Raw genomic sequence first — 115,343 nt, 5'->3', positions numbered from 1 at the left:
AAAAGAAGAAAAAGAAATCGAAGAAAAAAGAGCAATCGAAAGCAACTAGCAAATATGATTTCTACAAAGAAAAATATGCTGGGAAAAAAATAACTGATATTATTCCTGAAATAATTTCTGAAAAAGTTGATAAAATTGAAGAAGAAAAGGATCTAACTTATCTATATGGTATCAATAAGAAAATCCAGAAAATTTTAAATCAGCATGATATCGTAACCTTTTCAGATCTATCGAATACAAAAATTAAGAATCTAAAAGCAATTCTTGCGCATGCAGGAAAAAAATATAAAAATATCGATCCTCTAAATTGGCCTATACAAGCTAGAATTGCAGAAAAAGGTCAGTGGGATATCCTCGATGAGTACAAATCTAAGATGGAAATGTAAAGGAGTGCCTAATACAAGACCAAACCAAGTCTTTAAACACTTTACTAAGCCATAAATCTCAAGTAAATTTGCAATGTTTTAAATGGGTTTTGAAACCGAAAAAGACAATCTTTTTCATTGCGTTTTCTAATAGTCCGTTGAAACTATTAGAACCTTTTAATTATAAGTTCTGGATTTTAGAGAGTCCAGGACTTTTTTTTATTAATATTGAGTATGTATAAATATTTCTACTTACTGACTCTTCTCTTTACTAACTGCATAATTCATGCCCAATCTTCTGCGGAGGAAATAATTTCTCAATCTATAGCCGTCCATGATCCATCCGGCAACTGGCATAAACTGCACGCAGACATTGAAATAGCGTCCATCGTGGAAAGAGAAAATAAAGTAGATACAAGTTATCGACTTCTTCAGATGGACCTCAAAAACGAACTGTTCAAAATGACTTCTTTCAGTGCTAAAGATACTTCAGAAGTGATATATGATGGCAAGCCATGTGATGATTGTGACCGAGCTAAAATGTTCAATAATTACTTCAGATATTTGCTTGGCATGCCCATGAAACTTAGAGATCCTGGCACCATTATCCACGAAGAAATTCAAGTTCTAGACTATAAAGGTGTTCCTTATCAAGTGGTCAAAGTAACCTACGATCCGGAAATAGGAAGCGACACTTGGTTGTTCTATTTCCATCCGAAAACGAGTGTGCTCGAATTAGTTGAATTTTCAAAAGATGGAACTTTTCAGAGTGGTGAAACCATTGAACTAAATAATAAAATTAAATATCAAAAGATGTTGCTACCTGGCCAGCTGAAATGGTTGGTTTTGCCAGATAGACGTTTTTTGGCGGAAGAAAATATAAAATATTCTATTCCGAAAAAATAATTAGGTTCATTAATACGTACTAGTTAGTAAAGTCAATTCCTTTGAAAATCACATTATTTATTATTCTATTTTCATGTTTCTGTTTAATAGGTCAGACACAGCCCATTCAAAATGAGGTCTATTATGAACACATAAAAAGCGTCAAATTTCATCACTCTTCTCTGCCCACTTCATTTCCTGTTGTAGATCTCGGATCTTCAGGAAGTCTGAAGTTAAGCTTCGATGATATGGAAGGTGGAAATAAAGACTATGTCTATTCCATTCAGCACTGTGATAAAGACTGGAATCCTTCTAAAATAGATGAATTAGAGTATCTGGAAGGTTTCAATGAAGAAGATATAAGAAGTGCAACTTTTTCTTCACAGACGATTCATGATTATACGCACTATGAATTGCTCATACCGAATAGAAATACGAGCTGGAACCTCTCAGGAAACTATATCCTTACTGTTATGGATGAAGACGAAGACAACTTAGTCATCATCACAAGAAGGTTTATGGTGGTAGAACCAATACTAAGTATAACCGGTGAAGTCCTTCCTGCCTTTAATGCAAGTCTTTATAATACACATCAGAGAATTGATTTTATGTTGAACTTGAATAAGTTCTATATCAGTGATCCGATGAATGAGCTCTATGTCCATATTTTACAAAATCAAAGATGGGATAACGCGATATATGATATTAAACCATTAACGGCTATAGGAGATCAGATCAATTTTAATAAATTCGGCACTTCAACTTTTCCTGCGGGGAAGGAATTCAGATACTTTGATACTAGAGATATACAGTTGAACTCTGATAAGATCGAAGCCATTGAAATTAATACTTATGCGATAGATGTTTTATTGAAGAAGGAAAAATTTAGAGAAACCAAAAACTACATTTATTACAGAGAAGGGAATGGTGTTTTCGTGCCGAACTATGAGACCTTAACAAGAAATGGAAAAGCAACTTCTGAATATACGAATGTCCTATTCACCTTAGAATCTGACTACAATTTAAAAGGCTACGATTTGTATGTAGTAGGAGAATTTTCCGGATGGAATTATTACCCAGAGAATCAGTTAACATATAATGAAGATAAAGGTTTTTACGAGGCTGACATTCTATTAAAGCAAGGCTATTACAATTACTATTATGCCGCAGTAGATGATCGAAACGAGGCCCATTTTGAATTAACTGAAGGGAATTGGTTCGAAACAGAAAATGAATATACCATTCTGGTATATTATAGACAATTAGGAGCACGGTATGACAGGCTGATCGGTGTCACTAACATTAATTCGTTACAAGGAGAATAGCATGGTAAAGGAATGTTTGATGATATTTACGAAGAACCCCATTTTAGGAACGGCTAAGACAAGAATAGGAAAAGTAAAAGGGGATGAGACGGCATTAAAAGTATACCTCAGGTTATTAACCTATACAAGAGACATTACGAAATCTCTTAGTGCCAAAAAAATTGTTTTCTTCAATAAGTCCATAGAGAAAGAAGGCATATGGGATGACCATATCTACTCAAAAAGTATGCAAGTAGATGGAAATCTTGGCGATAAGATGGGTAGTGCTTTTACGGACGAGTTGAAAGTTTCTGACCGTGTCATAATAATAGGATCGGATTGTGCTACTTTAACTCAAGCTGATATCGAGGATGCATTTAAAACTTTAGATACGCACGATACCGTAATCGGTCCAGCCGAAGATGGCGGGTACTATTTACTAGGTATGAAAAGTAACCACAACTTTATTTTCGAAGACATGCCTTGGAGCCAAGAAAATCTACTCGAAGAAACCTTAGCCAAATTAAGTAGCAAGGGATTATCATATGCCTTATTACCCGTCAAATCAGATATTGATTATTGGGAAGATTGGGCTGCCTTAGGCTGGGAACTTTAATTAGCTTCCTGAATAATATACGATTTCAGATCTTCTAGTTGCTCTATCGACATTTTCTCCTTCGTGTATTGAGGCATGTAGGCTTTTTTTCCAGCTACAGGACTTGTCCCATATCGAGATACTTGATAGATAGATCTTTCATGAAAATTGTCTAGATTATTTCTCAAGTTTCTAAAAGTCGCTTTAGAATGGTCTAGATTAAAGAAAGAATATTTCCTATTATCATGACAGTGCATACAACTGTTATTATAGATAAGCTCACCATTTTTAGGGTCGCCCATACTTTTCTTTCTTTCAGTTCTATCTACTGGAGGCGGAATAAAGTGCGCTGGAGATTCTACTAAAAACTTAGACTTGATCAGATCAGCAGCATCTTTCGTATTAGATTCCTCTTTAATAGATTTCGCAATGAGCATTTCTTCTTCTTTGTCAATGTCTAGATCATTCATTTTCAAATCAATCGTCCAAAGATACATCAACACAGATTCAAGCTCCCACTTCTTCATTGCTCTTCCCTGACTGCATTCAGTGGAGCATAGTTGAATTGCTTGTCTCAAGTCATCTCTTGCAGCAAAAACTAAATCTCCATATTTCTTTTCGTAGTCATTATTATAAAATGAATCTCTATTCACGATTCCGTACAATGGACTTCCTTGTAAAAACGGCAATCCCACAGCATCTGTATATTCTAACCTTGCCTGAGGATCTATAACCGCTAGATTCGGATCTTCTCTCTGAATATTATGGCAAGAAGTACAAACAAAATGCTTACTAATTCTACTGGTCTTTCTTCCGTTCTTATTTCTTGTATAGCCTTTCGTAACAATTTCCATCCCACGTTCTACACTCGCTCCTTTTATAGAGGAATCTACTTCATGGTTTGTCAATTCATATTCACCTAGAGATTCTAAGGTTTCTCTAACAGATAAATTCTGATCTAAAATATAATGCTCTTCTTTAAGAATAAAGCTTAGCATTAGGACAATGCAAGAACATGCAATCCCCATCCACAACTTTTTCATAATACTATAGATTAAAAATTCTTGATATTGTAAATCCTAGCCTAAACTCACCATCGGCCCAATTACTAGTTGTATAAGGAATAAAATCAGTCTCACTCATCCCTGTTGCATTGGTCAGGTTAATCTGAAAAACGTGACCACCACCTGTTTCAAACTCAAATCCAATTCCAAGTGCTGGATAATAACCATTTTCTGCAACCCTCAGATTAGAGAAAGGATAAGTTCCATCGAGTATTAATCCCATTACTCTAGTGATCTGGATTCTGGCAGAAAGCCCAGCGCTAACTAAGTCATTCTGATCTTCTTCGTACACTAAGTTTCTATACGTCCAAGCTCCGTGAATCTGCAATGAGAATCCGGGTGAGAATTTCCTTGCAAGCATTAATTGTGCATGAAAGGAAAGTCTGTGTGCTGGTAATGGAAAACTAGAAATAACTCCTTCTGTTTCTGATTTCGCCATAGTAGAATAAGAAGACATTCCTAGTACTGTAACTGTAATAGGGTTATTAATTGTATTCTGGGCCATCAATTTGGCTTTTAGAAAGCCGTTAAGATTCTGTCTTAATTCACTAGAACCTTTAGTTCTAAAAAAACCGATGTCTACTGCATCAGTGACACCATATTCTAATCCAGTTAAAATATCAGTAGAATTTTCTAATCCATAAAACGTTTGCCAACCTCCAGTTTCACCTAGCAAGTTACCAAATCTATGACCTATTCGAACATCAAGTTTTCTTTTAGGTAATGTTTCGACAGAATGATTGTTAATTACACGTCTATCTTTAAAAGTCTCATATATGAGATCTTGGCCTATAAGATTAGTCCCTACAGAAATTAATGTTAAGACTAAAAGTAAATCTTTCAACATAATAAATTGGTTTAATTTTTCGGATAACCAGCTTGTATCCAACATTTAAACAACTCCAGTTCTTCATCACTAAGCTCAGTGGGTCCTAGTGTAGATGAATTAGGTGGCATTGTCCGATCTCTGATCACTTCACGTTCTATGAGATCATTATCAAAAAACTTAGCTAGCCCATCATAAGTGGTAAAATTTCCTGGTGCAGAACTTCCTACATGGCATCCTGTATAGGCGCAGGTACCATTAACTAAAGGTTGAATGTGATCTGTATAAGTAATTACTTCTAGACATTCACTTTCTACTTCAGAAATTGTATCTCTGGTGCAAGAAAAAATAAACACCATTAAAAAGCAGCAATTTATAAATACTGAAACTAAATTCATTAATTTTGGTTTATAAATTAGATAATGCGAATTTAAGATTTATTATCAATTTTTAATATTATAACTTATAATTATGTATCCACTTGAATTGGTTAGACCAATGGCACAAGAATTAACTGAATTTGGATTTGAATCATTGTCTTCTCCAGAGGAAGTTTCTAAAGTTTTAGCAGATAGCGAAGGAACTGTTTTACTAGTTGTAAATTCAGTATGTGGATGTGCGGCAGCTAATGCACGTCCAGGCGCTAAAATTGCAATTCAAAATGACAGTAAACCAGATAAGTTAGTAACTGTATTTGCAGGAGTAAATGCAGAAGCTACAGCTACAGCTAGGGATTTTTTACTTCCCTATCCTCCATCTTCACCAGCGATTGCGTTGTTTAAAGATGGTAATCTAGTACATATGTTAGAACGTCATCACATAGAAGGACGATCAGCTCAGATGATCGCCGAAAATTTAGTGTTGGCTTTTAATGAATATTGTTAAGAGACTTTAAGAAGAAAAAAGAGATTGCTCTAAAGGTAATCTCTTTTTTTATGTCAAGTTTAAAATTCAACACTCGCAACCTGATTTAGCGAAATATATTTACTTATCAGTTGAAGTTCTTTATCAATATTAACCTACCCCTCACTCTCCTTTTACGCTGCATCTAAAACAATCTCAACTCTTTTCAGACCATACTCACTCTTACAAGCTAATGAGCCTCTGTGAGCACACTTAATGAATTACAACGAATCCTAACAATGATGGCAGAATAAGGATTGATAATATAATTTAGGAGGAGGTATCTTGGAAAATAATGGAAATCTCAGATAGGGGCAAAAAAAATGGGGTGCTCTTAAGTAGAACGACACCCCAAAATAATGAGAATGAAACCTGGTTCTTATATACTTTAGTTAAGTATTATCTTTTTGATGTTATAAATATAGCACTATTTGTCAGATTAAACAACAACTATTAGAAAAATAATGCGTACAAACTTCTGATTTATAGGACTTATTACAAAACTAAATTCTAAAGTCTTCCTTAAAAACAATCTTTTTGCTTGGAACTCCTTAAAAAAGAAATCATAATAAATAAGACAAATTTCTCATATGAAAAAAACAAAGGCGATAATAAATTATCGCCTTTGTAAGAAATTAATCTAAAACATTTATTTTATCATTAAAGATTTTAGTTCCAACCGTTGTTATAATATTATAAATCCCGGCAGGTAAATCGTTAACGTCAATTCTAACTGTATTATCATACTGAACATCTCCAGCATTGACACGTTCTGTTTTAATTAGTTTACCACCCATATCAAACATTTGAATTAAAATGTCTTCTTGGTTAGCAGCTTTAATCTTAACATTTACAAATGAAATACTCGGATTAGGATAAACCGAAATTTCAGTATCAACATCTCTTTCAACTCTGATTGCGATGATGTCTGAATAAGCAAACGTTCCATCATAATCATATTGTTTAAGTCTATAGAAGTAAATTCCATTTTCCTCGATGTTTCTATCATCTAAATCATAGTACTGAGTTTCAAAAGTAGTTCCGTTACCTAATACTTTAGCAACAACGCTGAAGTCCTTAGTATTTCCGTAGCTTCTTTCTACTTCGAAGTAATCATTATTAATCTCAGAAGATGTTTCCCACTCAAGCTCATTCATATCGCTCGCTTCATTCCAAGCTCCTGTGAAACTTACTAACTCAACTGGAACTGGTGCAAGTGTTAATCCAGCATCTACATTCAAGTTAACTTCACCAGCACCTAATAGGACTTGATCAGATAAACCATCAGAATCCGCATCACTATCAACATTCTCCGCTCCAACATTCTGCGTAACGAATGTCAATCCTGTTCCTGGATTAATAAATTCAACTTGGTAAACACCTTTAGGTAAATCATCAAATATGTAACCACCATTGTTATTAGTAGTCGTCGTTTCTATTTGTACAAAAGCACCTAAGTCATTTTGCTGTAATAAGTTAACAACAACTCCTACTTGAGGAATATCTACTCCAGCATCGTAAGAATCAGGATTTTCACTTGCATTCTCTTGCCATACAAGATCTCCTAATGCACCACCGATGTAAACACCTGCATCAATAGTCGTATCATCTTCTCCTTCACCTAAATCAATAGTTGGCGACAATCCTGTACTAGGATCGATATCTGAATCTTTAGTATCATTTGCTCCTTGATCTTGAGGAGAAACGATGAAACCATCTGTATCAAATTCAACTAAGTAATTACCTGATGGTAAACCTTCGAAGATGTAGTATCCATCTTCATCAGTAGCAGGATTATAAGCTGTAACCGTTGTTGAGATCGGATCTTGACCTGGCTCGATCATTCCATCCATGTCTTCATCTGAATACAAGTTAACTGTAATTCCGTTTTCACCAGCTTCACCATTTTCTTGTACACCATCTCCGTCTTCATCATTCCAAACATAATCTCCGATACTTGATGGGTTATAGTAACCTGCATCTATATCATTATTCTGCTCTCCTGCTTGTAAAGAAATAATATGTGACTTTCCTGTAATAGGATCAGCATCATTATCTCCATCGATATCTGTAGCATCCGTATCAAATCCACCAACATCTGACAATGTTAATAACAAGTTAGTTGGTTTGATAAATGTTACTTGGTAATCTCCAGGAGGTAAATTATCGAAAGAATATAAACCATCTGTACCTGTTATTTCTGGACCAACTACCTCACCATCTAAATCAAATACTGAAAGCCCTGTAGATGTAAATAATAATACAACCGCTTCATTAATTCCGACTTCATCATCATCTTGTATTCCATTTCCATTAGCATCATTCCATACGTAGTTACCAATAGATGCTGGTAAGAATAAACCTGCATCTATGTCAGGATTCTTTTCTCCTCTTGCTAACATAATAGGGGCAGTTCTTCCTGTTGTCGTATTTGCATCACTATCATCTGCTTCATCTGTATTACCAACTTGGCCAACATTTGCTTCAGAGAATAAGTAATTACTACCTGGCTTCACAAATTCTACAATATATCCATTAGCTAATAAGCCAGCAAATTCATAGAAACCTTCGTTACCAGTATTAGGATTATTTGCAGTCATTGTAGTTGCTATAACTCCACCTTCAGGAGTTCCATTTAAGTCACTATCTACATAAAGATTAACAGTAACACCATTCACTCCGTCTTCACTAGGATCTTGAACACCATCAGCATCTTCATCAAACCATACATAATCACCTAGACTTGCACAATTAATCGGATCAACTGTTATTGTATATTCATCCATTGCCATTTCACTTGCAACGTTTTCACCATCATAAAAGATATCAAACATATCCATTACTTCATAAGTACTAGTTTCATTTACTAGTATACTATAGTTCCAGTAAAATTCAAATTCATCTTGTCCTAAGAAACCATCATTGTTCGTATCATATCCAGGTACAAAATATTGATCTCCTGGCGTAAGTGTTATACCCAATGCTTCAGAAGTAAAACTTATATTTCTTAACTGAAGAAGTGGATCTGGAGGTAATTCATTTCCTTCCATATCTTCATCTGGATATAATCTAATAGCTACTTGAACATCTACTGTTTCTCCAGGACAAATATTAGTCGGAGACGCAACACTCTCTATGTTAAATCTAACTCCTCTATAATGAGATGGATCTTTATCCGTAACTTCTTCATCTTCTAGTGGTGTTCCTGTAACAGGATCAACTGGTGTACCTACTACTGTACCAATATTCGCATATAATCCAGACATCGCTACTCCCAACTTCGTACAAGTTTTTGTTTCACCTACTAGAAGTGATGGAATAGTACAAATATATCCTTCTACATCATCAGTAACATTAACGTTTACCAAATCTACATCTCCATCATTTGTTACATAATAAGTCCATTCAACCTCCTTCTCAGTTCCGTTTAAGAAAGCGATAACTTTGCCTGGTGCTTCATCAGAATCAAATCCATTTGTATGTTTCTCTAAAGATATACTTGGACTTAATGGTGAAACAAAAGCATCATCACCGTCATCTTCATCCTCTGCATCTTGAGTACTATCATCGTCTTGGCTACCTATTCCATTTTCACCATTACTATCAGCTTCATTTCCAGGAGTTGAATCAGGATCAAATTGATCAGATGTTTCAATTTTTGCAATGTTCACATAGTTCACACCATCTCCTGGCGCTAAAACAGTAGCTTTAAATGATACATCAATAGATCCAAATGCTTGAACTGTTAAATCAGACCAAACGATCTCACTTCCGTCCAATGAACCATTATCACTAATCATTTCGATATTATTATATCCACTAGGTATAACATCACCGATAGAAACGCCAGTAGCATTGTGAGGACCATCATTTGCAACCGTAATTGTAAAGGTTACAGAACTTCCGATAACTGGTGAAGCATCATCTACACGTTTAACTAAGTTTAAGTCAGCAATAGTAGAAAATCCACCATCTACATCTTCTTCATTTTCACCTGAAGTCAATGTAACTACATAAGACTCGCCATCAACATTGATATCACTATCGTTATTCACATCACCTTCATCACCTGCTACACCAGCCTCATCTTGCTTAGTAGGATCAAAGTTATCAGGTGAAGTAAATACTACGATGTATTCACCTGGGAATAAGTTGTCAAAAAGGTAAGAACCATCAGATTCACTCTGAATAGGATCTACTGTATTACCGTCAACATCCACAACTTCATTTCCGTTCTCATCCGTTAACGAGACAGTAACACCTTCGATCGGTTCATCGTTTCCATCTTGTAGTCCATTGTTATCTTTATCCCAGAAAACATAATCTCCTACGCTTGTTGGTTCAAATACACCCGCATCAAGATCATCATTGATATCTCCACTTTCTAATGTTACAACTTCTGTCATACCATTCATCGCTGGATCTGCATCACTATCTGTTGCTTCATTTCCACCTTCATTAAGTGGGCTATACTCATAACCTGAAGGTAATACAAACTGTACGCTATAATCTCCCGGAGCTAATCCAGCAAATTCATATGCTCCATTTTCATCTGTTGTTGTAGAAGCGATAACGTCACCGTTCTCATCTTTCAAATTAACAGTTACGCCTTGAATTCCTTCTTCTCCTGCATCTTGAACACCATCTCCATCTTCATCAACGAATACAAAGTCTCCTAAACTTGCTCCTTCGTAAACTCCAGCATCAAGATCTTCGTAATTATCTCCACTTTCTAATGTTACAACTTCTGTCATACCATTCATCGCTGGATCCGCATCACTATCTTTTGCTTCGTCTCCACCTGCATTTAATGGGCTAAAGCTGTAACCTGTAGGTAATTCAAATTGTACACTGTAATCGCCTGGAGCTAATCCAGCAAATTCATATGCTCCATTTTCATCTGTTGTTGTAGAAGCGATAACGTCGCCGTTCTCATCTTTCAAGTTAACAGTTACTCCTTGAACTCCTTCCTCTCCAGCATCTTGAACACCGTCTCCATCTGTATCAACGAATACAAAGTCTCCTAGACTTGCTCCTTCAAATACACCTGCATCAAGATCGTTATTGCTATCTCCACTTTCTAATGTTACAACTTCTGTCATACCATTCATCGCTGGATCTGCATCACTATCTTTCGCTTCATCCCCTCCTTGATTTAGCGGGCTAAAGTTATAATCTGTAGGTAAATCAAATTGTACACTGTAATCTCCTGGAGTTAATCCAGTAAATTCATATGCTCCATTTTCATCTGTTGTTGTTGAAGCTATAACATCTCCATTCTCGTCTTTCAAGTTTACAGTTACGCCCTGAATACCTTCCTCGCCAGCATCTTGAATACCATCACCATCTGCATCTACGAAAACAAAGTCTCCTAAGCTTGCGTCTAAGTACAGACCAGCGTCAAGATCCAAGTAGTTATCTCCACTTTCTAGTGTTACAAGTTCAGTTTTTCCATCGTTCGCTGGATCTGCATCACTATCTTTTGCTTCATCTCCACCTTGATTTAATGGACTTAAGTTGAAATCTCCAGGTACAACAAATTGAACACCATAATCTCCAGGCACTAAACCTGCAAACTCGTATAATCCACTACCATTAGTTGTTGTAGTTGAAATCACATCGCCATTTTCATCTATCAAGTTCACAACGATATTTGCAAATGGAATTTCTCCTGCATCTTGAATACCATTAGCGTTTTTATCTAGGAATACATAATCTCCTAAACTTGCTGGTTCAAAAATACCTGCATCAAGATCTTCGTAATTCTCACCACTTTCTAATGTTACAACTTCTGTCATACCATTCATCGCTGGATCTGCATCACTATCTTTCGCTTCATCTCCTCCTGCATTTAATGGGCTAAAGTTAAAGTCAGTAGGTAATATAAACTGTACGCTATAATCTCCTGGCTCTAAACCTGTAAACTCATAAGATCCGTTTGGTAAAGTAGTAGTCGTTGCTATTACATCACCGTTTTCATCTTTCAAGTTAACAGTTACTCCTCCTATACCTTCTTCACCTGCATCTTGGATACCATCTGCATCTTTATCAGCGAAAACAAAATCTCCAATACTTGCATCTCCATAGATACCAGCATCAAGATCATTATTGCTATCTCCACTTTCTAATGTTACAACTTCTGTCATACCATTCATCGCTGGATCAGCATCACTATCCTTCGCTTCATCTCCTCCTTCATTTAATGGACTAAAGGTATAATCTGTAGGTAATACAAATTGTACACTGTAATCTCCTGGCACTAAACCAGCAAATTCATATGCTCCATTTTCATCTGTTGTTGTAGAAGCGATAACGTCTCCGTTTTCATCTTTCAAATTAACAGTTACACCTTGAATTCCTTCTTCACCTGCATCTTGGATACCATCTGCATCTTTATCAACAAATACAAAATCTCCTAAGCTTGCTCCTTCGAATACACCTGCATCAAGATCTTCGTAATCATCTCCACTTTCTAATGTTACAACTTCCGTCATACCATTCATCGCTGGATCTGCATCACTATCTTTCGCTTCATCTCCTCCTGCATTTAATGGGCTAAAGGTATAATCTGTAGGTAATACAAATTGTACACTGTAATCTCCTGGCACTAAACCAGCAAATTCATATGCTCCATTTTCATCTGTTGTTGTAGAAGCGATAACGTCTCCGTTTTCATCTTTCAAATTAACAGTTACACCTTGAATTCCTTCTTCACCTGCATCTTGGATACCATCTGCATCTTTATCAACAAATACAAAGTCCCCTAAGCTTGCTCCTTCATATACACCAGCATCAAGATCTTCGTAATTATCTCCACTTTCTAATGATACAACTTCAGTCATACCATTCATCGCTGGATCAGCATCACTATCTTTTGCTTCGTCGCCACCTGCATTTACTGGGCTATAGTTATAACCTGTAGGTAATACGAATTGTACACTGTAATCGCCAGGAACTAAACTTGTAAATTCATAAGATCCATTTGGTAAAGTAGTAGTTGTTGCTACAACGTCTCCATTTTCATCTTTCAAGTTCACTGTTACTCCTCCTACGCCTTCTTCACCAGCATCTTGGATACCATCTGCATCTTTATCCAAGAATACAAAATCTCCAATACTCGCTAAAACACTGTACCCAGCATCTATATCTTGATTATCATCACCAGGGTTCAATGTGAAATCATCTGTTCTTCCTGTAGTCGCATTAGCGTCACTATCTTTATCGTCAGCTCCTACTCCTTCTGGAGATCGAACATTATCAGTAACATCACCGAATATGATATAGTAATCTCCAGAACATACTTCGAATGAATATGCTCCTCCATTTGCTGAAGTCGTGGATTCAACTAATGTTCCTCCTGCAGTATATAAATCTACAGAAACACCATCTAGTCCAACATCACCAGCATCTTGGATTCCATTATTATTTTGATCAACAAAAACAAAATCTCCTACAGTTGCTTTCTCTTTTACTTCTACTTCCACTTGCGCGGTTGCTGTACAACCTGCTTCATCTGTTACAGTAACTGTATAAGTCTTTGTCTCCATTAAATTACTTACTGAAACACTTGATTCAGAACCTAAACCATCACTCCATGCGTAAGTATATTCGCCAGTTCCTCCTGTGGCCACAGCACTTAATGTGGTAGACCCACCTTCACATATCGGATCAGGATCAGCTGACGCCGTTAAAGAAGGAAGATCATTTACAGTTACTTCAGTTGTCGCTGAAGCAGAACATCCTTCTGGACTTTCATATGTATAAGTAATTACAAAATCACCAGATCCTGAAACTGAAGGATCGAATAATCCGCTTTCACTAACTCCAGTACCTGTGAATGTTCCGTTAGCAGGGCTTGCAGTCATTTGAACTGCAGCTGCATCAGCACATAAAGGTCCAGCTGGATCGATAGATACTGATGGAATTTCATTAACTGTTACTACAACTTGGTCTACATCAGAACATCCGATCCCATCTGTTACTGTTACTTTATAAGTAGTAGTAGCAGTTGGTGATACTACAGCACTTGCATTATTTCCAGCTCCGTTGTCCCATGCGAATGTATAATTTCCATCACCTCCTGTTGCAGAAACCGATATCGTTGCATCATCACCAGAGCAAATAGATTCAGGATTAGATTCCGCTGTTGCAATTATATCACAAGCACTAAAATCAAAACAAATTGATGAAGGACTTACTGAATTTGGAGTAGGTTGATCTCCTTCACCATAAGTTGCATCCTCATATGCTGCAATGTAAATTTCATCTACACCATTTGGGAAATAAATTTCCCCCATTAAAGAACCAACCCAATCATCAGATTCAAATCCATCCTCTATATCTTCTGTATAACCTGTTTCGTATACTACCGAGCCATTTTTAACAAAGACTACTTTCCATCTTTCATATGCTTGAGCACTTGTACTACTTCGATTAAAATAACCATCATATGATACAGCTTCCGGTATAGAAATGAATACTTGATTTGAAAATTCTGCTGGATATGTATTTATAGGAATTAAAAATAAAGTATTCCCAGATATTAGTCTCATATCTGTTGTAACTGTATTTCCACTAACTACTATATTATTATCCCATGTAAAATTAGACTCATCGCAATTTTCAGCAGTAGGAGGCAAAATTTGTGTTGTTACTTCAGTACTACCAGTATTAGAACACCCTGAGTCTCCATCAGTAACCGTAACATTATATGTTCCTACTACAGATGTAGTTGGATTCTGTGTACTTGCTTCATAACCATTAGGTCCATCCCATGTAAATGTTGGGTTACTTGCATCCGTTGTAGCACTTAATGTTACTACTGGATTTAAGCTTGTAATCGGACCATCATTACTTGCAGTAACGGTAAGGTCTTCACAACCTGTAAAGTCAAAACATATAGAAGAAGGTCTAACGGAATTAGAAGTAGCTTGTCCTCCTTCTCCATAAGTGTTGTCTTCATAATGTGCGATGTAAATTTCATCTACTCCATTAGGAAAGAATACGTCCCCCATTAAAGAACCTACCCACTCATCAGAAGGGACACCATCTTCGATGTCTTCAGTATACCCTGTTTCATAAACAACAGAACCATTCTTTACAAAAACAACTTTCCATCTCTCAAATTCTTGAAGGCCTGCATTTTCTCTGTTATTATATCCATCAAATGAAACTGCTTCTGGAATAGAAATAGTTACTTGACCATCAAATTCTGAAGGGTAAGTATTTGTAGGAATTAAGAACAATGTATTACTTGATGTCATCAATAAGTCTCCTGATACAGAGTTACCGTTAACAATTATATTACTATTATATGTAAAATTCGAACCATCACAACTAGCAACCGGTGGAGCAATAGGCTGAGCAGTAACTATTGTAGAAGCTACATTCGTACAACCTGTATTTAGATCCGTAACCGTTACATTATAAGTTCCTGTCTGTGTTGTTGTGCCAGTCTGAGTTGTAGCTGTAAAACCGCTAGGTCCATCCCAATTCCATGCTGGATTAGCTGCATCTGAAGTTGCACTTAATGTTACTTCAGGAGTTGTTCCATTAATAGGACCATTATTACTCGCTGAAATAGAAGGTCCACCATTTAGGGTTACTTCCACATCATCCGAATCTTCACATCCATCTTTAATTACGGTAAGAATATAAACTGTATTTTCAGTAGGGCTTACTGAATAAGTTCTTGACGTAGATAAAACACTACTACTTCCTTGAACTTTCCACTCATAAGACGCACCTGAAACTGCTGTAGCTTCTAATGTAGTTGTTTCACCAACACAAATAGAAGCATCATCGCCTGCAAAAGCATCGAAGTTATTATTCGTTATAACAACATTATCAATTGCTTTACATCCTGTACAATCTGTTACTGTGACAGCATATGTTCCAGTTTGATTAACAGTTACATTTGCTGCATTTGAATTACCTACGATTCCAGGTCCTGACCATGCGTATGTAACTGAATTATTTTGCGTTCCTGGAGTTTCTGTTTTTACATAATCAACTCTAAATGCACATTTTCCATTATCACTAACTTTAACATATCTAGATGAATGCCCTAGTGTATAGCAATACTCTTTATAAGAGTTATTTGTAAATGTTTTGTTACTTGCTAAAGTTGTGTAATTATTATTACTTGCATTCCAAGCTTGTATTTTAGCATCAGAATAATTAGAACTCGTATTAGAGCAATGTTCTAATTTCATGTTCACACAAATCGTTGTACCTGACGGTTTTGTAGTACCAAAATCGATCGTAACATATGAAGTTCCTTCACCTGATCTTGTCCATAGTTTTGCACCATATGCTTGCCCACAGTAAGCTGCATCATTTGGATTTTCAACCCATCCGCCTGATTCGTGTAAAGTGTGGTTACAATCTGACTCCCCTTGTGTTCCGCACGTAGAAGCGTTCGAAGTATTCGCGAATAGTACGATCTCATCGCCAGAACATAACGTCGTATTGTCTTCTGGAATATTCACACTTACACCATCTGTAAACAAATCAACTGTTATTACATTAGTTATACCTGAATAATCAGAACAGTTACTTCTTTTAGAAAGTCTTACAAAACAAGTACTTGCTGTGATAGAACCAGGATTATAAGATGCATTATTTGCGCCACTTATAACGGTCCATTGAGAATCATTGATACCACTTGGAGTACTGCATGTAGTTGTACTTTTCATCCATACATAATCGATATTTCCAGATCCTCCAGTTGGTAGTGAAACACTTTGAATCGTTTCAGGATCATAAGACGTACCACAAGCACTTTGATCTACACCAATCGTTCCACCACTAGCTATATTAGAACATACTTCATAACATGAATCATCGAAGATTCCATATAAATCAGAGCCTACAGTTGTTCCGCCAATTTTAGCATCGAACCAAGTTGCAAATCCAAATTCATTTGGATGGTGCTTATTCGCTCCATAACCAACTTGCATTCTGTAACCCATAGAAGCATCGTAAACATTTACAGTTGTTCCTGAATTACATCCAAGACCTGTTAAAGTTCCAGTCACCTTGTAGTAATCCCAAGATGTGTGATTAGGTGCAGCAGGATTCTCTTCATAGTTCCCTTGGAACTGAGACCAAGTTTTTCTATCTGTTAAATCTAAATCTATATAATAACCATCTTGAGCTCCACATGGATTTCCTGTACCTCCCCATCCTTCAGCATCTTTTCCTCCGATCACACTTCCTCTGATAGAATAGGTTCCATCTCCATTGTTACAAACTTCAAGGTTACTATTAACATAGCCTAACCATCCATTTCCTGTTCCAGTAGGATCTAAAAATAAAACTGGATCATCGAAAGGATTTTCATTCGGACAGCTATTGCTACAGTTAGGAGGCGATGTAACTGTCCAATTTTGTAAACAGTAAGAATCTACATAAAATGTCCCGTCGCCTGTGATTCTTCCATAAGCTTGAACATACGCGGTTCCTGCAGGTGCAGTACCAGAAATTGTATATTCATGCATCGAAGATGTTTGTGGAATATCTACATCGTGGTCATGAATAATATTATTGCTACTATTCAGGAATCGAATTCCGATATCACCATTTCCGGTTGAAGATTTCGCAAATACAGAAATTGAATAAGTTTGGCCAGGAGAAGCAGACTTCTTTTGATAAAGTCCAGCAATCCCGCTGCTGTTATTCATTCCAATTGCTTTGTTTCCTGTATTGACATTACTGGAAGTATTGGTTCGCCAAGTATTTCCTTCGAATTGCCAATAGTCCTTAATATTGCTAGACTCTAAATCACCATCATTTATAACATTGCCACTGCAGCTAAACCCGGTAAAGTCTTCGCCAAACGCAGAAAGCACTGTTGTCTGCATGGCAAACAAAGTACAAAGAAATAAAAGGAGTGTCTTGTTAGTAAAGGTACTCATAGTTAAAGGATTGTGTGTGTAAACCGATTATCAAATCGGATTAAATAGTATTTATAGTTATTTGATCCTCTCCTATTTTCAAAAATGAAATTAAAAGAAGAAAAATTTCTAATTAAAAATCCTAAACTTGTTTTCCTTGAAATAGCAATACAGCCCGAAACGAATGTTTCAGCGAAATGTCTGAATTGGCTTATCAATGTACTTAATGCCAGGTTAGCAATACAAATGATAAAATACCAAAACTTATAAAAAAGTGAGCAATCACATTTTTTAGTCAAGGGTGTTTAAGTTTAAGTAAAATCAGCAAAACTATCACTAACGTTCACTTAACGAATCCCTCGGTAAAGTATGATTCTGTGAATTAAAAGGGTGTAATAGCGTTTGTCTAATTTAAGGTTTAAAGACATTGCAAAAGTGCAAAAATTCTCTGCAAATGTCAGCAATATTAATGGGAATGACAAGAAGTTTACAATTATGCATTTACTCGAAAAGCTTAAATTAATACACAAAAGAATAAAGCAAAAACTTAAATAATCTATAAAAAAATAACACAAATAACTGATTTTCAATAAGAAACAAAGCATATAAAAAATTTATATTATAAATTTCAATATGAATTAAAAAATGATATTATGTCCCTACTGAGTCAAAGTTTAACATTTAAAATAAAATTATAAGTGCCTAACACTTGACTTGCAAGCTTTTTTGGATTAAACTTCATTTTTATGAATGCAATATCCTCCTCAGAAACGCTCTCTTTTTCATCTAAATAATGCCACATCGCAGCGATTAATGCCTCTACATTATACGGATCAATTAATTTGCCTAATCCAGATGCCGCCTCTGGCATCGCTGAAAGATTACTCGTAATTACTGGTGTCCCAGACATCAAGGATTCAATAATTGGAATACCAAATCCCTCACAAAAGGAAGGGTAGATCGTAGCAACTGCTTTTCTATACAATTCTTTTAAATCTTTATTATCAATGTGACCTTTAAACTCAACATCATCTTTCAATTTCAGTCTTAAAATCAGATCTAACATTTCTTTCTTATACTTCCCTCCATCTCCTACCACAACTAATTTCGCTCGTTCCTTCTTCGAAAAACCAGCTAAAGCCTCTATGATTAACTTAAGATTTTTACGTTCTGTAATCGAGCTTACGAAAAGAAAAAAAGGTCTGTCCACACGCTGATTGCTTACTATACTATCTTCATAAAAAATCGGTGCACATGACTGATAGATAACTGAAATCTTTTGCTCCGGAATACTGAAAAAATCAATAATATCAAGCTTCGTAGCTTCGGAAACTGCAATTATATGATCTGCCTTCTGGCAAGCTCTCTGGAACTTTTCCTTATAAAATATTCGATCTACCTTGGGATAATATTGAGGAAACCTCATAAAAATCAAATCGTGAATGGTAACTATCGATTTCGTATGCTTTAGCTTCTCTATTCCTAGTGGCAACTCATTGGATAATCCATGATAGATATCTGGTTGAATTTCTTTTAGATCTTTAACCATTCTAGAGTACCTCCACAGCTTTTTACCATCCGAAGTAACTATATCGTATCTATCTGAAAGAAAATCTACAAACTCAGTATTTTCCACTTTGGGTGAAAAAAGCAATATTTCGTTTTCACTATTTAATTCACTAATCTCTCTTACTAAAGATCGGCTATAATTCCCGAGTCCCGTGGAATTAAAAAATAAACGCTTAGCATCAAAAGCAATCTTCATCCTAATAATTCAATTAAAAAGTAAAAGAGGAAGCAACAATATATTACTTCCTCTTAAATATCTTCACATTTAGGTGAAATTATGCGGTTTCAAATTCTTTCTTGTAAGACATAATGAGTTCTTTCTGAATATCAAATGGAACAGGCGCATATTCAGCAAAAGCACGCTTAAACTTAGCCCTACCTTGAGTTATCGATCTTAAACTAGAAGAATATCGATACATTTCCGCCAGAGGTACTTTGGCCATAATTTTTTGATAATGCCCTTCTGTGTCCATGCCTTGTATGACTGCCCTCCTCGTCTGTAAGTCACTCATCACATCTCCCATCACGGTATCAGAACACAAAATTTCAAGATTATATATCGGCTCCAGCAACTGAGGATTAGCATTTTCAAAATTCTTCTTAAAGATCATGGTAGATGCTATCATGAATGCCATATCATTAGAATCGACGGCGTGCATTTTACCGTCATAAATACATACTCTTATATCTTGACAATAAGAACCTGTTAATGGCCCTTCTTCCATTTTCTGCATTACACCTTTCTTTATCGCATTCGCATACTTAGTATCTATTGCACCTCCTACGATACACCAATAAAAAGCAAGCTTACCACCCCAAGGCAATTCTTCGATTTCCTTATTTCTCACATTAAAATCAGTAGGCTCAGGCATTCCTTCATAATAAGGCTCAATTCTCATATAAACCTCTCCAAATTGCCCTGATCCTCCAGATTGCTTCTTATGCCGATAACTTCCTTGCGCCATTTGCTGAATGGTTTCTCGATAAGGAATCTTTGGTCTTTCGAACTCCATCGTAATACCATTCACTTTTTCAATCCGATATTTAATAATGTCCATGTGCAGCTGTCCCTGTGCATGCAGCAATGTTTGCTTTAATTGCCTAGACTGCTCTATGATCAATGTTGGATCTTCTTCTTCGATAGTATGCAAAGCTTTCATCAACTTTTCCATATCATTCTTACTTGGCGGCTTAATAGCTGCTCTAATGCGCGGATTAGGGAAGTGAATCTTTTCTATACTTGTCTCCGACCCTTTAATAGTCAGCGTATTATTAGAATGAGTACTCTTTAATTTCACAGTAATACCTAAATCTCCTGCTCTCAGCTCATTTATATTTTCTCTAATTTTTCCATTGGACAGGGAAATCTGACTGATTCTTTCGGATGTTCTCGTCTCATTATTAAACAGCTCATCACCTGTTCGTACAATTCCTGAGTAAACTTTAAAGTAGGAAACCATTCCAACTTGTGGTTCTGAAAGTGTTTTAAAGATAAAGCAAGTCGTTTCGTTTGCGGAATTACATTCCAATGTTCCACCACTTTCTAAAGCCGCTGGTGGTCTATCTGCTGGAGAAGGACAAATATCATTTATAAAGCCCATTATCCTTCCTGAGCCTTTATTCATTAATGCAGAGCAGCAAAAAACTGGAAAAATCTGTTGGTTAGCCAAAGCTACTCTTAAGCCATGAGCTAATTCACTTTCATTAAGTGTTCCTGCTTCAAAAAACTTCTCCATCAGCGACTCGTCATTCTCTGCAGCCGCTTCCACTAATGCATTATGCATATCGCGAGCCTTATCCATTTCTTCTTCTGGGATCGCTTCCTTCGTTGGCTTCCCTCCACCATCAGGAAAAACATACATCACCATTCTTAGTGCATCAATTATACTATTAAAGCCATAACCCTGATTATAAGGATACTGAACTGATAATACATTTTTTCCAAACCGCTCCTTGGCTTGCTCTAGTGTCGCCTCAAAATCTGACTTCTCATGATCTACCTGATTCACTACAAAAAGAGTTGGAGTATTCATTCTCAGTGCATATTCCCATAAAATTTCAGTACCCACTTCTACACCAGCGGAAGCATTCAGTATCATTACTCCCGTATCTGCTACTTTTAATGAAGAAATAACCTCCCCTACAAAATCATCTAATCCTGGAGTATCAATAATATTGATCTTCGAATCCTTCCACTTCGCATGCATTAAAGTGCTAAAAATAGAATTACCTTTCTCCTTTTCAATATTCGTGTAATCAGACACTGTTGTACCAGCATCTATCGTCCCTCTTCTTTGTATTTCCTTTGCTTCGAAAAGCATTGTTTCACTAAAAGTGGTTTTCCCACTGCCAGAATGCCCCAGCAAAGTGACATTCCTGATATTCTTTGATTCAAATGACATAATGAAGTATTTAATATTTTAGATAATGAGCTCAGAATGAAATTATATTCTGGCTATCAATTTAATTAAAAACTATTATTAATCATAAGTCCTGATTGACAAATATAAAGATTGGTTAGGGCAAAATATTATCTGATAAATTTCTATAATATTTAATCCTCTGATAAAAAGGCCTTAATCAAAAATCCGCTCAAAATATGCAAAAGACTTTTTTCCAGCTTTGCTTTCTCTAAATTTTCGAACGGTATCCTCTACGGATTGGTCAATGTTATAATACTGATAATCAAACAGTTCCTTAGATAAACTATTATCATATCTGAACTGACCTGAGGTGATTAACACGGTCTCTTTCGTTATGGTAGGATTCTTCTTAAATGCACTTAATTTCGAAACGAAAGAAGCGAGTCCTTTTCTTAATGGCTTCCTAGGTGGTTTCACTTCCATCTTCACGGCGATTTTCTCTAAAAGGTCCTTATAAGCCATCGAAGTTCCTACAGCAATTACACGCTTATTTTTCACTTCGCTTTCCATATATAGGATGGTCAATTTAGCAACGTCTCTAACATCGACAAATCCATTTGTTCCAATAGGATAAAACGTCTTTTCTTGATCGACATAAGTGAATAATTTCGTACTGCTATCTCCCCAAAAAGACGGACCTAGTATAAAACTTGGATTCACAATCCCTACATCTAGTCCTTCTGTCTTCCCTCTCCATATTTCTAATTCTGCCATGTGCTTTGAAACAGCATAATTGGTGCTGAAAGACTCTTCAGACCATTCTGTTTTCTCTGATATAAGTTTGTCTAATTTCGCTCTTCCTATAGCAGCAACAGAACTAATAAACATCAATTTCTTTGGTTTGAACTCCAGACAAACATTGACCACATTAAAAGTTCCTTCTACATTAATCTTTCTAACAACTTCTTCATCCCTAGGAACATAACTCACTTTCGCAGCGCTATGAATTACGTAAACTGCATCCTGAATTAATTCTTCTAATGAAATAATATCAAGCAAATCACCTTCTACCCAATGAATTTTATCTTTAATATCTGAAAGCAAGGTCAGGTCACTATTTTCTCTCTTAAGCGCATAGATATTGCTGTAGCCTTTTTCTACAAGGCCTCGTATAATATGAGAACCTAAGAAACCCGTGCCTCCAGTAATCGCAATTTTATCTGTATTATCTATATGCATATACGCAACCACCTATCGTGTCTTTAATAGCACCTGTAACGGAGCATAAGGCATTCGGAATTCTATTTATCCTTAAGTAACCCATTAGTGAAATGAGTAAAGCCTCTTTATAGTTTATAATCTCACTACTTAATTCTACAACTTCAACTGCTCTTAGTTCTAACTTCGATTTCAGATCCTGCATTAAGTACTTATTCAATGCACCTCCTCCTGTAGCCATCAAAAAATGAGGCTTTTCTTCTAATTCTAAAAATTCAATTGCTCTCACAATCTCTTGATTGATGAACTCAACTGTAGTTCTTAATTCATCATTAACCTCTAACTTACTCAACAAAGGTATAAAGTTATTGCTAACCCATGAATTATCAATTGCTCGAGGTTTAGCATCGACGAAGTTATTCATCCTAATAAATTCATCTAACAACTGCTCATCCACTTTCCCAGCGGACGCTAATTTTCCATCCTCATCATATTCGAGCCCAACCGATTGTGCAAGGTGATTTAAAATTTGATTCGCAGGAGAGATATCAAATGCCGTGACTTGATTTCCTTGCTTATGAGTTATATTGCTTATCCCTCCAAGATTCAAAAATAAATCCACATCTGAAAACAGATAATAATCTGCAATAGGAGCAAAAGGAGCACCTAAACCACCTGCACCAATATCAGAACTTCTAAAGTCACAAACAACATCGCGTTCGCAAACCTGTGAAATCACTCCACCATTCCCTAACTGTGTGGTGAAACCCTCTTCAGGAAAGTGAAAGATGGTATGTCCATGACTTGCGACTAAATCAACTGGAAATGCAGATGAACTTATAAAATCTTTACAACATTGACCTAAAAAAAGACTTAAATCGGCATCTAGCTTTTGCAGTTCTAAAGAACTAAGCTTAGTTGCAGACTTAAGTCTCCCCAATATTGATTCTGGAAAATCCACTTTATCAACGGATAAAATTTTGTAATCAATTTCTTGATTTTCGGACATCCCAAATGTACATAGCGCCATGTCTAATCCATCTAATGAACTTCCCGACATCAGGCCCAGTATGTTCATTACTTACCTTTGAAAGTCAATGTGTATTTAGCCACTGCTTTAATTTCTTCAGGTGAAAGCGTATTCTCATAAGCTAACATTGTATTTCTACCTTTCGTTATCACTTGAATTCTTTCGTCTAAAGACAATGGTGAAGTCGTAAAATCTTTAGCACCATTTAATCCCAGTTTACCATCCGCACCGTGACAAAGCTGGCAATGTGTTTTAAAAACATTGGCACCTAATTCATTAGATTCCCCTCCAGCGCTACCGCCACATGCGACTACAACACCAATTATTAGCGCTGCAAAAAACATTTTTATTTTCATTTTTAATTTTTATAAGTTCCTACGGGTAAAGAAAAAGAATATTTGTCGAAAATAAAAACCCTTTCGTCGGTTTGGTGGAAACTTTTAAACCATTTATAGTTTCCAGCGTTTATAATTTCTTAATTTCGCACCCAATTTATGAACGTACTTAATAAGATCATCCAAACATCAGAACGCCTGTTCACCACTTATGGCTTAAAAAGCATAAGCATGGATGATATTGCTACTGATATAGGAATATCTAAGAAAACAATTTATAAACATTTTAGCACTAAAGATAAATTAATCAACATCACGCTATCTCATTTTTTAAAAAGAGAAAAACAATTGGTAGCAAAGATTCATTTAAACAGTGAGAATGCGGTGGAAGAGATCATTACGATAGGGAGGCATATTCTTAAAATGACCGGAAAATTAAGGCCAACTTTAGTTTTTGATTTAAAGAAATACCATCCTAAAAATTGGGATTTAGTTGAAAAGCATCATCATGAATTTATCCATGATGTCATAAAACAAAACATCGAAAGAGGAATTAAAGAAGGCAATTTCAGATCGTCTTTAAATCCTGATATTATAGCGAAGCTATATGTGGCTAAAAGTCTAGTCATATCAGACGAAACTAATTTCAAAGGAATGGGATTAGGACTGAACGAATTATTAAAAGAACATTTATTATATCATTTATATGGCGTCCTATCTGAAGAAGGCGTCAAACTCGTTACAAAATATGAACTCGAAACTATTTAACTCATTGCTGGGCATGTTGTTCTTGCTGAGTTTCCAACTCCAAGCACAAGAAAATTTCTCCATAAAGGAGGCAGTAGATTTTGCCATTAAGAACAGCGCAAACACAAAGCTTAACCAGCTTGAATTAACTAAAGCCGAAGCTCAAATCAAAGAATATAGAGCAACAGGTCTACCGCAAATTAGCGGAGGAATTAATTATCAGCATTTCATTAATCTACCGACTTCATTACTTCCTGGTGAATTTCTAGGTTTGCCTGCAGGTACATTTGCAGAGGTACAATTTGGTCTAAAGAACAGCTTAACAGCTAGCGCTGAAATGAATACTTTGATATTCGATGGTTCTTTTTTCACAGGATTAAAAGCACAGCGAATCTATAAAGATCTAATTTACAAGCAAGCTGACCAATCTGAATATGATATCAAGAAGAATGTAACCAAAGCTTACTTGGGTGTGATCATCGCCCAACGAAATAAAGGAATTCTTGAAAAGAATATTTCTAACCTAGAAAAGACCTTACGTGAAACGGAAATATTTCTGGAAAATGGATTTGTTGAAAAATTAGATGTAAGCAGACTACAACTTTCATTTGACAATTTAAATTCTGAAATCAATAGAATTGATAGAATGATTAATTTATCAAAAAACATATTGAAATTCCAGATGAACTATCCATTAGATCAACCGATCGAACTTAGTGAATCGTTGGATGACTTAGCTGATTTAGTATTTGTGGAAGGAGCTAATCTGAATGAAAAAATAGATGTTTCTGGACGTCCAGAATTCGGGGTAATAGAGGTAACAGAACAGTTAAACGAGTTAAACATTGAAGCCCTAAGAAGAGGATACCTGCCTTCATTAGTGGGATTTGCCAATTTCCAAACTGCTCTACAACGTAATAACTTATTCGAAAGCGAAGAACCAGGATTTTTCCCGACTAACATCGTAGGATTAGCGCTATCCATTCCGATCTGGGATAGCTTCTCTAGAAGATCGAAAATTCAACAAGCAAAAGTGGATCTAGAAAAAACTTATATTCAAAAGCAAGAACTAACAAGAGCAGTTAGCTTAGAAATTTATAATGCAAGGTTGAGTTATGAAAATGCTCTTAATCAAGTAAGTAATACCAAAAGGAGTGAGAGTCTTGCAAACGAAATCTATAATACTGCACAGATCAAATTCAAGGAGGGAGTTGGGTCCAGTCTCGAAGTAACACAAGCAGAACAAAATTTATATTCAGCGCAAGCTAATTATGCTAATGCATTATACGACTTAGTTGTTGCGAAAACCGATTTAGACTTAGCAATAGGTAAATAAAAAACGATCAATCAAAATAAAATGAAACAATATTTAATATTAATTATCACGACAATTGTGTTTTTCGCCTCTTGCGGAGAAGCTGAAAAATCTCAGTCCTTAGACGAGAAAAAGTCAAGTTTAACGAGCTTGAAAAAAGAAAGAGCTGACTTAGATCATAAAATTAAAGCTCTAGAACAAGAAATCGAAAAAATCGAACCATCAGCTCCTAAAGCTAGAAAACTGGTTACAACTGATACGGTTGTAGTAGAAGATTTCAAACGTTATATTGATATCCAAGGATCTGTAGAATCTGGCGATGCGGTATTTGCATCTGCAGAGATAGGTGGTCGTATTACATCAATGGACATCGAAGAAGGAGATTATGTGAAAAGTGGCAGTTTAGTTGCTGTTCTGGATGTACAGACTGTGAAAAATCAAATTATTGAGCTTGAAAAATCTTTAGAGCTTGCGACCGATATTTTCAAAAGACAAGAGCGTTTGTGGAATCAGGAGATCGGATCAGAAGTTCAGTTTTTACAAGCGAAAAATAATAAAGAGAGAATAGAGAAATCATTAGAAAGTGTTCAATTCCAATTGACAAAAGCTAATGTATATGCTCCACTTTCGGGATATGCTGAAACCATCTTCCTTAAGAAAGGTGAGTTAGCTGGACCAGGAGCTCCGATTATAGAGATTATTAATACGAATACCGTTAAAATCGTAGCTGATGTTCCTGAAACTTTACTAGGAAAAGTGAAGAAAGGAGAATATGTAGAAATTGAATTCCCAGCATTACAAGACAAAAGAAAAGGAAGAGTTTCATTAATCGGAAGATCTATCGATTCGGCGAATAGAACATTCAAGGTAGAAGTAGATATGGCGAATACAGGGAACAAACTGAAACCTAATCTACTATCGATCATGAAAATCAATGATCTAACAGTCGAACAATCGATCGCGATTCCTCTTGAGTTGGTTCAACAAGAAATCAGTGGTAAAGATTATGTTTTCGTAGTAGGAAGCGGTGCAGATGGCGCGGTAGCTGAAAAGAAATATGTAAAAACTGGACCAACTTTCGAAGATCAAATAGTTATAGAAGAAGGTCTGCAAAGTGGGGACCAGATAATTGTGGACGGTGCTAGAGGACTTTCCAGCGATGAACTTATAAAAATCCAATAGTAATGTCTGAAAAAAATAAAAATTTAAGAACTTTTGGATTGACGAATCTGGCGGTTAATAATAAGATCAGTGTCTTTTTATTGACCGGTATGATTTTCATCTTTGGGATCATCTCCTATGTCGGAATGCCGAAAGAATCGTTTCCTGAAATTACCTTTCCTCAAGTTTTTGTAAATACTCCGTATTTCGGTAACTCCGCTGGAGACATCGAAAACTTAATTACAAGGCCGCTTGAGAAAGAACTTGCTTCTATTTCTGAGATTAAGAATCTTACATCATCTTCGATGCAGGATTTCTCTATCATCACATGTGAATTCGAAACAGACATTGATATAGAATTTGCGAAGCAAAAAGTAAAAGATGCTGTCGATAAAGCGAAATCTGAATTACCTACTGATCTAACTTCAGATCCTGAGGTCTTAGATATCAACTTATCCGAAATTCCGATCATGAGTGTGAATCTTTCCGGAGACTTTCCGAATGATGAACTAAGATCATATGCCGAATTTCTGCAGGATCGTTTCGAAGACTTGTCTGAAATATCTAGCGTTACTTTAAAGGGAACATTAGAAAGAGAAGTCCAGATCAATGTGGATATTCCACTTATGCAAGGATTACAGGTTAGTTTCGGCGATGTAGAAAATGCCGTAAAATCTGAGAACATGACCATGTCGGGAGGTGAAATCGTTAATAATGATTTCAGACGATCGATCAGAGTTATCGGTGAATTTACTGATGTTTCAGAATTAGAAAACCTAATTGTAAAATCAGAAAACCAAAAACCTATATACCTAAGAGACTTCGCGGAAGTGCTTTTTGGGTATGCAGAACAGACAAGTATTGCTCGTTCGGATAAACTTCCTGTTGTTTCACTTGATATCATTAAAAGAGCTGGTGAGAATTTACTCTTAGCTTCTGATAAGATTAAGGATATCATAGATGAAGCGCAGATGAATAGTCTTCCAGAAAATTTGAGTGTAAAAGTCTTCAATGACCAATCGGTTGCTACGAGAGATCTTGTTTCTAATCTTGAAAACAGTATCATTTCGGGAGTTATATTGGTTGTATTGGTACTTTTATTCTTCTTGGGACTAAGGAATTCAACATTTGTAGGGATTGCGATACCGTTGTCTATGTTAATGGGGATCATGATTCTTTCGTTTGTAGGGTACACCTTAAATATGGTGGTTCTCTTTTCCTTGATTCTGGCATTAGGTATGCTTGTGGATAATGCGATCGTTGTGGTGGAAAATATCTACAGATATTATGGTGAAGGATACTCGAAAGATGATGCTGCTAAGTATGGAACAGGTGAAGTTGCACTTCCTATTATTGCATCGACAGCTACGACCTTAGCGGCATTTGTTCCGTTAGCATTTTGGCCTGGGCTTTTCGGATCATTTATGAAATTCCTTCCGATTACCTTAATTGCAGTACTTACCGCTTCGTTGTTCATTGCACTTGTTATCAATCCGGTATTGACATCAACATTTATCACGAAGCAAGAAGAAAATGTAGCTAAGAATAAGATTAGAAAGAATATCACTTACTTAGTGATTTCTCTTGTATCTGTTGCGTTTATTGGATTAATCGGTCATTTAACGGGAACAATTTGGTTAAGAAACATATGTATTATAATTGGTGGATTAATGCTTATCAATTTCCTAATTCTTAAGCCAGCATCTAGGGTTTTCCAACAATCGATAATGCCATTTTTAGAAAATTTATACGATCGCTTCATTCGACTTGCATTGTATAAATTTATGCCTTACTTACTATTCATAGGTTCTTTCGTCCTTTTGTTTGCTGCATTTGCAATTCTGGGAAGCAATCCGCCTAAGGTCGAATTATTTCCGAGTACAGATCCTAACTATGTCAATGTTTTCGTCGAACTTCCACTAGGAAAAGATATAGAAGCAACAAATGACATCATGAAAAGGATAGAAGAGAATGTAGAGCGAGACATGGCCAAACATACAGATGTAGTAGATGCCATTCTATCTCAGATAGGAGAAAATACAGGTGATCCTAATGCAGGTCCTTCTTTCGGTGCTTCACCGAATCAGGCGAGATTAACCGTTTCTTTCGTTCCTTCGGATGAACGAGGTGATAAATCAACATTTGACATTATGGAACAGATCAGAACTTCTGTTCAAGGAATTCCGGGTGTTAAAGTTTCTGTAGATAAAGAACAATCTGGGCCTCCACAAGAGAAACCAGTTTACATCGAAATTACAGGAGAAGATATAGATCAGCTGGCGATTCAATCTGAATCTCTTATTAAGTTCATCAATCAATCTAGTGTAGCAGGAATAGAAGAATTAAGTGCCGATGTAAAAATCGGGAAACCTGAAATGCAAATTAATGTAGATAGAAAAGCTGCACGTAGATATGAAATTTCTACATTCAGTATTGCTGATGTTATTAGAACTGCGGTATTCGGAAAGGAAATCTCTAAATACAAACAGGGTGAAGATGAATATCCTATTAATCTTAGAGCGAAAGAATCTTTCAGAAATAGTGTAGGTGATATTTTAAATCAAAAAATCACATTTAGAAATCCAGCTAATGGGCAGATTGCTCAAGTACCGATTTCAGCTGTAGCAGATATAACTTATACTTCTACTTATAGCGCTATCAATAGAAAAGATCAGGAGCGTATGATTACCATTACGTCTAATGTTCTTCAAGGTTTTAATGCAAATGAAGTTGTAGAGAGTATTAGATTAGTACTGGAAGATTATGAAATGCCAGAAGGGTATAAATTTGAATTCGCAGGTCAGCAAGAGCAACAAGCGGAAGAAATGTCATTTCTATCTGGTGCTCTGGGAATTGCAGTCTTTATGATTTTCTTAATCTTAGTGATGCAGTTTAATTCCATCATTTCTCCTTTCATTATTATACTATCCGTTGTCTTTAGTCTTATTGGTGTACTATTCGGGTATATCGGATCCGGTATGGACATTCTGATTATTATGACTGGAGTCGGGGTGATTTCGCTAGCTGGAATTGTTGTAAACAATGCCATCGTTCTGGTGGATTATACGAACTTGATGGTTCAACGAAAAAGAGAATCCTTAGGAATCGATAAAATGTCTAATATGGCTATAGAAGATATCAAAGAAGCAATTGTTAAGTCTGGTGCTACGAGGTTGCGACCTGTTTTACTGACTGCAATTACGACTGTACTGGGATTAATACCTCTTGCAATCGGTCTGAATATCAATTTCTTTACCTTGATTACCGAATTTGATCCTCAATATTATGTAGGAGGCGATAGCGCAGCATTCTGGGGAACCATGGCATGGACAGTAATCTATGGATTAGTATTTTCTACCTTCCTTACATTAGTTGTTGTTCCAGTAATGTACTGGTTAGCATTTCTAATGAAGAGAAGTACGAATAGACTTTTTGCTAAGAAAAAACCTAAAACTGTATAAAAACAATGTCGAAGGATATTTCCAAAATGCGGGAAAATTACAAGAAGGGATTTTTACTTGAAGATCAAGTACCACAGGATCCTATTGTTCTTTTCCAAGAATGGTTGCATGAAGCCATCAATTCAGATGTACTGGAGGCAAATGCAATGAACTTGGCAACTGTAAATAAAGATGGCAGACCTTCTTCACGAATTGTGTTGCTAAAAGAAGTGATGGAAGGAGGGTTTGTATTCTATACTAATTACAGCAGTCGGAAGGCTCAAGAAATGCAAGAAAGACCTTTTGCTGCAATAAATTTCTTGTGGCTAGAATTAGAACGACAAGTTAGAATAGAGGGAGTCATCAGCAAAGTTTCAAGAGCCCAATCGGAAGAATACTTTCATTCGCGTCCTTATGGATCACAGATAGGTTCATTGACTTCTCATCAGAGCAAGACAATAAGCGATCGAGCTTTACTTGAAAAACGCTATGAAGCTAATTACAAGAAATATGAAGCTGAAGGGAAAGCACCACTTCCAGAAGACTGGGGAGGCTATGTGCTCAAGCCGGATTATTTTGAATTTTGGCAGGGAAGAGAAAGTAGATTGCATGACCGTATTACCTATGAATTTTCCGATGAGAAATGGATTATTAATCGATTAGAACCATAAATAAAAAAACCTGATTTCCTGTACGAGTGGAAATCAGGTTTTTAATTTAATTCAGGTATATGCGCCATAGGCGGAATCTACGTATTATTATTTTTGATTTAAAAATAGGGTTTATTAAAATGGCATGGCTTCCGCTTTTACCTCTTCTTCCTTAGGTGTTAGATTATTAAAATTGTTAATTTTCACATTGGTAAAGTACTTCATTTCACCATCCTTGTTTTTGTAAGATTCGTTTTTAAGCATTCCTTCTACCGTCACTTTACTTCCTTTCTTTAGAAATCGCTGCATCAACTCTGCCGTCTTATTCCATGCAACGATATTATGCCATTCTACTTCTTGAATTTTTTCGCCTTGCTTATTGGTATAAAAGCTGTTCGTAGCGATAGTTGTTTTAGCGATTTTAGCACCACTTTCAAGTGTGATGAATTCAATGTCTTTTCCTAAGTGACCTGTTAATCTTACTGAATTATTTAAATTGTACATAATGGATAAATTTTGTGTGCAATGTTGCACGATGATTAATTAAAGTTTGATAAAGTATAATGGGGTTAAAATGGTAATGCGTCCTCTTTAGCAGTCAATTTCTGAAAATTATTGATCTGAACTTTTGTATTGTATCTTATGACACCTTCCTTGTTTTTATAGGTTTCATTTTTTAGCATTCCTTCGATCATCACCCTTGTTCCTTTCTTAAGAAGGCGCTCCATAAGTTCTGCTGTTCTGTTCCAAGCAATAATGTTATGCCACTCTACTTCCTGAATTTTTTCTCCTTGCCTGTTCGTATATGAATTGTTCGTTGCAATAGAAGTTCTGGCGATTTTCGCGCCGCTATCAAGTGTAATGATTTCAACGTCTTTGCCTAGGTGACCTGTTAGTGATACTGAATTAGATATATTATACATGATTAATAAATTTTGTGTGCAATGTTGCACGATGAATGAATAAATAAATTCGATGATGCAAATATGAGGACAGGTAGAAAGTTTATTCGGTTTGTAGTCGAATAATATCGTTTGTTGTCGGTTGTAAATACTTACAATTATATATACAATTATATATATACCTGATTAACAATATGTTAAGCACAATAATTAAGAATCAAATTATTTTGATATTTTTTATAAAATAAATTAGTCACTTACTAAATATTCTATAAACTACGAGTTTAATGCTATAAGAAATCAACTAATGACGATCATTATTTCAAATACCAATTGCGGAAATTCACCCAAGCAAGCTTTCTTGGAAGCCTTCAATATTGCATTTGCCAAAGCTGATATAAAATTCCTATTAGAACATGTAACTTCTGATATCACTTGGATCATTATTGGCGATAAAAGAATAGAGGGAATTGAAAACTTTGCTTCTGAATTAGAGCGTATGAAATCGCGAAAAAACGAAAGAATTACTCATCGATAAAATAATTACCCATGGAAAAACTGGAGCAGCCAATGGCTTGATCACCACTGAAAATGGCAAGAAATATTCGTTTGCTGATATCTATGAATTCAACAATGCGAAGGGATCGAAGATTAGATCGATAACGAGTTATGTGATCTCCTAATTAAAATACTACTTAGATCGTATAAATGACAATATCAAGATCAACTTTCATAACTTTCAGCCTTTACGACTTCTGTTCCATCCTTAGTTGTAACCGCATAAACGAAGCCTGGCTTGATGCTATAAGCACCGTAAGTGCCATCTTTACTAAGAGCGATATATCCCACTTGAACTTCAGTAGTATCTTGTCTATCTACAATTCTCATGATAGCTTCTTTGCATGCTTCCATCGGCGTTCGCCCCTGCCTCATTAATTCCACAACCAAAAATGAGCCTACACTTCTCATTACCAACTCTCCCATCCCTGTTGCAACCGCAGATCCTACTTCGTTATCCACAAAGAGTCCAGCGCCGATGATCGGACTATCCCCTACTCTACCGGCCATCTTGTAACCTAAACCACTCGTTGTACAAGCACCACTTAACTCACCTTTCTGATCTATAGCTATAATTCCAATCGTATCATGAAGTTCTATATTCACTTTAGGTTTATATTCCGAGGTTTCTAGCCACTTTTTATATTGTTTTCTTGAGGCGTCGGTCATCAGATCTTCTTTCTTAAACCCTTGATCCAACGCAAATTTAAGTGCCCCATCACCTGATAGCATAACATGTGGTGTTTCTTCCATCACTTTTCGGGCCACAGATATCGGGTGCTTAATATGCTGTAAGTAAGTAACCGAACCACAATTTCCATCTTTATCCATGATGCAAGCATCTAATGTTACATTGCCTTCTCTATCAGGACGACCTCCATATCCTACAGACATATCTTTAGGATCTCCTTCTGGTATTCTAGCACCAGCTTCGACGGCATCTAATGATGACTTACCACCTTCTAATAAGTCCCATGCTGCTTTGTTAGCTCCTTTATTTGCCCAAGTTGATATCACAATAGGTATTTCACCATTCTCTACGGTTAAATTTTTCTTTTCTTCTTCTGGTTTTGCTGCACATGAAGCCAGTACGACTCCTCCTCCTAATGCAATCGATGTATTTAAAAAGTTTCTTCTACTAAGTTTTTTCATAATTGGGCAGAACTTTTGTTATGATGTTAAAGTATGATAAAAAATATCTTCAATATATTACTTCTATATTTAACTTCGTACTATTTTGTATATTGAAGATGCAAAAACTTATTTCCTATGATTAATCGATTACTTATTTTTATAGCATTTATTACCCTATTTAATCTTACCGCATATGGCCAATTTGAAATCAAAACCAATGCATTAGGTTTGGTAGCGAATAACTATAATGGGCAAGTAGAATTACTTCTTAATGATAAGTCAGGTATAGAATTAGAAGCCAGTTACAGAGAAACTCCTTGGATACTATCGCTTTCGGGCTCAGAAATTGAAAATAGTTCTTTCAGGACGATGATCTCTTACAAGTATTATATCGGCGGTGAAGATCCTACCTCTGGATTGTATTTCGGGCCATACTTAAAACTAAAAGTGGCAGGACTCGATAACATTCCGACAGAAGTAGACAAGGACTACGTTCCTGGCCCAGCGGCTCCTGAAACTGTTCGTGTATTCAACACTGCTTTTTTTATTGGATTAAATGCGGGACAGAAAATTGTATTCAATAATAATCTTTTGATTGAATATTATGGCGGATTCGGATACGCGCTCTATAATGACAAAAGAATCAATGATAAAGATTACGAACCAGCGCTAGAAAATTTCATTGCGGTAGAAAGAAACTCATTCACTTGGCCCCTAGATTTCAGACTCGGTCTTACACTAGGATATAGATTTTGGAGGTAATGAATAGACTTATTTTATTTTTATTAATGTCAATGTTATTAGGAAGTTGTGCCCAATTGACCCCTTTTCATTCTGCTAGAACAGAAGGCGCGGGGAACTTAACTGCTTCACCTGCGATAGACGGAACTGTATTTATTCCTTCTGTGAACTCCACAAGCTTTCAAGGTTTACCAGGAGGAAGAGTAGAATTAGCATATGGAATCACGAATAAAATAGATATCCTAACCAGTCTCTACACTTCAGGTTCAATCATGGGAAGTATGAAATTTCAATTTCTCGGAGATAACGAATCAAATATTGCGGGTGCAGTCATGCCTGGATATGAATATCAATCAAGCGTAATCGTCGTTAATTCAGACCCTGAAACTATCCATAGAATTCATGTACCGCTTATATTTTCTATTAGAGCAAATGAAAAAACGGACTTTTATATAGGTCCTAAATTTACTTATCAGATAGATAAAGATGATAACAATACTATCTACTCTGGAATAGTAGGTGGAGTAGAATTAGGCACCAGGATAAAATACAATATTGGCTTAGGTGCCTATCTACCAAAAACCCAAAATACAAGTACCGAAGGTTACCTTGTTCAGTTTGGCGGATCTATGAGAATTCCACTATTTCGTAAGTAAGATACTTATACGGAGAAGCTTTCTCCACAACCACAAGTTCTAGAAGCGTTAGGATTATTAAAAGAAAATCCTTGACCATCTAATCCACCTGAAAATTCAAGTGTTGTATTACATAGGTAAAGAAAACTTTTCAAGTCAGTAACCACTTTCACACCATTATCAAAAAACTCTTGATCATTAGGTCTGCTTTCATTATCGAAATCCATGGTATATGACAACCCTGAACAACCTCCACTTGTTACAGATACACGTACGAAAAAGTCATCAGCTATATTACCAGCTTTGACAATTTCATTTATCCGCTCTTTCGCACTATCAGCTACAAAGACCATAATATTATGATTCTGCTTCTACTAAATTATTCTTAGTCTTATAATCCTTGATTGCACTTTTAATTGCATCTTCTGCTAAGACTGAACAGTGAATTTTAACAGGAGGTAAAGCTAACTCTTCTACAATATCCATATTATCGATATTAAGAGCTTCGTCTATTGACTTGCCTTTTAACCATTCTGTTGCTAACGAAGAAGAAGCAATTGCCGATCCACAACCAAATGTTTTAAATTTAGCATCTTTGATCTTACCGCTTTGCTCGTCAACTTCGATCTGAAGTCTCATTACGTCACCACATTCTGGAGCGCCTACGAGTCCTGTTCCTACGTTATTTTTAGATTTATCAAGTGTTCCTACATTTTTAGGATGCTTGAAGTGTTCTAATACTTTATCTGAATATGCCATTTTATTGTATTTTCTATATAAACGTTTTAATTAAATACTAAGTTCACTCAACTTAGTGTTCTGACCACTGAACTGATTCTAGATCAACTCCTTCCTTGTACATTTCCCATATCGGACTTAGATCTCTCATATGATTCACTCCTTTCTGAATCATATCCAGTGTCAAATCTATTTCTTCTTCAGTAGTAAATCTACCTAAACTAAATCTGATAGACGAATGAGCAAGATCATCTCCTAAACCTAATGCAATTAATACATAAGATGGTTCTAATGATGCAGATGTACAAGCAGATCCTGAAGATACTGCGATATTCTGATTAAACGTCATCATTAATCCTTCTCCTTCTACATGCTTGAATGAAATATTCGTTACATGTGGCATTCTGTGATCGGTATTTCCATTCACATATACTTCTTCCAGAGCATCTTTGAATCCTTTCTCTAGTTTATCTCTAAGCACAGACAACCTTTCGGCATCTTGTTTCATTTCTTTTTTTGCAATTTCTGCAGCTTTCCCAAATCCTACGATACCAGGAACATTCAAAGTACCTGAACGCATTCCACGCTCATGTCCTCCTCCGTCCATCTGAGCGGTAACTTTAACTCTAGGATTTTTTCTATTTACAAATAAAGCACCTACTCCTTTAGGACCATACATCTTATGAGCAGTAAATGCCATAAGGTGAACGCCTACTTCTTTCGGATTAACTGGAATTTTCCCAACCGCTTGAGTTGCATCACTCATAAACAAAACGCCTTTATTTTCACAGATCGCGCCTATTTCTTTCATAGGTTGGATAACTCCTGTTTCATTATTAGCCCACATAATAGAAACCAAGATGGTTTTATCTGTGATGGCATCTTCTAACACCTGAAGATCTATGATTCCATCTTCTTTCACTTTCAGGTAAGTTACCTCACCTCCCATTTTCTCTATTTTCTTACAGGCATCTAGAACTGCTTTGTGCTCCGTTTCTAGCGTAATGATGTGATTGCCTTTTCTTCGGTACATCTCGAATGCACCTTTAAGAGCTAAGTTATCCGCTTCTGTAGCTCCTGAAGTAAAGATTATTTCTTTCGAATCTACTTCTATCAAGTTCGCAATTTGCTCTCTTGCGTAATCTACTGCCTCTTCAGCTTTCCAGCCGAAAGGGTGACTCCTAGAAGCTGCATTTCCAGGAATTTCATAGAAGTATGGTACCATTGTTTCCACTACTCTCGGATCAACAGGAGTAGTAGCATTATTATCTAGATATATTAATTTTTCGCTCATCAGCTAATTAAGATTTTTTTATTGGAACTGCAAATATAGCGTATAATGCTATAAATAATTGGTTTTGCTCCAGACGATTTACTAAATTTACTTAATTAACAAGCAACAAGGGAATTAGTTCTTAGAAACTTCAAATAAAGAAGGCAGCTTTCCTGATTCTAGAGAGTCGATTTTCAAGTCTCAGGTCAGCCGCCCATCATCCTACTATAATTTTGTACCAATTAAGGTAAAATCTCTCCTTTCATTTCCTATTTCGATGGTATAATCGAGTTGTATTGTATAATCGAAAAAGAAACCTTCTCCATCTATTCTTACACCGTCATCTATTTCTTGGTTACCTATTCTAATTTTCTTTTCATATTCATATTCATCCCTCACACGTGCCTTAATTACGGACCAGGTATCACCATCCCATGGTGCATCTATCCAGATATTATTACCATAATCTACAGAAATACTAACAGAAAATGGACCATCCACACCTACTACATTCGCTTCATATACGCCCACGATCGGCAATATATCTTCATCATATTTTTCACAAGAGATAATTACTAGACTTAAACACAAGAGTATAAAATATTTCATCGTTATTAATTTATGTTAATTTATAAAAGAAGGACGGATTAAAAAACCATTGGTTGCACTATATGAAAAGCTTATAATTTTCTTAACTTTTTATTATATTTTAGACAGCAAATCTTAATTAAATCTTATGAACCTTAACTATACATATTATATATTTATATAATGTGATTTCAAAATAACTTCTTACTTTTGTCTCGTGATGAATATCAACCAACAAATACCTGAAAGAAATAAAATGAGGGCGCCTATAGATTATGAAGCGTTAAGAGCCGGTATTATGGGTGGTGATATGATCCAGTTAGCTAAAGCATTGACATTAGTAGAAAATAAAAAATTAGCATTCTCTCCTGAGCTACTTCATTTTCTCTCTTCTCTCGATTCAGATAAAAAAACCTTAAGAATTGCTATATCAGGACCTCCAGGTGCTGGGAAAAGCACATTCATTGAACAACTAGGATTGAAATTAATAGAGAACGGACATAAGGTTGCTGTTCTGGCCATAGATCCATCCAGCGAAAACACGAAGGGAAGTATACTAGGTGATAAAACGAGAATGGAGAAACTCTCTAAGTCTGAAAATGCTTTTATTAGGCCTTCGGCAAATGTATTAGAGCAAGGTGGAATAAGGAGCAGTTCTTACGATGCAATAAAGGTTTGTGAGGCTGCAGGATATAACATTATTATTATCGAAACCGTAGGTGTAGGTCAATCTGAAATTCAGGTAACCCGAATCACTGATTTACTTTATTTGCTATTGTCACCAGGAGGTGGAGATGAATTGCAAGGACTAAAAAAAGGCATCGTCGAAATGGCCGATCAGATAATTATCAACAAAGCTGATGGAGAATTAATGGCGACTGCTGAACAGATGAAAAAAGAATATCGAAATGCCATTCATCTATCAAGAAAACAAAGTACACCTTTTCCTCCAAGAAAGGTGATTACTGTTTCTGCGTTAAATGATTCTAATATGGAACACTTTCCTGCAGAGATCGATAGCATACTAGAAAGTGAAGAGATTTCAAATTATATCCGAGAGCATCGCAAGATTCAAGATGCCGCTTGGTTTAAAATAAAAGCACAAGAATTAATATACCATTTAATCACTAAAAACAGCCAGTTCAACTCGGCCGTTGATGAATTAGCAAAACGAGAAGATATCTATCAATCGTTAATAGAACTAAATCAACGTTTTGACAATATAATTTCATGAGAATATTTTTTGTAGCTATCATTAGCCTTCTGTTTTCTTCTTTTCTGCTAAGCCAGAGTTTTCAATCTCCAGTTCGACATGAGGTTAGATTATCAGGAACATTCGGTGAACTAAGGTCTAACCATTTTCATATGGGAATAGATATAAAATCTTCCAGAGGCCAGCACCCTGATCCCATTCTAGCAGCTGATGAAGGATATATCTCAAGGATTAATGTGAGTCGTGCGGGATATGGAAATGCACTATACATAGATCATCCTAGCGGTTACACAACTGTATACGGCCACTTAAAATCGTTTCATCCAAGTATTGACAGTATTGTCCAAAAGATTCAAGCTGATTCACAATCCTTCGAAATCACTTACTATCCAGACTCTTTACTAATACCTGTTCGCAAAGGCCAAGAAATCGCTAAGATGGGCAACTCTGGAAGTTCGCACGGTCCGCATTTACATTTTGAAATCAGAGAAACAAAATCAGAAGCACCATTGAATCCGATGAGGTTTAATATTAAACCTATTGATAAGGTAGCGCCTATAATTCCTAAAGTCAAAATCTACTACCTGGATAATAAGTTTGCAGAAATAGATGGCAAGATCCTCACTCCTACGGTTAATGGAAGTAATTACACTTTACCTAAACAAAAAATAGGCGCGTGGAGAATCGGAATCGGAATACAAGCTTATGATCCGATGGTATATAATAAGAATGGAATTCACAAGATGGAAATGTTCGTTGATGATAAAAAGGTGTACCAATTTGCCTTTGACTCTATTACTTTCGATGATACTCGATATATTAATGCGCACATTGACTACAAATATTATAAAAAAACGAAAACTCGACTACATCGACTTTTCAAGCTACCAGGAAATCAACTTCCCAGTATCAATAGTATAGAACCTATTATTAATCTATACAAAGATAAGCCGCAAAAAGTCCTCATCAACATTTCAGATTTCGAAGGAAACATCAGTTCTCTAGCATTCGATGTGGAACGAAGCGAAGATATCGCACCACCAACTCCTAAAATTTTCAATTATTTCATTCCACATAATGAAGCCAATATTGTAGAGCAAAACAATATAAAACTCATCTTTCCAGAACGAGCACTTTACGAGGACTTATTTCTATACGTAAATAGTTCTTCGAGTGAATACCTAACGAACGTATATCATATCGGCAACGAAATAACGCCGCTGCATAGACCATTAAAATTAATCATCGACTCTCTGCGCATAGATTCTTCGTTGATGGACAAGGTTTGTTTATTAGAATGTACCAAACCAGATAGAATATCTACTTACGGGGGAAATTGGAAAGATGGGCATTTTGTTGCATCTGTTTCCTCATTCGGTAATTATGCAATCGGAATCGATACCATTGCTCCTGAAATTAAACCCATTCAGAAATCTGATAATTTTAGTAAAAGTTCTAGAATGAGTTTCATAATTTCTGATAATTTTTCTGATTCCGGAAGTGCTCGTGGGCTAAGATATAATGCCACCATAAATGGTCAATGGGCAAAATTCGCTTACGATTTAAAAACAAAAAAAATAACGCACCACTTTGATACACCTCCTGAAAACAAATCACATCACCTGGTTCTAGAAGTCACCGATGATCGCAACAATACCAGGCGATTAGAGAAAAATTTCATTCGCTAATTAAACAATATTTGAATTCTTCTGTTAAACTTTCTCAAATACAAGAGGACTGATGACACATTTAAAAGAAGGAGAAAAGGCACCTGCGTTCGTAGGAATTAACGAAAAAGGAGAAAATATTTCCTTATCTGATTTCGAAGGAAAGAAATTGATTTTATTCTTCTATCCGAAGGATGATACACCTGGTTGCACTAAAGAAGCATGCAATCTAAGAGACAATTATAGTAAACTTCAGAAACTAGGTTTCGAAGTCTTAGGTGTCAGTCCTGACAATGCAAAAAAACATCAAAAATTCATCGACAAATATGAATTTCAATATTCTTTAATTGCTGATAGTGAAAGAGAAATCATAGACACTTATGGCGTTTGGGGACCGAAGAAATTTATGGGTAGAGAATATGATGGACTGCATCGAACTACTTTTGTAATCGATGAGTCAGGAAAGATTGAAAAAATAATTGAGAAGGTAAAAACAAAAGATCATGCAGAGCAGATCTTAAATGAAATGAGCTTAATCTAAATAGTTAAAAGTATATCATTCAGAAACACAATCATAATTAGAAGTTTAGTTAAGAAGCCGCAGGTATAATTTGTGGCTTCTTTTTTTTAAAGAGAATGCAGAATCGAAACGAATACCGCTGCTAACTTTAGCTCTAGACTAAAATCTTCAGGAAGCCGATCTTCTATAATCCAGTCTCGAATATCATTTTGGAATTCATTATACCAAAAGAAAAGATCGTCTTCATCGTCCATTATAGACCATTCTATCGGATCTGTATTCAAGAATTTCCGTTCTATTTTGAATGTTTTAATGCCGTCAGATATTCTGAAGGAGGAAAAGTCACCTGACCAAACTGTCGATATTTTCACAATTGTACTGCCAGACCTTAGCTCCCAGACATTAGCATTATTCTCCCACTTTTGCTTAATGGTACCTCTTTTTCCATCAATACGATAAGTCCAGTCGGTCATATCGCCCCGAAGTCTCCAGGTCATTTCGATTTCCCCTTCGATCTCTCCTTCATCTAGTTTGATTTCCCATTGCTTAATATCATCATCCCATTGGGTATGAAGGCTATATAAATTCTGAGAAACTCCTAGAAAAGGAGTTGAAAGAAAGAAAAAAAGTATATAGAAGGTGACTTTCATTATACTAATAACGCTATTCACCTTTTAAAGATTTGACTAAAAAGGCAAATCATCAAAATCTTCTACTTTCGCTTGTCCTGATCCAGCGTCTGTGTTAGCTGGTTCTGAAGGAAAAGGATCTGAAGATGCTGGTGGTCCTGAAGGTGCTGCAGCTGAAGCAGAATGTGCTTCTACTTTCCAAGCATTCAGATTCGTAAAGTATTTTTCATTCCATTCTCTTCCTCTAAGATCAAAGAATACTTTAAGTTCATCTCCTTCATTGATATTATCAATAATACCACATCGATCTTGAGTTAACTGAAACTTAATATATTGTGTATAAGTAGAATCTGTTGATTCAACAACAAACTCTCTTGCTTGAAAACTGCTTGTTTTACTTTCTGTGTCAAACTTCTTATGAAGTTTTCCTACCATTTCGTATGCCATCGTCCTATATTTTCCACAAAAATAAATATTTAAAACTGTAATATTAATTTTCCAGATATGTTTGTTGAAATTAACATTTGAAAACTGGTATTTAGGATCTTATTAAACAAAGAAAAAGGGCTGAATATCTTTATATTCAGCCCTTTTTAAAACTTATCTATAAATCGTTTCTTATCTCCTAATCAATTAGGATCATTTTCTTAGTAATTTGTTGTCCATTGAATTCAAGTTGGTAGTATAATACTCCATCAACATTGATTTCATTCGCGTTTACTTTCATAACATGCTGTCCTTTAGACTTCTGTTCGTTACTACTCATTAATACCTTTCCAGAGATATCGAAGAGTTTAAAAGCAACTTGTCCGTTCTCAGGTAAGCTATATGCAATGTTCGTAATTTCACTAAATGGATTCGGCTCATTCTGTAGCATTGTAAATCCTTCAATCTCAGCTGATCTAAATTCGATATTTAAATTTTCTGAACTTAAACGCTCATTATAAATTTCAGGACTTAATGATTGCGTACTCAATTCGAATGAATTTTCTAGTGTTCCATTTGCCGTTGCAACAAAGTTGATGGTAAACAACACATCTTCTTTGTTTAGTGAAGTAGGAATTGCTTTGTTCCAACTCACTTTCACTAATCCATCCTGGATAGAAATATTATGATCTTCTAGTGTAATTGCTTCACCATTGATCGATACATTTCTCACTGCTTTCGAATCGAAATCAAGCGCAAACTGGAATCCAAAGAAGTCTTTTACATCGCTTAATCTCACAGGTACTTTCACTACATCATTCTTCGCAAACTGAACATTATTAGCAACTAGATTAAATGTTTCATTGTTTCTAACACTGCTTTCATCATTCAGATTAAGCTCTATCGAGTTATTTACATCACCTATTTTCACTGCTACAAAATTTTGATTGTATGCAGAATGAGGTAGGTTATTAATATGCACTACTTCATTAAATGGGAAAGGACGCTTCGGATCTACAAAGTGGTAGCCATCATCCAAGAATCTCCATGAGTAGTTCGATGGGAACTTATTCTCAGGATACAACCCTAGAATCAACTTTCTCAATTGTAATAAATCCGCTGCACTTATAGACTCATTGCCATTAATATCTGCTGCGATCAATTTGTATGGAGTATCTAATTCAGTCATTCCTAAAAGGTGTCTCTGAATCAATACTAAATCCAGTGTACTTACACCAAGCATCGTATTTTCATTGTAGAACGCTGAAATCTTATAGTCTTGTTCATAAGGTAAACCATAGAATATAAAGTTTCCAGTACTATTAGAAAACTGACTCTTCGGTAATTCTGGACTATTTCCTTCCAGTTTCAACTCTACATCAGCCATTACTTTACCTTTTTCTGTCATTACATTTCCAGAAATAAGTGTAGTTCCTTCTAATATGTCTTCACAACAATTAAAGTTATCATTAATTGTGAATGATGCATCACAGAAGTCATATACTCCATTCTCATCGATAGCATAAATTCTTATCTCAATAGTATGCTGAACACCGTTTTCTATGTATTGGCATCCGAATTCCCAGTTAGCTTGAGCTAAATCTTTAGCTTCTTCTACACTTAGATCATCTGTTTCATCTGCAGGATCTCCGTAGATATCTTGGTACGGAATCATCAAGTATGTTAAAGATCCACCACATGTCCCGAACCCTTGCTCGACTACGAAATCAGTAGCCCAAGTTTCTACAGAACATCCATAGATGCTATCCATTACAGCACTTGAAAGTCCAAGGTAACAGTAAGGTGTAGGTGCTTTTATTCGCTGTACAACCTCAATTTCTTGAATACAAACTCCATAATTTCCACAACCATCATATACGACCCACTTGATATTATGCTTTCCTAAAGGAAGACCGCCTAAATCATTTGCATCGAAAGTACTTCCTTCAGCGAAAGATGAATCAGCTGGGTAGTCATAAGTACCATTTGCATCTATGTCAATTTTATATTGGTAACCTAAGGCTTCAGTAGGAGTACACTCGTCAGACGCAGATATACTGAACGTACCGTAATTGAATTCACAATCAGCTGTTTCTACTAGTGCTGATTCGCATACTAGCTCCGGAGCATCATTATCAAAAATATCATATTCTACATACAATTCGAAATATCCATTTTCACTTACGAAAGGGTTCACCTCATCGTTCGTTGGATCAAGATCTCCATAATCATATAAGAAGTTTTCATTGAATATACACTGGTCAATAATCTCCCAGTGAGCTAAGATCTTCATACATCCACCGTTCGCAAAATTGAACGTATCTAATGTCAATGTTACACCAGTCTGTGTACATAAATTATCTCTATCTATTACTGGTTCTTCGATTGTTATTTCACCACAACTATTAACCATTACTGGACTAACTAGTGGTAATAAAGTATCAACTGGATCACACCAGTCGTAATTATAAGGCGCTAGTGAAAGTGTAGGGAAACTTATTCTATCACAAGTCAATACATTCGTAGAATCTGCTTGCACATAGATTGTTTGTGTACACTGAGTAGAACCATTAGAATTCGTAGCAGTAAAAGTTCTAGAAGCTAAACCTGTTCCACATAATTCCTCTCCATTGAACTCTTGTCCAGTTATTAAGATACAAGTACTTGTCGTTCTTACTTCGCCGAATCTAACATTCAACTTATTCTCTTGAATAGAATCCAATTCTGTATTAATAAAATCTTCGTAAGATGCAAAATCTATACAGTTTATTGTTACTGGGTTAGGACATACAACTGTAGGCGCTAACTTATCTTGAACATCTACTATGATCATTGCCGTTGTACAATTATCATCTCCGTTATATTCTACTTCACCGTCACCATCTCCATCATCACACACCATGAATACAACTCTTTGTTCTTCTTCTACATCTTCACAACAAAAGTGAATTTGTTTTAACCAATCATTGACTTCATCAACTTCTGTCGTTGATGCATTTCCAAGACTGTCTAGACCATCATAACCTTCACATGCTGTGTCCATTCTTCTTATCCACCAGTCGATCGGTCCACAATTATCCCATGAACCATCATCAAATGTTTCAACAAGAACTTTTGTACTTCCATCGTCTTCTTTATTATTAAGAGAGACAACTGTATGTTCATCAGCCACAACCACTGGAGGTACTGCATCAATAATCGTAACATAACCTGTATCAGAAACAGTATTTCCACAACAATCTGAAGCGTGTGCAATCAATTCAAACTCATTACCAACAGATGTTAAGGCATTGTCAGAAACATACACTTTGTTAAGTACAGCATCATATGTTCCGTCTATTATAGACCATGAATAAGTTATGTCGCTTGAACATTGATCCACTGCTAGAATTTCTGGTAGGTCAATTGTTGCACCACAACCCCATAGGTCTGTACTAATCGTTAGATCAGGTACTCCTACTGTAAATACTGGAGGTAGTGTATCTAATACTTTTATTATTTGTTCATGAATGGCTGTTTCACCAGTACACCAGTCGAAAACATCCCAATGTCTTATTACTTTATATGATGGGCTAAAACTTTGACACCCATTATCATCACATATTTCAAATACTAAATCTTCATAGTAAGAGTAAATCGTACCGCAAGTACCAACACCAGATGGTGCTCCAGTTCCAGGAATTGTATCTCCAGCAGGAGTTATCGAGTCAAAAGGACTTGGTACAATAGTTCCGTCTTCCATCATTTCTGATGCCCACATGATATCTTGACCATCACATGCAAGAGGTGGATTCGAAGCTACACCATTATCATCTAATCCTGTGTGAACTGCTATACCATCATAATGTTCAGGATAAACAGCTGTTGCAAGTGTTTCTCTTGTTATAAAGATTTGTTGTGTACAAGACTCTGAAACATTCCCAGCATTATCTATTACATAAAATCTTCTTGAAATAACTCTTTGGAAAGGACCCTCACATAGAAATTCTTCAACAACGTCACCATAGAATAACTCAACTTCACAGCTTCCATTAGAAATGGTTGCATTCTGAGGTCCTCCTTCTTCAACTATAATCATTCCTGTGAGTAGAATTGGAATTCCTGTTACTGATGTATCTGGGGATTCAAGGCAAGTTAAAGTAATATCAGATGGACACTCAATGATAGGTGCCAATTTATCTTCGATAGTTACCCTACTCCAACAAGAATTGATTCCATTCGGATCAAATACAGTTACATCGATTTCCATTCCCACCTGATCTTGTGTAAATGTAATAGATGGTCCAAGTAATTCATCACCATTAGGCAATGTTGCTGCAACGGTATAAAGTGATATATCACCACATATGGTTCCAGTAACAAAATTTGTTGGCTCTACAATAACTTCACATGTCTGATCTATTGAAACATTGATTTCAGCTATACAGTTTACTTGTGCTCCAGCCTCTGCCGACTCATTTACAGTAATAGTCCATGAACAAGTAGCTTGTGATACCAACATATCATCCAGAACATCATAAGTAAATGAATTACCACCTAATGCCAATACGGAACCACTTGGTAATCCAGCTGATTGCATGATACTTCCACCACATGGTAGAACACCATCGACGCTGTATATATATACATATTGACATGTTGGTGCTACTTCTACTATTGCATCTGCTGGACAAGTTATAGCAGGCACAATAGGCGCTGTATCTACAACAGTTATGGTCTTAGCACACGAACCTTGATCACTTCCTTTAGTTAGGTAAACCGTCAAATTCATATCTCCTAACATATCAGCTTCTAAAGCTACTGTGTTAGAAGATGGATCCATATCACTGAAAGAAAAGGTTATGCTACCTCCCTCGCATGCAGCTGTCCCAGTCTGGGCAAAATCTGCAGGCAATGCGTATTCTACTGTGCATTCTCCAGCTAGATCTACAGTGATGTCATCACAAACATCAAGAAATGGAGCGGTAGCAACGGTGTTTACAATTGTAAAAATGCAAATATCTCCACCATCTATAATGGTAACTTCTGAAATTCCAAAATCAAATGGAAAATCAGGTAACATAGAAATATCAGTATTCGCTAATACTTCAGTTGCTCCTGTCGAGGTAAATGTCGCTGTACCGCTAGCCATAATTGAAGGTGTTACTTCAAAACCTGCAGTACAGTTAACTCCGTCATCAACGTTCAAATTTACGAACGAAGTCGGACAGTTAGTAATTTGTCCATAACTAAGGACTGTAATTAATGTTAGTATTAAACTAGCAAAAGCACGTGTTACATGCTTGTTCAATGTAGATCGTAAGGATCGATTCATGAGATTAGTTTAGTTAAGTGATATTCAACCAGTCTTATCATAGACTTATTAAAAAAATTTTATTCTCTTACTGAAGAACAAAATTTAGACCAAAACCTAGTCCAAACTATCGCATGACACAATTAACAATACATAACTTACTTATTATGTATGACTTAAATGCTATAAAAAAAGTTAATTTATTTATTAACGTAATATGTGTTATAAAAAAAGAGCCGGATGAAACGCATCCGACTCCCTATTACTCATGAATTAATTAAAGTGCTAACAAAGGCTTAATCCAGAAGGATCATTTTTCGAGTAGCACTATCGTTTCCGAAAGTTAATTGATAGTACATGATTCCACTTGTTCCGATATCACTCTTCTTAATTACTATCGTGTTTAATCCTTTTACAAATCCCTCATTTCTTTCTAGAACAACTTTTCCAGTTACATCATATACCTTAAGATTAGCTATGCCTTCTTCAGGTAATTCAAATGATATAGAAGTGTTGGTTGCAAACGGGTTAGGTTCATTTTGTAATAAAACGAACTTGTCTGAGATTACAGATCTGAAATTTAATTTCGCATCTCTAATTTCTAATTTTTCATTATATACTTCTGAAGTAAGCACTTGATCATTCAAGCTTACATAATCAGCAATCTTTCCATTAGTATTAGAAGTAAATTCAATAGAGAACAGAACTTCACCTTTATCAAAAGATTTCAGGTCAATTTCATTCCAACTAATACTTAATAAACCATTTTCAGCATTTACGTTAGCTTCAGAAATTTCTAAAGCATCACTTGAAATTTTATTATAATTCATCATCTCTGAATTAAATTCAACTCCAAACTGCATTCCGTATAGCGAAATCGCATCTTCAACAGTGAAATCTACTGAAACTACAGAACCTTTTGTTATGGTTTTATTATCAGCAACTACATTAAAGTTTTGCGCTGATCTTACTTGTGCACTTCCATTCAATAAAGCCGAAATACTTCCATTCACATCACCCGTTTTCACACCGATGAAGTTTTGGTTATACATTGCATGGTTTAAATTAGAAACATTAATCTTCTCTGTGAAAGGGAATGGATTCAATGCATCACTAAATTCGAATGAGCTATTTACATATCTCCAAGAAGTATTTTCAGGTAATTTATTACCAGGATATAATCCTAGGATTAGTTTTCTCAATTGAAGTAAATCAACTGCACTTACTTTACCATTTCCATTTACATCCGCTGCAATTACTTTATACGGCGAATCTAAAACTGCAATTCCTAATATATGTCTTTGAATCAGAACTAAATCTAATGTTGTAACACCTTCTTTCGTGTTTTCATTATTTGCAGCAGATAATTCAAAGTTCTTCTCATATTTCAATCCATTAAATGTATAACTACCTTCATTAGAAGTTGACTGAATTCTTGGGAATTCAGGCTCATTGCTCATTATGGAAACATTCACTTCTTCTAATGGTGTTCCTTCAGAACTTAGAATGCTACCAGCGATCATTGTACTTGCTCCAAATTCTAAGTCAGGGCAACAATCAAAGTTATCATTCAATGTTAATGAAGCATCACAGAAATCGTAATTACCATCTTCATCTATAGCATAGATTCTGATTTCAATTACATGTGCTTTTCCATTCTCGATGTATTTACATCCAAGTTCCCATGCTGGCTGAGCTTGACCTAATGCATCTTCTACACTTAAGTCATCATCCAGGTCAGCAGGCTCACCATAGATATCATAGTATGGAATCATTAAGTAAGTTAATGAACCACCGCATGCTCCGAATCCTTGGTCTGCTACGAAATCCGTAGCCCATATTTCTACAGAACATCCATAAACACTATCCATTACAGCACTAGATAAACCTAGGTGACAATATGGTGTTGGTGCTTTATCACTTTTAACTACTTCGATTACTTGAGTACAAACAGAATAGTTACCACAACCATCATATGCAATCCATTTAATAGCATGCTCTCCGATAGGTAATCCACCTATAGATTTAGCATCAAATGAATTTCCTTCCGCTGCACTTCCAGTCGCAGGATAATCATAATCACCATCGTGATCAAAATCAACTTTATAAGTAATGCTGATTAAATCATCCGCAGTACAATCATCTGTTGCTGTCATTGTGAAAGTATCGAAATTATATTCACAATCTGCTGTTGTAACGGTCACATCATCACATGCAAGTGTCGGTGGATCCGTATCAAAAATATCGTACTCAACATATAATTCATAATATCCATTTTCATTAACGAATGGATTTACTTCATCTATATCATCTTGTTCGAATAAGAAATTTTCTTGGAATAAGCACTGATCTATAACTTCCCAATGAGCTAAGATTTTAATACAAGCTCCACCTGCAAAGTCAAAGGTATCAAGTGTCAAATTAACTCCTACCTCTGTACACAGGTTATCAATATCAAGGACTGGTCTTGTAATAGAAACAGATCCACATTCGAATACTTGAACAGGTTTCAAGATAAAAGGTGCAACTTCATCAGAAGGATCGCACCAGTCATAACCAGCATTTCGCTCAGCAGAACCTGCTGGGAAGCTAATTCTATCGCAAGACATAACATTATCTATGCTTACTGTAATAGTAATTGCTTGAGAACAAGTTGCTTGACCATTATCAGTTGTAACAGTGAATGTTCTAGTTACTGCTCCTGTTCCACATACCTCTTCTAAGTTAGAAGTGAATGTTTGTCCACTAATATCTCCACATGTACTATTAGTCCATGCTATTCCAAATCGATTATTTAACTTCGTTATATTATCTTCTGTTAATTCTGTATCCAATAAATTTTCATAAGCTACAAAATCAATACAGTTAATAGTTGTAGGCGCAGGACAATTAATTGTAGGAGCTAGTTTATCTTGAACATCAACTAAAACCATAGCAGTACTACAGTTATCATCTCCATTCATTTCAACAATACCATCGTTGTCTCCATCATCACAAACCATGAATACAACCATTTGATCTTCCGCTAAATCGTCACAGCAGAAGTGAATGTATTTTTGGAATGTTGTCGTTTCATCAACTTCTGAGCCATCTACATTTCCTTCATCGTCTAATCCATCATAGTCAGCACATGCATTGTCCATTCTTCTTACCCACCATTCAATCGGTCCACATCCGTCAAAAGATCCATCGTCAAAAGTACTTGCGTAAACTTTCGTTGATCCATCACCACTTTGATTATTAAGTGTAACAACAGTATGTTCGTCAGCAATTACTACTGGTGGAACTTGATCTATAATGGTTACTAAACCAGTATCAATAGATATATTTCCACAGCAATCTTCTGCATATGCAATTAATAATACTTCATTACCAACTGTAGTTAGTGCGTTACTTGATACATATACTCGGTTAGTAGCAGGATCATAAGAACCACCAGAAACATTCCAAGAGTATGAAACTTCATTACTGCAATTATCTACTGCTGAGATGGTAGGTAAATTAATTGTTGCACCACATCCCCATAAATCAGTACTTACTGTTAAATCAGGAACTCCAATTACAAATTCTGGAGCTAAAGTATCCATTACTTTAATTACTTGTTGGTGGATTGTTGTATTTCCTGTACACCAGTCAAATACATCCCAAGTTCTTAACACTTTGTAAGAAGGACTCGATTGTGAACAATTATCTTCACATATTTCTATGATAAGATCCTCATACCATGTTTGTATCGTTCCACAAGTTCCTACACCCCCTGGCGCACCTGTTCCTATTAAGTCTCCATCTGCATATGGAGAAGGTACAACTCTTCCATCTTCTCTTGTAATTGTATTAAATACAACTCCTGCTCCATCACATGTCAGTGGATCATTACTTCCCACACCATTATCTTGAATTCCTGTATGGCTAGGTAATCCATCCCAATGTGGAGGGAATAACGCACTCATTAAGGTTTCTCTTTCTATATATATTGTCTGAACACATGCAGGTCCAACATTTCCAGCTCCGTCAGTAGCATAAAACCGTCTACTTATAACAGACTGATATTCACCTTCACACATGGTATTAACAACTGCATCACTATAAGAAATAGTAATATCTTCACAACCTACACCAACCAGTGTAGGAACTCCAGTAGCGGAAGTATCCGTAGGCATGGTACATTGTATAGTAAGATCGGTAGGACAAATAATTGCAGGTCCTACTTTGTCTTCTATAGTAACTCTACCCCAACAGGTATTAAGACCATTGGGTCCGATTACACTTACGTCGAAAGATTGTCCAACGTGTGCATCCGTAAAAGTTATACTTGATCCAGTTACAACTCCTTCACCAGGTATATTTACTGATAATGTAAACATAGCCATCGGAGAACAGTTACTTCCTGTTAAGATATTAGGAACTTCTAAAATTGCTTGACAATCTTGATCGATAGATAAATTGATCTGACCAATACAACTTAGTGAAGTTGATGCTTGATCTGATTCTTCTACTGTAACAGTCCATGTACAAGGTGCAGCTTCTGCTGGTGCTGTAACTTGTGCCATCATATTATCTAGTAGTTCATATCCATAGTCATAAACTCCAGCTACAAGTGGAGTCCCAGATGGACCGCCTCCAGGCATAGTCATATTAATTGATCCGTCACATGGTAGTATGGACGCTCCTTCTACATCATATGTATAGGAAGCTGTACATTCCGGTGCAACTAAAATTGTTTCACTTGTAGGACATACTAGCGCTGGTTCAGAACCATTTATTACATTAATCTCAACTAAACAAGTTGCTTGTCTAACTAACACATCATCTCTATACTTTCTTAAGTATAAACTGTAGAATGATGGGTTGCCGTCATGGGCATTTACAATAATTGTTCTTTGAGCTGGATCAGCTGACGTCATATTCCATGCTAGTGAAACACTATCTATTGCCGTAGGATCACAAATATCGGTAGTAATATTTACCATATCATATGGCACCCTTACTTCGTCTGTGCATTCTCCATTAAGGTCAACTGTAATTGGATCACATGTTGTAGTCGGTAAGTCTGCTTCTTCCGATACAAAAATGATTGTGCTACACTGGTCCGTTCCATTTCCATCATCAGCAACAAAAGTTATTGTTGTTAATCCGAAATTGAATGTCATATTGTCAAATTCTGAAATATCTAATCTTCCTGCAAAGCTTCCATATGTGGTAGAACCTGCAGAAAACCATGTAACTGTTGCCCCAGGAGTAGGAGACGTTGGATAGCTATCTAAGCTAAATAGCGAAACACAACTTCCTCCACTTGGATTTGATATTACAACATTGGTTATTGGATTGGGGCAATTTTCGATGGTCGCCTGACCAAAAGAAAATGTGCAAAACATTGATGACATTACAAAAATACACACATATAGTATGCGCGTACTTAAGATTTGTCTTAAGATACGATTCATGAGATAAGTTTTGGTTCTAAAAAAAAACCTAAAGCCGAAATTTTACTCCCCGCTTAAAAGTTAGTTATTATCATTCTTTGGATATAAGACACAAAAATGCCTATAATCCACCCCAAAACTAAGCATAGAAAAGCTATTGACAAAGGATTTTACTCCTCGGATCGTCGAGAATCCTACATAAAATTATATGACATATATAGCCATATAATGATCAGTATCTTAAATATTAAAGATAAGCTTTATTTGTTAAAACGAAATGTGAAATTTTATCGCCACGAACACAATATTGCATTAAAATCATGCTTTTTCTCTCTGAACGAGAAGCGTATTCTTTTTTATAATTGAAAATTTATTGTTTTTACTACCCAAAATTAGGTAGAATATTCATCTTAAATAATTTACATATTTAAACTCGTATATTCAATAAACAAAAAGTGGACCATTTCTGCAAAATCAGAAATAATCCACTTTCATTTCAAATCTGTATAAAACAATTTTATACAAATAAATAATTCATTTTTGAATTCTGAATATCCCTAGAATGGTTTTATAATTCTTTTCTTGTAAATTCTGCTTTTAAAATTTCCTATCGTTTTTTACTTTGATATTTTTCACCTCAGACCATTCAGACCAATTCAAGTTTTGATCCCTGTGCCGCACTTTGACATAGTATGATCCTTCAGTTAATAAATTTTTAATTTCCCATTCTAAAATATTAACATTTTCATTAAGGTCAATGGTTTCCCACAAAGGTGGACCGCTGCTTCCAAATAGGTTCTCAAAATCTCTTTTATTTCTGAGCACAACTTCCTTAAAATCAGCATCTTTAGCAATTAAAAACTCTGTACTGTTTAATGGAATTTCACCTTTATACGATGTACTTTCGATTATAATAATACCGTCATTTTCATTTTCTGAAATGGATTTAATTTGTGGCGTTGAAGGTTTGCTTATTCCTATCTTTTTGAAGAAATGATCTATTAGCTGGTTATCTATATCGAGATCCTTATTTCCAATAGAATAAGTGTAAACATCCATCGTTTCTTCCTCGAGATTGACGTCTACAATTTGATAATTAAATTGGTCAATTGTTTTCTGCACCTCTTCCAAATCTTTTTCTTCTGACTGCCCCCATCTTTGATCCCAAGATGCTCCACCTGAAATGATATGGAATAAATTATCATTATTCAATTGACCTCTGTGGTATAAGTGGTGATGACCAGCAATAAATAATATTGATTTTTTACTCTTAACTAATTCAGGTATAACTGCATCTCGCATAAATGTTGACACATCATCAATATATTGTTCTGCCATTATGGGATGATGCGCTACCGTCACTATCCACTTAACTTCCTCATCCTGCTCCGCTTTTTCAACGATTTCTTTCACCCACTCGGCTTGTCTATCCCAAGATTGATTACTGTCTAACATTAAAAATAGTATACTAGATGCTTGAAATGCATAATAATGTTCACCATCGGTTCCATACATTCCTTGGTAAGCCAGGTCTTCATATTTAAAATGAGAGAAATAGTTAAATAGCTTTTTATCTTTATAATACTCATGATTGCCAATAACAGTCATGCTTGGTAAAATGGTATTCAATGCCGATCCTTGTTTAAAATGTAGTTCTTGATATTGATTTAAATCTCCACCTACATCCACTTGATCTCCATCATTGATTATTAATGATACTTTATTTGTTATGTCTTCTCCATACAATTCAGTGATTTTACGTTTGCACGCAGAAACCAACTTCTCATAACGATCATCTGCCATCACTTGATGATCACCAAGTACTACGAATCTAAAATGACCGTTCTGCTCTTCCTGAGAGGGAAAAGTTTTAAACTCATACATTTCTGATTGCTCTTCTCCTGCATAAACCTTATAAAAATATCTCGTATTAGGTTCTAATTCAAGTAATTGCACTGAATGCCAAATGTAATTTGAATCTAGTTTTTCGCTTAGACCTTCGGCTTTATACTCCATATTATCCTTACTTAAACCGTATACCACATAGGCATCTTTTTCAACTTCAGTCTTCCAATTTATCCATATAGACTGCTCTGTACATGCCTGTAAATAGGGCAAGATTTTTTGAGCATTCAAATAGGTCACTTGCATAAAAACCAAAACAACGATTACAATTTTATTCATTCTTCATTTTGTTTTAAATAAAGGATGGGTAAGATTGTCTTACCCATCGTTCACTCTTAAATTATAAATATCTCAAAATTTATACGAAGGCTAATTCCATCCAAAAGTCTGAACCAGATTAGGGTTCAATAAAGTCTCTTGTTTTGGAATGGGTCTATAATAATCTCGAGGACTGGTAAAAACCCTTTCAGTGATTTGAGTCAAAGTCTGTCCATGATCACCATTTTCTAGATACACTGTAACATCTTCATTAAAATCTCCAGCTTTATAATATACCAAGGTCACCCCTAATTCATTTACTTCTTTATCCTCCCCTTCAGGAATACTTTCTTCACTGGAAATCAGAATTATATCTTCCACACCATCTCCTGTTAAGTCATATTTGCCTAATCCTGGAAAGTACATCCCCGTCGGATTATTTTCTAGTAAAGCTCCTGCATTCCACCTCATCAAATCATCAAACCTATATCCTTCGAGGGCAAATTCTATTCTTCTTTCTCTTCTTATTTCTAATAAAACACCAGTGTTGCTTCCACTAACTTGAGGGTATTTATTTTTTAGCCATTGATCAATGTTTGCATTTGCCTCTGCCATTTTTAAAGAGACCATTCCTACTCTCGCTCTTAATAAATTAACTGTATTATCTAGATCAGCTTGTGTAAGGGTACCTAATTCAGCTTTGGCTTCAGCAAGAATCAACAAGATTTCAGCATATCTTATTACTGGTACATCTAAACCATCCGCCACACCTGCTTCGATAGAGGTAGGATAGCCTTTAACAACATGATACCCAGTAAAATTCTTATTCAATCGCTGTACATAAGGCGTAAAAGTACCCGGATATATAAACCCTGGAGCTGCAAGAATCTGAGCCATTCTTGGGTCACGATTATCAAATTCTTCCACGTACTGCAGCGTTTGGAAACCACTAATATCAGTAAATCTACTGCCATCTTTCATTAAAAAAGCTTGAACCAAATCTCTCGAAGGTGATCGTTCATAATCGTTCATTCCATACAGGTAATTTTCTCCTCTTCCTTTTTCAAAATCATATTCAGCATATGCAATCATCTCAGGATTTCCTGCTAATGATTCTTGATTAAATAAATCCTTATAATCTTGATCAGGAGAGCCTGTTTGGTATAGTTGGAAATGACCAGAAGATATCATTGCATCCGAAGCTTCGACTGCAATATTTAAAAAGTCATTAGCTGTCTCTGAAAGTGCTAATTCTTCATGATACTTCCTGTAAGTTCCTTCATATAGAGCAAATCTAGCTTTCATGGCAATGGCAACATATTTATTAACAGTGCCTGTCGGACCTGTTTCTCTCAAATTCTCCCCTGCAAAGTCAAGATCTTCCATAATTTTATCGACCACCATACTTCTCGGGTCTCTTCCTTTATATAGATCTTCATCAGTAGAATTTAATACTTTATCATAATAAGGAACATCGGAATACCGCTTCACCATACCAATATAAAATGTTGCCCTGTAATATCTTCCAATGGCCTTATAGTGCTCCTTAACCTCTTCACTAACTTCTGCATTTTCTAAGGCCTCTAAAAAGTAATTTATATTTCTTAGCCTACCCCAACTCCATCCGCTTGTGATATTTTCCGAACTTGGGTTTCCTGTCATTATATTCTTTATTTCAACAGAAGCTGTTGTAGCTGCATTGTCTGTTCCAGAATCTCCAGAAATATAGGTTCCCCATTTACCAGGCCACGAAACCAGGCCATAAGAATACAATTGTAAATCTTCTTCGCTTTTAAAGAATTCTTCTTGTGACAATGATGTCCTAGGTGTCAGATTCAGAAAATCATCTTGGCACGAAACCATCATTAAAATGATAAAAAAACTATATATGTATTTCATTATTTTTCTTTTTTAATTAAAATTTCAAATTCAGTCCAACTGCGTATCTTCGCTGAAATGGGTAAGCATATCCACCCCAAGTATTGATCGACTCAGGATCAAAATAATCTTTTAATTGTGAGAATTCGAATAGGTTTTCACCAGTAAAATATACCCTTACATTGGTCACACCTATGGCTTTCATCCGATCATTTTTCAATGTATAACCTAGGGTCAAATTCTTAACTCTTAAGTAAGCAGCATTTAAAAGATATTTCGTCTGTGGAATCGCTAATCCCTTATTTTCCCTATAATCCGCTAACCAAGCTTGAAGTATAGGATAATCTGGGTTCTCAACATTTGCATTAGCAAGGCCCATATCAATATATGCTTGTGAATGTTTCGCCATGTCTTCCGGAGAATCAGTTTCAGGTCTGTAGAAATTTAATAAATGATCATAAGTGTTAGCATAAGGTTGCTGGTAAGGGCCCCAATACAAGTAATGAATTGGATAGTAATCTCTTTTTGCAACTCCTTGCATTAGCACACTAAAATCAAATCCAGACCAACTCACATTCATATTCATTCCATATCGAAATCTCGCTTGAGAATTACCAATTACACTCAAATCTTTTGGATCTTTTGCCGAATTGCCCTGTAAAATTGCACCATCTCCATCTTGATCTACAAACTTAGGCCAGCCAGGAACAACTGATAACGCTCCCCAAGGTATAATGGCCGTTTGATCAAGTGCTTCGATTTCTTCTTCAGACTGAAACAATCCATCATTTTCCAATCCCCAAATTTCTCCAATTGACTGCCCTACTCTATAACTTGAAAACAATGCTTCCTCATTTTCAAAACGTGTTATAACTGTCTGGTTATCACTCAAATTAAACCCTAATTCTATTTGTAACGGATTTCTGCTTGAACCATAACTATTCTGAAATTTCAGTCCTAATTCCCAGCCTTTCGTTTGCAAATCAGCTGCATTTTCTTGAGGCACACTTGTTCCTAGTACTGATGGTAATTCTTTACCACCAGTTAACATCCCTAAAGTATTTCGAGTATAATAATCAAACGTTCCGTAAATCTTATTTTTATACAAGCCTAGATCTATTCCTAAGTTCATAGAATTCACCCTTTCCCATGTATAATTATCTGGATCCACGTTTAGACCAGGTGCACCCACAACCCTTTGTACATCTCCATTTATTAAGTAGCCAGTCAAGTAGGAAGGTAAATTTAAGATATAACCATAATAACTATCTGTTGCTTGATTACCTAAAGCACCATAAGAAGCTCTCAACTTAAGCGTTTCCACAACTGGGCTGATACCACTCATAAAGTTTTCCTCTGAAAGAATCCATGCCCCTGAAATAGATGGGAAAAATCCCCATCGATCATTTTCTGAAAATCTAGAAGAACCATCATATCGACCATTCACCTCTAGGATATACTTGTTGTTTAAGATGTAATTTATTCTTCCGAAAAAACCTCTCGTCGCCCAATCATAGAAATCACCTGAAACAAATTGATCCCCTGATGCTAAATTGACATAAGGTAAAGAAGAAGATATTAATCCATTTCGAGAAGCTGCATTGTAATCATATTGCGAATATTCTTGGTTGTAACCACCTATTACTACAAGTTGATCATTACCAATATTCTTATTATAGGTTGCAAATATGTTGTAAGCATTGTAATTATTGTATGCTGAAGATTCAGTTACACTTGGCGTATTTTGGCTTTCTTCTCTGATATCATTTGGACCATAACCAATATAATATTTCCTATAATCAGTATGGTTATTATCTGCATATCTTTTATAAGTTGCATCTGCAGTGATGGACAACGCTTTAGACAATGACAAATTAGCCCTTACTGTTGATTGGAACCCTGTGGTGTTTGTTTCACTTCGTCCACCTTCAGTTATTCTAGCAGCTAATCTTCCAGCAGTTGTATTAGCCCAACTTCCATCAGGATTTTTCACAACATCTAGTGGAACTAAATCAAATGACTGGCTGATGTTATAAGAAGGACCATTCTGATTAACCTGAAGAAAAGATGAATTCGTCTCAATATTCAGCCATTCGCTTGGATTAAATCCGAATTTTATTCTTGCGTTGTAACGTGACCAAGGATCATCTGTTATTTTTATATTACCATTATCCTTAGAATAGTTACAAGAGATAAAATAATTTATCTTATCTGAGCTGCCTTGAAAGCTTATGTTGTGGTTCTGAGATACTGAATAATTATCGAAAAAATAATCATTCCAGTTATTGTCACCCATGTATGCCCACTGACTAGGATCATTAGGATTCGGTCTAACTTCTGGCAATGCACTGTTATCCGACCTTTCCTTAGCCCACTTATAATGTTCGTCTGAATAGTTTACATAGTCCCATGGTGTATTGTTAGTAGACAATTCAAGTAATCTCGAAAAAATATAAGGGTCCGTAATGGGATCAGGCAGAACAGTAGGTCGAGAAAAAGAAACATTCGTCGTGTATGATATACCAGTACCTTTGTTTTTAGTGGTGATTAATATCACACCAAAAGAAGCCCTAGCACCGTAAATTGCTGAAGAGGAAGCATCCTTTAATACAGAAATGGAACTGATATCATTAGGGTTCAGATAATTCAGTTCATTATTTTCTATTGGAATTCCATCTAATACGATAAGTGGTTCTCCTCCATTTATAGAAGTAAATCCACGGATATTTAAATTGGCATTTGACCCAGGTTTTCCACTTGCAAAATCAACGTTTAAGTTAGGAATCAAGCCTTGCAAGCTGCTTGAAAGTGTGGTGACAGGTCTATTTTCAATTTGCTCTAATGCTACTTGATCAACTGCTCCAGATAAGTTTGCCTTTTTCTGTGTACCATATCCTATTACGACTACTTCATCTAATTTTGTAGAGCTTTCTACAAGTTGGATATTATAGAATTCTTGCCCTGGTAAAATGTCGATTTCTACTGTTTCGTATCCTAAGTAAGCAATAAGTAACTTTCCGTCAGATTTAGAAAGACTGATGTTAAATGTTCCATCGACATCAGTAATTACTCCATCGACAGATCCTTTTAATTGAACTGAAGCACCTATTAATGGTTCGCCAGTATCTGCGTCTAAGACTTTACCTGAAATGGTAAATTCTGCAAGCGGAGCTGCGCTTATAATTTCCATTGCAAACGTGAAAAAAGTCATCGCGATAACGATAAACGCAGACTTCCTATTAAATCTAATTTGTTTTTTCATAAGGTTTAGCGTAATGTTTTTATTGGTCAAATAATTAATTTGCACAATAGTAAAACATCAATGTAAACCCTATATTAAATTCGATTTAAATTTGGCATAACTCGAAATACGAGCATTAATAAGCTTTAGCAAACAAAACTTTTTGCTTCGACGGCTTCCCACTATATACACATACGCCCTCTTCTAAAACACTATCAAGTGGTATACATCTTAACGTTGCTTTAGTTCTCTCTTTTATCGCAAGTTCCGTTTCTGTAGTACCGTCCCAGTGAGCCATTATAAATCCGCCCTTGGTTTCTAAGATTTCTTCAAACTCCTCCATGTTCTTCGCTTCATGCGTTCTGTCATCCCTGAATTTACGCGCCCTTTCTAGCAGGTTGTTTTGAATATCATCAAGCAAATCTTTGATAGATTGACCTAAACCATCCCTAGAAACATTCATTTTCTCTTTTGTATCTCTTCGTGCTACTTCTACCTGATTTTGCTCTAAATCTCTCGCTCCGATTCCAATTCTTACTGGAACCCCTTGCATTTCATACTCCGCAAATTTATATCCAGGTCTTTTCTTTTTATCTATGTCAATTTTTACAGAAATCCCTTGCGCTTCTAACTCTTGCTTAATCTTTTCTGCCTCCTCTTTTAATACACCATTCGGTTTTGGAATAGGAATGATAACTACTTGTAATGGTGCTAATTTCGGAGGAAGTACTAAGCCATCATCATCTGAATGCGTCATGATTAGTCCACCAATTAATCTCGTAGAAACACCCCAAGATGTTGCCCACACATAAGCTTCTTTATTTCCTTCGTTTAGGAATTTCACATCGAAAGCTTTAGCAAAATTCTGTCCTAGAAAATGCGATGTCCCAGCTTGTAATGCTTTTCCATCTTGCATCATCGCTTCTATCGTATATGTTTCCACTGCACCTGCAAACCTTTCATTGGCTGACTTTGCTCCTTTAATTACAGGCATTGCCATATAATTTTCAGCAAAATCTGCATACAGATCATGAATAAGTCTTGATTCCTCGATAGCCTCCTTCTTTGTCGAATGAGCAGTATGCCCTTCTTGCCATAGGAATTCAGCAGTTCTTAGAAATGGACGGGTTCTCATTTCCCATCTCATTACATTCGCCCATTGGTTGATTAATAATGGTAAATCTCTATAGGACTGAATCCAATCTCTATAAGTATTCCATATTATGGTTTCAGAAGTAGGTCTGATAATTAATTCTTCTTCTAACTTTGCCGTAGGATCGACGACAACTCCACTGCCATCAGGATTATCCATCAGTCTGTGGTGGGTTACGACAGCACATTCTTTAGCAAATCCTTCCACATGCTCAGCTTCTTTACTTAGAAAACTCTTAGGAATGAGTAAGGGGAAATAAGCATTTACATGACCAGTTGCTTTAAACATATCATCTAATTGTCTTTGAATTTTCTCCCATATTGCATACCCCTGTGGCTTAATGACCATACAGCCTCTAACCGCAGAATTATCAGCTAATCCAGCCTTTTTAACAATATCTAAATACCATTGAGAATAATCTTCTTCCCGATCTGTTATTTCCTTTGCCATTATAATTATCTTATTTATTGTTAATATTTTACTAAAGTACTTTACTACCGAACTTTATCCTCTCTATAATCCTTGTATAGGTATATAAGACAAAGGAAAACGCTCCTTTATAGAATCTTTAACAAGAACGATATTAAAGTTTAAGTTATTTTTAACGAAAAGTTCGCAATAAAAGTAATAAATTGCAGAGTATCAATAAGAGAGTCGAATTTCTTTATTAGTAAAAATTAAAGTTATGAAAAATTATTTCTTCCCAACGTTTATATTAAGCATCCTCCTAGGATTTGGAGCACTTAATGTAAATGCTCAATTCGATGACTTATACTTCGATCCAGAAGTAGATGAGCCATTGTATACATATAATACATCAACGGACTACGACTCTTACGATTCAGAAGACGAATATGCTTACGATGATGATGATTACGATTATTATGATGAATATGATTATCAATACACATCAAGAATTAGAAGATTCAGAAGACCAGGTGTAAGAATTGGATTTTACAATCCATTTTATACAGATATCGCATTCTATGATCCGTTTTTCGATTCATATTACATAGATCCATTCGACAGATGTTATACTAGCTATTACGGAGGTTTCGGATATAACAGATATAATCGATTCAACAGATTTAACAGATACGGCAACAGATACGGATATAGTGGATATGGAGACCCTTTCTATGGAGGATACGGTAATAGTTTTACTTATGTAAATAATTACTACGGGAGTGGGTACTACAATCCATATAACAATTACTGGAGTCACAGTAATGGATATTATGGAAATGGTTACTACAACAGTGGATATGGCAGAAACAATGGAAATGGATGGATCAACACGAATACATCAAATACCAATGGTTCATACTATGGTTCAAGACAAGGTGGATCTACAAGTTCATCTACTAGAGGGATCGTAAGAAACCCAGGAACAACAAGACCAGAATCTGGAAATGTAAGTAATTCAGGATCTGTAGCTAGAGTTGGAAAAGAAAAAGAAGTTTTAAATCAAAATGGTACAAGTGGCGTAAGAACTAATTCGTCTAATACTAGAAATGAAGATAGAAGAATAGAAAGACCTACCACAAGAACTTCTGCATCTAGGATAGGAACTCCTAGAACACAAACAACTAGAACGTCTTCGAACAAAGGCACTACTACACGTGGAACAAGTACAAGAGCTGGAAGTAATAAAGCAACTTCTACACAAAGCACTAGAACTAGAACAACAAGAAGTTCTTCTACAACTAGAAGCTCTGCACCAAGAACAAGTACAACAACGAGATCATCTTCTACAAGAAGTTCTTCTCCGAGAACAAGTACTAGCAGATCTTCTTCGACAAGATCATCGTATCCACGAACTAGCACTAGAAGTTCTAGCAGTGGATCATCTATGAACAGAAGTTCTAGCGGAAGTTCTTCAACAAGAAGTTCAAGCTCGAGCTCGAGAAGTAGTTCAAGTTCTGCAAGATCAAGTGGATCTTCTTCAAGATCATCATCTTCTTCATCGAGAAGCAGCAGCAGAGGCGGCGGTAGAGGATAAAATCAAAATTAAAAGACAAGTCGGGGTGAATTGAAGCAATTAATTCACCCCTTTTTTATTCCTATTTTCAAAATAGGATAACATCAAAAATATAGAAAAATGAGAAAAATATTAAGTTTATTAATAGCAGGGCTGTTTGTTTTCTCTTCAGCTAATTCGCAAACAATGGCGGATGTTCTAAGATATTCCTTTAACAATCCAAGTGGTTCCGCCCGTTTTTTAGGTGTAGGAGGTTCTATGGGTGCAATGGGAGCAGATTACTCTGCTATTTCAGCTAACCCAGGTGGTCTAGGTGCCTACTGGTCTTCAGAATTTGTGGTTTCACCATCCATACTAAGTTCAACTACCAACTCTGTATTTAGCAATTTCACTAATAACGGCAGAAGTAAGGCTAGCCTGAAAATGGATAACTTTGGACTAATCGTCAATAGGAAACCAAAAACAGGATTAATTAAGTCCTTTAACACAGCCATAGGAATGAATAAAATTGCTGATTTCAATGACGAATTTTATTTCAATGGATTAACTAACGGAACCATAGTAGAAAGATTCACAGAAAGAGCAAATGGAAGAGACCTCGATGCTTTGGATAATTTCGAAGGCGGTCTTGCATATGACGCCGGTGCAGTTTATGCACCCAATGAAAATAACTTCTACCTTAATGATTTCCAAGATGTAGAAGGGAGATACCCTTATGATGTGCAAAAAAGTCAAGATGTAGACCAAAAAGGTGGAATCAATGAATTACTTTTTGGACTGGGCGCCAATCTAGGAAATCGATTTCTTATCGGAGCAACTGTTGGTGTACCTTTTCTTAACTACGAAGTTTCTAAAAAATACGAAGAAAGAGATGACCAGTCTGAAATTCCTGGTTTTAATAGTTTAGAATTTAGAGAATATGTGAACACTTCTGGAATTGGTTTTAATTTCAAAGCTGGGATAATCGCAAAACTTACGAAGAATTTTTCCATAGGTGGATCGATTCATTCTCCTACGGTATATACTTTAACCGATAATTATTTCACCCAACTAACATATAATTTCACAGACCAAGGCGAAACGCAAGAATTGACAAAAACATCACCTGATGGGTCATTCAAATACAAACTATCGACTCCGTGGAAAGCTACAGCTAGTGTGGGTTACAAAAAGAAAGTTGGAAAAATAGCTGGATTCATTAATGGGGACTTTGAGTGGGTAGATTATAGAAACGGATCTCTTAATCTAGGAAAATATAGTTCTGATATAGGTGATCAGGTACTACAAGAAGACATAAATGATCAAGTGGGAAGCCAGTTACTTTCAGTTATTAATATAAAAGTGGGTGGAGAACTAGCTTATGAGAAATTTAGAGTAAGAGCTGGATACAATTTATTAGGCTCACCTTATGCAGCGGATGAAGGTTTCTTCTTCCCAGCTTATTCATTTGGCTTGGGATGGAGAGAGGAAAAATACTACCTAGATTTCGGCTGGAGAACTCAAAGAGTAACAGAAGGATATATTCCATATCAAGTGATCGATGATGATCGACTTCAACTCGTAGAGAATACGATTAAGAATAATAAACTAGCGATAACCTTAGGTTTTCAGTTTTAACTGATTAATCCTCAGGTAGGAAATAGTTTTAAATAATAAAAAATCCAGTGAATTAACATTCACTGGATTTTTTTATTTCTACTAGAATCTAGCTTAACTTGATTTCTAATTTCTTTTTGCTTTCTGTTTTCCAAAATGCTGCACCCAATACTTTCCAGCGTGCGCAATTCCCATCTCATTTACTTTTCCATCCATAATCATTTTACAGTGGGAAGGGCTTTTTAACCAGTCTTCTAAAGCTTGATCAAAATTTCGCTGGCCTTCCGCGATGTTTTCTCCGACTACTAACCAGTTGTAATCAAACTTATCTACCCTTTTTCCTACATCTTCTCCTTTTTTAGAATAATGTGAAAAATAGTTATTCTTTAACATATCTATCGCGTGAGCGTTTGCAGACTTGTACAATGTTTCACTCCAAGTAACCTTTCCTACAGGAGGCATTTTCTTGCCACCACAACTGCAACCTTCTTGCCTAACTGCATTCACTTTATCTAATGCGATTGATTTATCTAATTCCACATTTGAATTCGGAACGGATAAAAGCAAAAACAAAATAATTTGTACTATCAAAACCTCTATTTAAGTTATTTATTGAAAACCGCGTTTAATTACTAACGGACTTTAATTAGTTTCTTATATAATAAAAGGATAGAAAAAGTTAACAATTATCATGATGATGACAATAAAGAACAACATGAAAATAAATACCGAAACAATGTTGTTATCTATCCATCCACTATTGAGTCGTTTCTCATATTCTACAACTTCCTTTTCATAATAGATGTCTTCTACGGTCGCTTCCCTAAAATCTTTTTGATTTTTATTTTTTTCTTTTTCTAGGTCAATGGTTTTCATTAAGGCTCTAGCTTCTTCTAACTGATCTACAGCAACATTAACAAATACACCACCATCACTAAGCGGGAGAATAGTAGAAATATTCTCTTGACTAAGAAAACATGAAATTCCAGCTTCTTGAAGTCGCAGATAATAAATGTTAGCCTCAACATTGGAATAGAAGCGGCGAATAATTTGATAATCCATTGACTATAAAATTAAACTAAATTATCCAAAGCTTCATTAAGTAATTGATACACTTTTTCAAAACCACCATCATAATATGGATCTGGCACCGCCATATTTAATCCAGGTTGTGCATAATTCAATATTAACTTAACTTTTTCTTTGTCTGCTTCACTTCGTGCCAATTTCAAAATGTTCTGATAATTAGAACTATCCATCGCAAGAATCAAATCAAATTTTGCAAAATCTTCTCTAGAAAACTGTCTAGCCCTTTGATTAGAAATGTCAATATTATATTTTCTTGCAATTTCTATAGAGCGCAGATCAGGCCGTTCTCCAATATGGTAATTAGATGTTCCTGCTGAATCCACATACCAATCAGGCTTCTTGGATTTCAATATTCCTTCAGCCAGTGGGGATCGACAAATATTTCCTAAACAAACCATCAATACTTTCATGGGGAATACTTTTGTTTTTTAAACAATGAAATCATACATATCGTTTATAATTAGATAAAAACATGGACATATACTATAATATTTGTCATATTTGCGTTAGAACAATGTTATGAAAATAGTAATTGCAGGAGCTGGAGATATAGGTTTTCATTTAGCAAAGTTATTATCTTCTGAGAATCAAGATATTACTTTGATTGATATGAATCAAGATGTGCTCACATCAGCAGACATCTACTTAAATGTCAAGACCATAAAAGGTGATTCTTCATCCGTTTCTATTTTAGAAACAGCTGAAATTGATGAGGCTGACATGTTCATTGCTACGACTACCTCAGAGAAAAACAATCTGATTTCCTGTATTCTAGCGAAGAAGATGGGAGCAACTGAAACAATTGCCCGGGTTGCAAGTAATGAGTATTTATCAAAAACGCAAAGAGAAACATTTAAGGAAATAGGGATCGACCGATTAATCTCTCCTTTCAAATTGGCAAGCCAAGAAATCGAAAGGTTATTAGAGCAAGCGGAAGTTACAGATATATTTGAGTTTGAAGATGGTGCGATTTCCCTTGCGGGAATCACGCTAGACAATGGTTCTTATTATGTGAATCGAACATTGAAGGAATTCGTAAGCGACCAAGAAGATGAAATACTATTCAATTTCATAGCGATTCTAAGAGGAAATACGACCATAATTCCTCGTGATAATACGGTTCTCCGAAAAAGTGATCACATCTATTTTCTTGCGAAATCAGATCAACTAAAAGCACTAACAAGAGTACTCGGAAAGCAACTTAAGAAAATCAAGCGTGTAATGATCATCGGTGGAAATGATCTTTCTTATCAAACTGCTAAAGCGCTTGAAAATAAATATGATGTTACCCTAGTTGCTCCGCTTAAGACAACTTGTAAAAAATTAGCCGAGAAACTAGATCGCACATTAATTGTTCAGGCTGATCCTTCTAACGTGGCTATCCTAAAAGAAGAAGGATTAGAACATTATGATGCATTTATTGCCTTGACTAAGAATTCAGAAACGAATATTATTACTAGTCTAATGGCGGAAGAAGTTGGTGTATATAAGACGATCGCACTAGTTGATAATCTAGATTACACCCACATTTCGCAAAACATAGGTGTAGACACCATCATCAATAAAAAAATCATTGCTGCTAATAATATTTTTAGATTTATTAGAAAAGGGCAAGTCGAAGCCATTGCTAGTATCCACGGAATCGATGCTGAAATAATAGAGTTTATTATTCATAGAAATAGTAAATTGACTAAAAAAACAATTAAGAATCTACATTTTCCTAAAGAAGCTATGATCGGTGCTGTTATTAGAGATAAAGAAACCATCATACCTTTCGGCGAAATGCTTTTGCAGAAAGGGGATAAGGTTATCGTTTTTGCGTTGCCTGATGCCATAGGAAAGGTAGAATCATTATTCAGATAAGATGATTAATATACAACCCATCTCAAATGTCATCGGTGTACTACTCATCATGGTCAGTATCATGATGTTTTTATGTATACCATTCGGCATATTAGATGGCTTTAGAGATGCTGAGGCATTAATGTATAGTGGGTTCATTACACTAGGTGTAGGTCTGGTCTCTTGGTTATATAAGTTTAAGAGTTCAGCCTCCATTAATAAAAGAGAAGGTTACTTAATCGTTGCACTTGGTTGGATGTTTATGAGTCTAGCCAGTTCCCTACCATATATCTTCAGTGAAATGAATGTTTCATCGATCGACTCACTTTTCGAGTCTATCTCAGGTCTTACCACAACAGGAGCAACAATTTTTTCTGATATAGAAGGACTCCCAAAGACACTGCTTACATGGCGAAGTTTAACCCAGTGGATCGGCGGAATGGGAATTATCGTTTTAACAATAGCAATTTTCCCATTGCTAGGTATCGGAGGAATAGAGCTTTTCGTAGCGGAAGCCCCTGGCCCTACTTCAGATAAAATTCATCCAAGGATACAAGAAACGGCAAAGCGTCTATGGTTACTATATGTAGGCTTAACTGCTTTCCTCTTCTTGCTATTAATGGCATTTGGAATGACGGGATTCGATGCCATAAACCACGCTTTAACAACAATGGCAACAGGTGGATTCTCCACTAAAAATGATAGTGTTGCCTATTTTACGAATCCAGCGATTCATTATGTGCTGATCTTATTTATGTTTTTAGCAGGAACCAATTACACCGTGATCTATTTTGGATTAAAAGGCAAATTCAAAAATGTATGGAGCAGTGAAGAATTTAGGGTGTATCTTATATTTACACTTCTCTTAATTTTAGTAGTAGGATCGATTTTATATGCTCATTCTTTGTATGGTTTTGAAGAATCATTTCGTGCTGCTGCTTTCCAGATCGTATCCTTAATGACTACCACAGGATTTATAACAGCCGATTATACGACATGGGGCTTTGGATTAACAGCCATCATTTTCATACTACTTTTTATAGGTGGTAGTGCTGGGTCTACAAGTGGTGGTATAAAAATTATTCGACATTTAGTGTTGTTTAAGAATTCCTTGCTTGAATTCAAGCGATTGCTGCACCCACGAGCGATCATTAGGATAAAAATGAATAAGAAATTAGTCGATGGAAAAATCATCACTCACATTTTAGTCTTTCTTCTACTCTATATCCTGTTGTTCTTATTTGGAACAGTAACTCTATGTGGATTAGGTATTGATTTTAAAACAGCTTTGGGCGCCGCTGCCACATCATTAGGAAATGTAGGTCCTGGAATTGGCGAAGTTGGGCCAGTTGACAATTTTGGATGGTTTCCAGGTTCTGTCAAATTTGTATTGGCTTTCTTAATGTTATTAGGAAGGTTAGAAATATTTACCATTCTCATCCTCTTTACCCCTTATTTCTGGAAAAAAGCGTAAAATACTGAAAGGTAAAAGTGTACTAATCGTTAATCAGACACTATCTGGTCGAAAATATGCATGTTTTTATCATCGTTTTCTGTAATTTCACAACTAATATTTTTTTAAAACAACCAAATCTGACAATGAAAAGAATTACTGCCACTTTTGTGATGTTTATAATTTGTTTTGCGACAAATTTCTCAACAGCGCAAGATTTAAAATTACCTGAAGGAGTTACTGCAGGTCCTTCAGTAGAAGGAATCTCTGAATTCCAACTTGAAAATGGATTAAAAGTCCTTTTATTTCCAGATCAGTCCAAGCCAACTATAACTGTGAATATTACTTACATGGTAGGTTCTAGACACGAATCATATGGAGAAACTGGAATGGCCCACCTTTTAGAACACCTTGTTTTCAAAGGAACTCCTGATCATCCAGACATTCCAGCGGAATTAACAGAGCATGGAGCAAGACCAAATGGAACAACATGGTATGATCGTACCAATTACTATGAAACATTTAGCGCTACGGAAGAAAATCTAAAGTGGGCATTAGATCTAGAATCTGATAGAATGGTTAATTCATTCATCGCGAAAAAGGATCTAGATAGCGAAATGACTGTCGTAAGAAATGAATTCGAAATGGGAGAAAACTCTCCTTCTAGCATTCTTTTAGAAAGAGTTATCAGTACAGCTTACTTATGGCACAACTACGGTAATTCAACTATCGGCGCAAGAGCTGATTTAGAAAATGTGCCGATCGAAAGACTTCAGAATTTTTACAAAAAATACTATCAACCAGATAATGCGATCTTGTTAGTCGCTGGAAAATTCGATCCTCAGACTACTTTAGAAATGATCGAAGATTACTTCGGTGATATTCCAAGACCAGAAAGAAGCCTTTACCCTACTTATACAAAAGAGCCAACTCAAGATGGTGAAAGATCAGTAGTTCTTAGAAGAGTAGGTGATGTACAAGTAGTTTCAGTTGCTTATCACACACCTCCAGGACCACATTCTGATTATGCAGCATTAAGTGTAATCGATGAATTACTCACAGATGAGCCTTCAGGAAGATTATATAAAGCATTGGTAGAAACTAAGAAAGCGCCTTACGTATGGAGTTTCGCACCAGCGCTTAAAGAAGGAGGATTTATCTACATCAATGCAGATGTAAGAAAAGAGAATTCTTTAGATTCAGCTGAAGCCATCATGCTTAAAACTTTAGATGGCTTAACAACTAGTCCTCCTACTGAGGAAGAAATAGAAAGAGCGAAGTCTAAAATTTTAAAGAATTGGAATTTAGCTTATAATAACTCTGATAGAATCGGATTAGGATTAAGTGAATATTTAGCTCAAGGAGACTGGAGACTTCTATTTCTATATAGAGATAGAGTGGAAGCTGTTTCAACAGAAGATGTTGTAAGAGTTGCTAAAAAATACTTCGTTCCATCTAATAGAACAATCGGAAGATTTATTCCTACTCAGAATCCAGTGAGAGCGGATATTCCAGATGCTCCCCCAGTGAGAGACATCGTAGAAGGCTATAAAGGAAAAGAAGCTATCTCAGAAGGTGAAGCATTTGATCCATCGCCTGCTAATATAGATGGAAGAACGAAAAAAGGCGAATTAAACTCAGGTGCTAAATACTCGTTACTTACAAAAGAGAATAGAGGTGATGCCGTTAATGCCGTTGTTACCCTAAGATTCGGAACACCGAAAACTTTAGCAGGGAAAAGCACGATTGGCCAACTAACCGCTTCTATGTTAGATAAGGGAACTAAAACAATGACTCGTCAGGAAATCCAAGATAAACTTGATGCTCTTGAAGGTAGAATCAGTGTTTTCGGAAATTCTAGTCAAGCTAGTGCGAGAGTAGAAACAACGAATAAAAACTTATCAGAAGTCATGAAAATGATGAATGACATTCTAAAAAATCCGTCATTCTCTGAGGAAGAATTTTCTAAATTAAAAGAAGAGAGGTTAGCTGGACTAGAAGAACAGTTATCTGATCCACAGTCTTTAGCTCAGAACAAACTTCGAAGATCATTATCTGATTATCCTAAATCTGATGTACGATACGTCATGACTTTGGAAGAAGAAATCGCGAGTATTAAAGAAACTACTTTAGAAGATGTGAAAGCATTTTACAATGATTATTACGGTGCTTCAGAAGCAACTATTTCTGTTGTAGGTGATTTTGATGAAGGTCAAGTGATGAAAGATATCGAAACTTATTTTGGTAGCTGGGAAAACCCAAACAAATACGTAAGAATCTCAAATCCTTACAAAGCTAACAAACCAGCTAGTATAGAGATAAATACTCCAGATAAAGCAAATTCAATGTTTTTCGCAGGAATGAATATGCCAGTTGGTGATACTCACCCTGATTATGCTTCATTGTTAATCGGTAACTACATACTAGGAGGTGGATTTTTAAATTCTAGACTTGCCACTAGAATTAGAGTACAAGACGGATTAAGTTATGGTGTTGGATCATTCCTTCAAGCGTCTTCTATGGATGAATCTGGTATGTTCGGTGCATATGCTATTTCAGCTCCTGAGAATAGTGAAAAAGTTTTAGCAGCATTCAAAGAAGAAGTGAACAGAGCGATTAAAGATGGATTTACAGCTGAGGAGTTAGAAGCAGCTAGAGGTGGCTGGATTCAAGGCCAATCTGTAAGTAGATCTCAAGATAGAGAACTTGTAGGTGCCCTAGCTAATAACTTAAGAACTGACCGAGAAATGAAATGGAGTCAAGAGTTAGAAGATAAGATCATGTCTCTTTCAGTAGAGGAAGTAAATAAAGCTTTAGCAAAACACATCGACGTAGATAAGATCACTTATATACGAGCTGGAGATTTTGAAAAAGTAAAAAAGAATATAAAACCATAATAACGAAAAAAGGTGCATCACTTGATGCACCTTTTTTTTATGCTCAGTGAAAATTTATAGTATCCTAAATTGTGTAACTTAGTCGGACGAAATTGGGATTAACTCCGCATCATTATTTTAAATGTTAAGAGATCACAACTTTAAGCCTTCATGAAAGAAGTCTATCATATATCAGGTTCTGGTAATAATAGCGGCCTTAAGATATTCGAGTCCGAAGGAAATTCCCTTATTATTAAAATCCCTAAAGTCCTCGTTACTCGTTCATGGAGATACCTAGTCATCGGGATTATCTTGTTGCTCTTATCAATTGTTATCCCATTTTTAGTTCATGAATACATCCATCACTTCCTATTTAAAGTAGGGTTTTTCTTTGCTTCCTTTACTACTTTAGTCATAGGTGGTGGACTTGCAATGATAGCAACTTGGGAAATACGGTCAGCCATAGAAATCAAACTTACTGAAGATAAACTCACTATTTTTCATCCTGCTTTTTTCAGCTATAGATCTTTAACTCGGAGTTATCTCATAGAAGACGTTAATAAATTATACGTGAATAAAGTCAGGGCTCTAGGCAAAGAAAAATATTCGCTTATGATAGATGATCTAGAACCGTTAGATGAAAGACTAATCAAAGGCTTCTACGTCCCTGATCAAGCTTTATGGATAGCGAAGGAAGTGAATGAGAGGATTGGTAGTTAAGTTGATAAACGTTTACTTCTCCAGGTTAGCATTCAATGCTAAATTAGAGCTTATCCAAAATTTTAGGAGTCTTAAAGTCCCAATGCTTTTCTATCACCGCTTAATAATCTCATAATTCTTATACGAGAAATCTAACCCCAAATATCGTTTCAAGAATCTTTTGATCTTATCCTTTCGTTTCGTTCGATTAAATGAAATATCATGATCAAATTTCCAATTCAATTTTTCAATTCTGTTCTTCATCACTTCTGGATGATCTCCAGTAAATAATGCTAACTCTTGAACATGGCCTTCATAATCATAAGCTTCAACTTTCTCTACATTATCCTTAATCCAGTCATCATTATGCCAATATTTATTGAAATTTAACTGCTTTCGCTGCATCGCTTCTGGTGGCTTTACCCAGCCATAATGATAGATATAAGCATCTATAGGAATTACATTCAATTTCTCATTCTCTCCTTTTCGGAATCCTTGTGCATCTCTATAGGAATAAATACTAGGTAAGTTTCGGACAACCCTAATTTCATGTGTATACCAATTCGAAGAAGTGCCGATGTAATCATAGGAGCCATAAAAGTGCTGGTAATTGAACAGAAATCCATCCACCTTCTTATTATCTTGATACTCCGTCATGGCTGCTTTCACAATGTCTAAGTATTTTTCATGGATCACTTCATCACCTTGAATATAGAAAGCCCAATCAGCATCCTTAGCAATTGCCTGAAATGCCTTATCCGTCTCAATGGCCAGCACTCTCCCACCCTCACGCATCGTCTCATCCCATACTGTTTCTATAATCTTAATCTTGCTAGAATCAATGGACTTAATTAATGCCAGCGTTTCATCTGAAGACTTCCCTACAGCAACAACAAACTCATCGCAGATCGGCAATACCGAATGTATAGCCTCTAAAATTGGATAATCATAGGTTAATGCATCTTTTATAAAAGTGAATCCGCTTACCTTCATTGGAAATATTTTCTAATTGTTTTCATAACTGGTGTAAAATACGAACGCCCGAATATATTCAAATGAACTAAATAATAATACAATTGGTAAAGATCTCTTCGGACCACATATTCTGGTATTCTCGGATTATGTTCGTAATAAGCGCTATAAAATTGACCATCAAAACCTCCGAACAATTCCGTCATTGCCAAATCTACTTCAAAATGTCCATAGTATACTGCTGGATCTATTAAATATGGATCACCATTTCTTGAAATCAAATAATTTCCACTCCATAGATCGCCATGCAATAACCCAGGTTTTACTGTAGGAAAATGATCATTGCAAAAGGCTTTCAACTGTGTAATGCTAGGTAAAACTTTCCTTTCCAAATATTGATTATCGATCGCCAACCTCAACTGAACTTCTAGTCTCTCCTCTACAAAAAACGATATCCAATCTTCTTTCCAGCTATTCTTTTGCACCAAACTTCCAATATAATTGTCTCGCTTCCAGCCAAATTTAGGTTCTGCGTTCTTCATATGCATCTCAGCAAGCGATCGACCTAATTTAGCCATTGAACTTGTGCTTTTCTCTCCTTCCTCAATGTATTCCATTAATAAAAACGCTGAACTTTCGTATTTTCCAGAAGATATTACGCTCGGTGTCTTCAGGCAAGCTAGTTCACTAATTGCATCTAATCCTTCTTGCTCGCACTTGAATAAATCTAGTCCCAATGCCTCTGCATTGACCTTGCAAAAGTAAGAACCATGGGTAGATTTCAGCAAGTAAGCTTCGGATATATCACCTCCAGAAACCGTAGAAACTTCCATTACCGTTTCACCAATTTCCTTGCTTAAATATTCTATAAAACTCGGTTCCATACACAAATGTGACAATTAATTCTAAACTCAAATCTATGAAAATGCTATTAATCCATATCTTACCCCCTTTTACAACTTTAGCACCAATGAATATAGTTTCAAATTTAGAAAAACTAAAAACCCAACTCGAAGGCGAACTCTTGACGGATAACCTTTCTCAAAAAATATATGCTACCGATGCATCCGTATACCAAGAATACCCGGATGCTGTTGCCATTCCTAAAAACAGTCGAGATATAGAAAAGATTATCCGATTTTGTTCTGATCATAAAATACCGGTCATTCCAAGAGCTGCTGGAACATCACTCGCGGGACAATGTGTCGGAAAAGGAATTGTCATCGATACTTCTAGGAATTTTAACCAGATTTTGGATTTAGATGCAGAAGCGAGGACCATTTGGGTAGAGCCAGGAGTCATAAGAGATGAACTAAATCATTTCCTAAAACCACATAGCTTGCATTTCGGACCAAATACCTCTACCGCTAATCGATGTATGATCGGCGGAATGGTGGGGAACAATTCTTGTGGATCGACTTCTATCAAATACGGTTCCACAAGAGATCACGTCCTCGAAATGAAAGTGATTCTTTCTGATGGATCGACAGCTCACTTTTCTAATATTGACCTAGAGAATATTCGTAGAAAAGCCAATGAGGCAACATTAGAAGGTCAGATTTATTCCCATATCGCTGACATCTACGACACTCCCGAAATTAACGAACTCATAACTAAGAATTTTCCTCACCCGGAAGTGAGCAGACGGAATACAGGATACGCACTTGACGCCTTGCTTTCGAATCTTAATGTCTGCTCTTTGCTTGCTGGCTCTGAAGGCACACTTGCGTTTACGACAGCTGTGAAATTATCATTGGATCCACTGCCTGGAGCTGAGCGGGTAATGTTTTGTCCGCACTTTAATAGTGTCCATGACGCAATGACTGCGATTCCTTTAATCATGAGTTTCGAGCCTGATATTTGCGAATTAATGGACAAGGTCATCCTAGATTGTACGAAGGCAAATAAGCAGCAGCAAAAAAATAGATTTTTTATTCAAGGTGATCCGCAAGCAGTCCTAATGGTTCAGTTTAATCGGACTTCCGCGGAAGCTCTTCAGGAAATTATAGGTCAATTTTCGGAGACCATCACGAATGAAACGCACGCCTACGCAAATCCAAAAGTTTTTGCTCCTGATGATCTCAAGGTCACTGAATTAAGAGCTGCAGGATTAGGAGTTTTAGCGAATCTTCCAGGAGAACCCAAAGCCGTTGCCTGCATAGAAGACACGGCCGTAAGGATCGAAGATCTTGCTGATTACATCGCTGAATTCGAAGTGTTGATGAAGGAATTCGGTCAGCAAGCAGTATTTTATGCGCACGCTGGGGCTGGGGAAATTCACCTCCGTCCCATCTTGGATCTAAAGAAACAGAAGGATGTAGACTTGTTTTATGAAATTACGAAAGCAACGGCATTGCTGGTTAAGAAATATAACGGTTCACTAAGTGGTGAACACGGAGATGGTCGAGTTAGAGCTGAATTCATACCGTTAATGGTAGGCGAACAAGTCTATGAAATATTCAAGCAAATAAAACAGACTTGGGATCCTAATAACATCTTTAATCCTGGGAAAATTGTAGGTGCTGCACCGATGACCTCTTCTTTGAGATATGTACCGGAGGAAGTTATCGAAGAACCTTCCACCATCTTTAGATTTAATGAAACGGATGGTATGATTCGAGCTGCTGAGAAATGCAATGGTTCAGGAGACTGCCGAAAATTAAGTTTTTCAGGAGGTACAATGTGTCCATCTTTTCGCGCAACAAGAGATGAGAAACACACAACTAGAGCAAGAGCTAATGCATTAAGAAACTTCCTTAGCCATCCAGAAGACGCGAGTAAACCCTTCGAAAGTGAAGAAATAAAAGAGGTGTTGGATTTATGCTTGTCTTGCAAAGCATGTGGAACGGAATGTCCTTCTAACGTGGATATGACGGTACTAAAATCTGAATTTCTCTATCAATACCAGAAAACGAAAGGCTTTAGTTTTAGGAGTCGATTATTTGCCAATATTAACGCTGCTAACAAATTAGCTAGTGCTTTTCAGCCATTGAGTGGCTGGGCGATGAATTTATCTTTATTAAAGAAAGGTCTAGGGATTGCGCCCGAAAGAAATCTACCTTCTGCTAGCCGAATGAGTTTGAAGAAATTTATCAATAATAAATTTAAAGCAAGTACCGGTAAGAAACTGAAGCCTGTTTATCTATTTATAGACGAGTTTACGAACTTTAATGATCCCAAAGTAGGTATCAAAGCCGTGAAACTATTAGACGTTTTAGGTTATGAAATTCGTACTGTGGACCACCCTGAATCAGGGAGAGCTGCATTTTCGAAAGGCTTTCTCGACCTTGCAAAAAAGTGTGCAAACGAGAACGTTCACATATTTTCCGAACTTATCAGTAAAGATGTGCCACTCATCGGTATCGAACCGTCGGCCATTCTTGGATTTAGAGATGAATATCCGAAAATTGTTTCTGAAGAATTGATCACAAAAGCTGAGGCGCTTAAAGATCATGTACTTACCATCGAAGAGTTTCTCTTTCAGGAAGTAGAGTCTGGAAATATTAATTCCGGTCAATTTGATAAGCATCAGCGCGAGATTTTAGTTCATGGTCATTGCCATCAGAAGGCTTTGTCCTCTATCGATTTCACAGCGCATATCTTATCACTGCCTGCGAATCATAAGGTAAGTATTATTCCTTCAGGTTGTTGCGGCATGGCTGGATCTTTCGGATATGAAAAAGAACATTTTGAAATTAGTATGAAGATCGGAAACGATGTATTATTTCCTGCGATTAAAGAGGCTTCCCCTAGCGCAATTGTAGCTGCAGCGGGTACATCTTGCCGTCATCAAATTAAAGATGGAATTGCCCGAGATAGTCAACATCCAGTGGAAATACTGTTTGATGCTTTGGTAGGTGAGTAAAAAGTCTGATGTTAGCGCTCTAAGCGATGACATCATTGTTACATGAAAAGATCTAACATCGCTCCTAGCGCTGTCAGATCGATTACCACCATTTCATGATGTTAGCAATCCATGCGATGACATCATTCATAAAAAATCCTGTGCAGGATTTCATTTCCACACAGGATTTTTTTTTTAGTTCAACTTGAATCGAATCGTAATACCACCTTGCATATTCGTCAACTCATATGAAGAGGTAATTTTAGGTATGGTCTTACTATAATCGAAAAACAATCTCAATGCTAGTGTCTGACTTACATCATATTCTACAGAAGGATTTATTCTCACAGAAGTAGATCCTCTAGTTCTCAACTGCTCTCCATCTATATTGAAGTTCCAAGTCTCATCATCTCTGAAAGAGAAATCCACATTTACAAGCATCTCTTGGCCACGATTATCCGTAATCTTTCCCGATTTTCCTAACTGAAGAATCTTCTCTTTTCCATCATCTTTTCTAGACTTGCTCTTTTTCTTTCCACCTGATCTGGTTAAAAATGGAATATCAATATTTTCAAAGGTATATCCAAAACCAAATATGATCTCCTCTGAATTCTGATTCACTAATTCCTTTCCATTAAAATTCATCCCTAACTCTCTTGATTTTCGATACTCAAAATTCAAGTTCATATCGGTTTTCGTTTTCACATCGATCCCGATCAAAGGTGCGAATTGTTCTGAAATCGTAAGTTGTGGAATTTCCAATCTAGAATAGTAATTCTGAGACTGTTGTTCTAACTCACTATATATTGCTAAAGGATCATCCTGAATCAAAAGATTATTATAAACTGGATCAGAATTAAAATTATTAACCCTCATCACTGATTTGTAACCGTGCTTGATACTGAAACTTGAGAAAATATCCTTAAACATACCCAGCTTCGACAATCCGTTATAATTAATATCCCAGTTCGGTGCCGGAATATACTTAAGTGCACTTATTTTCTCTACATAATCAAGATCTACATCATTAGGACTGATTCCTGTATAATTCGCTATAAATGCAGGTACTAATACTTGATCAGACTGTCTTCCTAATCCTTGATAATAATTAGGATCATCAGGATGCGCTTCTAGTGCATCTGGCACACCTCTTTCTGCTGCTCTCACGGCTAGACGTTCAGATATTATGGCCCTGCTCGACTGAAAATTATTGAACATATCTTGGTAATTATCATTGAAGAAGGTATTCAATGAGAAATACGTCACCTCGAAAGATCCGATATCATTCAATGCTAATTGTTGGAAGTCAAGATTTCCTGGAGTTCCTAAATTCTTAAATTCCTCTAGGTGATTCTGACTATATCGTTTTCTAAAATTGATGTCAATTTCAAAATCCTTAAACGGCTCTAATTCTATCCTAGCTTCGAAATTTTGCTGTTGGGTCTGATTCAATTGTTGATTCAAGAATCTACTTTCACTGAACCATCCTTGCTCCGCTCCTTTATAAAGCCAATTCGACTTGTTAGTTGGGTTAATATTAGGTTGCAATCCGGCTACGAAATCCCAACCTGGAGAACTAAAATCTGGATTCATCCCCAGAATACTTGTTTGATTAACGAAGCCTGGAACCGTTGTTGACAAATCCTCCTTATACGTTAATTTCACATCCCGTAGTAAGAGCAAAGGCCTTATCATTGCCTTTTCAACTACACTAACTTCTCTTTCCTTTTTCTTTTCTTCTTTCCCGTCTTTATCTTTGCTATCAGCCTTCTCTGTAGTTCGTCCTCTGGCTCTTGATCTCGCAGCAGTTCTAGCATTACTTTTACCGCCCTCTATCTTTTTAAGATATCCAGATTTCTTATATAACTTTTCAAAATCAAAGTTTAAGTTCACCTGCCTATTCTGTCCATTCTGAATTACATTACCAAGTGAATCAACATTCAATGAAGCGGCTTCCCAATAGAAATCTGCATTGTACTGCGCCTTCAAAGACGCAAAATCTAAAATTGGAATATTCTTAAGCGGAACATTGTAATTCACATTCAGATTATGAGAATAAGATTTCGTACGACCTCCATTTCTTATATTATTCGTCGTATAATCTCTTATCTCTCTCTCAGATACTTCGCCCACTTTCCCTCTGAATTCTCCTCTTTCATCTACGATTTCCGCATTGTCTGCCAGTCCTACTTGTCTCAGTTCATCTACGACACCTAAGTTATCCGCAGAAAAACTTAGCCCTAAGGACTTCGTTAAATCCCATTGCAGATTATACCTTCTATCCCAAGTAAATCTTTGATCGAAAAATCTATAATCAAATTCTTCAGGCAACCTATACTTCCGTTCATTCTTATACTTTTTTAATTGTGTATTAAATGTGAATGAATTAGGGAGTAGATTAAAATTAATCTCTTTTATGAACTTAAGATTCTTATTAGATACTCCTTTAAAAGGCTCTATGTATTTTACATTTCTACTATAATTATAGTCCAGAGCACCACGCTGGTCGCTAGTCTGATCGGACTGAATGATAGGATCTTTCTTTTCGATTTCAGTAATTGCATAACTCGCACTAAAATTAGAAATATCCCACGGCATCGGTTTCCGAGTATTCTCTGGATTCCTTTGCTTCCTAACATTCGTAAGGTTTAGTGTTTTAATGGTCGTCTGATCCACTGCTAAGTCTAGAATTTCATCCTTTAACTCAGGCTGGGCAGCAATTTTCTCCTTTACAGTTAGATCCAGGTCATATGGATCAAATTGAGGTGTACTTGTTACATTAGCATATTGAGCATAAAAAGGAAGGTTAATTCTAAAGTTTGTTGGTAAGAATTTACCTAACTCAAGATTTGTAGCAATGTCATATTCTCTGACATTTTCCTTACTTCTTGCATCTAGTTTCTGATCTAGCGCACCGAATCCGATCGTATTAAACGAACCAGACAACGTTAAGTTACCTAGATCGGCCATCTGAAGATCCATTCTTGCAAGTCCTGCTACACCACCACGCTCATCTAATCCACTCATTCTTAATTCATTCACCCACACGGATCCTTCTAGAGGCGTATTCGTATCCGAAGAGTTTCTTACACCTATCTGAATCCCTTTAATATATCCCAAACTCGGATTCCCCTTAATATAAGCTCGTTTTTCAGGATCAGGCACTGACTGTGCTGGGAAAATTTCTTGAAAGTCTGCGCCTTCTATATTTCTGAGCTTTTTCACATCTGTAAAGTCACTCAGATTAATATCGAGCATATTCTCCGTAAGCCAAATGGCCGATGGATCGTTTACAGAACCAGGTTGATCTGGGTCAGATTGCTTTATCGGGATGACATATTCATAGAAATTATCTGTAAAATCCTTTCCAATCCTAATAAATACACTAAGATCGCCTTCTGGAATATCCTGCGCGGACTCAGCATGAATAAACATTTGCAATTTCTCGAAAACCCTAAGATCCACAGTGGTCAACTTAATAATACTCGCTTCGCAAAATTCATTCAAATTATCGTTAACTAAGTTCTTGAAATTTAAAGCCATAGAACGCTCATCCTGTGGAAGCTGCGCATAACTGGTCTGTACTCTTTCTCTCTTAATTCCTGGAGGTAGTACATAATTAAATGGCAATCTAGAACTATTTTCTTCTATACTCACTTTATCCACTGAAAAGTCAACTGGATTAATACCGTCACCACAATTCGGAACATATCTTCTCCATTGATTCCTGATCAACTGAAAATCTGCCATTCTGAATGTTTTCTGAGTAGTGAACCCCTTCATGTACATTCTAATAAACTGGATCGATTGGAAACCTTGTATACCATTAACAGCTACTCCATCACTTAATGGAATTCTAAAACGATACCATCTCGATTTATCTTTATCTAGCACTCTTGATTCTGTCACATATTTTGCAGCATCTTCATCAATTTCTCCATTCTGATTAAACAGTTTCACTTCATATTCATAGTAACTTTCACCTTGATCTAGAGATCTATTATTGTTAAGGTCCTCCGCGTCTGGCTGAGGATTTCCACGTTGAATTCTATTTGTCTGCGGATTAGGTGCATTCCCTTGAGGCCCATTAAATCGACTATATCTTTCTAGGACACTTGTACCATTAGGAAAAATACTTTCATCCAGAAAATCTGCAAAGTTATCATTTGATGGATCATCTCTTACTTCCGCTAGTGGGTTCGTAGCAAGTACGGCTTCTATATAATCCCTATAAAATTCACGTTCTTGACCATCTTCTAAACCATCTAGACCAATATCTTGTATTTCTCTATTATTTTGGTCAAATCCATTAACCTTTGGTGAAGATAAGGGTACTTCACCCCATACGGTATTTTGGGTAGGAATTTGTGCCTGAGCATTAGGGTCTACATTGACTGCATTCTCATAAAACTGAAGATTATCTCTTAGAACATCTTCAGAAACATTACCTAGATTAAAAAATATAGAACCTGCTTCATCCGGCAAGTGCTCACTTCTGTTAGTCTCTGTATATGGATTCAGCATCCAAAATTCTAAAAATTCAACATTTGCTTGCTCAAAATTGGTATTGTTCAGATACCTCATGATTCCCCCCCATCTTGTTTCAGGCTCTTTAAGTTTCATTTTCTTCTCCTCATTATCCCAGAAAGATCCTTGAGAGTAGTTAGAACCATTTGGTGGATCAAAATTATAAGGCCCTCTTTCATCTGGATAATAGGTCATATCAAATGTTAAGATATCATTCAACAACCCCGGCTGTACTACTTTATTCGGAAATAATTCATCTAGATCTATCGTTCTAGTCATCGGATCATTTTCATCCTCTTGATTTCGAACACCAGACCTTTCCATGATATACCAGTTAAGCATCGCACGATTATAACCATAGGTTAGGTCATTCGTTAATTCCGCTTCTGGAAACATATCTGGTCTCCCTCCTGGTACACTGGCAAGAATCCATTGGTTCGTCTGTATTCCTAATGGTATAGCACTCGACGCACCTTCGAAATCATCTAACATAATGATTCCTCCATTATCATCATCACCATTAATCGCCCTAGCATGACTAGGTTTCAGTGCAGCAACTTCTGCATTAAAACTTAAGCTAGAAGGGACTTTAGTAGAATAGATCGGAAGTCTGTCTAGAGCTCTTGTTACCCAAGGAACCTCATTATTATAATTGATATCAAGACCAACTATTCTGTTATTAATCGGATCATCTCCTATATTTACTTTCTCTGTATACGGTCTCTCGAAAAGGTGCATATAAGTCGCTCCCAAATTCAAATTCTTATTGAATTCATAATCTGCACGAGCACCTAACATCCCTTTCTGATTCAGAGAGAAAAGAGAATTATCCTCATAAGAGACCCGAATAGGTACACCTTGCTGAAGGTATGCATCATTAATAATTCGAATCTGTCCTATTCCGTAATTTATTTCGTAATCTATACCTTCTCTAAGCGTCTGAGAACCTGCCCGAACGGTAACAGAACCTTCCGGAATATTCCATGCTCCTAAGGATATTTCTGAAGACACACTAGACTTAAATTCCCCTTTCATTACGAACCTATTTCGCTCTAGTCGCTCTTGTGCTTGAAACTTAGTTTTATCATATAAATCTTGATAAGAAAATTCTTCTGCTAATACTGGATCACCAAATAAATCGGTTAACGAAGAACCAAAAGGCTCCAAAACTGGGAATATCACACTTCCTGTTCTCGTATTAAAAGTCACGCCTTCTACATAATCAAAAATCCCATCTTGTTGTGGATCGTTGTATATATTTAGCTTATCCAGATTAAATACATCAAGTAAAGGTTTATTGAAAAAGCCTTCTCTTGGAATATATCTTTTCAGAGAACCGTCCGAGTTGTCTTCATAGAAAATGTCAAACTTGAAACTCTCTCGATCTACTTGAGATGCACCGATAGAGTAAACGTTTTTCATCATTAAGTCCCAGTTCGGCTCATCTACATTCTGAGTAGTATTTTTTAGCAACCTCGTAAACAAGTTTTTGGGAGGTAATTCGTAATTCACGTCATTCGCCATTTCCCCAACTTGATAAACTTCAGATCCATTATAAGAATAGGAATATTGATATGAAACTGCTAAAACTTGGTTTGCTCGCAGTCTAATGTTCAATGATATGAACCCAAGTTCTGGGTGGTAGGTAAATTCTGAAGGCTGTAATTGTCTTGCCTTTAGTACCTCAAAATCTTTGGTTTGTGTTAATCCATATTTTGTACTTAGAACAGTAGAGGCAGTGGTTTGATCTCTTGCCGATTCGTCATTAACGATTTCATCATATAGGTTATTCACACTATTATCTGGCAGCGTATAATTTCCAGTATAATCTGTATAAGTTGGATCTGTCGGGCTAACATTAATCGCATCAGGATTGGTCAAATCACCTTCATTACCTACCCCTAAATCCGCAAGGGCGATTATATTTCTAAGTCCGTCTGTTTCATTTCTATCATTGGTAACCCAGACCTGCATCTTAGTAATCCTAAAAGGAGTAGTAATCTGCGGCAAATTTGACAATGCTTTTTCGTAAGTATTTCTATTAAAATTAGAGATAAAGAAATGCCTATTCGCATCGTACTCATCTGGTCTAACCTCGAATTCTTGTGCCAATCCTCCTGATTGAATGGTTAATTCTTCTTGAGTAGATGTTTTTTGAGAAGCAATCGTTGTAAGACGTAGCTTTCCCCATTGAGATTCCACCTTAATACCGAATAAGTTCTGCCCACCTTGAATTAAAGAACTTCTAAGAGGCAAACTTACATTACCGGCTTCTACTTTCTTAATGATTTCATCTTCACTCCATTGCTCACTATCGTAAGCCAACTTAACTTTATCATCGAAATTAAAAGTTGAGGCAGTGTTAAAATTGAAATTAAGATTCATCTTATCACCGATGTTTCCCTCGACACTCATTTTAATATCCATTTTAAAATCAGGTCCCCATTGAACTTGGCTTCGTCTAGGAATACTTGGATTTAATGTTTCTTGGTAGTAACCAAGTAGGGTTAGGTCAATGTTTCCTTTTGGTTTGATCGTAATTCCATTCCCTCCGAATAATCGGTCTACTAGGTTTCTTTGTATATTAACATTAGAAATTGGGTCAATTTTCCCGCTTGTTCCTCTGCTCCCGCTATCGATCCCATTCATTTTATTGAAGAAATCTTGTTGCTGTTGCTTAGCTTTCCAGTCCATGTACTCGCTGAACGTCATGTAAGTTGGCATTCGATAATACTCGTCACCAATTTTTTCGGTTAAAATATAATTACCGGATTCCGGATCATATTCTACTTCCTGAGTAATTAAAGAGGTATTCAGGTCGAAAGGATTTTCACTTCCGTTGTTTAGGAAATCTCCTGTACGGTCTTTAATAGGAACTGTATCCAGTGCCATCTGATAAGAAGGGTCTGCATTTTCAAAGGGCCCAGGAATTTCAAATCCGCCAGCAGCCAGTTGTATGATGGACATCACGCACACCACAAACATGGTAATTTTCTTCATCTCGCTCTTGAAACTTGTAGATTTATAGATATTCAATTTCATTTAATACTTTACCATAACGCGAAAACTTTCGTTTTACGTGTGTATTTAAAATTTATCTCAATTGCTTTAAGACTTCTTTTATTAATTGTTCCACATTTAAGTCAGATTCTGACCCGGAAATGACTTTATCCAGCATTTTTTCGATGCTTGCTTTTGGAAACCCTAAGGCAATTAAAGCAGATAACGCCTCATTTCTGTCTGTATTGTGATTCGGTCCAGAAGAAATTAGCTGTTCATCGACATTTTTGATCACTTTATCCTTGAGATCGAGTATAATTCGCTTGGCTGTTTTCGGGCCGATACCTTTGACTTTGTTGAAGGATAGGACATCTTCATGCACGATAGCTTTCTGTACTTCCTTCGGTTTCAAAGCGGACAAAACAATTCTTGCCGTATTCGGTCCTACTCCAGAAACAGAAATTAAAAGTTGAAAAATATTCTTTTCTTCATTGGATGAAAATCCATAAAGTGTTTGTGCATCTTCTTTCACATGAAAGTGCGTAAACAGTTTCACTTCATTAAGTGGTTCAATATCAGAATATGTATTCAAACTGATATGAAGGTGATACCCGACGCCATTGGTTTCCAGATAGATATCCGTAGGCGATTTATGAGTTATTTTTCCGATTATATAGGCGAACATAGGCTTATTTTAGTGAACACATTACGATTTATTGCAATATGTATGCCAAGGTGGGTAATTAGTGGATAGTGGATAGTGTATCCCGCAGATTTCGCTAAGATCGCAGATTATTAACACTAAGATCTGTAAGCCGAGAAACGACAGGCGCGATGGCTAGGATTGCAGAGCTATATGTGTTCGATAAGATAATTATGGTTAGTGAAAAAGTATCCCGCAAATTACGCGAAGTTCGCAGATTATCAACATTTTAGATCTGTAAGCCGAGAAACGATATGCGCGATGGCTAGGATTGCAGAGCTATATGTTTACGGTGAGATAATAATGGAAAGTGAAAAAATTATCCCGCAGATTACGCTAAGATCGCAGATTATCTACATTTAGATCTGTAAGCCGAGAAACGAATGGCGTGATGGCTAGGATTGCAGAGCTATATGTGTTCGATAAGATAATTATGGTTAGTGAAAATGTATCCCACAGATTGCGCTAAGATCGCAGATTATCTACATTTAGATCTGTAAGCCGGGCAACGACAGGCACGATTGCAAGGATTGCAGAGCTGAATGTTTACAGTGAGATTATAATGGCTATAGGATAGTGGAAAAAGCAGATTACGCTAAGTCCGCAGATTATCAACATTTTAGATCTGTAAGCCGGGCAACGAAAGGCGCGATGGCTAGGATTGCAGAGCTATATGTTTAAAGAAAGATAATTATGGAAAGTGAAAAAGTATCCCGCAGATTACGCTAAGATCGCAGATTATTAACTTTTAGATCTGTAAGCCGGGCAACAATATGCACGATAGCTAGGATTGCAGAGCTGAATATTTACGATAAGATAATAATGGAGAGTGAAAATGTATCCCGCAAATTACGCTAAGATCGCAGATTACTAACACTAAGATCTGTAAGCCGAGAAATGAATGGCGTGATGGCTAGGATTGCAGAGCTGAATGTTATACTTGTCACCTGTAGCGCCTCTTCTATATAATCATCATGAAGCTAAATCGACAACAGCTTTATACGCACAGCTCATAATTTAATCCACCTATCTGTTCTTAACTCAAAAAAAATTATATTTGCGATCTTAGAAATCAGAACAAATAGCAATGAACATTTTAATCTTAGGAAGTGGAGGTCGAGAGCATGCATTCGCATGGAAAATAAGTCAAAGCAAGATGTGCGATCAACTTTATATCGCTCCAGGAAATGCAGGTACAATGGAGCATGGAACCAACATTGACCTAAATCCTCTTAAGTTTGAAGAAGTAGCACTTTTCTGTCTGCAATACAAAATCGATATGCTTATCGTAGGCCCTGAAGCTCCTTTAGTTGCTGGAATTACGGATTTCTTTAGAAATGAAAAGGAATTAAGTCATATAAAAATAATAGGACCTGCATCTGAAGGTGCACGACTGGAAGGTAGCAAAGCATTTGCTAAAGAATTTATGAAAGAATTCAACATACCAACGGCAGGTTATGGTGAATTCACAAAAGAGAATCGAGCAGAAGGTATCGCATTCATTAAGAAGCAAACGCCACCGATTGTATTAAAGGCAGATGGTCTAGCAGGCGGAAAAGGTGTGCTAATCATTAATGATCAAGAAGAAGCTATAACCGCTTTCGGAAAAATGTTAGATGGACAATTCGGAGAGGCAAGTTCTAAAATTGTCATCGAAGACTTTCTAGATGGCATCGAGTTTTCGGTTTTCGTTCTTACCGATGGAAAAGATTACAAAGTACTTCCTATAGCGAAGGATTATAAGCGAATCGGCGAAGGAGATTCAGGTCTTAATACTGGTGGAATGGGTGCTGTTTCTCCAGTTCCATTTATTGATGAGGCACTATATGAAAAAGTAATTCAGCAAGTTGTAGAACCTACCGTTCAGGGTTTGAACTCGCGTAAAATGGATTATAAAGGATTCGTATTTATAGGCTTGATTAAAGTAGGCAACGAACCTAAAGTTATCGAGTATAATGTTAGAATGGGAGATCCTGAAACAGAGGTTGTTCTTCCGAGAATCAAGAGCGATTTCTTGCAACATTTAATTGACCTTAGTAATGGCGAACTGGATAAAACTCCTCTGGAAATTGATGAAAGATCCGCTTCTACTGTCATGTTGGTTTCGGGTGGATATCCAGAAGCATATGAGAAAGGCAAGTTGATCACTAACATCGAGGATTGTGATGGTAGTATCATCTTTCATGCAGGGACTCAGAAAAAAGAGAAGCAAGTATTAACGAATGGAGGCAGAGTCATTGCAATAACTTCCATGAGCAACACGAAGGAAGAAGCCTTAGCCCAGAGTAAGTTAAATGCAGAAAAAATTCAATTCGAAGGAAAATATTTTCGACGTGATATCGGTTTTGACCTATAATGAATTATAGTATATCCGATATACAATCGATCACTCAATCTGAGTTAATAAACCCAAACCTTTTTCAAGGTGATATTAATGATATCTATTTTGATACACGAAGAGGAATAAGAGGCCCAAAAGTTCTTTTTCTAGCGATCGATGGTAAAAATGCAGATGGCCACCAATATATAGATTTCGCTTACCACCAATTGCATACTAGGAATTTTCTAGTCTCAAAAGACATAAACATTGACCTATATCCAGATGCTAATTTCCTACGCTCGAGAAATGTCATTTCAGCACTTCAGAAATTAGCCATCCATCATCGAACGAAATTTCACTTAAGAACAATAGGTATTACGGGTAGTAATGGGAAAACCATAATCAAGGAGTGGCTTTTCCAGTTATGCGACCCATTTTTCACTATTGTGAGAAGTCCGAAAAGTTATAATTCCCAACTTGGCGTTCCATTATCTATTCTGAGAATCAATGAAGAAGATCAATTAGGGATTTTCGAAGCTGGCATCTCAGGGCAAAATGAAATGAGGCATCTAGAGTATATTATTCAGCCTGAAATAGGTATTATAAGCAATATCGGCGATGCGCACAGTGCGGGCTTTACTTCTCTAAATGAGAAACTAAGAGAAAAACTTCAATTATTTCGAAAAGCAGCAAAGATAATTTATTGCAAAGATCAAGAGCTCGTTCACGAAAATCTGAACAGTAGAACCTCCCACTCTTCCAAGCGGTTAAGCCAACTTATACCTTGGTCAACTAAGGATAAAAGTGCCTTTTACTTTGTTCAATATAATGATCATGAAGTCAAGATTAATAATGATTCTTTCACGATTCCTTTCACAGACAATATATCTAGAGAGAATGCAGTGTTTGCGATCATCGCTGCGATAGAAACAGGATTACAAATTCCAAGAATTCAACAACGATGTCCAGATTTAAAAGCACTAAAAATGCGTCTGGAAATGAAGCAAGGCATAAGGAACTGTGTCTTGATCAACGATGCCTATAATTCAGATTTCGGTGCATTAGAATCAGCCATCAATATCTTAGAACAACAGCAGAAAAAAGATAGAAACACGCTCATTCTTTCACAAATAGAGGAATCTGGACTAGATAATTCGGAAGCATTGATTCGGCTTTCTGAGATGATTAAAGTTCACCAAATTCATCGAATCATTACGATAGGTGAAAAACTCAAATCGCTGGATTCTGAAATTGAACATTTGCATTTTAAAGACACCGAAGCATTAGTGGATAACTTTTCTTCGATTCTGTTTGACAATGAAAATGTACTGATAAAAGGAGCTCGAAAATACAACCTTGAGCAAATATTTGATCTTTTAGCGATCAAGGTCCATCAGACTATTTTAGAAATTGACCTAGAAGCCATGCGGCACAATCTTACCATCTATCGGTCTTTTCTTAAGAAAGATACCCTGTTAATGGTCGTACTTAAGGCTTCCGCATATGGTAGTGGAAGTAAAGAACTTTCTCGTTTTCTTGAATACCAGAGAGTTCATTACATTGCTGTAGCCTATATCGATGAAGGTGTTGAGCTAAGAAAGTCAGGTATTTCTACTCCGATAATGGTGATGAATCCTGAAGAGTCTGGATTTGCTGCTATGGTTAAAAACAAGTTGGAACCAGAGATCTATAGTCTGAATCAATTAGAAAAATACATTTCTTACCTAGATGATGATGTACACCAAGTCCACTTAAAGATAGAAACTGGAATGCATCGACTAGGAATCAGCATGGAAGAAATCCCTTCCATATTGGCCTGCCTGAACGACAATAAAAACATTGTAGTTAAGAGTATTTTTTCGCATTTGGTGGGAAGTGATGATCCTTCTTTAGATTATTTCTCTAAGGAACAAATCAATAGGTTCGAAAAAGCGTATACCTTATTTTCTATTGGGCTGGATTACGAACCATTAAGGCATATGCTTAACTCAAATGGCATTTCTAGGTTTCCTGAATATCAGTATGAAATGGTTAGACTAGGTATCGGCCTGCATGGACTTACGGATGATCTAAATCTTAAGCCTAAACTCCAAAAAGTACAAACTTTAAAGACGAAGATCGCCCAGATCAAGGAGGTGAATGCAGGTGAATCTGTAGGATATAATCGAAAATACAAAGTCAAAGAGACTCATAAAATAGCAACCATTAATATTGGTTATGCTGATGGACTTCCTAGAAATGCTGGCAATGAGCAATACAGCGTCCTCATTAATGGTCAGGCTGCGCCAATTCGCGGTAATGTATGTATGGACATGTGCATGATTGATGTGAAGGGCATCGATGTGAACGTTGGAGACGAAGTAATCATCTTCGGGAAAGAGTGGCCGATAGAAAAGTTAGCTGAAGTCTGTGGAACCATACCATATGAGATACTTACCAGGTTATCAACCAGAATTCATCGAATTTTCACAAGAGAATAAATTATTAAATAGGCTCAAAATCAAACGTAATTAAGCTTAACAATTTTTCTCATGGTGCTTAATTTTTTCAACCCACCATTCCTTTGTTTATATATCAATATAAATATCACAATAAAATAAGCATGATCAGTCGTTTAACCTTACTACATAACTGCATAATTTTGCTATTTTTGCAGCTTTAATTGAAACCAACTAGGTTAAAAATGAAAATGTTAAAAATTCTATTTTCGATTACTTTAGTAATCACTTGTGTTATAGGCTCTTACGGGCAAAATGAAGACGAGATATTATTTACTGTAGAAGGAAATCCAGTACACGTTTCTGAGTTTAATTATATCTACAATAAAAATAACGGAGATAAGGCCGATTATAGTAAAGAAAGTGTAGAGGAATATCTTGATCTTTATAAGAAGTTCAAATTGAAAGTTCAGAAAGCTAGAGATATGGAATTAGACACTATTCCTGAGCTTATAACAGAGTTAGCCGGCTATCGAAAGCAACTGGCTGATTCTTACTTGACAGATAAGGAAGTTTCTGAGAAGTTAGTCCAGCAAGTATATGATCGACAGCAATATGATGTCAAGGTAAGACACATCGTCGTTCGAACTTTGAAAAGAGCAACAGCAGATGAGATTCAAGCTGCTAAAGACAAGATTGATGCGATCTACAAAGAAATCAAAGATGGGGCGGACTTCCAAGAAGTAGCGAAAGTGAAAAGTGAAGATGTAAATACAAAAAATCAAGGCGGCGAGTTGAATTATTTATCAGCGATGTTGCCTAATGGTTACTACGAGTTCGAAAATGCAATGTATGAACTTGAAGAAGGAGAGATTTCAGAACCGATCAGATCTGGAGTAGGCTTTCATATTATACAAGTAATAGACAAACGACCTGCACGTGGTGAAATACAAGTAGCTCACATTCTTTTACGGAAAAAAGAAAAGGGAAAATTTGTAAGTGGTGTAAAAAGTACAGCTGACAGCATCTATCAAGCAATACAAGACGGAGCATCATTTGAAGAAATGGTTACCCGATACTCTCAAGATGGAAACACGAAAGGAAAAGGAGGTGATCTTGGCGTTTTTGGAATAAGTACTTATGAGAAAGATTTCGAAGACGCAGCATTTGGTCTAGAAAAGGATGGCGATATCAGTAAACCTGTGCAAACAAGTATTGGCTGGCATATACTGAAAAGAATATCTAAGCCAGAAAAACCAACTTACGAGAAAGTTAGAAGAAAACTACAGGCCGAAATCAAGAAGGATAGTAGATATGAAGTGGCTAAAGAGCAAATGGTTGAGGACATTAAAAAAGAGGCCAACTTGGTAGAGTACAAAGATGTTCTTGAACGTTTTATTGCCGACCAAGATGAAACCTTCTATTCATACAAGTGGAAGGTCGATCCTAGCTTACAAGGAGACGTATTCACATTAGGTGATAAAGATTTTTCTCTTATTGGCTTTGCTAATGCAGCTAAGCAGAATACTAGAAAACGATTAAGATTTAGTAAAACAGCTCCGATCAAGGAATCTATAATGGAGTTATACAACGATTACCTGAAGGATCAGGTTTTGAAATATGAAGAAGAACATTTAGAAGATAAGTACCCAGAGTTCGAATCTTTAATGCGTGAATATAGAGAAGGTATTCTGTTGTTCGAAGCAACTAAGATAAATGTGTGGGACAAGGCATCTCAAGATACTGTAGGATTAAGAAATTTCTATGAAAAAAATAAAGGCAATTACGTCTGGAAAGAGAGAGCTGACTTAGAAACTTACTTTGTTAAAACAGAAGATGTGAAACTTGTTAAGAAAATTAGCAAGTATGTAAGAAAGCATTCTTATGAAGAAGTAATGCAGAAATTGAACTCTAAAGAAAATCCTATTACCTTCGACGAAGGCACATATGAAAGAGGAGATTTAGAAATTTCAGGTATTAAGTTCAAAGAAGGTGCGATATCTGACGAACGATATGATGTTAAAACGAAAACATGGAAGATTCGTAAGATTGTAAAAGTCTACCCTTCTAAGCAAAAAACACTTAAAGATGCTAGAGGATATATCATTGCTGACTATCAAGATAGCCTTGATAAAGCATGGGTGAAAAGTCTGATGGATCAATATGAAGTTAAGGTTAATCAGGATGTTTTAGATAAATTGATTCAGGATTGAGATTAATTCTATGCTATATCGTCCTATTGAGTTTCTTCTCTTGTGAGTTTAATGCTGAACAAGAAGATCCAGATAATCCAGTAATCGCTGAAGTATTTAATCAGAGATTAACTGCAGAAGATCTGAAGCCACTGTTACAAACAGAAGTATCTGTAGAAGATAGTACGCTTTATGCACGATCATTGATAGAAAAATGGGTCCGGGAAGCCATTCTGATGCATGAAGCAGAACGTAACATTCCTGCTGACCTTGATATCCAAAAAATGGTGAATGATTATCGATCTTCACTAATTCTTATGACTTATAGACAGCAACTCGTAGAAGAGAACTTAGACACTTCTGTCACACAAGCGCAACTAGAGGCTTACTATGAAGATCAGAAGACACAATTTAAGTTAAGTGAGCATATTCTAAGTGGTATTTTTCTGAAGATCAAGAAGGACAGTCCTAATTTTGAAAGGTTAGACAAACTTTGGAAAGACAAGAAATACCATGAGCTTTCGGAGGAGGATGACAATTTATTCGAAGTTAAATTAACAGATCCTTACCAATGGTATACTTGGAAAGATCTCAATGCATTATTCCCTAAGTCATTCTGGAATTATAATGATTTAAAGTCGAAAGATGCGAAAAGCAAATCTTCAGGAAACTTTAAATATTATATAAAAGTGAGCGCATACGAGGACAAAAACGAAATTGCGCCGTTATCCTATATTAAAGATCAAGCCGCTAAAGTAATTTTGCACAAAAGACAGACAGAGTTGTTTGACAACTTGATGCAAGAACTTTACGACAAGTATTCTAACAATAACAACGTTAAAATAAATATATAAATGAAGTATTTCATTGGAGTTTTTACTCTATTATTATTTGTTACATCTGCAAATGCCCAGTTAAAAGGTAAGGTCATCGATAAAGTGGTCGCAAAAGTAGGTAGTGAATATATTCTACTTTCTGATGTAGAGAAGCAGTTTTCTTACCTTAAGCAATCTCAACCATCATCGCCACCAGAATCTAAGTGTGAAGTGATCGAAAGTATTATTGCTCAGAAGATCATGGTGAATCAAGCCAAGTTAGATAGTATCGAAGTGGGTGACGATGAAGTAGAAGCACAATTAGAATTTAGAATTGAAAACATTCTAGGTCAGATGGGTAATAATGAAGAATTCTTCGTTGAGTATTATGGCCAGACCGTGAATGAAGTTAAGGAGTGGATGAGAGAAGACCTGAAGAATCAATTACTCTCAGAAAGAATGCAGGCTCAGATCATTAATGAAGTTATCATACGACCAGAGGAAGTAGTCGCTTTCTATGAAAATATTCCTAAAGATTCTATTCCCTTATTAAATGCAGAGGTTGAATTAGCAGAAATAGTCATAAAGCCTGAAGCAAGTGATTCATCAAAAGATTTATCTTATAAAAGGTTATTAGATATTAGAAACCAAATAGTGAATGACAGCGCTGATTTTGCTGCATTAGCAAAGCAATTTTCTGATGATTTAGGCTCAGGGTCAAAAGGTGGTGACTTAGGTTGGACGAAAAGAGGAAGTTTTGTATCTGAATTTGAGGCTGTAGCATACAACCTAGAAAGAGATGAAATTTCTGAACTGGTAGAATCGGAATTCGGATATCACTTAATCCAATTGCTGGATAGAAGAGGTAACTTAATCAAAACTCGACATATCCTTATTACTCCAGAAGTTACGGATTCAGATATCGAGCGAACTAAGCAATTCTTAGACTCTTTATCTCTTGCCATTACTGCTGATTCTATAAGCTTTCAAGCGGCTGTTAAGAAATACTCTAACAAGAAAATAGAGAGTTACAATAATAATGGTCGAATGACTAATCCACAAACTAATACTACATTTTATTCTACGAACGAATTACCACCGGAAATCTACTTCGGAATAGAGGAGTTAGAGGTTAATGAAGTTTCAGCACCTATCGAATATCAAGATAGAAAAGGTGATCCAATGTTTAGGATTGTTCAAGTTCAATCAAAAACAAAACCACACATTGCTAACCTTAAGCAAGACTACTCTAGATTGCAGAAATTTGCCATTGAGAGTAAAAAGAATGAATATTTCAATGATTGGATTGTTTCAAAATTAAACAATACCTACATGGAGATAGATGATTTGTATAGTGGATGTGACAACATTCAGAATTGGTTAGAAGTAAAAAGTCAATAAATGAAAATTGTTTCTTGGAACGTTAATGGAGTAAGAGCAGCAGTTAAGAAGAACTTTATCAATGAGGTAAAGGATGCTGATGCAGATATATATTGTATCCAAGAAACCAAGGCGCAAGATGATCAAGTTAGTGAAGCGTTAAGCGACCTAGAAGATTTTAATATTGTAAGCAGATCAGCCGTTAAAAAAGGCTACTCAGGTGTTGCTACTATTTCTAAGCAAGAACCAATGCAGGTTTCAGCTGGAATTGGAAAAGAAGAGCATATGCAGGAAGGCAGAGTCCTTACAACAGAGCACGATCACTTTTTTCTTGTCAATGTTTATGTTCCTAATTCAGGAGCAGGCTTGAAAAAATTAGATTATCGGTCTACTTGGGATAAAGATTTTGCTAATTATTTAGCCGATTTAAAAAAGAAGAAACCCGTCATCGTTACAGGTGATTTCAATGTTGCACATAGTGAAATTGACTTAGCCAATCCTAAATCAAATTATAACAAGACTTCAGGATATACACAAGTTGAAATAGACGGCATGACTGGCTTACAAAATGTTGGTTTAGTCGACTCATTTAGAAAGCTGCACCCGGAAAAAGTCCAGTACTCTTTCTGGAGTATGCGAACAGGGGCAAGAGCTAGGAATGCAGGGTGGAGATTAGATTACTTCTTAGTAGATGAAAGACTATCAGAAAACATAGTTGCAGCTGAAATCCATGACCAAATTATGGGAAGTGATCACTGCCCTATTTCATTAGAGCTGAAATTTTAAACAATCCGACACTTTTAGGAACGAACATATGTAATAGCTGGAAAGTGTAAGGTTTTACTACAATCTTATTTTCAATTTTAAACTTCTAGTTATCTAACCTGACACTTTTGAGGAGGGACATGAGTAATAGCTGGAAAGTGTAAGGTTTTACTACAATCTTATTTTCAATTTTAAACTTCTAGTTATCTAACCTGACACTTTTGAGGAGGGACATGAGTAATAGCTGGAAAGTGTAAGGTTTTACTATTCTATATTCATATATAAATCATTAAAAATTAATCCTGAATATAAGTTTATAACCTACATATAAGACTGTAGCCTTACCAAAAAATGAATATTCAGAATTAAACTTCTCTCAAAGTAAAATAAGATTGTCTAATTCCTTGAACAGCAAAAATCAATATTAAGAATGACAGGATTATTAATCCCCATTGAGATAATGTAGGTACACTAGATGCCGGCAAACCTACGCATGCGCAAGTTCCATCCACAACATCTCCTGAAGTCCCAGCATCTCCATCATCACAACTTGCTCCTTCGAACGTTAGATTAGGATCTCCATCATTACAATCCACCTCTGTACCACTCAGTTCTCCAAGTAACTTGTATTCAGCTCCCAAATCACAATAAGACATAACAGGTGAACCATTAGCATAACCATCATCATCTGCATCAACATAATATTCGGTTAATGTACCACATCCACTTGATGCTGTGACAATTTCATTTGGCTCCAAGACTCTATCATTTACTTTTATATAATAAACTGCTCCAGCACTAGTTTCGTCTCCTCCCGTGGTTGTATCATCAATAAAAAAGTGAATTAAATTATTACCATCCGGAACAGCATCATCATTGGTATCTGTAAATGACAACACTTCTGTCCCTAGATTATTATAACCTTTAAACTCCTTAGTCGTGCTATTTCTAGTAACTGCGAAATATGCATATTCTCCAGCTACAAATTCTACAGACCCTGTACTGTGTGGCCAAAAGTTAGTGCTACCATCATAATTATATAAACCTTCATCACTAGTTAAATTTTTAAAATCGGCTATTTTCGTATAGCCACTTATATCATCAAATCGGAAAAAAAACTGTATAGAATAATCCTGACTCAAGTCTATTCCCGCAGCAGTTAAGTCAAGTGTCAATCCATGATAAGTAGTAAACTCATAAACTGTTTCACCACCTAAAAGTGGATCAGCAACAAAGCTACCACTTCCAGCTCCGATCGTTGTAAGATCAGGACCAGTACCACTTAATTCTGTTAAATCACCATTAAAAGAATAGACAGCAGATTGGGAAAAAGTAGAAGAATAATAAAAGGAAAATAAACTAAAAAAGATTACAGATTTCAATAGTTTCCGGGACATCGTAAGTTATTGAGATAAAATAAAGATTTAAATGTACTATTTTATTTACCATTTTAAACTAAAAAATTATGCATTTTAATTAGAATCACTAAAATTTTATTTTTCCAAATCGTAAATACAAGCTTGATTAACAGACATTTTTTGATTAACTAATTAATTCCAGCACACAATCACATAACCGTCACCACCCGTATTTCCAAATTGACTGCCCCCAAGCGCCCCCTCCAGGTGTTATTCCAGAAGTTCCAGGTGAATAATCAGATGGAATAGATTCTACTAAAATTATAATTTCTCCTTGACCATAATTCTTTGCGGAATGAGGAGATTGACCTCCATTGCCATGACTCAATTTAGAAGTTCCAGAAAAAATCGGACCATTTACATTAGGATAACCACTCTCTCCTTTTTGTGCTGTTGCACTTAGATATGGCGGCGAAACACTAAATAACCCTCCATTTCCTACAGCAGTATTAGAGCTGGCCTTTCCTCCTAATACTGCGGCATAAATATTAGTGCCAGAAATGGAACTATGTCCACCATCTGTTGCTGTACTACTCATACCACTGGATGTTCCATTTCCTCCTACTACAGTTACAACAGCAATGCTCTCACCTGGGATAACTTCAAATACTGCTTTAACATAACCACCTGCACCACCGCCTCCGCCGAATGCAGCTCCACCTCCAGCACCCCATAACTCAACCATAATCTCAGTTACACCATCTGGAACAGTCCACGATACGGTGCCCGGAAGAGGAAAACCATGAAATCTATTATTACTACATGGACTGGCCCATGTAATATTCCCATCAGCACCAGTCGTTAATATCTGACCGGGGCTACCATCCTGTTCATTTGCTTTTATGGCTCCTGTTATTCTTACATCTCCATCTACTTCTAATCTATCTTCAGGCTCATGATCTCCGTCGAATCCAATAAACATATTGGGTGTCTCGAATCGAATAACATCTGCAATAGGATTAGCCCAATTAGCTCCAAAAACCATCCCATCATTATTGAATATTCTAAATTTTGTGGCATTGTTTCTTTGAATTCTCATCAGATCTGCATCATCCTGAGCATCCACATGTAAGGCTGCAACAGGATTACTTGCATTAATCCCGAATCTTCCGTGTCCAGTAAATGTGCCAATATTACCAAAATCACTATTGTAAATATGAAATCTCGCCATTGTTGAATCCCGCTGAGGATTTCTAGCTAGCGTAAAATACTGTTAATTTAAGCACAAGACCTTTCTGTAATAGTGCCGATTTCTGGGATGTGAAATTTTATATGCAAGAACGCGTTAAGAAAGAATTCGATAAAGCAGGAATCGGAATTCCATTCCCTCAGATGGATATTCATATGATAAAAGACAACTAGTACAATCTATATAGCCATAATTAAAAACTTTACGCATTTGCGGTGAGCAATTAATTATGGCTATTTTTATTACTATTATAATTTTTAAAAGTCACTATAGTATTTCAGAATAATCATAATCGGGAAATGCCTTCATTTATTTGAAGCAGCAAATCAGCCTCTTAGTATGTTTAATTTATGTTTCAACATCCTTGATTGAATCTTATACCACGTCCGCTTACCAGAGGAATTTTAGACTTTTCAAAACCGAACTCAGGTTAAAACAATAGACAAATAAAAAAAGACCAGTTCTACCCCCCAGTGAACCGGCCTTTTTATAATACTAAATAAAGTATTTCACCTTAATTATTTGTACAGTTAGCCATAGTCCACATATCTTGCCAAAATCAGTTTCACATATACCAAATGTAAAGTAGTTTACACATCAAAAAATATCCATTCATATTACTCTTTATGATATTGGACTTAACATAATCACTTAAAACATATTTAATAAATACATATTTAATTAGGCGATCGCGATTCAGACAACTCAGCAAAGTGGCATTTTAGCAAGTTTTAAAAAATACGCAGCCAAATTGACAATAACTAAAGCCGTTACACATCTATTTTACGTCATTATGTCACATAATTCTTGGTGGCACAGGCTTTGAACTATCAGTTTCGTAATCAAAAAACAAACAATTATGGAAAAAGGACATATATCGGTTCAGACCGAGAATATCTTCCCAATCATCAAAAAATTCCTGTATTCAGATCAGGAAATATTCCTTAGGGAAATTGTAGCTAATGCTACAGATGCAACATCTAAACTAAAAACTTTAAGTGCTAGAGGTGAAGTAGATGGAGACATCGGAGACTTAACCATTGACATTATTCTTGACAAAGAAGCTAAAACATTGACCATAAGAGATAGAGGTCTCGGAATGTCAGAAGCTGAAGTAAAGAAGTTTTTAAATCAAGTAGCCTTTTCAAGTGCGGAATCATTCTTGAAAAAATATAAAGACGACGCTACGATTATCGGGCATTTCGGTCTTGGATTTTATTCAGCATTTATGGTTGCTGATAAAGTAGAAGTAGTAACGAAGTCTTATAAGAAATCCGTAAAACCAGTAAGATGGATATGTGACGGAAATCCAGAGTATGAAATAGAGACTACTAAAAAAGACTTTAGAGGAACAGATGTTATTCTTCACATTAACGATGAAAGTACAGAGTACTTAGAAAAATCGAAAATTGAAGAACTACTTGTCAAATATGCGAAATTCCTTCCTTTCCCTATTCGTTTCGGAACAAAGACTGAGACTACTTTTGAGGGAGAAGGTGACGATAAGAAAAGCGTAGAAACAGAAGTAGATAATATTATCAACGCGGTAGCGCCTTTATGGAAAAATTCTCCAACTAACATTGAAGAAGAACAATACAAAGAGTTCTACAAGGTATTATATCCATATTCTGCTGATCCACTTTTCTGGATTCACTTGAATATTGATTATCCATTTAATCTAACTGGAATTCTATATTTTCCAAAGCTGAACAACAGCATGGAAGTTCAGAAGAATAAGATTCAGTTATATAGTAACCAAGTCTACGTAACAGATGACGTAAAAGAAATCGTACCTGAATTCTTAACATTACTTCATGGTGTGATCGACTCGCCGGATATCCCATTAAATGTTTCTCGTTCTTACTTACAGTCAGATGCTAATGTGAAGAAAATCACGAGTTACATTACGAAGAAAGTAGCTGACAAATTGAATTCTTTATTCAAAGAAGATAGAAAAGAATTCGAGGCAAAATGGAAAGAAATTAGTGTTTTCGTTAAGTATGGAATGATCTCTGAAGAGAAATTTTATGAGAAAGCTGAAAAATTCGCTTTGTTCAAAAATGTTGATGACGAGTATTTCACTTTCGAAGAGTATGCAGAAAAAATCAAGGCTAATCAAACCGATAAAAACGGAAAGTTGGTTCACCTTTATACGAATAATAAAGAAGATCACTTCAGTTACATCAATTCTGCAAAAGAAGCAGGATATGATGTGCTAGAATTTGACACGGTAATCGATAATCACTTCATCCAACAATTAGAATACAAATTAAAGGATACAACATTCGTAAGAGTGGATTCGGATACAGTAGACAACTTAGTTCAAACGGATGAGGTTAAAGAATCTGTTCTTTCTGAAAAGGAGCAAGAGAAGGTAAAAGGTATTTTTGAAAAGGTGATTAATGATAAAGGATCATCGATTGAGTTGAAAGCACTTTCACCGAATGATCATCCTGTTGTTTTAACAAAGCCAGAATTCATGAGAAGGATGAAGGAAATGCAACAGTTACAAGGAATGGGAATGGGAGATTTTCCAGATAGTTACAACGTTGTTGTGAATACCAATCATCCATTGGTTGCAGATAAGTTAATTAAGATGAAGAGTGAAGAGAAGCGAGAGCAGTTTGCAGACTACCTAAGGAAGTTAGCGATGTTGAATCAAAACATGCTGAAAGGAGAAGCTTTGAGTAAGTTTATCAAACAAAGTTTAGAATACGCATCATAATCTTAGTTGATGGTTAATAAATAAAGAAAAAAAGCGGGTTCCATTGAATATGGAAACCCGCTTTTTCAATGGGTTACTTAAGATTATGATTTTAATTTTTCTCGTCCAGTAATTTCTCTAGACGATCTAGTCGAGCTGATAGCACATTATTTTCTTCGCGTAAGGTTTCTATTGTATGCTGCTGATCCTGAATGCTTTTCACCATTAATGGGATGAGTTGCTTAGGAGCAATTTGCCAAGGGTCTACCGTTTCATCTTCGCCTCCTTTTTTTGCTGCGATAGGATAGATTTCATAAAGCTCTTGCGCAATAAAGCCAGTGGTAGGAATTGCATCCTCATTTCCATTCTTCCACTTGTAATCCCGAACGTTGATATTCATTAAGGTTTCAATTCCCACCCTCGTTGGCTGAATCTCTTCCTTAAGTCGTTCATCAGATGACTCATAATATACTATCGAATTATTATCGAGCTGAGAAATGGCGCCTATAATGGTCCCATTAGGTTTAGCAAAACTAATATACATCGAACGTGTAGTCCCCCCGCCTATCGTATTATGTCCTGCAATAATTTGCAACCCATTGTTTCTAAAGTTATTGTTATTACTCGTGTTTTCGATGGTTCCTACGAAAAGATCGTTGGGGCTAGCTGAATTAATACTTTGATAGAACCTAGTATTTCCAGCGACTTCTAAAATATGGGAAGGCGAAGTTGTGCCTATTCCTAGTCTTCCGAAAGAAGTAAGTTTCATTTTGCTTATGTTATTATGCCTCCATTCTAAATCTCCATCACTTCTGCGACGTATTGTCCAGCCATCGTTCTGACTATTCGTGGCACCAGACAGCTGCAGTATCGCATCATTACTGATAGACTCAACGGAAATACTCGCATTGCCAGCATTATCTACTATTTGCAAGTCCGCATACGGAACAGTAGATCCTTCTATAGGACCGATCTTTATCGGTTTAGCAAAGTAATTATATGGTGTCCCGAATCCATAACTAAAATAGTTTCCATTGCTCCACAAAGCCTCTTGGCCATTTACATTTATGGCAACACCAGATAGTATTCCCCTATTCAGTTCAAGCGAACCAGTAATCTCTTGTCTTCCATTAATTCGCACCAGGTTATTATCAAATTCACCGTAAATTAAAGGAGTTGCCGATGAGGAATTCTCAATATATAACCGATTACTTCCAGTAATATTTAAACCCGCTTCATATCCTATTAGCACATTACCCGAAAAATTACTTCCTACATTCGAACCACTTCCAGCACGATATCCTAAAACTGTATTTCTTATCCCTGAAACATTATTTTGCAAACTAAAACTTCCTATAGCAGTATTAAAAGATCCATTATCGCTTAATCCAGTATTCTCACCTAAGAAAACGGAGCCATTATTATTTAAAACGTGAATTCGTTTTCCATCTAAACGAAGAAATGGTTGATAGTTCACATTCCCATCGAATCTGGCCAATTCAAAATCACTTTCGAAATTCCAAAAAATAGAAGGGCGTGGATTACTTGGTTTGCCACTGAATAAACGAAGAAAGTAAGAAGCATCAGCGTTACTCAGATGAATCTCACCTCCATCATCTACTGCATTTGTACGAATATCTAATTCCGATTGTGGTTGATCAGTTCCAAGTCCCATTTTCCCATTCGGAAATAAGGTCATTCTTCTTTTGTAGGTAGAGAAATCAGAAAGTGTTGTTATTAAATGAAAAGTATCCAAGTCATTAAATCCTATAAAAGGATTCCTGTCATCAAGTCTTCCTCCAAAAAATCTCAGAAAATTTGATTCGGAAGGTGTCGCTAGTTGCAACTCTCCACCACTAGCATTATCATTCGTGCTTCGGATATCCATTAAATATTTAGGAGAATCAATATTGATTCCTACATTTTGAGCAACAACTAGAGTAGATATGCTGAATGAAAATAAAAGGAAGAAAAGGAATCTATGTTTCATGAGCTGACTAATTTGAGAAGCATTAATTTCTCTTACAAATTGATCAGAATTATAGAACCATAAAACATTGACTTAGTTAAGCCTAAATAGCAATGAGTCATTATGTGTCCTTACTTATTCAACAACCTTCTTATCAGAAACAGACGCTCCTATCTGAGCTAGAATCTGGACTATAAGCAATCATTTATGCTCAAAACGAGTATCTACTGAACTGATAGATGCAGAAAGTCGAGGCGCATCTGGATGCCCTTTTTCTTTTGGACTTGGACTTACGAAATCACCTTTTTTTCCTTCAATTTTGATTTTTCCATCTGGACTAATAGTTATAAAAGCATAAAGCGGTTTAGTGTACATAGCCATCGGTCCATCTGAACCAAAACCTTTTCCAGCCCAATAATACGACGCACTATTCATCTGAAAATAATGAACATCGTTAATAATACTATGCTCATCGACATGATGATGACCGCAGAAACAAGCAATCACTTTCTGAAATTCAAAGTTATTATTTGCCTCATCAATTACTTCCCGAATTTCGAATCTGCTTGGTGAAGACCATCCATCCCAAATTTCATCCAACGCTTGATGAGAAATAATGACTGTTTGTTTTTCAGTCCCAGCAAGATCCTGTTTTAGCCACTCGATTTGTTCAGGTGAAAAGAGGCTTCTCTTTTCTTGGTCAATGTAAAAATTAGCATGCCCATAATCCACGTATTCACCATCCTTCTTGATGTAATTACCATCTAAGATTACAAAGTGAAAATCTCCTTTATCAAAGGAATAGTATTTTTCCTTCATGCCCCACAACTTCATAATATCTTCTTTCGAACCTTTATCCATATCATGATTTCCCAGCACGTGGTATTTCTCTCCAGCATAAGTATTCCAAAGGTCTACACACTCCTGAGCGGCAGGTTCTGAGAAACAAAAATCACCACCTTGCATAATGAAATCTAAAGATTTAGAGGACGCTTCATCTAAGAATATTTGTAACCTATCGATTGCTCCTTTGCAGAGACCATGATGTAGATCGGTAATGAAACCAAATTGAACTTTTTCAGAAGCAGATGATGTGATTTTGCTGGCGAATGGGTACCATTTAGACAGTATTCCAGTTGCTGCAATACCTATAGAGGTCTGTTTTATAAAATCTCTTCTAGAATTTAGGTGTTTCTTCATTTCTGCGATTTCCTTACGTTAGATAAAGTAGTAAAAAATTAAGGAAAAAGATTAAATCAACCTATTATTTAATTGTTATAGCTATCGAATTAGGACTGGTAAGTTGTTTGTTTGAAAGGTAAAAACAAGCTTATAGAAAGATATCAGAACGTATATACTAATATCTGGTAACCCTATTCAGGCATGTACGCCCTTTAAACTTTCACCTCTAAACTTTAAATGATGTCCTACCCTTCCACTAGCGTACCGACCTCTTCTCCTTGAACGATTCTCTTAAGGTTCGTATCATCGCCAATGTTGAAAACAATGATCGGGAGATCATTCTCTCTACACAAAGTGAATGCAGTCATATCCATCACTTTAAGGCCGAGACTAATTACTTTAGCGAATGAAACCTTCGTGAATCTTTCAGCAGTAGGATCGAGTTCAGGATCAGCACTATAGATACCATCTACACGCGTTCCTTTCAGAATTACATCTGCACCTATTTCATTAGCTCTTAACGCTGCCGCAGAATCAGTTGTAAAATATGGACTTCCCGTTCCAGCAGAAAAGATGACAACTCTACCTTTTTCTAGGTGACGGATTGCTCTTCGTCTTATGTATGGTTCTGCAATTTCTTGCATTTCGATAGCAGAGATAAGTCTAGTAAAAATGCCATGAGCTTCCATAGCACTTTGAAGAGCCATTCCATTGATACAGGTAGCTAACATACCCATGTAATCACCTTGCACTCTTTCGATTCCAGATTCCTCGGCTTGAAGGCCTCTGAATATATTGCCTCCACCGATTACGATAGCAATTTCAACACCTAAGTCCACTAGCTGCTTAACTTGTTTCGCATAATGAACTAACATTTTAGGAGATATACCAAATTGCTTTTCACCAATTAATGATTCTCCACTTAATTTAAGCAGTACTCGTTTATACTTAAGCTTCATCTTGTTTCTTCGATTATAAGTGCAATATAATAACACCTAGCCAAAAAAAAAGAGCGAATAAAATATTCGCTCTTTTTAAATTTATTTTTACCCTAACTTGACATGTTTGAAGTCAATTACGGTTAATCCGCTTTCCACTGAATCTAGATAAGCAGAAACAGATTGTTTATTATCTTTTACATATGCTTGGTCAAGTAACGTGTTCTCTTTGAAGAACTTGTTCAACTTACCCATTGCAATACGCTCTAGCATTTCTTCAGGTTTGCCTTCTTTCTTAGCAATCTCTTTTCCTATCTCTATTTCTTTCTCTACAACAGAAGAATCTACGCCATCTTTATTCAAAGCTAAAGGTTTCATTGCAGCAACTTGCATTGCAACATTTCTACCAGCTTCTTCAAACTTTTCAGATGCTTTATTGAATCCAACAAGAACACCAGCTTTATTTCCCATGTGAATGTAAGAAAGAACTTGTGGAGCCTCTAAACGCTCATATTCCGCTAATTCTACTTTTTCACCGATAACACCAACTTGTTCGATAATTTTATCACCGATAGTAGTTCCATCAAAATCTTGTGCTAGTAAATCATCTTTAGTAGCAGGAAAAGCAGCAAGTGCGATATTAGCAATCTTATCAGCTAAACCTATAAAATCTTCATTTTTTGCTACGAAATCAGTTTCAGAACTTAATCTAATTACGATTCCTTTAGTTCCTTCGTCGTTAACTTTAGCAAGAACTACACCTTCTTTAGCTTCTCTATCAGCTCTTTTAGCAGAAAGTTTTTGTCCTTTTTTTCTAAGTACTTCGATAGCTTTTTCAAAATCACCATTAGCTTCAGTAAGAGCTTTCTTACAATCCATCATTCCAGCTCCTGTCTGATCTCTCAGTGCTTTAACATCTGCAGCTTTTATACTCATTTTTTGAATAATCTTATATTGTTAAATAATTAATTCGCTGTGCTTCCAGCTAATTCTTCTTTGTTCTTTTCTCTATCAGATAATCCTTCTTTAATTGCATTTACAGCAAAATTAGTGATCATTGATATAGACTTAGATGCGTCATCATTCGCAGGAATTGGGAAGTCAACCTGATTAGGATCAGAGTTTGTATCCACCATCGCAAAAGTTGTCAAACCTAATTTCTTAGCTTCTGCAATTGCTAAATGCTCATGAAGAATATCTACAATAAATACTGCAGATGGCAATCTGTTAAGATTTGCGATTCCTCCTAATACTTTCTCTAATTTATTACGCTCTCTAGTTAGTGTTAACCTTTCTTTCTTAGTTACACTTGAAAGCGTTCCGTCTGCCAACATTTTATCAATGTTGTTCATTTTCTTAACGGATCTTCTGATTGTTGAAAAATTCGTCATCATTCCTCCTAACCATCTTTCGGTTACGAATGGCATGTTAACACTTCTTGCACCTTTAGCTACAATATCTCTAGCTTGTTTCTTAGTTGCAACGAACATAATTTTTCTACCAGACTTTGCTATTTGCTTTAACGCAGCACCAGCCGTATCCATACATTCCATTGTTCTATTAAGATCAATGATATGGATCCCTTTTCTTTCCATGAAGATGTACTGTCTCATCTTCGGATTCCACTTGCTTCTCATGTGACCGAAATGTACACCTGCGTCCAATAATTCTTTATATGTTGGTTTATCCATTTTAATCTAATTTTAAGTATACAATAAAAATTAACGTTTTGAGAACTGGAAGCTTTTACGTGCCTTAGGCTTACCGTATTTCTTACGCTCTACTACTCTTGCATCTCTAGTTAAGAATTTCTTAGCTTTAAGAGGACTTCTGTAGTCTTCGTCAATTTTAACAAGTGCTCTAGCAATTGCCATTCTGATAGCTTCTGCTTGACCTTTAAATCCACCGCCATTAACATTAACTTTAACATCATATTCTTTAGCAACTTCTACAGTCGATAATGGATCTTCAAGTTTCATCTGTATGTGTGGACTTGGAAAATAATCTTTATAATCTTTTCCGTTCACTTTAATGTCTCCTTTGCCTTTTGTTAGGTATACTCTTGCAACTGATGCTTTTCTTCTACCTATAGCATTAATCATTTCCATATGATATTATTTTAATTCTTGTGGTTTCTGAGCAGCATGAGGATGATCTGCACCAGCGTAAACAAATAATTTTTTAATCATTGCTCTTCCTAATTTATTCTTTGGAAGCATACCTTTTATAGCTTTTTCTACAACAGCTGTAGGTTTCTTTGCCATTAAGTTCTTAGCAGTGATTGCTTTCTGGCCTCCAGGATATCCTGAATAGCTCAAATATTCTTTATCATCCAATTTTGCACCTGTCAATCTAACTTTGTCAGAATTGATCACGATAACATAATCACCTGTATCTACATGCGGTGTATAGCTTGGTTTGTGCTTTCCTCGAAGCACTGATGCTATTTTAGAACACACTCTCCCTAAAACTTCACCTTCTACATCAACAACGTGCCATTGTCTTTCAACTTCGGAGCTCTTTGCAGACTTTGTTTTATAACTTAAAGTATCCACTTTTTAAAATTTAATTTTTATAAAATTGCACCCTCATTTCTTAAGGGGCTGCAAATGTAAATTTCTTTTGTGGAAGAAACAAGTTTTTAGACATTAATTTTAACACTATCCTTCATAAGTGATTGAAAAACAGTCTTGAAATCGCACATCTTTTAAAAAGGCTATCCCTAATATTAGAAATGGAGGCTTAATTTCCATTACTTTTTCTAGTCCTGAACTTTCAAGTATTTCTCCCTCACTCAATTCATATAAAAAAAGATTCGATTCAACTTAATTTTTCAACTCCTTGTCTATTTTTTTGCCACAAATCGAACATTCTAGGGCTCCTTATACGTTTTAACTTTGATATTGCATTGCAGAATGACTCCAATTCAAATCAATATTCTGTAATCAGTTTTTATTAATCTTAATAAATTTGATATGAAACTGAATCCAATTGAAAAAGTACAGCAACTTTCGAAAGCAGATTTTACAAAATACTTTCTTGAGCCTAAGAGACCCGTTATCTTTAAAGACTTATCCGCACAATGGCCAGCAGTAAATAAATGGACCTTCGATTATTTCAAAGAAAATTATGGAGATCTGGAAGTTTCTTTAATTGACAAGAGTTTTAATAGCGCTGAAAATTATTTTAAGTCAGTGAAAAAACTTCGCTTCTATGAATATCTTGATTTGTTAGAACAAAATAAGCCCATTGATCTCAGATTATTTCTATTCGACATATTTAAAGAAGCACCTGAATTAACAAATGATATCTCTTTCCCTGAAATCATGAATGGTTTTATTAAAAACTATAAATTCATGTTCTTCGGCGGTAGGGAATCTGTTACAAACCTGCACTTTGATGTAGATTGCTCTCATGTATTCCTTACCCAATTCCAAACAAGGAAGAAAGTGATCCTATTTAGCCCAGAAGAAAGCAAAAAGCTTTACCACTTACCATTTACTACCATGAGTAAGTTCGATCCAGAAAATCCAGACTTTGAAAAATATCCGCTAGCGGAATACCTTAATGGTTATGAAGGCACCATTGAACATGGCGAGACGGTATTTATACCTTCCGAATGGTGGCATTATCTAAGATATATAGACGGTGGATTCAGCTTAGCTTTAAGAGCTAATGATTCCCCATTGACTATCCTCAAAGGTGGCTTACATTTGGTGCAACATCAGCTTATCGACCTGAGTTTATCTAAAGTACTTGGTGCAAATTGGCACAAATGGAAAGAAGATCAGGCAAGGAAGAAGGCAAAGAAGCTTGAGCATGAACTGGTATAGTTAATCGATATTATTGCCAATAAATAAGTGTTTCGATTTATTTAAATTGATAGCTACTGAATATATACAAATCTTATATTCGATGGCTATTAATTCGCTATGAAAACATCTCCAGAATAGGATTTTACCGTCTCATTCTCAAATAATATTTCCACATAGTACACATATACTCCTGAATTTAGAGAAATCCCATCCCAGGAACCATCCCAAAAACGATCCGTGTCACCAAATTCAAAATTCTTGGATTCATGAATTAATTCCCCCCACAAATTAAAAATCTTATAAACCTTTATACTTGCCGGCGTATCCGAACTTTTAAAAACTTCGAAGTAGTCATTCTGACCATCTTGATTCGGCGAAAATACGGAAGGAAAGAAAAATTCAGTAGAACATGATTTATTGAAATTAGGATCTCCAGGCTCTAAACAATAGCCACACTCGTCCACAACTGAAGTACCGTTAATCACGCCATTACAATCCAAACAGCTTTGGTTAAAATTAACATCATCAGGCAGCAAACAAACCCCACATTCATCTATAACTGCTAGACCATTGGGCGTACCAGCGCAATCTGCACAAGATTGGTTAAAATCAGGATCACTAGGAAGAAGACATTCACCACATTCATCGATGACCGCTGAACCATTCGGCGTACCAGCACAGTCTGCACAGGATTGATTAAAATCAGGATCGTTAGGCAGTAAACATATTCCACATTCATCTATCACTGACTGCCCATTCATCACACCTGCACAATCATCACAACTTTTATTAAAATTAGGATCATTAGGCAGTAAACAAACTCCACATTCATCTATCACTGCGGTTCCATTCGGCGTACCCGCACAGTCTGCACAAGACTGATTAAAGTCAGGACCATCTGGGGTATTACAATCTCCACAATCATCTATTATGGCTGTACCATTTGGAACACCAGCACAATCCACACAAGATTGATTAAAATCAGGATCGTTTAGTTCAAGACACACGCCACATTCATCCGTTACAGCCGTACCTCCCATTACACCGTTACAATCTGTTTCTTGCAAAACCTCACAAAACTCATCCCACTCTTCTTCAACAAACGCTAGATCTGATGCAAAATCTGAGATCACAATATTTTTAACCCAACCAGGAGATGCCTCGTTAGCAACTTGAGTATCATCTTGAAAAAAATCAATGACGTCGTATGAAGGTTGAACTAAATAAATAGGACTGCTAGAGTCATCATAGCTAGCAAAATACTCTCCATTTACATATATATCTACTAACCCAGCACATGTTCTTGTAATAACGAGCTGATAAAGGTCTATTCCGTTAAAAAAATCTACATCTCCTACAATTCCATTAGGATAAAATTCAAGCGAACCACTCGTCGGTTGATTGGTCAATTTGATATATATTCCCGTATCATCATCTGGGTCAAAACTTAAAACCCTAACCCAACCTTGCGGCCCAGAGAATTCTTTGATATGAAAAGTAAATTTAACCGTGTACTCACAAGTAATGAAACCATCATTCTCAAAACGCAAACCAGCATTGTCATAAAAGTGATAACCATTGACATCAAAATTCGAAGGACAAGTAGTTGTAGGAACAGTAAATGCATCAAAATATCCAGATTCATCATCACCATTAAATAATGGTTTTAAATCTTGATGTTCACCTTGGCTTTCTTCAAGGTTACTTGTTAATGGGTAGGTTAGACTTATTTGTCCATTTAAAACACAACAAGAAAGGGTAAACATTGTCCACAATAAGACTCCTTTAATTTTGGCTTTGAAGGTTTGATTATTCACTGTTAAAAATAAAGTATAAATTATTTAAAGAACAATTAAGGTAAGTAAAATGACAATGATATTCAACTGAATAGATTAAGCAACTATCAGACTGCTAATCTGGATAAACAAATTGAGGTTTCTAGCTATTGGTTTGCAAAAAAGTTTTTAATAAAAAAAAGGACTGATAAAAATTTGATTTGCAAGCAGAACTATAGAATCTTATATATCTACACTAAAAAATAATTTCGAACAATTTCAATTAAGGAATAGTAAGGTGAGAAATAAAAATCAAAAATTATGTTGATAAAAAAATTTAATATCGGAAGTCTTTTACCAGCAATTATTTTATCAATTGCTTTCACGTTTGCTTCTTGTGATATGGAGAAAAAATCCTCAACGGAAGAAGTCTCTATGGAAAATGACAAAATAGAAAACGCGGTATCAGCAGATAATAATAAAGCAATGGAAACGAAAAAAGCCGAAGAAGAGGCAATGATCTATACCATAGCAGATGTTGATATGCAACCACTTTTCAGCATGGAATGTGCATCTATGGAAAATCCTGTAGAATGTTCTAACGAAAAAATGCTACAGTTTGTTAAAGACAATGCAACATTCCCTAGAGAAGCTATTAATAGAAATCAAGATGGATTCGAGCAAGTAATTGTTGTCATCGAAAAAGATGGTTCATTATCTAATATGAAATACGTTGCGAGCAGTAAAACAAAGGAATGTGATGGATGTCAGAAAGCGGCTGTAGATGTCGTAGGAATGATGGAAAATTGGAAGCCAGCAATGAAAGATGGCAAACCAGTTGCTGTTCAAATGACCATACCGGTAAGATTCGAAAGTTAATTTTAATTTAAATAAAAAAAGCCGATGCAATTCCTCATTAAGGGAATGCATCGGCTTTTTATTTTTACTCGTTTCGTTTATTTTACGATAACCACTAGATCTTCAGATTCACTATTACCTGCTACATCTTTAGCCGTAACTGTTATAGTTAATTCGGCCCCAGAGGGTGTATCAGCAGAAGGAGTGATATTTACCAAAAAATTATGTTTTAAAACATCTGTAATTCCTGTTATTTCTAAATCTTGAACATCTCCACCAACAACTATCGAAGAAATAGCTTCGTTATCTGTCACTTCAGCTTGCATAGTAAATTGAACTCCAGCTTCCACTTCTGAATTTTGCGCAGGAGTTATAAATCTTATCTGTGGATCATCTCTATCCTTGTTACAAGACATTAAGAAGAGTGCGCACAATAGTACTGTTAAATATTTCATTCTGATTTTTTTTGTTTGTTATTAGGCTTAACGAATAAAACACGGGAAACATTGCCATCGAACAGCAGTAGTAAACCAATAGCGCTAAATTCTAAAGAAAAACTTTATCATGTTATACTAAATGACCTGGAGAACTAGCTCCCAACAAATTATTCGCCCACCAAATCTTTGTATATTACCATTAATAAAGATTGATTTCGAACTCAATGCTTTATTTTAAAGTATCAAAACAAAAACTTATGGAAATCATCATTAATATACTTGTTGCAGGGACAGCATTTTTTATCGGAGCAAAATTACTACCTGGAGTCGAAGTGAAAAGTTTTATGCAAGCTATTGTCGTAGCATTACTTGTAGCCGTCTTAAGTTACACCTTGGGTACTTTTCTAAAGATCGTTACATTAGGAATTCTGTCTTTAAGTATATTTTCATGGTTACTGAATGCCATTTTAATCCAAGTAGCAGATTGGTTTCTGCCTAAATTCAAAGTTCTCAATTTCTGGTGGGCACTTGGGTTAGCTGCAATCGTTTCCATAACAAGTGCTATACTTGGAAACATTTTTTAAACAATATCAGAAGAATTTACATTTATCTATTATTCTTAATGGCTACCTCCATTCAGACTTAGGAATCAATGTACCAATTGTCGAGCAAAAGACGGGTAATACACTTTTTAGAAAGCAGATAAAAAAAATTAATTAGTTTCACTTTATGTTGAGTAATGGCAAAATAGCATTAATTTATTTTAGCAGGACTGCTGAAACAGAAGCTGATCAGAAAAAGTGGTCAGTTGCTTCTACTAGAGCTCAACGACTCAGTATCTCTAAATTTCTTTATAACAAGACTCTTAAAACACTTCAAAAATCCAATTTAGAAGTTTTACACTTCGATGAATCTTGTCAAAAAGGTAGAACTTTTGGCGAAAAAATTGGAAATGCCTTCAAGGCTGCTTTCGACCAAGGTTTTGAAGCCGCAATTACAATAGGGAATGACTGTATAGAATTAGATGTTGCATCAATAGAAAAAGTTGCAAGCAAACTCACCCAAGGTTATAATGCAATCGGCCCAACTTTTAGAAACGGAGCCTACCTAATTGGGTTAACAAAATCTAGCTTTGATCTAGAACGGTTCTCATCACTTGGATGGCAAAGTGATCAATTAGAAAATGACCTTTTGCAATACCTTCAAGATCAAGATCATAGCATTTATGTATTAAATAGACTTAGAGATACGAACCACTTAGGCGACTTCTCCTATCTAGCTAAGAAGACCTCATTTGCAAGTTCTTTAATTAAGCAGTTAAAGAATTTTCTAGCTTTTGTAAAAATTACGGTTGCAGAATACACTATTCTTCTTTTAAATTATGATTCTCGAATCAACCTAAGTTTAAGAGCACCACCTTTCCGATTCTAATCTCAGAATCCGAATTTAAAATAACCATTTATTGTTCTACTAAATTACCTTATGAGGTATCTTCTATTTATTGTCTTACTTATTTCAGCCTGTGCGCCTAATGCTAAAGAATCAGAGATTAATCTTGATCAACTTTCTTGGAAAGACATAACCCAAAAGGCCGAAGGAAGCACCGTAAACTTCATGATGTGGCAAGGCAGCCCTGTGATTAATGACTACATTAATAATTATCTCATTCCTACAGTAAAGGAGAAATTCAATATTGAACTAAGGATTACTGGTGGACAAGGACCCGAAATTGTCCAACTAATTATGGGAGAAAAACAAGCAGCCGTGAAATCTGGGCAAGTTGATATGGTCTGGATCAATGGGGAGACTTTTTTCCAACTCCGACAGATCGACGGCTTATGGGGACCATTTGTGGAATCTCTTCCGAATGCACAATTCGTAGATTTTAATGATCAATTTATAGGTATTGACTTCCAACAAAAAGTGAATTACATGGAGGCGCCGTGGAATGTGAGCCAATTTGCACTATTTTATGATTCCGCAAGAGTTACGACACCGCCAACTAACCTCGAGGAATTAGAAGATTATGTAAAAGCAAATCCAGAGACTTTCACGATTTCTAATGACTTTTCGGGAATGACCTTACTTAAAAGCTTCCTCTCAGAATTGAGTGGCTCGCCTGAAGGGTTAAATGGTCCTTTCGATGAATCAAAATATGAAAAACTATCTAGCGAGCTTTGGGAGTATATCAATAGGAACAAACAATATTTCTGGAAGAAAGGAACAACTTTTCCTAAAGAACATTCGAAAATGGATCAGATGTATGCAAATGGAGAATTACTGCTGGGCTTTGGTTTCGGTGAAGGCGGAATAGAAGAAAAAGTGAACCAAGGACTATTCCCTAAATCGACAAAAGGCTATGCGTGGGAAAACGGAACAATTAAAAATGCGAATTACCTAGGGATTGCATATAACTCTACCAATAAACCAGGAGCAATGACCGTCATCAATTTCCTGATGTCACCTGAAGCTCAACTCCGAAAAGCAAGTCCAGATGGAATGGATTCTAATACCATCCTTGACCCATCAAAACTCCCATCCGAGTGGCAGGCTAAATTTGAAGAAATGCCTAAGAGAAAATATGGACCTGAGATGGCGGATTTAGAAGATAAAGCCATCCAAGAACCAGATCCTAAATACATGATCAGATTATTTGAAGACTTCAGAACCCAAGTCATTGAAAAATAGAGGCTACATCGGCATATTATTCTTTATTCTCATCGG

At 36.1% G+C, this 115,343-nt stretch carries 79 protein-coding genes (2 of these 79 cut by a window edge); 37 read left to right on the top strand and 42 right to left on the bottom strand.

Annotation, left to right across the window (positions count from 1 at the left end; translation table 11 throughout):
• The 4 genes from L2586_RS01405 to L2586_RS01390 form a co-directional block, all read left to right on the top strand.
• On the top strand, positions 1 to 386 hold the end of the coding sequence (locus L2586_RS01405) for a hypothetical protein (protein WP_235290973.1). It extends 472 nt beyond the left edge of the window; only the last 386 of its 858 coding nucleotides appear in the window; the start codon falls outside the window, past its left edge; its stop codon occupies positions 384 to 386.
• Between the two features lie 213 nt (positions 387 to 599).
• Positions 600 to 1,271: a DUF6503 family protein gene (locus L2586_RS01400; RefSeq protein WP_235290972.1), complete on the top strand. Its 672-nt coding sequence runs from the start codon at positions 600 to 602 to the stop codon at positions 1,269 to 1,271.
• Positions 1,272 to 1,312: 41 nt separating this feature from the next.
• On the top strand, positions 1,313 to 2,575 hold the full coding sequence (locus L2586_RS01395; protein ID WP_235290971.1) for a type IX secretion system plug protein: 1,263 nt from the start codon (positions 1,313 to 1,315) through the stop codon (positions 2,573 to 2,575).
• A 19-nt stretch (positions 2,576 to 2,594) separates the two neighbouring features.
• The gene (locus L2586_RS01390) at positions 2,595 to 3,170 is read left to right on the top strand and encodes a TIGR04282 family arsenosugar biosynthesis glycosyltransferase (protein ID WP_235290970.1); all 576 of its coding nucleotides are present in this window, start codon (positions 2,595 to 2,597) and stop codon (positions 3,168 to 3,170) included.
• On the opposite strand, the gene L2586_RS01385 is transcribed toward L2586_RS01390, so the two are convergent.
• From L2586_RS01385 to L2586_RS01375, 3 genes are read right to left on the bottom strand one after another with little or no spacing between them, the layout of a single operon-like run.
• Positions 3,167 to 4,192, bottom strand: a complete 1,026-nt coding sequence (locus tag L2586_RS01385) for a c-type cytochrome (RefSeq protein ID WP_235290969.1) — start codon at positions 4,190 to 4,192, stop codon at positions 3,167 to 3,169. The genes L2586_RS01390 and L2586_RS01385 overlap by 4 nt on opposite strands.
• Positions 4,193 to 4,196: 4 nt before the next feature.
• Entirely contained in the window at positions 4,197 to 5,060 is an 864-nt protein-coding gene (locus L2586_RS01380) for a DUF5777 family beta-barrel protein (RefSeq protein WP_235290968.1), read from the bottom strand.
• Positions 5,061 to 5,071: 11 nt separating this feature from the next.
• Entirely contained in the window at positions 5,072 to 5,437 is a 366-nt protein-coding gene (locus L2586_RS01375; RefSeq protein ID WP_235290967.1) for a hypothetical protein, read from the bottom strand.
• A gap of 73 nt (positions 5,438 to 5,510) precedes the next feature.
• Between L2586_RS01375 and L2586_RS01370 the strand changes: the two genes are divergently transcribed.
• The gene (locus L2586_RS01370) at positions 5,511 to 5,924 is read left to right on the top strand and encodes a BrxA/BrxB family bacilliredoxin (RefSeq protein ID WP_235290966.1); all 414 of its coding nucleotides are present in this window, start codon (positions 5,511 to 5,513) and stop codon (positions 5,922 to 5,924) included.
• 653 nt (positions 5,925 to 6,577) lie between these two features.
• On the opposite strand, the gene L2586_RS01365 is transcribed toward L2586_RS01370, so the two are convergent.
• The 6 genes from L2586_RS01365 to L2586_RS01340 all read right to left on the bottom strand — a co-directional run bounded on the left by L2586_RS01365 (position 6,578) and on the right by L2586_RS01340 (position 24,375).
• The gene (locus L2586_RS01365) at positions 6,578 to 17,860 is read right to left on the bottom strand and encodes an SdrD B-like domain-containing protein (RefSeq protein ID WP_235290965.1); all 11,283 of its coding nucleotides are present in this window, start codon (positions 17,858 to 17,860) and stop codon (positions 6,578 to 6,580) included.
• Between the two features lie 646 nt (positions 17,861 to 18,506).
• Complete coding sequence (locus L2586_RS01360; RefSeq protein ID WP_235290964.1) at positions 18,507 to 19,604, bottom strand: glycosyltransferase family 4 protein; 1,098 nt, start codon at positions 19,602 to 19,604, stop codon at positions 18,507 to 18,509.
• Positions 19,605 to 19,683: 79 nt separating this feature from the next.
• Positions 19,684 to 21,810: an elongation factor G gene (locus L2586_RS01355; protein ID WP_235290963.1), complete on the bottom strand. Its 2,127-nt coding sequence runs from the start codon at positions 21,808 to 21,810 to the stop codon at positions 19,684 to 19,686.
• Between the two features lie 174 nt (positions 21,811 to 21,984).
• The gene (locus tag L2586_RS01350; RefSeq protein WP_235290962.1) at positions 21,985 to 23,010 is read right to left on the bottom strand and encodes an NAD-dependent epimerase/dehydratase family protein; all 1,026 of its coding nucleotides are present in this window, start codon (positions 23,008 to 23,010) and stop codon (positions 21,985 to 21,987) included.
• Positions 22,997 to 24,067 (bottom strand): anhydro-N-acetylmuramic acid kinase, encoded by a 1,071-nt coding sequence (locus L2586_RS01345; RefSeq protein ID WP_235290961.1) that lies wholly within the window; start codon positions 24,065 to 24,067, stop codon positions 22,997 to 22,999. Before L2586_RS01345 ends, L2586_RS01350 begins: the two co-directional genes overlap by 14 nt.
• Complete coding sequence (locus tag L2586_RS01340; protein ID WP_235290960.1) at positions 24,067 to 24,375, bottom strand: c-type cytochrome; 309 nt, start codon at positions 24,373 to 24,375, stop codon at positions 24,067 to 24,069. Before L2586_RS01340 ends, L2586_RS01345 begins: the two co-directional genes overlap by 1 nt.
• Positions 24,376 to 24,513: 138 nt before the next feature.
• Here L2586_RS01340 and L2586_RS01335 point away from each other — a divergent pair, with 138 nt between their 5' ends.
• Genes L2586_RS01335 through pdxH form a run of 5 tightly spaced genes read left to right on the top strand, consistent with a single transcriptional unit; the run spans position 24,514 to position 31,688 of the window.
• Positions 24,514 to 25,122: a TetR/AcrR family transcriptional regulator gene (locus L2586_RS01335; protein ID WP_262914083.1), complete on the top strand. Its 609-nt coding sequence runs from the start codon at positions 24,514 to 24,516 to the stop codon at positions 25,120 to 25,122.
• Positions 25,103 to 26,437, top strand: coding sequence for a TolC family protein (locus L2586_RS01330; protein WP_235290958.1), 1,335 nt, complete (start codon positions 25,103 to 25,105; stop codon positions 26,435 to 26,437). Before L2586_RS01335 ends, L2586_RS01330 begins: the two co-directional genes overlap by 20 nt.
• A 21-nt stretch (positions 26,438 to 26,458) precedes the next feature.
• The gene (locus tag L2586_RS01325; RefSeq protein WP_235290957.1) at positions 26,459 to 27,598 is read left to right on the top strand and encodes an efflux RND transporter periplasmic adaptor subunit; all 1,140 of its coding nucleotides are present in this window, start codon (positions 26,459 to 26,461) and stop codon (positions 27,596 to 27,598) included.
• Between the two features lie 2 nt (positions 27,599 to 27,600).
• Positions 27,601 to 31,038, top strand: coding sequence for an efflux RND transporter permease subunit (locus tag L2586_RS01320; protein ID WP_235290956.1), 3,438 nt, complete (start codon positions 27,601 to 27,603; stop codon positions 31,036 to 31,038).
• A gap of 5 nt (positions 31,039 to 31,043) precedes the next feature.
• The gene (gene pdxH, locus L2586_RS01315; RefSeq protein WP_235290955.1) at positions 31,044 to 31,688 is read left to right on the top strand and encodes a pyridoxamine 5'-phosphate oxidase; all 645 of its coding nucleotides are present in this window, start codon (positions 31,044 to 31,046) and stop codon (positions 31,686 to 31,688) included.
• A gap of 114 nt (positions 31,689 to 31,802) precedes the next feature.
• Here the strand turns inward: pdxH and L2586_RS01310 are convergent, their stop codons facing one another.
• Together L2586_RS01310 and L2586_RS01305 are read right to left on the bottom strand one after the other, a co-directional pair.
• Complete coding sequence (locus L2586_RS01310; protein WP_235290954.1) at positions 31,803 to 32,171, bottom strand: single-stranded DNA-binding protein; 369 nt, start codon at positions 32,169 to 32,171, stop codon at positions 31,803 to 31,805.
• Positions 32,172 to 32,236: 65 nt separating this feature from the next.
• A complete protein-coding gene (locus L2586_RS01305; RefSeq protein WP_235290953.1) occupies positions 32,237 to 32,590 on the bottom strand; it encodes a single-stranded DNA-binding protein in 354 nt (117 codons plus the stop codon).
• A 286-nt stretch (positions 32,591 to 32,876) separates the two neighbouring features.
• Here L2586_RS01305 and L2586_RS01300 point away from each other — a divergent pair, with 286 nt between their 5' ends.
• Positions 32,877 to 33,107 carry a nuclear transport factor 2-like protein gene (locus L2586_RS01300; protein WP_235290952.1) on the top strand — a complete coding sequence of 77 codons (231 nt, stop codon included), beginning with the start codon at positions 32,877 to 32,879 and terminating at the stop codon, positions 33,105 to 33,107.
• A 185-nt stretch (positions 33,108 to 33,292) separates the two neighbouring features.
• On the opposite strand, the gene L2586_RS01295 is transcribed toward L2586_RS01300, so the two are convergent.
• Positions 33,293 to 34,279 carry an isoaspartyl peptidase/L-asparaginase gene (locus L2586_RS01295; RefSeq protein ID WP_235290951.1) on the bottom strand — a complete coding sequence of 329 codons (987 nt, stop codon included), beginning with the start codon at positions 34,277 to 34,279 and terminating at the stop codon, positions 33,293 to 33,295.
• Between the two features lie 117 nt (positions 34,280 to 34,396).
• On the opposite strand from L2586_RS01295, the gene L2586_RS01290 reads away from it, so the two are divergent.
• Both L2586_RS01290 and L2586_RS01285 read left to right on the top strand, forming a co-directional pair.
• Positions 34,397 to 35,023 (top strand): DUF3575 domain-containing protein, encoded by a 627-nt coding sequence (locus L2586_RS01290; RefSeq protein ID WP_235290950.1) that lies wholly within the window; start codon positions 34,397 to 34,399, stop codon positions 35,021 to 35,023.
• 26 nt (positions 35,024 to 35,049) lie between these two features.
• Positions 35,050 to 35,658: a hypothetical protein gene (locus tag L2586_RS01285; RefSeq protein ID WP_235290949.1), complete on the top strand. Its 609-nt coding sequence runs from the start codon at positions 35,050 to 35,052 to the stop codon at positions 35,656 to 35,658.
• Between the two features lie 5 nt (positions 35,659 to 35,663).
• Here L2586_RS01285 and L2586_RS01280 read toward each other — a convergent pair whose 3' ends face one another.
• The 4 genes from L2586_RS01280 to L2586_RS01265 all read right to left on the bottom strand — a co-directional run bounded on the left by L2586_RS01280 (position 35,664) and on the right by L2586_RS01265 (position 38,257).
• Entirely contained in the window at positions 35,664 to 35,990 is a 327-nt protein-coding gene (locus L2586_RS01280) for a HesB/IscA family protein (RefSeq protein ID WP_235290948.1), read from the bottom strand.
• A gap of 4 nt (positions 35,991 to 35,994) precedes the next feature.
• The gene (gene iscU, locus L2586_RS01275; protein WP_235290947.1) at positions 35,995 to 36,396 is read right to left on the bottom strand and encodes a Fe-S cluster assembly scaffold IscU; all 402 of its coding nucleotides are present in this window, start codon (positions 36,394 to 36,396) and stop codon (positions 35,995 to 35,997) included.
• Between the two features lie 52 nt (positions 36,397 to 36,448).
• Entirely contained in the window at positions 36,449 to 37,669 is a 1,221-nt protein-coding gene (locus L2586_RS01270; protein WP_235290946.1) for an IscS subfamily cysteine desulfurase, read from the bottom strand.
• A gap of 204 nt (positions 37,670 to 37,873) precedes the next feature.
• Complete coding sequence (locus tag L2586_RS01265) at positions 37,874 to 38,257, bottom strand: hypothetical protein (RefSeq protein WP_235290945.1); 384 nt, start codon at positions 38,255 to 38,257, stop codon at positions 37,874 to 37,876.
• Positions 38,258 to 38,456: 199 nt separating this feature from the next.
• On the opposite strand from L2586_RS01265, the gene meaB reads away from it, so the two are divergent.
• The 3 genes from meaB to bcp are packed head-to-tail and all read left to right on the top strand — an operon-like array spanning position 38,457 to position 41,657.
• Complete coding sequence (gene meaB / locus L2586_RS01260; RefSeq protein ID WP_235291198.1) at positions 38,457 to 39,470, top strand: methylmalonyl Co-A mutase-associated GTPase MeaB; 1,014 nt, start codon at positions 38,457 to 38,459, stop codon at positions 39,468 to 39,470.
• The gene (locus L2586_RS01255) at positions 39,467 to 41,137 is read left to right on the top strand and encodes a M23 family metallopeptidase (protein WP_235290944.1); all 1,671 of its coding nucleotides are present in this window, start codon (positions 39,467 to 39,469) and stop codon (positions 41,135 to 41,137) included. Before meaB ends, L2586_RS01255 begins: the two co-directional genes overlap by 4 nt.
• A gap of 52 nt (positions 41,138 to 41,189) precedes the next feature.
• Positions 41,190 to 41,657: a thioredoxin-dependent thiol peroxidase gene (gene bcp, locus L2586_RS01250; RefSeq protein WP_235290943.1), complete on the top strand. Its 468-nt coding sequence runs from the start codon at positions 41,190 to 41,192 to the stop codon at positions 41,655 to 41,657.
• A gap of 86 nt (positions 41,658 to 41,743) precedes the next feature.
• Here bcp and L2586_RS01245 read toward each other — a convergent pair whose 3' ends face one another.
• The 8 genes from L2586_RS01245 to proS all read right to left on the bottom strand — a co-directional run bounded on the left by L2586_RS01245 (position 41,744) and on the right by proS (position 62,292).
• Entirely contained in the window at positions 41,744 to 42,307 is a 564-nt protein-coding gene (locus L2586_RS01245; RefSeq protein ID WP_235290942.1) for a hypothetical protein, read from the bottom strand.
• A 15-nt stretch (positions 42,308 to 42,322) separates the two neighbouring features.
• The gene (locus L2586_RS01240; protein WP_235290941.1) at positions 42,323 to 42,712 is read right to left on the bottom strand and encodes a DUF3127 domain-containing protein; all 390 of its coding nucleotides are present in this window, start codon (positions 42,710 to 42,712) and stop codon (positions 42,323 to 42,325) included.
• Positions 42,713 to 42,890: 178 nt separating this feature from the next.
• A complete protein-coding gene (locus L2586_RS01235; protein WP_235290940.1) occupies positions 42,891 to 48,005 on the bottom strand; it encodes a T9SS type A sorting domain-containing protein in 5,115 nt (1,704 codons plus the stop codon).
• Between the two features lie 275 nt (positions 48,006 to 48,280).
• Complete coding sequence (locus L2586_RS01230) at positions 48,281 to 53,428, bottom strand: T9SS type A sorting domain-containing protein (protein WP_235290939.1); 5,148 nt, start codon at positions 53,426 to 53,428, stop codon at positions 48,281 to 48,283.
• Between the two features lie 576 nt (positions 53,429 to 54,004).
• Positions 54,005 to 55,591, bottom strand: a complete 1,587-nt coding sequence (locus L2586_RS01225; RefSeq protein WP_235290938.1) for a fibronectin type III domain-containing protein — start codon at positions 55,589 to 55,591, stop codon at positions 54,005 to 54,007.
• A 90-nt stretch (positions 55,592 to 55,681) separates the two neighbouring features.
• A complete protein-coding gene (locus L2586_RS01220) occupies positions 55,682 to 57,469 on the bottom strand; it encodes a RagB/SusD family nutrient uptake outer membrane protein (protein ID WP_235290937.1) in 1,788 nt (595 codons plus the stop codon).
• Between the two features lie 16 nt (positions 57,470 to 57,485).
• Positions 57,486 to 60,710, bottom strand: coding sequence for a SusC/RagA family TonB-linked outer membrane protein (locus tag L2586_RS01215; protein WP_235290936.1), 3,225 nt, complete (start codon positions 60,708 to 60,710; stop codon positions 57,486 to 57,488).
• Positions 60,711 to 60,825: 115 nt separating this feature from the next.
• Positions 60,826 to 62,292 (bottom strand): proline--tRNA ligase, encoded by a 1,467-nt coding sequence (gene proS, locus L2586_RS01210; protein WP_235290935.1) that lies wholly within the window; start codon positions 62,290 to 62,292, stop codon positions 60,826 to 60,828.
• A 235-nt stretch (positions 62,293 to 62,527) separates the two neighbouring features.
• On the opposite strand from proS, the gene L2586_RS24605 reads away from it, so the two are divergent.
• Positions 62,528 to 63,844, top strand: coding sequence for a hypothetical protein (locus L2586_RS24605; RefSeq protein WP_284283585.1), 1,317 nt, complete (start codon positions 62,528 to 62,530; stop codon positions 63,842 to 63,844).
• 99 nt (positions 63,845 to 63,943) lie between these two features.
• Positions 63,944 to 65,440 carry a hypothetical protein gene (locus tag L2586_RS01200; protein WP_235290934.1) on the top strand — a complete coding sequence of 499 codons (1,497 nt, stop codon included), beginning with the start codon at positions 63,944 to 63,946 and terminating at the stop codon, positions 65,438 to 65,440.
• Between the two features lie 105 nt (positions 65,441 to 65,545).
• Here the strand turns inward: L2586_RS01200 and L2586_RS01195 are convergent, their stop codons facing one another.
• The 3 genes from L2586_RS01195 to L2586_RS01185 form a co-directional block, all read right to left on the bottom strand.
• On the bottom strand, positions 65,546 to 66,010 hold the full coding sequence (locus L2586_RS01195; protein WP_235290933.1) for a CAP domain-containing protein: 465 nt from the start codon (positions 66,008 to 66,010) through the stop codon (positions 65,546 to 65,548).
• A 63-nt stretch (positions 66,011 to 66,073) separates the two neighbouring features.
• A complete protein-coding gene (locus L2586_RS01190) occupies positions 66,074 to 66,481 on the bottom strand; it encodes a putative signal transducing protein (RefSeq protein ID WP_235290932.1) in 408 nt (135 codons plus the stop codon).
• 11 nt (positions 66,482 to 66,492) lie between these two features.
• Positions 66,493 to 66,918, bottom strand: coding sequence for a low molecular weight protein-tyrosine-phosphatase (locus L2586_RS01185; protein ID WP_235290931.1), 426 nt, complete (start codon positions 66,916 to 66,918; stop codon positions 66,493 to 66,495).
• A 109-nt stretch (positions 66,919 to 67,027) separates the two neighbouring features.
• Between L2586_RS01185 and trkA the strand changes: the two genes are divergently transcribed.
• From trkA to L2586_RS01165, 4 genes are all read left to right on the top strand, one after another.
• Entirely contained in the window at positions 67,028 to 68,371 is a 1,344-nt protein-coding gene (gene trkA, locus L2586_RS01180) for a Trk system potassium transporter TrkA (protein WP_235290930.1), read from the top strand.
• Between the two features lies 1 nt (position 68,372).
• Positions 68,373 to 69,824: a TrkH family potassium uptake protein gene (locus L2586_RS01175; RefSeq protein ID WP_235290929.1), complete on the top strand. Its 1,452-nt coding sequence runs from the start codon at positions 68,373 to 68,375 to the stop codon at positions 69,822 to 69,824.
• Between the two features lie 125 nt (positions 69,825 to 69,949).
• Entirely contained in the window at positions 69,950 to 72,700 is a 2,751-nt protein-coding gene (locus L2586_RS01170) for a M16 family metallopeptidase (protein ID WP_235290928.1), read from the top strand.
• Between the two features lie 150 nt (positions 72,701 to 72,850).
• The gene (locus tag L2586_RS01165) at positions 72,851 to 73,399 is read left to right on the top strand and encodes a hypothetical protein (protein WP_235290927.1); all 549 of its coding nucleotides are present in this window, start codon (positions 72,851 to 72,853) and stop codon (positions 73,397 to 73,399) included.
• A 93-nt stretch (positions 73,400 to 73,492) separates the two neighbouring features.
• Here L2586_RS01165 and L2586_RS01160 read toward each other — a convergent pair whose 3' ends face one another.
• Both L2586_RS01160 and L2586_RS01155 read right to left on the bottom strand, forming a co-directional pair.
• Positions 73,493 to 74,371: a glycosyltransferase family protein gene (locus L2586_RS01160; protein WP_235290926.1), complete on the bottom strand. Its 879-nt coding sequence runs from the start codon at positions 74,369 to 74,371 to the stop codon at positions 73,493 to 73,495.
• Positions 74,368 to 75,234 carry a fructosamine kinase family protein gene (locus L2586_RS01155; protein ID WP_235290925.1) on the bottom strand — a complete coding sequence of 289 codons (867 nt, stop codon included), beginning with the start codon at positions 75,232 to 75,234 and terminating at the stop codon, positions 74,368 to 74,370. Before L2586_RS01155 ends, L2586_RS01160 begins: the two co-directional genes overlap by 4 nt.
• Before the next feature lie 86 nt (positions 75,235 to 75,320).
• Between L2586_RS01155 and L2586_RS01150 the strand changes: the two genes are divergently transcribed.
• Positions 75,321 to 78,215, top strand: a complete 2,895-nt coding sequence (locus tag L2586_RS01150) for an FAD-binding and (Fe-S)-binding domain-containing protein (protein ID WP_235290924.1) — start codon at positions 75,321 to 75,323, stop codon at positions 78,213 to 78,215.
• A gap of 174 nt (positions 78,216 to 78,389) precedes the next feature.
• On the opposite strand, the gene sov is transcribed toward L2586_RS01150, so the two are convergent.
• Both sov and ruvA read right to left on the bottom strand, forming a co-directional pair.
• Entirely contained in the window at positions 78,390 to 85,763 is a 7,374-nt protein-coding gene (gene sov, locus L2586_RS01145) for a T9SS outer membrane translocon Sov/SprA (protein ID WP_235290923.1), read from the bottom strand.
• Positions 85,764 to 85,815: 52 nt separating this feature from the next.
• Positions 85,816 to 86,406, bottom strand: a complete 591-nt coding sequence (gene ruvA / locus L2586_RS01140) for a Holliday junction branch migration protein RuvA (RefSeq protein ID WP_235290922.1) — start codon at positions 86,404 to 86,406, stop codon at positions 85,816 to 85,818.
• Positions 86,407 to 86,604: 198 nt separating this feature from the next.
• Between ruvA and L2586_RS01135 the strand changes: the two genes are divergently transcribed.
• The 7 genes from L2586_RS01135 to L2586_RS01105 all read left to right on the top strand — a co-directional run bounded on the left by L2586_RS01135 (position 86,605) and on the right by L2586_RS01105 (position 96,355).
• On the top strand, positions 86,605 to 86,787 hold the full coding sequence (locus L2586_RS01135; protein WP_235290921.1) for a hypothetical protein: 183 nt from the start codon (positions 86,605 to 86,607) through the stop codon (positions 86,785 to 86,787).
• Positions 86,788 to 87,511: 724 nt separating this feature from the next.
• Positions 87,512 to 88,780, top strand: coding sequence for a phosphoribosylamine--glycine ligase (purD, locus tag L2586_RS01130; protein ID WP_235290920.1), 1,269 nt, complete (start codon positions 87,512 to 87,514; stop codon positions 88,778 to 88,780).
• Positions 88,780 to 91,224 (top strand): bifunctional UDP-N-acetylmuramoyl-tripeptide:D-alanyl-D-alanine ligase/alanine racemase, encoded by a 2,445-nt coding sequence (locus L2586_RS01125; protein WP_235290919.1) that lies wholly within the window; start codon positions 88,780 to 88,782, stop codon positions 91,222 to 91,224. Before purD ends, L2586_RS01125 begins: the two co-directional genes overlap by 1 nt.
• A gap of 203 nt (positions 91,225 to 91,427) precedes the next feature.
• On the top strand, positions 91,428 to 93,395 hold the full coding sequence (locus L2586_RS01120) for a peptidylprolyl isomerase (RefSeq protein ID WP_235290918.1): 1,968 nt from the start codon (positions 91,428 to 91,430) through the stop codon (positions 93,393 to 93,395).
• Positions 93,392 to 94,228, top strand: coding sequence for a hypothetical protein (locus tag L2586_RS01115; RefSeq protein WP_235290917.1), 837 nt, complete (start codon positions 93,392 to 93,394; stop codon positions 94,226 to 94,228). The genes L2586_RS01120 and L2586_RS01115 overlap by 4 nt, the downstream gene beginning before the upstream one ends.
• Positions 94,229 to 95,590, top strand: coding sequence for a peptidylprolyl isomerase (locus L2586_RS01110; protein ID WP_235290916.1), 1,362 nt, complete (start codon positions 94,229 to 94,231; stop codon positions 95,588 to 95,590).
• Entirely contained in the window at positions 95,591 to 96,355 is a 765-nt protein-coding gene (locus L2586_RS01105; protein ID WP_235290915.1) for an exodeoxyribonuclease III, read from the top strand.
• A 344-nt stretch (positions 96,356 to 96,699) separates the two neighbouring features.
• Here the strand turns inward: L2586_RS01105 and L2586_RS01100 are convergent, their stop codons facing one another.
• Positions 96,700 to 97,731 carry an IPTL-CTERM sorting domain-containing protein gene (locus L2586_RS01100; RefSeq protein ID WP_235290914.1) on the bottom strand — a complete coding sequence of 344 codons (1,032 nt, stop codon included), beginning with the start codon at positions 97,729 to 97,731 and terminating at the stop codon, positions 96,700 to 96,702.
• A 181-nt stretch (positions 97,732 to 97,912) separates the two neighbouring features.
• Positions 97,913 to 98,923: a glycine-rich domain-containing protein gene (locus L2586_RS01095; protein WP_235290913.1), complete on the bottom strand. Its 1,011-nt coding sequence runs from the start codon at positions 98,921 to 98,923 to the stop codon at positions 97,913 to 97,915.
• An 877-nt stretch (positions 98,924 to 99,800) separates the two neighbouring features.
• Between L2586_RS01095 and htpG the strand changes: the two genes are divergently transcribed.
• Positions 99,801 to 101,666 (top strand): molecular chaperone HtpG, encoded by a 1,866-nt coding sequence (gene htpG, locus L2586_RS01090; protein ID WP_235290912.1) that lies wholly within the window; start codon positions 99,801 to 99,803, stop codon positions 101,664 to 101,666.
• A gap of 91 nt (positions 101,667 to 101,757) precedes the next feature.
• Here htpG and L2586_RS01085 read toward each other — a convergent pair whose 3' ends face one another.
• The 7 genes from L2586_RS01085 to rplM all read right to left on the bottom strand — a co-directional run bounded on the left by L2586_RS01085 (position 101,758) and on the right by rplM (position 108,289).
• Entirely contained in the window at positions 101,758 to 103,635 is a 1,878-nt protein-coding gene (locus L2586_RS01085; protein ID WP_235290911.1) for a tail fiber domain-containing protein, read from the bottom strand.
• A gap of 180 nt (positions 103,636 to 103,815) precedes the next feature.
• Positions 103,816 to 104,814: a metallophosphoesterase family protein gene (locus tag L2586_RS01080; RefSeq protein WP_235290910.1), complete on the bottom strand. Its 999-nt coding sequence runs from the start codon at positions 104,812 to 104,814 to the stop codon at positions 103,816 to 103,818.
• 227 nt (positions 104,815 to 105,041) lie between these two features.
• The gene (pyrH, locus tag L2586_RS01075) at positions 105,042 to 105,755 is read right to left on the bottom strand and encodes a UMP kinase (protein ID WP_235290909.1); all 714 of its coding nucleotides are present in this window, start codon (positions 105,753 to 105,755) and stop codon (positions 105,042 to 105,044) included.
• An 87-nt stretch (positions 105,756 to 105,842) separates the two neighbouring features.
• Positions 105,843 to 106,670, bottom strand: a complete 828-nt coding sequence (gene tsf / locus L2586_RS01070; protein WP_235290908.1) for a translation elongation factor Ts — start codon at positions 106,668 to 106,670, stop codon at positions 105,843 to 105,845.
• A gap of 29 nt (positions 106,671 to 106,699) precedes the next feature.
• A complete protein-coding gene (gene rpsB / locus L2586_RS01065) occupies positions 106,700 to 107,425 on the bottom strand; it encodes a 30S ribosomal protein S2 (protein WP_235290907.1) in 726 nt (241 codons plus the stop codon).
• Positions 107,426 to 107,455: 30 nt separating this feature from the next.
• Entirely contained in the window at positions 107,456 to 107,842 is a 387-nt protein-coding gene (gene rpsI, locus L2586_RS01060; RefSeq protein WP_235290906.1) for a 30S ribosomal protein S9, read from the bottom strand.
• Positions 107,843 to 107,848: 6 nt separating this feature from the next.
• Entirely contained in the window at positions 107,849 to 108,289 is a 441-nt protein-coding gene (rplM, locus tag L2586_RS01055; RefSeq protein WP_235290905.1) for a 50S ribosomal protein L13, read from the bottom strand.
• Positions 108,290 to 108,709: 420 nt separating this feature from the next.
• On the opposite strand from rplM, the gene L2586_RS01050 reads away from it, so the two are divergent.
• Entirely contained in the window at positions 108,710 to 109,567 is an 858-nt protein-coding gene (locus L2586_RS01050; RefSeq protein WP_235290904.1) for a cupin-like domain-containing protein, read from the top strand.
• 89 nt (positions 109,568 to 109,656) lie between these two features.
• Here L2586_RS01050 and L2586_RS24600 read toward each other — a convergent pair whose 3' ends face one another.
• Positions 109,657 to 111,366 (bottom strand): T9SS type B sorting domain-containing protein, encoded by a 1,710-nt coding sequence (locus tag L2586_RS24600; RefSeq protein ID WP_235290903.1) that lies wholly within the window; start codon positions 111,364 to 111,366, stop codon positions 109,657 to 109,659.
• Positions 111,367 to 111,645: 279 nt separating this feature from the next.
• On the opposite strand from L2586_RS24600, the gene L2586_RS01040 reads away from it, so the two are divergent.
• A complete protein-coding gene (locus tag L2586_RS01040; RefSeq protein WP_235290902.1) occupies positions 111,646 to 112,203 on the top strand; it encodes an energy transducer TonB in 558 nt (185 codons plus the stop codon).
• A gap of 77 nt (positions 112,204 to 112,280) precedes the next feature.
• Here the strand turns inward: L2586_RS01040 and L2586_RS01035 are convergent, their stop codons facing one another.
• Positions 112,281 to 112,637 carry a hypothetical protein gene (locus tag L2586_RS01035; protein ID WP_235290901.1) on the bottom strand — a complete coding sequence of 119 codons (357 nt, stop codon included), beginning with the start codon at positions 112,635 to 112,637 and terminating at the stop codon, positions 112,281 to 112,283.
• A 239-nt stretch (positions 112,638 to 112,876) separates the two neighbouring features.
• On the opposite strand from L2586_RS01035, the gene L2586_RS01030 reads away from it, so the two are divergent.
• From L2586_RS01030 to L2586_RS01015, 4 genes are all read left to right on the top strand, one after another.
• Positions 112,877 to 113,203, top strand: a complete 327-nt coding sequence (locus tag L2586_RS01030; protein ID WP_235290900.1) for a phage holin family protein — start codon at positions 112,877 to 112,879, stop codon at positions 113,201 to 113,203.
• A gap of 145 nt (positions 113,204 to 113,348) precedes the next feature.
• Complete coding sequence (locus L2586_RS01025; RefSeq protein WP_235290899.1) at positions 113,349 to 114,050, top strand: DUF2064 domain-containing protein; 702 nt, start codon at positions 113,349 to 113,351, stop codon at positions 114,048 to 114,050.
• Positions 114,051 to 114,101: 51 nt separating this feature from the next.
• Positions 114,102 to 115,307 carry an ABC transporter substrate-binding protein gene (locus L2586_RS01020; RefSeq protein ID WP_235290898.1) on the top strand — a complete coding sequence of 402 codons (1,206 nt, stop codon included), beginning with the start codon at positions 114,102 to 114,104 and terminating at the stop codon, positions 115,305 to 115,307.
• On the top strand, positions 115,297 to 115,343 hold the beginning of the coding sequence (locus tag L2586_RS01015) for an ABC transporter permease (RefSeq protein ID WP_235290897.1). The gene runs 805 nt beyond the window's last position; only the first 47 of its 852 coding nucleotides appear in the window; its start codon is at positions 115,297 to 115,299; the stop codon falls past the right edge of the window. Before L2586_RS01020 ends, L2586_RS01015 begins: the two co-directional genes overlap by 11 nt.

Origin of the sequence: Portibacter lacus, assembly GCF_021533215.1 — a bacterium.
In the GTDB taxonomy this organism is placed as follows: Bacteria; Bacteroidota; Bacteroidia; order Chitinophagales; family Saprospiraceae; genus Portibacter; species Portibacter lacus.
Note: the sequence above shows the minus strand (reverse complement) of the source record. Positions and strands in the feature narration are given on the sequence as shown.

Bases quoted from the DNA above. Each gene is read 5' to 3' on its own strand.
- L2586_RS01400 (WP_235290972.1), top strand. From the start codon at position 600: ATGTATAAATATTTCTACTTACTGACTCTTCTCTTTACTAACTGCATA.
- L2586_RS01390 (WP_235290970.1), top strand. From the start codon at position 2,595: ATGATATTTACGAAGAACCCCATTTTAGGAACGGCTAAGACAAGAATA.
- L2586_RS01385 (WP_235290969.1), bottom strand. From the start codon at position 4,192: ATGAAAAAGTTGTGGATGGGGATTGCATGTTCTTGCATTGTCCTAATG.
- L2586_RS01380 (WP_235290968.1), bottom strand. From the start codon at position 5,060: ATGTTGAAAGATTTACTTTTAGTCTTAACATTAATTTCTGTAGGGACT.
- L2586_RS01375 (WP_235290967.1), bottom strand. From the start codon at position 5,437: ATGAATTTAGTTTCAGTATTTATAAATTGCTGCTTTTTAATGGTGTTT.
- L2586_RS01370 (WP_235290966.1), top strand. From the start codon at position 5,511: ATGTATCCACTTGAATTGGTTAGACCAATGGCACAAGAATTAACTGAA.
- L2586_RS01365 (WP_235290965.1), bottom strand. From the start codon at position 17,860: ATGAGTACCTTTACTAACAAGACACTCCTTTTATTTCTTTGTACTTTG.
- L2586_RS01360 (WP_235290964.1), bottom strand. From the start codon at position 19,604: ATGAAGATTGCTTTTGATGCTAAGCGTTTATTTTTTAATTCCACGGGA.
- L2586_RS01355 (WP_235290963.1), bottom strand. From the start codon at position 21,810: ATGTCATTTGAATCAAAGAATATCAGGAATGTCACTTTGCTGGGGCAT.
- L2586_RS01350 (WP_235290962.1), bottom strand. From the start codon at position 23,010: ATGCATATAGATAATACAGATAAAATTGCGATTACTGGAGGCACGGGT.
- L2586_RS01345 (WP_235290961.1), bottom strand. From the start codon at position 24,067: ATGAACATACTGGGCCTGATGTCGGGAAGTTCATTAGATGGATTAGAC.
- L2586_RS01340 (WP_235290960.1), bottom strand. From the start codon at position 24,375: ATGAAAATAAAAATGTTTTTTGCAGCGCTAATAATTGGTGTTGTAGTC.
- L2586_RS01335 (WP_262914083.1), top strand. From the start codon at position 24,514: ATGAACGTACTTAATAAGATCATCCAAACATCAGAACGCCTGTTCACC.
- L2586_RS01330 (WP_235290958.1), top strand. From the start codon at position 25,103: ATGAACTCGAAACTATTTAACTCATTGCTGGGCATGTTGTTCTTGCTG.
- L2586_RS01325 (WP_235290957.1), top strand. From the start codon at position 26,459: ATGAAACAATATTTAATATTAATTATCACGACAATTGTGTTTTTCGCC.
- L2586_RS01320 (WP_235290956.1), top strand. From the start codon at position 27,601: ATGTCTGAAAAAAATAAAAATTTAAGAACTTTTGGATTGACGAATCTG.
- pdxH (WP_235290955.1), top strand. From the start codon at position 31,044: ATGTCGAAGGATATTTCCAAAATGCGGGAAAATTACAAGAAGGGATTT.
- L2586_RS01310 (WP_235290954.1), bottom strand. From the start codon at position 32,171: ATGTACAATTTAAATAATTCAGTAAGATTAACAGGTCACTTAGGAAAA.
- L2586_RS01305 (WP_235290953.1), bottom strand. From the start codon at position 32,590: ATGTATAATATATCTAATTCAGTATCACTAACAGGTCACCTAGGCAAA.
- L2586_RS01300 (WP_235290952.1), top strand. From the start codon at position 32,877: ATGACGATCATTATTTCAAATACCAATTGCGGAAATTCACCCAAGCAA.
- L2586_RS01295 (WP_235290951.1), bottom strand. From the start codon at position 34,279: ATGAAAAAACTTAGTAGAAGAAACTTTTTAAATACATCGATTGCATTA.
- L2586_RS01290 (WP_235290950.1), top strand. From the start codon at position 34,397: ATGATTAATCGATTACTTATTTTTATAGCATTTATTACCCTATTTAAT.
- L2586_RS01285 (WP_235290949.1), top strand. From the start codon at position 35,050: ATGTCAATGTTATTAGGAAGTTGTGCCCAATTGACCCCTTTTCATTCT.
- L2586_RS01280 (WP_235290948.1), bottom strand. From the start codon at position 35,990: ATGGTCTTTGTAGCTGATAGTGCGAAAGAGCGGATAAATGAAATTGTC.
- iscU (WP_235290947.1), bottom strand. From the start codon at position 36,396: ATGGCATATTCAGATAAAGTATTAGAACACTTCAAGCATCCTAAAAAT.
- L2586_RS01270 (WP_235290946.1), bottom strand. From the start codon at position 37,669: ATGAGCGAAAAATTAATATATCTAGATAATAATGCTACTACTCCTGTT.
- L2586_RS01265 (WP_235290945.1), bottom strand. From the start codon at position 38,257: ATGAAATATTTTATACTCTTGTGTTTAAGTCTAGTAATTATCTCTTGT.
- meaB (WP_235291198.1), top strand. From the start codon at position 38,457: ATGAATATCAACCAACAAATACCTGAAAGAAATAAAATGAGGGCGCCT.
- L2586_RS01255 (WP_235290944.1), top strand. From the start codon at position 39,467: ATGAGAATATTTTTTGTAGCTATCATTAGCCTTCTGTTTTCTTCTTTT.
- bcp (WP_235290943.1), top strand. From the start codon at position 41,190: ATGACACATTTAAAAGAAGGAGAAAAGGCACCTGCGTTCGTAGGAATT.
- L2586_RS01240 (WP_235290941.1), bottom strand. From the start codon at position 42,712: ATGGCATACGAAATGGTAGGAAAACTTCATAAGAAGTTTGACACAGAA.
- L2586_RS01235 (WP_235290940.1), bottom strand. From the start codon at position 48,005: ATGAATCGATCCTTACGATCTACATTGAACAAGCATGTAACACGTGCT.
- L2586_RS01230 (WP_235290939.1), bottom strand. From the start codon at position 53,428: ATGAATCGTATCTTAAGACAAATCTTAAGTACGCGCATACTATATGTG.
- L2586_RS01225 (WP_235290938.1), bottom strand. From the start codon at position 55,591: ATGAATAAAATTGTAATCGTTGTTTTGGTTTTTATGCAAGTGACCTAT.
- L2586_RS01220 (WP_235290937.1), bottom strand. From the start codon at position 57,469: ATGAAATACATATATAGTTTTTTTATCATTTTAATGATGGTTTCGTGC.
- L2586_RS01215 (WP_235290936.1), bottom strand. From the start codon at position 60,710: ATGAAAAAACAAATTAGATTTAATAGGAAGTCTGCGTTTATCGTTATC.
- proS (WP_235290935.1), bottom strand. From the start codon at position 62,292: ATGGCAAAGGAAATAACAGATCGGGAAGAAGATTATTCTCAATGGTAT.
- L2586_RS24605 (WP_284283585.1), top strand. From the start codon at position 62,528: ATGAAAAATTATTTCTTCCCAACGTTTATATTAAGCATCCTCCTAGGA.
- L2586_RS01200 (WP_235290934.1), top strand. From the start codon at position 63,944: ATGAGAAAAATATTAAGTTTATTAATAGCAGGGCTGTTTGTTTTCTCT.
- L2586_RS01190 (WP_235290932.1), bottom strand. From the start codon at position 66,481: ATGGATTATCAAATTATTCGCCGCTTCTATTCCAATGTTGAGGCTAAC.
- L2586_RS01185 (WP_235290931.1), bottom strand. From the start codon at position 66,918: ATGAAAGTATTGATGGTTTGTTTAGGAAATATTTGTCGATCCCCACTG.
- trkA (WP_235290930.1), top strand. From the start codon at position 67,028: ATGAAAATAGTAATTGCAGGAGCTGGAGATATAGGTTTTCATTTAGCA.
- L2586_RS01175 (WP_235290929.1), top strand. From the start codon at position 68,373: ATGATTAATATACAACCCATCTCAAATGTCATCGGTGTACTACTCATC.
- L2586_RS01170 (WP_235290928.1), top strand. From the start codon at position 69,950: ATGAAAAGAATTACTGCCACTTTTGTGATGTTTATAATTTGTTTTGCG.
- L2586_RS01165 (WP_235290927.1), top strand. From the start codon at position 72,851: ATGAAAGAAGTCTATCATATATCAGGTTCTGGTAATAATAGCGGCCTT.
- L2586_RS01160 (WP_235290926.1), bottom strand. From the start codon at position 74,371: ATGAAGGTAAGCGGATTCACTTTTATAAAAGATGCATTAACCTATGAT.
- L2586_RS01155 (WP_235290925.1), bottom strand. From the start codon at position 75,234: ATGGAACCGAGTTTTATAGAATATTTAAGCAAGGAAATTGGTGAAACG.
- L2586_RS01150 (WP_235290924.1), top strand. From the start codon at position 75,321: ATGAATATAGTTTCAAATTTAGAAAAACTAAAAACCCAACTCGAAGGC.
- sov (WP_235290923.1), bottom strand. From the start codon at position 85,763: ATGAAATTGAATATCTATAAATCTACAAGTTTCAAGAGCGAGATGAAG.
- ruvA (WP_235290922.1), bottom strand. From the start codon at position 86,406: ATGTTCGCCTATATAATCGGAAAAATAACTCATAAATCGCCTACGGAT.
- purD (WP_235290920.1), top strand. From the start codon at position 87,512: ATGAACATTTTAATCTTAGGAAGTGGAGGTCGAGAGCATGCATTCGCA.
- L2586_RS01125 (WP_235290919.1), top strand. From the start codon at position 88,780: ATGAATTATAGTATATCCGATATACAATCGATCACTCAATCTGAGTTA.
- L2586_RS01120 (WP_235290918.1), top strand. From the start codon at position 91,428: ATGAAAATGTTAAAAATTCTATTTTCGATTACTTTAGTAATCACTTGT.
- L2586_RS01110 (WP_235290916.1), top strand. From the start codon at position 94,229: ATGAAGTATTTCATTGGAGTTTTTACTCTATTATTATTTGTTACATCT.
- L2586_RS01105 (WP_235290915.1), top strand. From the start codon at position 95,591: ATGAAAATTGTTTCTTGGAACGTTAATGGAGTAAGAGCAGCAGTTAAG.
- L2586_RS01100 (WP_235290914.1), bottom strand. From the start codon at position 97,731: ATGTCCCGGAAACTATTGAAATCTGTAATCTTTTTTAGTTTATTTTCC.
- L2586_RS01095 (WP_235290913.1), bottom strand. From the start codon at position 98,923: ATGGCGAGATTTCATATTTACAATAGTGATTTTGGTAATATTGGCACA.
- htpG (WP_235290912.1), top strand. From the start codon at position 99,801: ATGGAAAAAGGACATATATCGGTTCAGACCGAGAATATCTTCCCAATC.
- L2586_RS01085 (WP_235290911.1), bottom strand. From the start codon at position 103,635: ATGAAACATAGATTCCTTTTCTTCCTTTTATTTTCATTCAGCATATCT.
- L2586_RS01080 (WP_235290910.1), bottom strand. From the start codon at position 104,814: ATGAAGAAACACCTAAATTCTAGAAGAGATTTTATAAAACAGACCTCT.
- pyrH (WP_235290909.1), bottom strand. From the start codon at position 105,755: ATGAAGCTTAAGTATAAACGAGTACTGCTTAAATTAAGTGGAGAATCA.
- tsf (WP_235290908.1), bottom strand. From the start codon at position 106,670: ATGAGTATAAAAGCTGCAGATGTTAAAGCACTGAGAGATCAGACAGGA.
- rpsB (WP_235290907.1), bottom strand. From the start codon at position 107,425: ATGGATAAACCAACATATAAAGAATTATTGGACGCAGGTGTACATTTC.
- rpsI (WP_235290906.1), bottom strand. From the start codon at position 107,842: ATGGAAATGATTAATGCTATAGGTAGAAGAAAAGCATCAGTTGCAAGA.
- L2586_RS01050 (WP_235290904.1), top strand. From the start codon at position 108,710: ATGAAACTGAATCCAATTGAAAAAGTACAGCAACTTTCGAAAGCAGAT.
- L2586_RS01040 (WP_235290902.1), top strand. From the start codon at position 111,646: ATGTTGATAAAAAAATTTAATATCGGAAGTCTTTTACCAGCAATTATT.
- L2586_RS01035 (WP_235290901.1), bottom strand. From the start codon at position 112,637: ATGAAATATTTAACAGTACTATTGTGCGCACTCTTCTTAATGTCTTGT.
- L2586_RS01030 (WP_235290900.1), top strand. From the start codon at position 112,877: ATGGAAATCATCATTAATATACTTGTTGCAGGGACAGCATTTTTTATC.
- L2586_RS01025 (WP_235290899.1), top strand. From the start codon at position 113,349: ATGTTGAGTAATGGCAAAATAGCATTAATTTATTTTAGCAGGACTGCT.
- L2586_RS01020 (WP_235290898.1), top strand. From the start codon at position 114,102: ATGAGGTATCTTCTATTTATTGTCTTACTTATTTCAGCCTGTGCGCCT.